The organism is Clostridioides sp. ZZV14-6154 (assembly GCF_020657785.1).
GTDB lineage: Bacteria > Bacillota > Clostridia > Peptostreptococcales > Peptostreptococcaceae > Clostridioides.
Genome location: NZ_JAGWCY010000006.1, coordinates 1 through 115,343, shown reverse-complemented (window position 1 = coordinate 115,343; position 115,343 = coordinate 1). Strand labels below are relative to the sequence as shown.

Annotated in this window: 119 protein-coding genes and 1 other annotated feature; of the genes, 78 read left to right on the top strand and 41 right to left on the bottom strand. The window is 29.0% G+C overall.

Going from position 1 to position 115,343, the window contains the following annotated elements:
* Positions 1 to 255: 255 nt before the first annotated feature.
* The 6 genes from KGF45_RS13540 (at position 256) to KGF45_RS13515 (ending at position 4,909) form a co-directional block, all read left to right on the top strand.
* On the top strand, positions 256 to 858 hold the full coding sequence (locus KGF45_RS13540; RefSeq protein WP_227828816.1) for a lantibiotic immunity ABC transporter MutE/EpiE family permease subunit: 603 nt from the start codon (positions 256 to 258) through the stop codon (positions 856 to 858).
* A gap of 109 nt (positions 859 to 967) precedes the next feature.
* Positions 968 to 1,330, top strand: a complete 363-nt coding sequence (locus tag KGF45_RS13535; protein ID WP_227842731.1) for an ATP-binding protein — start codon at positions 968 to 970, stop codon at positions 1,328 to 1,330.
* A gap of 466 nt (positions 1,331 to 1,796) precedes the next feature.
* Complete coding sequence (locus KGF45_RS13530) at positions 1,797 to 2,135, top strand: winged helix-turn-helix transcriptional regulator (RefSeq protein ID WP_227828788.1); 339 nt, start codon at positions 1,797 to 1,799, stop codon at positions 2,133 to 2,135.
* Positions 2,128 to 3,363 carry a beta-ketoacyl-ACP synthase II gene (gene fabF, locus KGF45_RS13525; RefSeq protein WP_227842730.1) on the top strand — a complete coding sequence of 412 codons (1,236 nt, stop codon included), beginning with the start codon at positions 2,128 to 2,130 and terminating at the stop codon, positions 3,361 to 3,363. Before KGF45_RS13530 ends, fabF begins: the two co-directional genes overlap by 8 nt.
* A 141-nt stretch (positions 3,364 to 3,504) precedes the next feature.
* A complete protein-coding gene (locus KGF45_RS13520) occupies positions 3,505 to 4,233 on the top strand; it encodes a HEAT repeat domain-containing protein (protein ID WP_227828786.1) in 729 nt (242 codons plus the stop codon).
* Between the two features lie 106 nt (positions 4,234 to 4,339).
* Positions 4,340 to 4,909 (top strand): GrpB family protein, encoded by a 570-nt coding sequence (locus tag KGF45_RS13515; protein WP_227841029.1) that lies wholly within the window; start codon positions 4,340 to 4,342, stop codon positions 4,907 to 4,909.
* Between the two features lie 252 nt (positions 4,910 to 5,161).
* On the opposite strand, the gene KGF45_RS13510 is transcribed toward KGF45_RS13515, so the two are convergent.
* The 8 genes from KGF45_RS13510 to KGF45_RS13470 form a co-directional block, all read right to left on the bottom strand.
* The gene (locus KGF45_RS13510) at positions 5,162 to 5,545 is read right to left on the bottom strand and encodes a GNAT family N-acetyltransferase (RefSeq protein WP_227841030.1); all 384 of its coding nucleotides are present in this window, start codon (positions 5,543 to 5,545) and stop codon (positions 5,162 to 5,164) included.
* A gap of 295 nt (positions 5,546 to 5,840) precedes the next feature.
* Complete coding sequence (locus KGF45_RS20495) at positions 5,841 to 7,175, bottom strand: GHKL domain-containing protein (protein ID WP_413926593.1); 1,335 nt, start codon at positions 7,173 to 7,175, stop codon at positions 5,841 to 5,843.
* Positions 7,176 to 7,195: 20 nt separating this feature from the next.
* Positions 7,196 to 7,906 (bottom strand): LytR/AlgR family response regulator transcription factor, encoded by a 711-nt coding sequence (locus KGF45_RS13495; RefSeq protein ID WP_227842728.1) that lies wholly within the window; start codon positions 7,904 to 7,906, stop codon positions 7,196 to 7,198.
* 195 nt (positions 7,907 to 8,101) lie between these two features.
* Positions 8,102 to 10,222, bottom strand: coding sequence for an FtsX-like permease family protein (locus KGF45_RS13490; protein ID WP_227842727.1), 2,121 nt, complete (start codon positions 10,220 to 10,222; stop codon positions 8,102 to 8,104).
* Positions 10,212 to 10,964: an ABC transporter ATP-binding protein gene (locus KGF45_RS13485; RefSeq protein WP_227828779.1), complete on the bottom strand. Its 753-nt coding sequence runs from the start codon at positions 10,962 to 10,964 to the stop codon at positions 10,212 to 10,214. The genes KGF45_RS13490 and KGF45_RS13485 overlap by 11 nt, the downstream gene beginning before the upstream one ends.
* Before the next feature lie 352 nt (positions 10,965 to 11,316).
* Entirely contained in the window at positions 11,317 to 11,493 is a 177-nt protein-coding gene (locus tag KGF45_RS13480; protein WP_227828778.1) for a hypothetical protein, read from the bottom strand.
* Positions 11,494 to 11,717: 224 nt separating this feature from the next.
* Positions 11,718 to 12,299, bottom strand: coding sequence for a TetR/AcrR family transcriptional regulator (locus KGF45_RS13475; RefSeq protein WP_227839158.1), 582 nt, complete (start codon positions 12,297 to 12,299; stop codon positions 11,718 to 11,720).
* 93 nt (positions 12,300 to 12,392) lie between these two features.
* Positions 12,393 to 12,569, bottom strand: coding sequence for a hypothetical protein (locus KGF45_RS13470; RefSeq protein WP_227828776.1), 177 nt, complete (start codon positions 12,567 to 12,569; stop codon positions 12,393 to 12,395).
* Positions 12,570 to 12,970: 401 nt separating this feature from the next.
* Here KGF45_RS13470 and KGF45_RS13465 point away from each other — a divergent pair, with 401 nt between their 5' ends.
* The 3 genes from KGF45_RS13465 to KGF45_RS13455 are packed head-to-tail and all read left to right on the top strand — an operon-like array spanning position 12,971 to position 16,010.
* Positions 12,971 to 13,600: a TetR/AcrR family transcriptional regulator gene (locus KGF45_RS13465; RefSeq protein ID WP_227842726.1), complete on the top strand. Its 630-nt coding sequence runs from the start codon at positions 12,971 to 12,973 to the stop codon at positions 13,598 to 13,600.
* Positions 13,597 to 14,304: an ABC transporter ATP-binding protein gene (locus KGF45_RS13460; protein WP_227862027.1), complete on the top strand. Its 708-nt coding sequence runs from the start codon at positions 13,597 to 13,599 to the stop codon at positions 14,302 to 14,304. Before KGF45_RS13465 ends, KGF45_RS13460 begins: the two co-directional genes overlap by 4 nt.
* Entirely contained in the window at positions 14,304 to 16,010 is a 1,707-nt protein-coding gene (locus tag KGF45_RS13455) for an FtsX-like permease family protein (RefSeq protein WP_227828773.1), read from the top strand. The genes KGF45_RS13460 and KGF45_RS13455 overlap by 1 nt, the downstream gene beginning before the upstream one ends.
* 115 nt (positions 16,011 to 16,125) lie before the next feature.
* On the opposite strand, the gene KGF45_RS13450 is transcribed toward KGF45_RS13455, so the two are convergent.
* The 6 genes from KGF45_RS13450 to KGF45_RS13425 form a co-directional block, all read right to left on the bottom strand.
* Positions 16,126 to 16,953 (bottom strand): MerR family transcriptional regulator, encoded by an 828-nt coding sequence (locus tag KGF45_RS13450; RefSeq protein WP_227828772.1) that lies wholly within the window; start codon positions 16,951 to 16,953, stop codon positions 16,126 to 16,128.
* A 94-nt stretch (positions 16,954 to 17,047) separates the two neighbouring features.
* A complete protein-coding gene (locus KGF45_RS13445) occupies positions 17,048 to 17,827 on the bottom strand; it encodes a CPBP family intramembrane glutamic endopeptidase (RefSeq protein ID WP_227828771.1) in 780 nt (259 codons plus the stop codon).
* A 550-nt stretch (positions 17,828 to 18,377) separates the two neighbouring features.
* Positions 18,378 to 18,815: a LytTR family DNA-binding domain-containing protein gene (locus KGF45_RS13440; protein ID WP_227842725.1), complete on the bottom strand. Its 438-nt coding sequence runs from the start codon at positions 18,813 to 18,815 to the stop codon at positions 18,378 to 18,380.
* 256 nt (positions 18,816 to 19,071) lie between these two features.
* Complete coding sequence (locus KGF45_RS13435; RefSeq protein ID WP_227828769.1) at positions 19,072 to 19,221, bottom strand: YvrJ family protein; 150 nt, start codon at positions 19,219 to 19,221, stop codon at positions 19,072 to 19,074.
* Between the two features lie 11 nt (positions 19,222 to 19,232).
* Entirely contained in the window at positions 19,233 to 19,463 is a 231-nt protein-coding gene (locus tag KGF45_RS13430) for a DUF2922 domain-containing protein (RefSeq protein ID WP_227828768.1), read from the bottom strand.
* Positions 19,464 to 19,753: 290 nt separating this feature from the next.
* Positions 19,754 to 19,975, bottom strand: a complete 222-nt coding sequence (locus tag KGF45_RS13425; RefSeq protein WP_227828767.1) for a DUF1659 domain-containing protein — start codon at positions 19,973 to 19,975, stop codon at positions 19,754 to 19,756.
* Positions 19,976 to 20,389: 414 nt separating this feature from the next.
* Between KGF45_RS13425 and KGF45_RS13420 the strand changes: the two genes are divergently transcribed.
* From KGF45_RS13420 to KGF45_RS13385, 8 genes are all read left to right on the top strand, one after another.
* Positions 20,390 to 21,160, top strand: a complete 771-nt coding sequence (locus tag KGF45_RS13420) for a nucleoside phosphorylase (RefSeq protein ID WP_227828766.1) — start codon at positions 20,390 to 20,392, stop codon at positions 21,158 to 21,160.
* Positions 21,161 to 21,622: 462 nt separating this feature from the next.
* A complete protein-coding gene (locus KGF45_RS13415; protein WP_227828765.1) occupies positions 21,623 to 21,880 on the top strand; it encodes a Mor transcription activator family protein in 258 nt (85 codons plus the stop codon).
* 451 nt (positions 21,881 to 22,331) lie between these two features.
* Positions 22,332 to 23,726: a conserved phage C-terminal domain-containing protein gene (locus KGF45_RS13410; RefSeq protein ID WP_227842724.1), complete on the top strand. Its 1,395-nt coding sequence runs from the start codon at positions 22,332 to 22,334 to the stop codon at positions 23,724 to 23,726.
* A 244-nt stretch (positions 23,727 to 23,970) separates the two neighbouring features.
* A complete protein-coding gene (locus KGF45_RS13405; protein WP_227828763.1) occupies positions 23,971 to 25,272 on the top strand; it encodes a replicative DNA helicase in 1,302 nt (433 codons plus the stop codon).
* A gap of 66 nt (positions 25,273 to 25,338) precedes the next feature.
* Positions 25,339 to 25,614, top strand: a complete 276-nt coding sequence (locus KGF45_RS13400) for a Mor transcription activator family protein (RefSeq protein WP_227828762.1) — start codon at positions 25,339 to 25,341, stop codon at positions 25,612 to 25,614.
* A 133-nt stretch (positions 25,615 to 25,747) separates the two neighbouring features.
* Positions 25,748 to 25,978, top strand: coding sequence for an ATP-binding protein (locus tag KGF45_RS13395; protein WP_227828761.1), 231 nt, complete (start codon positions 25,748 to 25,750; stop codon positions 25,976 to 25,978).
* Positions 25,971 to 26,552 carry a 4Fe-4S binding protein gene (locus KGF45_RS13390; protein ID WP_227828760.1) on the top strand — a complete coding sequence of 194 codons (582 nt, stop codon included), beginning with the start codon at positions 25,971 to 25,973 and terminating at the stop codon, positions 26,550 to 26,552. The genes KGF45_RS13395 and KGF45_RS13390 overlap by 8 nt, the downstream gene beginning before the upstream one ends.
* 356 nt (positions 26,553 to 26,908) lie before the next feature.
* The gene (locus KGF45_RS13385; protein ID WP_227433538.1) at positions 26,909 to 27,058 is read left to right on the top strand and encodes a type I toxin-antitoxin system toxin; all 150 of its coding nucleotides are present in this window, start codon (positions 26,909 to 26,911) and stop codon (positions 27,056 to 27,058) included.
* Between the two features lie 212 nt (positions 27,059 to 27,270).
* On the opposite strand, the gene KGF45_RS13380 is transcribed toward KGF45_RS13385, so the two are convergent.
* Genes KGF45_RS13380 through KGF45_RS13365 form a run of 4 tightly spaced genes read right to left on the bottom strand, consistent with a single transcriptional unit; the run spans position 27,271 to position 30,318 of the window.
* Entirely contained in the window at positions 27,271 to 27,867 is a 597-nt protein-coding gene (locus tag KGF45_RS13380; protein WP_227828759.1) for an ATP-binding cassette domain-containing protein, read from the bottom strand.
* Positions 27,868 to 28,635 carry an ABC transporter permease gene (locus KGF45_RS13375; protein WP_227828758.1) on the bottom strand — a complete coding sequence of 256 codons (768 nt, stop codon included), beginning with the start codon at positions 28,633 to 28,635 and terminating at the stop codon, positions 27,868 to 27,870.
* Positions 28,604 to 29,611 carry an ABC transporter substrate-binding protein gene (locus KGF45_RS13370; protein ID WP_227828757.1) on the bottom strand — a complete coding sequence of 336 codons (1,008 nt, stop codon included), beginning with the start codon at positions 29,609 to 29,611 and terminating at the stop codon, positions 28,604 to 28,606. The genes KGF45_RS13375 and KGF45_RS13370 overlap by 32 nt, the downstream gene beginning before the upstream one ends.
* A 56-nt stretch (positions 29,612 to 29,667) precedes the next feature.
* Positions 29,668 to 30,318, bottom strand: a complete 651-nt coding sequence (locus tag KGF45_RS13365; RefSeq protein ID WP_227828756.1) for a Crp/Fnr family transcriptional regulator — start codon at positions 30,316 to 30,318, stop codon at positions 29,668 to 29,670.
* A gap of 190 nt (positions 30,319 to 30,508) precedes the next feature.
* Here KGF45_RS13365 and KGF45_RS13360 point away from each other — a divergent pair, with 190 nt between their 5' ends.
* The 4 genes from KGF45_RS13360 (at position 30,509) to KGF45_RS13345 (ending at position 35,083) form a co-directional block, all read left to right on the top strand.
* On the top strand, positions 30,509 to 31,201 hold the full coding sequence (locus tag KGF45_RS13360; protein WP_227842723.1) for a GTP-binding protein: 693 nt from the start codon (positions 30,509 to 30,511) through the stop codon (positions 31,199 to 31,201).
* Positions 31,201 to 31,956: an ATP-binding cassette domain-containing protein gene (locus tag KGF45_RS13355; protein ID WP_227828754.1), complete on the top strand. Its 756-nt coding sequence runs from the start codon at positions 31,201 to 31,203 to the stop codon at positions 31,954 to 31,956. Before KGF45_RS13360 ends, KGF45_RS13355 begins: the two co-directional genes overlap by 1 nt.
* On the top strand, positions 31,943 to 32,857 hold the full coding sequence (locus tag KGF45_RS13350; protein ID WP_227842722.1) for a hypothetical protein: 915 nt from the start codon (positions 31,943 to 31,945) through the stop codon (positions 32,855 to 32,857). The genes KGF45_RS13355 and KGF45_RS13350 overlap by 14 nt, the downstream gene beginning before the upstream one ends.
* A gap of 336 nt (positions 32,858 to 33,193) precedes the next feature.
* A complete protein-coding gene (locus tag KGF45_RS13345) occupies positions 33,194 to 35,083 on the top strand; it encodes a sigma 54-interacting transcriptional regulator (protein WP_227839182.1) in 1,890 nt (629 codons plus the stop codon).
* A 286-nt stretch (positions 35,084 to 35,369) separates the two neighbouring features.
* Here KGF45_RS13345 and KGF45_RS13340 read toward each other — a convergent pair whose 3' ends face one another.
* The 4 genes from KGF45_RS13340 to KGF45_RS13325 are packed head-to-tail and all read right to left on the bottom strand — an operon-like array spanning position 35,370 to position 39,688.
* The gene (locus tag KGF45_RS13340; protein ID WP_227839183.1) at positions 35,370 to 36,068 is read right to left on the bottom strand and encodes an RraA family protein; all 699 of its coding nucleotides are present in this window, start codon (positions 36,066 to 36,068) and stop codon (positions 35,370 to 35,372) included.
* Positions 36,069 to 36,101: 33 nt separating this feature from the next.
* On the bottom strand, positions 36,102 to 37,085 hold the full coding sequence (locus KGF45_RS13335) for a hydroxyacid dehydrogenase (RefSeq protein ID WP_227828750.1): 984 nt from the start codon (positions 37,083 to 37,085) through the stop codon (positions 36,102 to 36,104).
* 14 nt (positions 37,086 to 37,099) lie between these two features.
* Positions 37,100 to 38,239: an amidohydrolase family protein gene (locus KGF45_RS13330; protein WP_227839185.1), complete on the bottom strand. Its 1,140-nt coding sequence runs from the start codon at positions 38,237 to 38,239 to the stop codon at positions 37,100 to 37,102.
* 36 nt (positions 38,240 to 38,275) lie between these two features.
* Complete coding sequence (locus KGF45_RS13325) at positions 38,276 to 39,688, bottom strand: DASS family sodium-coupled anion symporter (RefSeq protein ID WP_227839186.1); 1,413 nt, start codon at positions 39,686 to 39,688, stop codon at positions 38,276 to 38,278.
* A gap of 549 nt (positions 39,689 to 40,237) precedes the next feature.
* Here KGF45_RS13325 and KGF45_RS13320 point away from each other — a divergent pair.
* Positions 40,238 to 40,417, top strand: a complete 180-nt coding sequence (locus tag KGF45_RS13320; protein WP_227839187.1) for a hypothetical protein — start codon at positions 40,238 to 40,240, stop codon at positions 40,415 to 40,417.
* Between the two features lie 179 nt (positions 40,418 to 40,596).
* On the opposite strand, the gene KGF45_RS13315 is transcribed toward KGF45_RS13320, so the two are convergent.
* Together KGF45_RS13315 and KGF45_RS13310 are read right to left on the bottom strand one after the other, a co-directional pair.
* Complete coding sequence (locus KGF45_RS13315) at positions 40,597 to 41,274, bottom strand: Crp/Fnr family transcriptional regulator (protein WP_227842721.1); 678 nt, start codon at positions 41,272 to 41,274, stop codon at positions 40,597 to 40,599.
* Positions 41,275 to 41,604: 330 nt separating this feature from the next.
* A complete protein-coding gene (locus KGF45_RS13310; protein ID WP_227842720.1) occupies positions 41,605 to 42,978 on the bottom strand; it encodes an MATE family efflux transporter in 1,374 nt (457 codons plus the stop codon).
* A gap of 124 nt (positions 42,979 to 43,102) precedes the next feature.
* On the opposite strand from KGF45_RS13310, the gene KGF45_RS13305 reads away from it, so the two are divergent.
* The 8 genes from KGF45_RS13305 to KGF45_RS13270 all read left to right on the top strand — a co-directional run bounded on the left by KGF45_RS13305 (position 43,103) and on the right by KGF45_RS13270 (position 50,480).
* Positions 43,103 to 43,639 (top strand): PadR family transcriptional regulator, encoded by a 537-nt coding sequence (locus KGF45_RS13305; protein WP_227828744.1) that lies wholly within the window; start codon positions 43,103 to 43,105, stop codon positions 43,637 to 43,639.
* A 2-nt stretch (positions 43,640 to 43,641) separates the two neighbouring features.
* Positions 43,642 to 44,532: a radical SAM protein gene (locus tag KGF45_RS13300; RefSeq protein ID WP_227842719.1), complete on the top strand. Its 891-nt coding sequence runs from the start codon at positions 43,642 to 43,644 to the stop codon at positions 44,530 to 44,532.
* Between the two features lie 259 nt (positions 44,533 to 44,791).
* Positions 44,792 to 45,247: a GNAT family N-acetyltransferase gene (locus KGF45_RS13295; RefSeq protein WP_227828742.1), complete on the top strand. Its 456-nt coding sequence runs from the start codon at positions 44,792 to 44,794 to the stop codon at positions 45,245 to 45,247.
* 247 nt (positions 45,248 to 45,494) lie between these two features.
* Positions 45,495 to 46,277, top strand: a complete 783-nt coding sequence (locus KGF45_RS13290; protein WP_227842718.1) for a helix-turn-helix domain-containing protein — start codon at positions 45,495 to 45,497, stop codon at positions 46,275 to 46,277.
* A 449-nt stretch (positions 46,278 to 46,726) separates the two neighbouring features.
* On the top strand, positions 46,727 to 47,335 hold the full coding sequence (locus KGF45_RS13285; protein WP_227828740.1) for a class I SAM-dependent methyltransferase: 609 nt from the start codon (positions 46,727 to 46,729) through the stop codon (positions 47,333 to 47,335).
* 506 nt (positions 47,336 to 47,841) lie between these two features.
* Complete coding sequence (locus KGF45_RS13280) at positions 47,842 to 48,429, top strand: hypothetical protein (RefSeq protein WP_227842717.1); 588 nt, start codon at positions 47,842 to 47,844, stop codon at positions 48,427 to 48,429.
* A gap of 352 nt (positions 48,430 to 48,781) precedes the next feature.
* Entirely contained in the window at positions 48,782 to 49,864 is a 1,083-nt protein-coding gene (locus KGF45_RS13275) for an Rpn family recombination-promoting nuclease/putative transposase (protein ID WP_227828738.1), read from the top strand.
* Positions 49,865 to 50,174: 310 nt separating this feature from the next.
* Positions 50,175 to 50,480: a hypothetical protein gene (locus KGF45_RS13270; RefSeq protein WP_227842716.1), complete on the top strand. Its 306-nt coding sequence runs from the start codon at positions 50,175 to 50,177 to the stop codon at positions 50,478 to 50,480.
* Positions 50,481 to 50,606: 126 nt separating this feature from the next.
* Here the strand turns inward: KGF45_RS13270 and KGF45_RS13265 are convergent, their stop codons facing one another.
* Complete coding sequence (locus KGF45_RS13265) at positions 50,607 to 50,912, bottom strand: hypothetical protein (RefSeq protein WP_227842715.1); 306 nt, start codon at positions 50,910 to 50,912, stop codon at positions 50,607 to 50,609.
* 432 nt (positions 50,913 to 51,344) lie between these two features.
* Here KGF45_RS13265 and KGF45_RS13260 point away from each other — a divergent pair, with 432 nt between their 5' ends.
* The 18 genes from KGF45_RS13260 (at position 51,345) to KGF45_RS13175 (ending at position 66,757) form a co-directional block, all read left to right on the top strand.
* Positions 51,345 to 52,355 (top strand): choline/ethanolamine kinase family protein, encoded by a 1,011-nt coding sequence (locus tag KGF45_RS13260; RefSeq protein WP_227828735.1) that lies wholly within the window; start codon positions 51,345 to 51,347, stop codon positions 52,353 to 52,355.
* An 85-nt stretch (positions 52,356 to 52,440) separates the two neighbouring features.
* Entirely contained in the window at positions 52,441 to 53,649 is a 1,209-nt protein-coding gene (locus tag KGF45_RS13255) for an ethanolamine utilization protein EutH (RefSeq protein ID WP_227828734.1), read from the top strand.
* A 52-nt stretch (positions 53,650 to 53,701) separates the two neighbouring features.
* The gene (gene speB, locus KGF45_RS13250) at positions 53,702 to 54,661 is read left to right on the top strand and encodes an agmatinase (protein WP_227828733.1); all 960 of its coding nucleotides are present in this window, start codon (positions 53,702 to 53,704) and stop codon (positions 54,659 to 54,661) included.
* 158 nt (positions 54,662 to 54,819) lie between these two features.
* A complete protein-coding gene (locus KGF45_RS13245) occupies positions 54,820 to 55,950 on the top strand; it encodes a 1-propanol dehydrogenase PduQ (RefSeq protein WP_227828732.1) in 1,131 nt (376 codons plus the stop codon).
* Between the two features lie 27 nt (positions 55,951 to 55,977).
* The gene (gene eutS, locus KGF45_RS13240) at positions 55,978 to 56,328 is read left to right on the top strand and encodes an ethanolamine utilization microcompartment protein EutS (RefSeq protein ID WP_227828731.1); all 351 of its coding nucleotides are present in this window, start codon (positions 55,978 to 55,980) and stop codon (positions 56,326 to 56,328) included.
* A 1-nt stretch (position 56,329) separates the two neighbouring features.
* Positions 56,330 to 56,782: a EutP/PduV family microcompartment system protein gene (locus KGF45_RS13235; RefSeq protein WP_227828730.1), complete on the top strand. Its 453-nt coding sequence runs from the start codon at positions 56,330 to 56,332 to the stop codon at positions 56,780 to 56,782.
* Between the two features lie 62 nt (positions 56,783 to 56,844).
* Positions 56,845 to 58,278, top strand: coding sequence for an ethanolamine ammonia-lyase reactivating factor EutA (gene eutA, locus KGF45_RS13230; protein ID WP_227839199.1), 1,434 nt, complete (start codon positions 56,845 to 56,847; stop codon positions 58,276 to 58,278).
* A gap of 16 nt (positions 58,279 to 58,294) precedes the next feature.
* Positions 58,295 to 59,659, top strand: a complete 1,365-nt coding sequence (locus KGF45_RS13225; RefSeq protein WP_227828728.1) for an ethanolamine ammonia-lyase subunit EutB — start codon at positions 58,295 to 58,297, stop codon at positions 59,657 to 59,659.
* A 12-nt stretch (positions 59,660 to 59,671) separates the two neighbouring features.
* Positions 59,672 to 60,565, top strand: coding sequence for an ethanolamine ammonia-lyase subunit EutC (gene eutC / locus KGF45_RS13220; protein ID WP_227828727.1), 894 nt, complete (start codon positions 59,672 to 59,674; stop codon positions 60,563 to 60,565).
* Between the two features lie 21 nt (positions 60,566 to 60,586).
* Complete coding sequence (gene eutL / locus KGF45_RS13215) at positions 60,587 to 61,240, top strand: ethanolamine utilization microcompartment protein EutL (RefSeq protein WP_227828726.1); 654 nt, start codon at positions 60,587 to 60,589, stop codon at positions 61,238 to 61,240.
* A gap of 6 nt (positions 61,241 to 61,246) precedes the next feature.
* The gene (locus KGF45_RS20295; RefSeq protein WP_285891647.1) at positions 61,247 to 61,891 is read left to right on the top strand and encodes a BMC domain-containing protein; all 645 of its coding nucleotides are present in this window, start codon (positions 61,247 to 61,249) and stop codon (positions 61,889 to 61,891) included.
* 2 nt (positions 61,892 to 61,893) lie between these two features.
* The gene (locus KGF45_RS13205; protein ID WP_227828725.1) at positions 61,894 to 63,363 is read left to right on the top strand and encodes an acetaldehyde dehydrogenase (acetylating); all 1,470 of its coding nucleotides are present in this window, start codon (positions 61,894 to 61,896) and stop codon (positions 63,361 to 63,363) included.
* Positions 63,364 to 63,423: 60 nt separating this feature from the next.
* Positions 63,424 to 63,711: a BMC domain-containing protein gene (locus KGF45_RS13200; RefSeq protein WP_227828724.1), complete on the top strand. Its 288-nt coding sequence runs from the start codon at positions 63,424 to 63,426 to the stop codon at positions 63,709 to 63,711.
* 98 nt (positions 63,712 to 63,809) lie between these two features.
* Positions 63,810 to 64,571, top strand: coding sequence for a cobalamin adenosyltransferase (locus tag KGF45_RS13195; RefSeq protein WP_227842714.1), 762 nt, complete (start codon positions 63,810 to 63,812; stop codon positions 64,569 to 64,571).
* A gap of 13 nt (positions 64,572 to 64,584) precedes the next feature.
* Positions 64,585 to 65,211, top strand: a complete 627-nt coding sequence (gene eutD, locus KGF45_RS13190; RefSeq protein WP_227828722.1) for an ethanolamine utilization phosphate acetyltransferase EutD — start codon at positions 64,585 to 64,587, stop codon at positions 65,209 to 65,211.
* Between the two features lie 24 nt (positions 65,212 to 65,235).
* Positions 65,236 to 65,937, top strand: a complete 702-nt coding sequence (locus tag KGF45_RS13185) for a TIGR02536 family ethanolamine utilization protein (RefSeq protein ID WP_227828721.1) — start codon at positions 65,236 to 65,238, stop codon at positions 65,935 to 65,937.
* Between the two features lie 12 nt (positions 65,938 to 65,949).
* A complete protein-coding gene (locus tag KGF45_RS13180; RefSeq protein WP_227824686.1) occupies positions 65,950 to 66,222 on the top strand; it encodes a EutN/CcmL family microcompartment protein in 273 nt (90 codons plus the stop codon).
* Positions 66,223 to 66,283: 61 nt separating this feature from the next.
* Positions 66,284 to 66,757, top strand: coding sequence for a cupin domain-containing protein (locus tag KGF45_RS13175; protein WP_227828720.1), 474 nt, complete (start codon positions 66,284 to 66,286; stop codon positions 66,755 to 66,757).
* A gap of 72 nt (positions 66,758 to 66,829) precedes the next feature.
* On the opposite strand, the gene KGF45_RS13170 is transcribed toward KGF45_RS13175, so the two are convergent.
* On the bottom strand, positions 66,830 to 67,660 hold the full coding sequence (locus KGF45_RS13170) for a MerR family transcriptional regulator (protein ID WP_227842713.1): 831 nt from the start codon (positions 67,658 to 67,660) through the stop codon (positions 66,830 to 66,832).
* A 303-nt stretch (positions 67,661 to 67,963) separates the two neighbouring features.
* Here KGF45_RS13170 and KGF45_RS20155 point away from each other — a divergent pair, with 303 nt between their 5' ends.
* Entirely contained in the window at positions 67,964 to 68,095 is a 132-nt protein-coding gene (locus tag KGF45_RS20155; RefSeq protein WP_255287817.1) for a hypothetical protein, read from the top strand.
* A gap of 114 nt (positions 68,096 to 68,209) precedes the next feature.
* Here the strand turns inward: KGF45_RS20155 and KGF45_RS13165 are convergent, their stop codons facing one another.
* The 6 genes from KGF45_RS13165 to KGF45_RS13140 form a co-directional block, all read right to left on the bottom strand.
* Positions 68,210 to 68,494 (bottom strand): DUF3795 domain-containing protein, encoded by a 285-nt coding sequence (locus tag KGF45_RS13165; RefSeq protein ID WP_227828718.1) that lies wholly within the window; start codon positions 68,492 to 68,494, stop codon positions 68,210 to 68,212.
* 15 nt (positions 68,495 to 68,509) lie between these two features.
* Positions 68,510 to 68,767, bottom strand: a complete 258-nt coding sequence (locus tag KGF45_RS13160) for a TfoX/Sxy family protein (protein WP_227828717.1) — start codon at positions 68,765 to 68,767, stop codon at positions 68,510 to 68,512.
* 55 nt (positions 68,768 to 68,822) lie between these two features.
* On the bottom strand, positions 68,823 to 69,338 hold the full coding sequence (locus KGF45_RS13155; protein WP_255618322.1) for a GNAT family N-acetyltransferase: 516 nt from the start codon (positions 69,336 to 69,338) through the stop codon (positions 68,823 to 68,825).
* A gap of 432 nt (positions 69,339 to 69,770) precedes the next feature.
* Entirely contained in the window at positions 69,771 to 70,508 is a 738-nt protein-coding gene (locus KGF45_RS13150; RefSeq protein ID WP_227828716.1) for an ABC transporter permease, read from the bottom strand.
* 11 nt (positions 70,509 to 70,519) lie between these two features.
* A complete protein-coding gene (locus KGF45_RS13145; RefSeq protein WP_227828715.1) occupies positions 70,520 to 71,281 on the bottom strand; it encodes an ABC transporter permease in 762 nt (253 codons plus the stop codon).
* Positions 71,281 to 72,195, bottom strand: a complete 915-nt coding sequence (locus tag KGF45_RS13140; RefSeq protein ID WP_227828714.1) for an ABC transporter ATP-binding protein — start codon at positions 72,193 to 72,195, stop codon at positions 71,281 to 71,283. The genes KGF45_RS13145 and KGF45_RS13140 overlap by 1 nt, the downstream gene beginning before the upstream one ends.
* A 193-nt stretch (positions 72,196 to 72,388) precedes the next feature.
* On the opposite strand from KGF45_RS13140, the gene KGF45_RS13135 reads away from it, so the two are divergent.
* The 10 genes from KGF45_RS13135 to KGF45_RS20490 all read left to right on the top strand — a co-directional run bounded on the left by KGF45_RS13135 (position 72,389) and on the right by KGF45_RS20490 (position 80,684).
* Positions 72,389 to 73,096: a response regulator transcription factor gene (locus tag KGF45_RS13135; protein ID WP_227828713.1), complete on the top strand. Its 708-nt coding sequence runs from the start codon at positions 72,389 to 72,391 to the stop codon at positions 73,094 to 73,096.
* Between the two features lie 39 nt (positions 73,097 to 73,135).
* The gene (locus KGF45_RS13130) at positions 73,136 to 74,542 is read left to right on the top strand and encodes a sensor histidine kinase (protein ID WP_227842712.1); all 1,407 of its coding nucleotides are present in this window, start codon (positions 73,136 to 73,138) and stop codon (positions 74,540 to 74,542) included.
* Between the two features lie 790 nt (positions 74,543 to 75,332).
* Positions 75,333 to 75,500 (top strand): hypothetical protein, encoded by a 168-nt coding sequence (locus KGF45_RS13125; RefSeq protein ID WP_227842711.1) that lies wholly within the window; start codon positions 75,333 to 75,335, stop codon positions 75,498 to 75,500.
* A gap of 115 nt (positions 75,501 to 75,615) precedes the next feature.
* The gene (locus tag KGF45_RS13120; protein WP_227842710.1) at positions 75,616 to 75,993 is read left to right on the top strand and encodes a BlaI/MecI/CopY family transcriptional regulator; all 378 of its coding nucleotides are present in this window, start codon (positions 75,616 to 75,618) and stop codon (positions 75,991 to 75,993) included.
* Positions 75,994 to 76,409: 416 nt separating this feature from the next.
* The gene (locus KGF45_RS13115; RefSeq protein ID WP_227828710.1) at positions 76,410 to 76,877 is read left to right on the top strand and encodes a VOC family protein; all 468 of its coding nucleotides are present in this window, start codon (positions 76,410 to 76,412) and stop codon (positions 76,875 to 76,877) included.
* Positions 76,878 to 76,929: 52 nt separating this feature from the next.
* Positions 76,930 to 77,376: a DUF3788 family protein gene (locus KGF45_RS13110; RefSeq protein WP_227839773.1), complete on the top strand. Its 447-nt coding sequence runs from the start codon at positions 76,930 to 76,932 to the stop codon at positions 77,374 to 77,376.
* A 346-nt stretch (positions 77,377 to 77,722) separates the two neighbouring features.
* On the top strand, positions 77,723 to 77,869 hold the full coding sequence (locus KGF45_RS13105) for a hypothetical protein (RefSeq protein ID WP_227828708.1): 147 nt from the start codon (positions 77,723 to 77,725) through the stop codon (positions 77,867 to 77,869).
* A 499-nt stretch (positions 77,870 to 78,368) separates the two neighbouring features.
* Entirely contained in the window at positions 78,369 to 79,034 is a 666-nt protein-coding gene (locus KGF45_RS13100; RefSeq protein WP_227828707.1) for a methyltransferase domain-containing protein, read from the top strand.
* 388 nt (positions 79,035 to 79,422) lie between these two features.
* Positions 79,423 to 80,220 carry a MarR family transcriptional regulator gene (locus KGF45_RS13095; protein ID WP_227842709.1) on the top strand — a complete coding sequence of 266 codons (798 nt, stop codon included), beginning with the start codon at positions 79,423 to 79,425 and terminating at the stop codon, positions 80,218 to 80,220.
* A 269-nt stretch (positions 80,221 to 80,489) separates the two neighbouring features.
* Positions 80,490 to 80,684 carry an ATP-binding domain-containing protein gene (locus tag KGF45_RS20490; protein ID WP_413840943.1) on the top strand — a complete coding sequence of 65 codons (195 nt, stop codon included), beginning with the start codon at positions 80,490 to 80,492 and terminating at the stop codon, positions 80,682 to 80,684.
* Positions 80,685 to 81,064: 380 nt separating this feature from the next.
* Here KGF45_RS20490 and KGF45_RS13085 read toward each other — a convergent pair whose 3' ends face one another.
* Positions 81,065 to 81,844, bottom strand: coding sequence for a hypothetical protein (locus KGF45_RS13085; RefSeq protein WP_227828705.1), 780 nt, complete (start codon positions 81,842 to 81,844; stop codon positions 81,065 to 81,067).
* Positions 81,822 to 82,319, bottom strand: a complete 498-nt coding sequence (locus tag KGF45_RS13080; RefSeq protein WP_227828704.1) for an RNA polymerase sigma factor — start codon at positions 82,317 to 82,319, stop codon at positions 81,822 to 81,824. Before KGF45_RS13080 ends, KGF45_RS13085 begins: the two co-directional genes overlap by 23 nt.
* Positions 82,320 to 82,947: 628 nt before the next feature.
* On the opposite strand from KGF45_RS13080, the gene KGF45_RS13075 reads away from it, so the two are divergent.
* The 6 genes from KGF45_RS13075 (at position 82,948) to KGF45_RS13050 (ending at position 90,672) form a co-directional block, all read left to right on the top strand.
* Positions 82,948 to 83,679 carry a hypothetical protein gene (locus tag KGF45_RS13075; RefSeq protein WP_227842708.1) on the top strand — a complete coding sequence of 244 codons (732 nt, stop codon included), beginning with the start codon at positions 82,948 to 82,950 and terminating at the stop codon, positions 83,677 to 83,679.
* Positions 83,680 to 84,091: 412 nt separating this feature from the next.
* Positions 84,092 to 85,099: a nuclear transport factor 2 family protein gene (locus tag KGF45_RS13070; RefSeq protein ID WP_227842707.1), complete on the top strand. Its 1,008-nt coding sequence runs from the start codon at positions 84,092 to 84,094 to the stop codon at positions 85,097 to 85,099.
* Between the two features lie 51 nt (positions 85,100 to 85,150).
* The gene (locus KGF45_RS13065; protein WP_227842706.1) at positions 85,151 to 86,425 is read left to right on the top strand and encodes an ester cyclase; all 1,275 of its coding nucleotides are present in this window, start codon (positions 85,151 to 85,153) and stop codon (positions 86,423 to 86,425) included.
* Positions 86,426 to 86,660: 235 nt separating this feature from the next.
* Complete coding sequence (locus KGF45_RS13060) at positions 86,661 to 87,935, top strand: MFS transporter (RefSeq protein WP_227842705.1); 1,275 nt, start codon at positions 86,661 to 86,663, stop codon at positions 87,933 to 87,935.
* A 40-nt stretch (positions 87,936 to 87,975) separates the two neighbouring features.
* Positions 87,976 to 89,574 (top strand): sodium:solute symporter, encoded by a 1,599-nt coding sequence (locus tag KGF45_RS13055; protein WP_227828699.1) that lies wholly within the window; start codon positions 87,976 to 87,978, stop codon positions 89,572 to 89,574.
* A gap of 75 nt (positions 89,575 to 89,649) precedes the next feature.
* On the top strand, positions 89,650 to 90,672 hold the full coding sequence (locus KGF45_RS13050; RefSeq protein ID WP_227842704.1) for a LacI family DNA-binding transcriptional regulator: 1,023 nt from the start codon (positions 89,650 to 89,652) through the stop codon (positions 90,670 to 90,672).
* A 142-nt stretch (positions 90,673 to 90,814) separates the two neighbouring features.
* Here the strand turns inward: KGF45_RS13050 and KGF45_RS13045 are convergent, their stop codons facing one another.
* Together KGF45_RS13045 and KGF45_RS13040 are read right to left on the bottom strand one after the other, a co-directional pair.
* Positions 90,815 to 94,141, bottom strand: coding sequence for a cell wall-binding repeat-containing protein (locus tag KGF45_RS13045; protein ID WP_227828697.1), 3,327 nt, complete (start codon positions 94,139 to 94,141; stop codon positions 90,815 to 90,817).
* A gap of 458 nt (positions 94,142 to 94,599) precedes the next feature.
* Positions 94,600 to 96,003: an ATP-dependent metallopeptidase FtsH/Yme1/Tma family protein gene (locus KGF45_RS13040; protein ID WP_227842703.1), complete on the bottom strand. Its 1,404-nt coding sequence runs from the start codon at positions 96,001 to 96,003 to the stop codon at positions 94,600 to 94,602.
* A gap of 558 nt (positions 96,004 to 96,561) precedes the next feature.
* Positions 96,562 to 96,704 (top strand) — a sequence feature (ribosomal protein L20 leader region).
* Between the two features lie 28 nt (positions 96,705 to 96,732).
* Here KGF45_RS13040 and infC point away from each other — a divergent pair.
* The 8 genes from infC (at position 96,733) to KGF45_RS13005 (ending at position 104,648) form a co-directional block, all read left to right on the top strand.
* Positions 96,733 to 97,242: a translation initiation factor IF-3 gene (gene infC, locus KGF45_RS13035; protein WP_227828813.1), complete on the top strand. Its 510-nt coding sequence runs from the start codon at positions 96,733 to 96,735 to the stop codon at positions 97,240 to 97,242.
* Positions 97,243 to 97,269: 27 nt separating this feature from the next.
* Positions 97,270 to 97,464 (top strand): 50S ribosomal protein L35, encoded by a 195-nt coding sequence (gene rpmI / locus KGF45_RS13030; protein WP_003418222.1) that lies wholly within the window; start codon positions 97,270 to 97,272, stop codon positions 97,462 to 97,464.
* A gap of 60 nt (positions 97,465 to 97,524) precedes the next feature.
* Positions 97,525 to 97,881 carry a 50S ribosomal protein L20 gene (gene rplT / locus KGF45_RS13025; RefSeq protein WP_227828695.1) on the top strand — a complete coding sequence of 119 codons (357 nt, stop codon included), beginning with the start codon at positions 97,525 to 97,527 and terminating at the stop codon, positions 97,879 to 97,881.
* 163 nt (positions 97,882 to 98,044) lie between these two features.
* A complete protein-coding gene (locus KGF45_RS13020; RefSeq protein ID WP_227828694.1) occupies positions 98,045 to 98,587 on the top strand; it encodes a hypothetical protein in 543 nt (180 codons plus the stop codon).
* A 530-nt stretch (positions 98,588 to 99,117) separates the two neighbouring features.
* Positions 99,118 to 99,357, top strand: a complete 240-nt coding sequence (locus KGF45_RS20485; RefSeq protein WP_413840951.1) for a hypothetical protein — start codon at positions 99,118 to 99,120, stop codon at positions 99,355 to 99,357.
* Positions 99,358 to 99,435: 78 nt separating this feature from the next.
* A complete protein-coding gene (locus KGF45_RS13015) occupies positions 99,436 to 100,035 on the top strand; it encodes a hypothetical protein (protein WP_413840953.1) in 600 nt (199 codons plus the stop codon).
* Between the two features lie 463 nt (positions 100,036 to 100,498).
* Positions 100,499 to 102,424: a metallophosphoesterase gene (locus tag KGF45_RS13010; protein WP_227842702.1), complete on the top strand. Its 1,926-nt coding sequence runs from the start codon at positions 100,499 to 100,501 to the stop codon at positions 102,422 to 102,424.
* Between the two features lie 334 nt (positions 102,425 to 102,758).
* Positions 102,759 to 104,648, top strand: a complete 1,890-nt coding sequence (locus KGF45_RS13005) for a metallophosphoesterase (RefSeq protein WP_227842701.1) — start codon at positions 102,759 to 102,761, stop codon at positions 104,646 to 104,648.
* 268 nt (positions 104,649 to 104,916) lie between these two features.
* Here the strand turns inward: KGF45_RS13005 and KGF45_RS13000 are convergent, their stop codons facing one another.
* Entirely contained in the window at positions 104,917 to 105,795 is an 879-nt protein-coding gene (locus KGF45_RS13000) for a LysR family transcriptional regulator (RefSeq protein ID WP_227842700.1), read from the bottom strand.
* Between the two features lie 267 nt (positions 105,796 to 106,062).
* On the opposite strand from KGF45_RS13000, the gene KGF45_RS12995 reads away from it, so the two are divergent.
* From KGF45_RS12995 to KGF45_RS12985, 3 genes are all read left to right on the top strand, one after another.
* Positions 106,063 to 107,799, top strand: coding sequence for an ABC transporter ATP-binding protein (locus KGF45_RS12995; RefSeq protein WP_227842699.1), 1,737 nt, complete (start codon positions 106,063 to 106,065; stop codon positions 107,797 to 107,799).
* Positions 107,799 to 109,658, top strand: a complete 1,860-nt coding sequence (locus KGF45_RS12990) for an ABC transporter ATP-binding protein (RefSeq protein ID WP_227842698.1) — start codon at positions 107,799 to 107,801, stop codon at positions 109,656 to 109,658. The genes KGF45_RS12995 and KGF45_RS12990 overlap by 1 nt, the downstream gene beginning before the upstream one ends.
* Before the next feature lie 476 nt (positions 109,659 to 110,134).
* Positions 110,135 to 111,028: a diguanylate cyclase gene (locus KGF45_RS12985; RefSeq protein ID WP_227828688.1), complete on the top strand. Its 894-nt coding sequence runs from the start codon at positions 110,135 to 110,137 to the stop codon at positions 111,026 to 111,028.
* Between the two features lie 61 nt (positions 111,029 to 111,089).
* Here KGF45_RS12985 and KGF45_RS12980 read toward each other — a convergent pair whose 3' ends face one another.
* Genes KGF45_RS12980 through KGF45_RS12970 form a run of 4 tightly spaced genes read right to left on the bottom strand, consistent with a single transcriptional unit; the run spans position 111,090 to position 113,527 of the window.
* Positions 111,090 to 111,617: a cyclophilin-like fold protein gene (locus KGF45_RS12980; RefSeq protein ID WP_227828687.1), complete on the bottom strand. Its 528-nt coding sequence runs from the start codon at positions 111,615 to 111,617 to the stop codon at positions 111,090 to 111,092.
* Between the two features lie 4 nt (positions 111,618 to 111,621).
* Positions 111,622 to 111,753, bottom strand: coding sequence for a hypothetical protein (locus KGF45_RS20150; RefSeq protein ID WP_413894768.1), 132 nt, complete (start codon positions 111,751 to 111,753; stop codon positions 111,622 to 111,624).
* 4 nt (positions 111,754 to 111,757) lie between these two features.
* Positions 111,758 to 112,330 (bottom strand): DapH/DapD/GlmU-related protein, encoded by a 573-nt coding sequence (locus tag KGF45_RS12975; RefSeq protein ID WP_227842768.1) that lies wholly within the window; start codon positions 112,328 to 112,330, stop codon positions 111,758 to 111,760.
* A gap of 24 nt (positions 112,331 to 112,354) precedes the next feature.
* Positions 112,355 to 113,527 (bottom strand): iron-containing alcohol dehydrogenase, encoded by a 1,173-nt coding sequence (locus tag KGF45_RS12970; protein WP_227842697.1) that lies wholly within the window; start codon positions 113,525 to 113,527, stop codon positions 112,355 to 112,357.
* Between the two features lie 179 nt (positions 113,528 to 113,706).
* Here KGF45_RS12970 and KGF45_RS12965 point away from each other — a divergent pair, with 179 nt between their 5' ends.
* Entirely contained in the window at positions 113,707 to 114,600 is an 894-nt protein-coding gene (locus tag KGF45_RS12965; protein WP_227842696.1) for a LysR family transcriptional regulator, read from the top strand.
* Positions 114,601 to 114,782: 182 nt separating this feature from the next.
* A partial coding sequence (locus KGF45_RS12960; RefSeq protein WP_227842695.1) for an RNA-guided endonuclease TnpB family protein occupies positions 114,783 to 115,343 on the top strand: 561 nt, incomplete at its 3' end.

The following is a 115,343-nucleotide window of genomic DNA, read 5'->3' as shown; positions in this document are numbered from 1 at the left end:
ATGTTTTTAGTCTAAATACTATAGAAATACTATTAACCTTTTTGGAGCAGTGTTTTAAAGAACTATGAAGAAGTGTTTTAAAGAAATATGAAGCAGTATATTAAAGAAAATATACTTGAGTTTAAAGCTTTTGAATAAATACAAGTATTGAGAATAGAGTAGTGTAAGATATAAATACATAATATTAACAAAGAAAAAGAGTAGGATGATATCCTGCTCTTTTTCTTTGTTAGTACTGCTTAACTTTTTTCATTTATAAATAAATATTCGTGGCAACTTGTATTTTTACCTCTTGGTATGGGATTATTTGCAACTTTGGTAGCTGGTCAGGAAAGAAAAGCTGGGAATTATCGCACTTTGTGTGCATATAATGTTTCACCTATGACTATTTGGATTAATAAGATTATGGCTATGGCAGTTTACACTCTGCTTTCAACACTAGTTTTGATAGTTGCAACAATCATTAGTGGTTTGTTTTTATCAGAAGGAGCAATCCCATTTGGAAAGATTATTGCTGGAGGCTTTGTTTGTTGGTTTGTTTCTCTTACACTTATTCCTATTCAGTTGTGGGCAGCTACATGGAAAGGAACATTCTTAAGTATGGGAATTGCACTTGTAGGTATGATGGTAAGTGTTCTTACAGCAATAAAATCTTTATGGTTTGCAGTACCATGGAGTTGGGCTATGAGGCTGATGTGTCCTATTGTTGGTGTGCATCCAAATGGAGCTATTTTGGAGACTGGAAATCCCCTTTTAGATTCATCTGTGATTCCTGTTGGAATTATCGTATCCATGGTTGTATTTGTTGTAATTACAGTAATTACAAGCATTTGGTTTAATAGGAGGGAAGTAAAATGATAGGAGTATTATCATCAGAGTGGCTAGAAACAAAACGTACAGCAATTCGTTGGCTTACATTTTTTATGCCTGTAGTCATTATATTCAAAGTGATGTAGAAGAACCTATCTTGATTGATATAGAGAAATTGGAAAGAATCTTTGATAATATCGTATCCAATAGTCTGCAATATACTCCGGAAGGTGGAAAAATCAAAATATCAGCAAAGGCAGAAAAAGAATATATCTCATATGAGATTTGTGATTCTGGTACTGGATTCAGTGCTAAAGATATGCATAAAGTTTTTGAAAAATTTTATAGAGGTGATGAGGCTAGACAAACTGAAGGTGGACATTCTGGCTTAGGGTTGTACATTGTCAAGCAATTAGTTAAGATGCTTGGTGGTTCAATCAGAATAGAAAATGCGGAATATGGTGGTACATGTGTGATATTTCAGCATAAAATATTTGATGAAAGGGAAGTGGAAGAGTAATCTTCCCACACTTACTTAGATTTGACAATAATGTCATACTTTCCATGATGGTTAAATTCTTAATCTCTAATCATTCATCTTTAATTTTTTATTGGGTAAATATTATAAATATATTAATACGTGATTATGTTAAGTATATAAAAGAGGTATCAGCAATATGTTGATACCTCTTGTTGTATTGAAGTATGGAAAGAAAATATCTTATAAGTTCTTAAATGAATATATAAAGTTTGTGGAATAAATACAAAGTGCTTCTTAAATGAATATAAATAGATTTTACAATGAATATATAAAGTTTCTACAAATAAATACAAAGAGTTTTTTAAATGAATATATAAAGCTTCTATAATAAATACAGAAGCTTTTTACAAATAAAATCTGTTACCTTGACGTAGTAAATATAGTATCATATAATTATACTAACTAAAAGTGAGTATATAACTTTAAGTTAGTTAAGGAGGATAATATGAAAAAATATTTACCTGCTTGTCCAGTAGAAATCACACTGCAAATGATAGGTGATAAATGGAAGTTTTTAATATTAAGAGAATTAATAAGTGGAAAAAAGCGTTTTGGTGAATTAAGTAAATCAATTGAAAATATAAGTCAAAAAATGTTATCGCAGAATCTAAAGAGTATGGAGGATGAAGGCTTGGTGCATCGTGAAGTCTATGCACAAGTTCCACCTAAAGTTGAATATTCTTTAACTGAATTAGGTATGACTTTGCGTCCTATATTAGTTTCTTTAGTTGAATGGGGTAATATGTATAAAGAGTATAATAAAAAGGAGAGTAAATATGAATAGAGTTGTAATAACTGGCGTTGGGGTAGTATCCCCTATTGGAAATAATATTGAAGAGTTTTGGGGTAATGTAAAACAAGGAAATCATGGTATACAGATGATTGATAGATTTGATACTACGGATTTATCTGTAAAAGTAGCAGGGCAAGTAAAAGATTTTAATCCTTTGTTATCATTTTCTAAGAAAGAGATTAGACACAATGACTTGTATTGTCAATATGCAGTTGAAGCAACAAGACAAGCAATTTCTGACTGTGGAACTGATTTTAAAGAACTTGACCCTTATCGTATAGGTGTAATAGTTGGTAGTGGTATAGGTGGAATACATACTTTTGAAAGTGAATATAGAAAGTTTGTAGAAAAGGGTGGGAGACGTGTCTCTCCATACACAATACCAATGTTAATATCAAATATGGCTGCTGGAACTATTGCCATTAAATATGGATTTAAAGGAATTAATTATGCTTTGGTCTCTGCTTGTGCAACATCTACTCATACAATAGGTGAAGCATTTACAGCTATTAAACATGGACGATTGGATGTCTGTGTGGCTGGTGGTTCTGAAGCATGTATAACTGAATTTACATTGGCTGGATTTAATAATATGAAAGCTTTGAGTAATAGCGATAATCCTGATAGAGCGTCAATTCCTTTTGATAAAGACAGAGATGGATTTGTCATGGGTGAAGGAGGAGCTGTTTTGATATTAGAAAGCTTGGAGAATGCTAAAAAAAGAAATGCTAAGATTTATGCTGAAGTAGTGGGTTATGGTGTAACAGAAGATGCATATCATATTACTAGTCCAGACCCTACAGGAGAAGCAGCTTGCCAAGCAATTTTAATGGCGTGTAATGAAGGTGGAATCAATCCAAGTGAAATTGACTATATAAATGCACATGGTACATCTACTCCAATTAATGATAAATACGAAACCATTGCGATAAAGTTAGCATTAAAAGAGGCTTCTGAAGATGTACTTATTAGTTCAACAAAATCAATGACAGGACATTTATTAGGTGCAGCTGGAGCTTTGGAGGCAATAGTTTGTGTAAAATCTATAGATGAGGGATTTGTTCCTATGACTGTAGGGTATAAAAATTTTGACCCAGATTGTGATTTAAATTATGTTGTAGAGGGTGGTATTGAGAAAGATGTGAGATATACACTTTCTAATTCTTTAGGTTTTGGTGGACATAATGCAACTATTTGTTTGAAGAAGTTTGAGGAGTAGGAGTTTTTTGGAGCATGTGAGAAGCCTACCGAGAGATGCAAAGGAAGTATATTAGATTGTTGTAAGTAATATTAAATTGTTAAATTAAAACTTGTTAGCTATAAGATGGAATTTAATTTATTAATAATATGAGGTTAATTTATGAAAAGTAATAATGAAGATTGGATAAAGCGAGGTTTTATTACAGAAGAATATATCAATAAATTTCAATCGTATTCAGATGAAGAGTTATTAGAACTAGCAAATTCATCAAAAGCAGTTGAAAGGTCAGTTTCTATAAACTTAATGTCAAAAAGATATGGAGTCGAAAATAAAGAATTTGTAGAATTTTTGTTAGGAAAGCTTTGTGGTGAAAAATTTCTATATACGAAGATTGAGATTTGTAATGCCCTTGAAAAGGGTAATACTTATACTGCAAAACAGATGATTAAATATCTTGGAATAATAGGAAACAATCAACATAAATATTTGCCAGACAAGGTTTCTAAAAAGAAGAGTTACCCATTGGCAAGGGATATAATTGCGAGAAGTTTAGCAAGGATGAATGTAGAGGTTTTACCTGCATTGTTTGATGTTTTAGAGAGTGATGATAGGATTAAGATTTCTGAAGTAATTGATGCGATAGGATTTATGATATTTTATAATCAAGAGGTAGCTAGTGAGTATTATTTTAAAAAGATTGTAAGTGTAATGGAAAAGTATTCGGAAGATGATTTAATTATTTGGAAATGTGTAATGTGCCTTTCTTCTTTTAAGACTCAAGAAAGTATAGATATTCTTGAGCAAGTTTTATATAGTGATAAAAATGATTTAATAAAAAATGAAGCTGAGTGTTCTCTAAGTAAGATTAAAAAAGAGATAAAGTTGTAGAAATAAAATCAAAATTAATAAAATCGTAGAAATTAATAAAATCAAAAGCAATAAAATTGTATAAAGAACAATTAAATTTACTAATCTAAAAGGGGAGAACTGGTTTATGAGAAAACAACTGTCAGATATGACATTAGAAGAATTATGGGAGCTATTTCCTATATTTTTAACTAATCATAGGGAATGTTGGAAAGATTGGTTTGAAGAAGAAGAATCTAGACTAACTGAACTACTTCCTATGCAAAAAATTGTGAGAATAAGTCATATTGGAAGTACTTCTGTAAATACAATTTATGCAAAACCGATTGTTGATATATTGATTGAGATAAAGCCTGATTGCAACATGCAAAAGATTAAAGAATTAACTGAGTCAAATGGCTATATTTGCATGTCTGAAAGTGGTGAGAGGGTTTCACTTAATAAAGGATATACAGTAGATGGGTTTGCAGAACGAGTTTTTCATTTACATATAAGGTGTGCAGGGGATAATGATGAATTATTTTTTAGAGATTATTTGATTGATAATCCAAGTGTTGCGAAGGAATATGAAAGTCTTAAGTTGAAATTATGGAAGGAACATGAGCATAATCGTGATGCTTATACAGATAATAAATCAGATTTTGTTAAAGAGGTTACTGAAAAGGCTAGGGAATTGTATTCTAATAGATACAGTTAGGATATTATTTGCCATATTTAAGTTTAATATATTTAAATTTAAGTTTAGATAAGTTTACAAGGAAGTACATGTAGACAGTGAAGCAGGTTGTTGGTAACAAATATCGTATGCTCCTAGAGAGGGGAGTAGTCAACCAATCAAGGCTTAAATGAATGGGCTTAACCGTTGGCTGGCTCGACTGGCTTTACTATACTCCTAACAAATTAGGATTTGTCAATTCAATTTCATGTATAGACGTGGAGGGGGCTTTCTTTAGAGACTCTCCTTTTTAATCATATATGATTGCATATCTTTTTGACAACCGTTCTTTTCATAAAATTCTTCTACTCCTGGCTGTGCACCGAAGTATAGTGATGTCGGTGTGTGGACTTTGGCCAGGTTTAACAATTTGCTTCCAATACCTTTCTTTTGAAACTCTGGTAAAACCAGCAGTTCTGTGATTGTACCAAAATAATATCCATCAGATAATATTCTGATGCACCCAATAAGTTGGTTTTCTTCATACGCTGTAATATTGATTGTTTTTTTCAATGCCTTCTGTGTTTTTTCAACATCATATTTGCCAGGCCAAACACTGTTGGCCAAAGATAGGAAGACCTTAGCATCCAATTCATAATCATCAACAATATATTCCATGATTATTCTCCTTAAAAAATTTTTATTTTCAATATTATATCATTCAAGCTATGAAATAACAATCACATTCAAAACTCTATTTTCACACCTTATCCATAATCTTTTTCGTTAACTGCTGAAACTTCTCAGAGGTTTTCTCGTTCATAGACATGACCTGTCCAATTTGTCTGGCAATCAGTGACCTGCAAGTGGAACTTGATAATGTGGGCAGTGAGATTGAAAAACTGGTGTATAGTTTAATGGGTGCAAACAATGTCCTGCTCTCTTATTATATAATATGATTTTCAGCTTAATACTAACATAACCTAATATAAAGAAATAAAGAAAAATCTGTATCAGTATAAGAAATGTTCAACTCTCCACTATACTTATCAACAATTTCCTTGATATTTTCAACACCATATCCATGAGATTTACTATTATCTTTATCTGAAATAAATAAGCCATGTTTTTTAGTGATAGTATTTACCTTGTTATTTGTCAATAAATAACTAAAATATTCATTTTCACAACGTGCTTTTAATATCACTTTTCTATTGGATAAGTCGGGAATCTTTAAGGATGCTTCGATAGCATTATCCAAAGAGTTTGAAAAAATAGTACATAAATCCATTGGCTCTATACCAAAGTGATTGTCTATATCTATATTAAAATGAACATCAACACCATTTTCTTCCAACTTTGCATGACGAAGATTTAAAATTGAATTAAGGGCTGGATTTTTACAAAACTGCTTACCACTTAAAGTCCCAAAACCAAGTTTTAATTGTGTAAAATAATCTTTAGCTCCATCAATATCTTCAACCTCTAAATAAGATTCAATCATTTGGAAGTGGTTATTTATGTCATGTCGTATTTTGCGTATCTGAACCTGTTGATTCTCTAGTAAGTCGTAATATTCTTCTTTTATATGATTCGATTGATTTTCTAACTTCATCTTTACATTTTCAATTAGTGGATTTAAAAGAAGTATTACACCAATATTAGCTATAATTGCAGATAAAATAATTAGATAAGTACCATAAGGCAAGTTACCTAAAATAATATTATCCTTACCCATAGGAATTAAATTAGTAGGTGGTAAAATAATGGCGATTAATATTGATAAAAACGAAGACATACATACAACATCAATAAAAATCCATATGCGATTTGTAAGGTACTGTTTTATATTAACTAATCTATTTTTTAAGAAAAAATGTATCAAAAACCATAAAAATGCTTTAATTATGGTAGAAACTATCTTAACAATTGAAAGTATTGCAGTATACTCAATTGAGCTTACAAGTTCTCTATATAGAGGATTGTTTATAAAAAGAAAATTAATACCAACTATAATAGGATAGAGTATCATTATAACTGATATTATAGGAATCAACCTACTTTTACTACAGACTATAAGGAGTATAAAATATCCAAGTAGTGTAAAGAGGATATTTACAGGGTCAGAAAGCCATATTATCATTTGAGTGATAATAGAATAACCCAAAATCAATATTATTTTAAAAATCCAGTGTTTCCTAAAGTCTATAAAATAAGATGTTAGCTTATAAAGAAAAAAAGCTATAAAAATGCTAATTAAAACTGTAATATAAATTGTAGCGTTTGATATTATTGAATAAGTATCCATTTGAAAAACCTTTCTAAAAATTAAGATTCTAGCATATGTCTTGCAAATTTTCCTACAACTTCTTGATATTTTTGACGACTTATAGGAATTTTTTCATTTTGTACTTTAGCATACGTCTTATTTACACTGTCTACATAGTTTAAGTTGACAATATATCTCTGATGTGTACGTATAAAATTAGATGGAAGGATGTCTTCCATGTCATTTAGTTTTCCATAATATTCTAAAGATTTGTCAGGGGTTACTACAGTCAACTTTCTTAATTCACTTTTGAAGTAGAGAATGTCTTTTGTATTGATTTTACAAAGGTTAGTTCCAATCTGAACTGTAATAAAGTGTTCTTTCCATTGTTCTAATTTTTTTAGTGCTTCTTTTAAGACTTCACATATTTTTTCACTTTTATAAGGTTTTAAGATATAGTTTAAAGCTCCTACATCATATCCATGAAACACATAGTCAGAAAAACCTGTGACAAAGATAATTATAGTATCTTTTGAGTATTTTCGGATGACTTTTGCTATATCAACTCCATTAATTTCTCCAAGTTCAATATCCAAAAAAATGATGTCCATATAATAATTTTCGTGTTCTAGGTTGTATATTAGACTTTCGCCATTTGAGTGTTCTTTTATCTGGCAGGGATAGCCCCACAAATCCATTTCTCTTGTGATGATTTTGTTTAGCATACTTCTTTGTTGTTTTTCGTCATCACAAATACAAATTGAAATCAATGAGTATTCTCCTTTCAAGTTTTATATTTATATAATTAAGTATATAATAAATTGAGCTACCTAGATATATAAAAGAGGAAATATATCTAGGTAGCAAAGTAGAATCTTATTTAAATAAGTTTTAACTAGAATCGTACAGATAAAAATTATATAGATGTACTTAGAGAAGCCTTATCTAGAATCATTTAAGCAAACTTATTTTGAAATCCCAATAATTTCTTTGAATTTTTTATAAGTCAACCGATATATAAGGTACATATAAACCCCACAAATCGCTAGCAAACCTAGATTTATCAGAAGAGCATTGACTTCACTATGAACAATTCTACCATCATTGTTTACCATAATCATAAAGTTAAAAAGATATATTACAAAACTTCCAGTAATAAGAGGGTACGAAAAGACTTTCTTTAATTGGTTGCGAATACAGAATTTTATATAGTCGTTGTTAGCACCTAATCGATTTAAGTCTATAAAAATTTGTTTGTGATTTACTGCTATTGTAACACCTCTTGTATATGCAATGATTCCCACAGCCGTAAAGCAGATGATACCTACATAGATAAATAACATTAAGAATACTGCCGTATTTTTTATCATATCTTGACTCTGTAAAATTTTAAAATTAGGATAGTACTTCCATTGGAGATATAATTGATTATTATCTGGAGTTAATTTTAAAGAACCTTCTCCACTTGGATACTCTTCATCCATAAAATATTTTTGACCAGCTGATTCATAGCGTTTTTTCACATATTCATCATAACTAGTGTATTTTCCCATTTCCTTAGGTGTTCTTTTTATAGTCTCTGCCTTTAAATCACTAGCAAAAGCATAGGTATCTGTAGCTTTATCTACATCAAATAGGACAGAATTATTGTAATTGTTTATAGATAAACCTTTAGTAAATGTGTTGTAATCATCTTCACTAAGGACATAAGCATTCATACCAGCATTTTGAAAGAAAGAACCATTAAATATTAGGCTTCCAGCGTATTTAAAAGGAGTTTCTTTTTCTGTGGCTGGGCTTGATATAAATTTTGGAAAATCATAATCTCTATTTTCATTCCCTTTACTTACAACAGCAAGATATTCGCCATTTTTTATAGTGATAGGTTTACCAATTAATTTAGAGAAATCCTTAGAATTAAAGAACATAGCTAAAGAATGTTTTTTCATATATACATCATCAATAGTTCTATCTTTATTAAATATTGATTCTGTACCATCTACAATTAATTCAATAGAAGGAAGTTCCATGTAGTTTTGGATTTTTACGTTATGCTTATCTGCCAACTGTTCAATTTCTTTTTTTGATATTTGATTTACACTTTGATTATAAGTGAACGTGTAATCTATAGGATTCTTTTTAATATTTTCGTTAATTCCTGTAATCATATTAGGTACATAGAATACAGCAAATAAGGCTCCTGCAATTAAAAATGCAATAACACACATATTTTTTACTGTTTGTTTGCCCATAAATCGCATCATACTAGTAGATATAATGTTCTTATAGTATTTTTCTGGATGTTTTCCTCTTTTTGCATGTACCACTACATATGTCATAATCATGTAAATTCCAACAGCAGAGAATATGTAAGTGATGCTCCATATAGATGGCAACCTGTAATTAAGTTTATTTATGACTATTGAAGGTACGACATAACCTAGAAGAAGTCCTAATACCATAAAAAATGCTCCCAATATACCATACCAACTTTTCACTTCATGAACTGGTTCAGAGATTCTTTGGTCATTTAGTATATCAATTATATTTGTACGATTAATGAATTTTACTGAAAGTAAGAAAATACATAGAGTTACAAATATACAAAATATGAAACCATATATAAATCCTTGAGTTCCAAATTGGTACGCCATTTCTCTTGTATCAATAATTACTAATTGGAATATCTTCCATATACCAAAAGATACAGGTATACTTAATATAAGACCTAAAAGACAACAGACTATTGAAATAAGTAGTATTTCTGAAAATAGAATCTTTTTCAAATTTTTCTTATCTGTTCCTAGAGCCATAAAAATACCAATTTCTCTACTTTTAAATTTTAAAAATAGGGAAGAGGCATAAGTAGTAAAAACAGCACATCCTAATATAGCAACTGCAAATATCATTATGGCTTGTTTTCTACTATCTCCACCAGTTGGAAGGATTGTTTGTACTGTAGGGCTAAAATAAATTAAAGCATATGAAGTTACTAAGACTACAGACAGTATTATACAAAAGAATAATATTGTATAGTTTTTCCAATTGTAGGCTCGAAGTTTTCCATATAATTTATTAATTGTCATCTTGACCGCCTCCCATTTCTTTTAAAAGTTCCAATAATTCGTCTAGGAATTCACGTCTTGAATTTGATTTTACGACTTCTTTGTAAACCATTCCATCTTTAAGGACAATAACACGGTCACAAAAACTTGCAGCAAAGCTATCATGTGTAACCATGAATATAGTAGCATCTAGTTCTTGTTTGGCTTTTAGGAATGAGTCAATTACTGTACGACAAGATTTGCTATCAAGATTACCAGTTGGTTCATCTGCTAATATCAAATCTGGATTGTTCATAAGAGCTCTTGCTACGGCGGTACGTTGTTTTTCACCACCGGATATTTCGGCAGGGTATTTTTTGCGTATATGTTCAATACCAAATAACTTGCATAGACTAGTAGCACGGTTTTCCATTTGTATAACTTGACCACCTTTGATAATTTGTGGAACACAGATATTTTCAAAGACACTAAGACCATCAAACAGCATAAAATCTTGGAATACAAATCCCAACTGCTGATTTCTAACTTCGGAAAGTTCTTTTTCTTGTAGGTTTCTTATATTATTGTTTCCAAGAGTTATTTCACCTTCATCAATTGGTATAAAGCATGAAATGCAGTTTAAGAGAGTTGTCTTTCCACTTCCAGATGCACCCATGATTGCAACGAATTCACCTTTATTGATTTCAAAAGAAATATTTTTTAATACAGGGTACGTTTTATTACCTGTCTTGTATGATTTACATAAATTGTTTACTTTAAGCATATATATCATCCTCGCTTTCATTTATCTTGTAAGTCAATGATAGCATTTGAAAGGGGTCTGGGAATATAAGTCTCGTTGTAAGAATTGGGTGTTTTTTTGTAATGTTTGAATTAGAAAAATTGTTGAGAGGGTATTGCTACGATTATTTAGATAAAAGGTATGCTGATATGTAAAGGGTAGACTATTATAATTGTTTAGATAAAATTTATGTTAATGCGGTTGTACTTATTTTAATCAATAGAAAAGAGTATTATTGTGATAGTATAAAAACTAGTTGCCTAAAAAGCTTCTATATGATAACTTGAAGACAACATAAAATAATTATATGTTTTTATCTTATGATATAAAAACACTATTTTTTTACTAAAAAAGCTACCACAATCAATAACGAAAATACAATTGAAAGTATTGAAAAAGTAAAGTGAGAATTTGAGTCATTGTTGCGATTATTAAGTTTTATCCAGAGTCCGCATATAATTGTACATACTAATAAAACTGCTGATATTATCCCTATAAATGTAAAAAACATTAAAATTCCCCCTTTATTTAATGTAAGTATTTGAGTCTATGAGAATATCTTTAAGTTATGTCAGAGTTATGTATCAAAACTAAATAGACATATAGTTAAACAAACATATAATTAAATATACATATAACTAAGTAGACATATAATTAAACTGAAATAGTACCAAACAGACATAATACTAAACACATATAAATACTAAATAGAGATAATACTAAACTGAAATAGTACTACTTTATAGTGTCTACTAAAAATAAATCTAATTGAGAGTCAATTAAAGCACTTCTTTTCTCAGCATCCATAATATCAATACCGCTATACCTTAAAAAAGCGTTAGAGCGAAGAAGAACTAACTGTATAAATGAAGTTATTTGATATGCAATAACCTTGTAATCTTCCTCAGTTTTGTTATTGTCGTGATTTTTATAATGAGCCCTAATCAAAGGCAATATTTCAAATGGATAAATAATGTCTTCCTGCACTAATATGTAAGGTACAGAAATCTCTATAAATTGACTATATAAAATTATAACATCACAAAATGTCATTAGCATTTCTTTTAATTCCTGCCTAGGTGCTAAATTTTTTTTATCATGTGTAGCTTTATATTCATCCATATGGCATTTTAAAATTCTTTTAATAGCAGTATTAATTAGTGCTTCTTTAGATTTAAAATAATAATTAATCATAGCCAAATTGACATTTGCTTTAGCGATGATTTCTCTAGCTGTGATACTTGAAATATCTCTATTTGAAGTTAATAGCTGGACTGTTGTGTTAATTAGTTGCTCTTTTTTTGAATCTATTTTCATATTTTTCCCCTTAAGAATTCCTCATAAAAAAATTAAACGTGTTTAATACACGTTTAGATACTATCACGAAAGCTTTTATATGTCAATGTAGTGCTAGTTTTTAAGTAGGGTAGAAGGTGGCAGTTTTTTTATAATTGTCTTGTTGAATTCATGATTTACAGGAGTTCGTTTAACTTGATATTCTTCTGTAGATAATAAATCTTCTATAAAATGTATAGAAGGAGCATAAATCCATTCTCCGTCATATTTTAATGAACTTAAAATCTTCATATATACCTTTGCAAAAACTATATCAATACCATCTTTTTGTACAAAATGATATAAAAAGTGGCTACTAAATGAAAGGTTAGAAATAATTTTTTAATTGTAATATAATCTTTATTTTTAAAATACTAATATTGGTAAACTGTATATAGAGAGTTTAGAAATTCTTCCACATTGATAAAAGTAGACAATATATAAATAATATTATTGGATGAGAACAACTAAATAAGAATAATTAAATAAGAGTAACAGTAGGATGATGATTAAATAACTCCATTATCTCTAAGGTTTTTATGAGCTTATAATATTTAGGTAAAATTTTATAAGCTATATTTCATTGACAGTGTGAAGTAGGTTTGATAATATATAAATAAACCGATAGTCGGTTTATTTATAAGGAGGTAAATATGGCACGAACTAAAGTTAATTTTGATAGTAAAAAACAAGAACTTCTTGCTTCTATATGGCAGATATTATTAAAATACGGATATGAGCAAATGTCGATTTCTATAATTATTAAAGAGTTATCTATTTCAAGAGGTGCTTTTTATCACTATTTTGAATCTAAAGAAGAATGTGTCGATTCAGCAATCATTGAGTATGTGAACCAGTCAGTAATTGCTTTGCGAAATATGGATAACTATTCAGAATGTGCTGTCGTTCGATTACAAAAGGCAATCAAGAATGGAATTTCCCTATTCCATGACAACATTGAACAGTCAAAAGTAATAAATAAACCTGAGAATGCTATTTTTCATCAAAAACTAATGATTGCATTTACAAAGTATATGTCGCCTTTCTATGCTTCTATTATAAAGGATGGAGTAATAGGCAAAGAGTTTGAGACATCTTTCCCTTTGGAAGTTGCTGAAATGTTATTGACACTATCTAATTTCTACCTTGATAATATACTCTTTCAATGGGAAGCAAAGAGCATGAAAAATAAAATTAAAGCTTTGGAAGAATTAGTAAATAAATCATTGGGAACACAAAAGTACATTGCGTTTTTTGATTTTATTACTATGGAGGTTATATGATGCAAGAAATTTTAAGGGTAGTCGACATTACTAAACAATTTAATTCTTTTGAGAGCGCAATAAAAGAAGTAACTTTGGATTTTATTTCTGAAACATTTACTGTTATTTTAGGTCAGAGTGGCTCTGGAAAATCAACATTAATAAATATTATGTCCAGTTTGCTACATCCGACTAATGGAAAAGTATATTATCGTAATAAAGCAATTACAAATATATCAAAGAAAGAGCAACTTAATTTACGTCACGAGAAATTCAGTAATATCTTTCAAGAGTATTTTCTCTTGCCAGAATTGACTGTAAAAGAGAATATCGAATTAGGAAAATCGTCTAGAAGCAATAATATTCCGTATAAAGAAATTATGCAACAATTAGATATAGAAGATTTAGAGGATAGATTTCCTTTTGAGCTATCGGGAGGTCAACGACAAAGAACGGCTATTGCAAGAGCAATTATAAAAAATCCAGATATTCTTTTTTGTGATGAAGCAACTGGAGCATTAGATGAAGAAAACAGCAAAAAAGTAGTTTCATATTTGAAAGAACTTAACTACAAATATGGTACAACGGTTATATTTTCTACCCATAATGTTAAAATATCAAAAATGGCAGACCGTATTATTACAATGAAAGATGGTGTAGTCATAAATGATATACAAAATCATACACCACTAGCTGTTGAAGATATAGATTGGGGGATTGAATAATGAAATTTTTTGCAAAATACTTTTGTAAGAGTGCATTATCCATGAAATCTAATATTATAATTCTTTTTTTGTTGAGCTTATTATCGTCATTTATGTATTTTTTTGTTCAGATTTCTATTGATGGTAATTTAGAATATTTGAATAGTAAACCAGTATTAACAAATATAGAAAAAGAATTTCTTATATCTCTACAATCAAATCAAACTTTAGCTATTACATTTTTAGTAATGCTTACATTGATTACTGTTTTTGTATATTTTATGTTTTACAAGAAGTATTGTTCTTTGCACCAAAAAGAATTAGGGTGTTATATTGCATTAGGATATTCTACAAAAAAGATGGCTTTAATAATTCTTTTGATTAGCATAATTTTAAATTTTATTGCTAATATTTGCGGATTATGCTTAGGGTGGATAGGCTCAGATGTGATGTTAGGTTTATATAATGATGTATATTCTTTGGAGCATTTGGTTAAAGGGATATATATACAAAATTATAGTACAGCCTTACTAAGTTCTTTTTTACCTGCAATTTCAGTTATGATAATTTTTGAAAAAATGAATAAAAAGGATACTATTGACTTTTTAAATGCAAATAACAATATGAATACATTTCATGTGGGAATGTTTAGTCAGATTTTAAGTAAATTTTCAAGTTTTTCAATGAGACTTGCACTAAGAAAACCATTTCAGATATTTATTTCTATTCTTTCTGTGTGGATATTTGCTATACTTTTTATTATGAGCTTTTCTTTAAATTTAAGTAGTCAATATATTTTTGATACACAATCTCATGGAAGAAACTATCAATATGATGTATCTTATCCTGTTTATCAGACTGTACATCAGGATTACGAAAAATTTGAGTATTACATAAAGGAAAATATAAAAGTAGAAAGTAATGGCAAAAAAATCAATGGTTCTATTATGGGAATAGAAAACAGTAAGGGCTTATTTTTTCTAACTGATGAGAGGGGAAGTCAAATAGAGAATATACCAACTAATAATGTTGTTGTAAGTGAGGCATTGGCAGATTTGTATGACATTCAAAAGGGAACTGATATAACTGTAAGATTAAATAATATAGAAAAATCACTTCATGTTTACAATATTGCACAAAATGCAGATAATTATTCCGTATACACATCAAAAAGTAATTTGGAAAAATTATTAAATATATCGCAAGACTCTTACAACGGTATTTATACAAATAGTATAACAGATATACCAGAGATAGGAACAGCCCATATACAAAATACATCAGAACGAATAGCTAAACTTGAAGAGAATAATGTTTCAAACCGCACCAGTGCTGTAATATGCCAAATATTAGGTTGTGTTATTGGGTGTTTGCTTTTATATTTAACTATTCTTTTAAAATTTCAAGAAGATACCAAAAACATTTTTATTTTAGATATGATGGGATATACTGCCAAGAAAATCAACAAGATGTTCATAAGTGTGTACCGTCCAATATTAAACATTGCTTTTATCATTTTACTTATACCAAGTATTGAAATTTGTAAGCTCATTCATAAAAGTTTATCTTTATCAACAAATGACTATATTCCTTTTCAATGTAATATATTTGTAATTTTGTTTATTTTCATTTTACTAAATTTACTATATACCATAATCAAGTTCTTATTTAACTCAAGAATTAGTCGCATTCAAAAAAAAGATATTACTTTGAGATATCTAAGTTAAAAAAGATTGGAGAAAAATATTTTTGATTTTATACAAAAAAGAGTGCCTCATGAACTAAAAAGTTCATTTTGAGACACCACCTTTAACATTAATATGTAAATATTTATATTGAAATCTATTTAACTTTTATAACTGGTATTTGAATTTCTGTAAGATAGTTTTCAGGATTTTCCTCGTTGTGAACCCCTTTATGACCAATTTGCCTATTTATACCAGCCATTTTATAATCACTATTTGTATCTAGCCAGTAAGCAAATGACTCATACCCACCAGCTATATTTTCATATGGACCATATACCATACTACATGCCATCATATCAACTGCTTCTGTCTCACGATATATAAATCCAGATTTGTTTTTGCCTAATTTTTTTACAACCATTCCAACCTCTATATCTACACCACAATCTTTAAGTTCTTCATCATGATAAAGTGCCATATTGTTGTTTGCTTGATGGGATATTTCTATATGTTCTTCTTTAATAAATTCATATAATTTTTCCCACAGTATACCTTCATAGTGATAGTCTGGAATTATTTCTCTAAGCGAGATAATCTTATAACTGGGAATTTCCTTAAAGATAACATTGTAATGAATCTCATCTTTATTGTCATCTATAGCATCAATCAATTTATCAATATTATTTATTCTTTGTTGCTCTTTTTTGACTTCATCTTGTATTTCAATTTTTTTTCGATTCAATTCTTTAATCACAAGCTCGTCATTCCAGTTATGAATAATATTTGATATCTCTGAAACAGTAAATTTTGAATCTCTTAGTAAAATAATTCTTTGTAAAGTTGAAATTTGGTCAGCAGAGTATAGGCGATAACCTGTGTATTTATCTATCTTTGCTGGTTTTAGAATGCCAAGTTCATCATAATAACGTAACATTCGAATAGAGACTTGTGTTAGTTTTGAAAATTCTCCAATTTTAAACATGAAAATATGACCTCCTTCTCACTTATAATCAGTATATATATTGTTTTTGTATACTTCAAGTGTTTAGGAAAATGCATTTAATTACCAGTTTAATCTATAATCCCCAGTCTAACTCGAATTCAAATTCGTCTGATTTTATCTGCTCAATTTCAGAGTTAATTTTCTGTTTAAATTTAGTAGAAGAAATTATGTAAATAATTAATATGAGGCAAAATATTATTTTTACATATTGAGTTATTACATATACTTCAATATGATAGTAAGAACATAGTTGAATGGTAAAGAAGTTACACATCATATGTACAAATCCGCCTGCTAAAATACTTCTATGTGTATTAATATATACAAATGTAATAACAAAGCTTAAAAGTATAGTAGATGGTATAAATAAAAGTGCATCAAATAAAGAATATTGCAGTAGATTATATGGAATTTGACCAGGTGTAAGATACCATCCCAGATACCAAACTCCACAAATAGTTCCTAAAATAATTGAAGCACCTGTAAATCCAAACCTGACTAATAATTTATCAAGAGAATACCCCCTCCATCCAAATTCTTGGCTAAGTACACTTAGTATAAAGCTTATAAATAGCATAATTGGTATTTTATAAGGTGTATAAATAGCTATGTGCATCCAATCTACATCATTAATTTCTAGATGAAAATACTTTCCTATTAGTAAAGAACAAATGACAATTAAAGCAAAAAAGAGTACTGTTAGTAATGGCCATTTTATTTCTATTTCTTTGAAGCTAAAGCTCCTGTAAAGAAAATCTTTTCTTGCACTATTTGGATATATTGTGAAAACAAAAAGTAGCCCTATGATGGAAGGGGCTGTATATGCAGAGTAAAAAAGAAGTTTTCCAAGCATGGTATTTGTAACTCCTAGTAATACAGGTGTAAAGCTGAATACCCAAGTCCATAATAGAGTGACTGTAAAGAAAAAAATTAAATTTTTATCTGAATTAAAATGGGGGTTATATAATTGCATCTTATGTTCACTATCCTTTCGTTTTGTTAATAGTGGTTTAATTTATATTTATTTTTTAGGGCTGAAAGTATTATTTAGTATTAGTAATTGTTGATAGCTTATTAGTGTTTATCAATAGTCCGTTAGTAATATTAATAGCTTATTGGTGTTTATTGATAGTCTATTAGTAATTATTAATAGTTTATTAGTGTTTGTTGATAGTCTATTAGTAATTATAGTTTACTAGTTTTCGTTGATGCGTACTTATATTAGCTTTTGTATTAACTAATTATTTTTAAACTATTTATACTATACATAATTAGCTATTTACACTATGTATAATTAGTTTAGATTTAATACCAGATAGATTATTTTACTTTGACTATAAAGTGAATTAATAAGTAGATAATTAGTGATATTAATAAAATATTTTGGACTTTTGTAATTTTTATTAAATATTTAGCTTATCTCTAATATTTTTTATGTAACGGCGATTTATAATAACTTTTTCATTATTTGATAAAGTAGCCTGCATGCGATTGTGTGATATTACTTTTATACTTTCTAGGTAATCCATATTTAAAATCATGGACTTAGATATTCTTAAAAAAGATGTATTATGTAGTAGGTTTGATAATTCATATATTTTTAGGTCAATTTCAAATACATCATCTTTATAGTAAGCAAATGTTTTATTGCCAACCGTCTCAAAGTATAAAACATCGTAAATATTAAGCTTATAAATTTCTCCTGCTTTTTTACCATTTATATCTAGTAATGGTGTATTTAGTAATGAAATTATTTTTTCAATATTATTGTCAATGGCAGAGCATTTTATAATTATTTCAATATCATCAAAATTAGTGGATTGTTCGACATGTATTTTCATTAATTATCACCTCATTTTATTACTGTCATTAGAATAGCATTATATTTTATTGAGTCCAACTAGATGAGTGCTAAATTTCAAATTAAGTACAGTTAAATTCAAATTTAAAATAGTGAAATTCAAATTTAAAGTGGTAAAATTCGAAAAAATACTACGACCATTTGGGAATATTATCCAAATATCGTAGTACTTTTCATAGAATATCTCTAATTATTTTACAAATAGACCTATCTTATGACTTGCATATATTGTCAAATTACTTCTCAAATGTCAAAATATTTTTAGATAGTGCATCAATGCTGTTGGATAGTGTGTTCAATTTGCCCTCAATTCTAACCAATAAATACATGGATAGAGCTATAGGAAAACCAACATTAGTTATTAACAATTGTAAACTATCATCCACAAAATTACCTCCTATCTTATAACTAGGTCATAAGGAGTAGTATTAGTTTCTACAATTTTAGCTTCAACAGCAGAAGCAAGGTCAAATCCTCCAACTGAAAAAACATTTTTAGATACTATCAAATCCATAACAGATTTTATATTTTCTTCAGTTAAGTCCTCCTTTGGATTTTCTATAGAAAAAGAAACTTGTTTATCCTTTACATTCTTGAAACTCATGACTAATTTTTTCTTAATCTCCATACAGTTACCTCCACGATAATAATTTATTTTTTTAATTGCTTTAAGTATTTTAATTATTGTTAGTTTAGAAAATACTTTGATATTGTTATACTTAAAGCACAACAGTATTTAAAATAACTAACATGTTTAATTTACGAACATGTTTAAATTACTTAAGATATTAACCTGTTTAAAGTATCAATATATTAAGTGTATAATTTGTTAAATCTATATAATATCAAGTGTATTATATATTGAACATGATATATAAATAGTTGATGAATTTTAATGTAGACTATATTTGAAAGTTACTATTTAGATAGTGATGTGCTATCTAGTTTTAAAATATCTACAATAGGATTTTCTTGAAGACTTGCGATTGCCTCTGCAACAGCATAAACATCATCGTTTGATGCCTCTGCCTTTACATTTGCGAAAGATTTACTTTTAATAACTGCCTTACCCTTATCATCAAAACCAGCATCCAATTTTAGTTTTATACTAGATAAATTTTTTGTTGAAACAACTGCCATAAAACTACCTCCTAAAAATTTAATTTCAAAGATTTGTCGACTTTCTTTGTTAAATCTATAGTATCATATAAGATAATATCGGAGTTAAACAGTAATTTCTTAAGATTTTTTGTTAAAATTTTATAAAAAACTTTATAAGTATATATGGTTTTAATGATTTAATGAATGATTTAATGTTTATATGTGATATGTGCAATAGTTTTTTATTGATTTTGTTTAGAATATTTTATATGGGGGATAAAATATCCAATATGTTCTTTTAGAATGAACTATCTAGATGTATCCAGTATCTGTGTCCAGTAGCTAGATTGTAAATATACATATTTAATTGTTTTAGCTAGTTCATCGTGATATAATATACTCCATATATTTAACAGGAATACGCTATACTAAATTTTGAGAGGAGGTTATATTATGAGTGAAATTCTGTTGGAACAGTTTGACTCTGATTTTTGGGGGATTTTGAGGCCAGATTATGTAATAGAAAAACCTGATTGTCATTTTCCTGAAACTATCGTATGTGAATTTTCAAAATCTATGATACAAACAATTGTTGAAAAGTATAATGGCAAAAAAATAGGTCGTTTAATTAGTGTTGCTGGAGATATACCAATTTATGAAGTATTTTTCAAGAATATAAGAATTGGGATTTGTCAGGTTATGGTAGGTGCACCAGCATGTGTAACCAACTTTGAAGAATTGGTCGCGTTAGGAGCAAAGAAGATATTTATCTGTGGAGAATGTGGTGTGTTAGACCATTCTATTGATGATGCATTTTTAATCATTCCAACATCAGCTATCCGTGATGAGGGCACAAGTTATCATTATCAACCAGCCTCTGATGAAATTATACTTAACCCACATGGAGTTAAAGTGATTGAATCTGTATTTAAAAGTAAAGGATTATCATACATAAAAGGTAAAATATGGACTACTGATGCTCCATATCGTGAAACACGTAATAAAATGCTTACACGGAAGAAACAGGGATGTATTGCAGTTGATATGGAATGTGCTGCTGTAGCTGCCGCAGCACAATTTAGAAATGTTATATTTTCACAGTTTGTTTATGCTTGTGATAATCTAAACTCAGATGTATGGGAACAACGAGGATTAACTATACGTCCGATTTCACAAAAAGTACATACCTTTGAGCTTGCAATGGAGTGTGCTATTAAGTTGTAAATTTAAAATTACCAGAGCAGTAAATCGACTAAGGTTTACTGCTTTTTTTGTTGTTAGATTTGAAAGGATTATGATTTGTTAATAAAGTTTTGCAAGGACAGTCATTCATTCACTAAATACAATGAATGAAATTTTCAATTATGAATTCACATGATAAGAATCAGTTTTTGAATATAGGGAGAGAGTATTAGGTACTTTTATCAAAGTTATTATATTTTTAAATATGAATATAGAAATAACATGGAATATATAGCTCTATGTTACTTATAGAAAAATATTATTATAGTCAAAGTTCTTTAGAAGTGTTCGTTTTAGTCTAAGGTTTATGTTAAAAAAATTATTAAATTTAATCTGTAAATAAAAAAGTTAAAAGTCCAATATTAACATTTTACCCTTAAACCATTAAAATCTTTATTAAAGCTATTAAAGCTATTAAAAATATTTTAAAGGAGAGTGTAGTTTATGAAAGTAAAATTAGAAGACATACCAGTTCAGTTTCATGCAATGGTGGAAATAGTGGGAATTGATAAGTTTGTAGAGATTGCTAAATTGTATGGAGGTACAAACACTTATATACCTACATGTAAGGGGATTTTTAGATATGCAAGAAATAGGGAGATAGTGAGACAATTTAATGGAGTTAATTATGGGGAACTAGCTATTAAACACAACATGTGTGTAAGTAACATTAAGCGAATAATAAATGAAAACAATATATAAAATGCTATACAAAATATTTTGTAAAGATTAAGTATGGAGTAGGTAAAAGACATTTTATAAAGTTTTTTTAGACAAATTTACTAAATTTATTGCCTATTAATTTAAATAGACTGTATATTCTATAAAATATTCTGTTAAATAATGGAGATATATTGAGAATCCAAAAAAAATAGTCGAAAATATTTGTTGGATAAAAAATAAACAAAATGGTACAATTGCTTGTATAAAGGGGAAAAAACAATAAATAAGCTATATAAATAAAAAAATATAAATAAATATGACATAATACATTTGCATATTTAAGAATATAAATAGGGATTTTAAGGGATTAATAAGTATATTTAAAATATATTAAAATAAATATATATTTAAATTTAAACTTTATGTTATTTATATAAAGTAATAATTATTGAGAAGCGATTACTTATTAGTAGAAAAGGGGTTAGTAGAGATGAATAATGGATTTTATAAATTGAATTCGGTAGTATTAGGCTTTGATATAACAAGTGATATTAATAAAATAAGATTTAATCATTATATAATGAGAAAAGAAAATATACAGAGATTGCAAGGGACTTTACCAAGAGGTCAATTTTATATGACAATAAGAAGAGCTGCTACAGATTTACAACTTTCTATTTCTACTATAAGTAGGCTTGTAAGAGAGTTTTCAGATTTAGGAGTAATAAGGCTTGTATCTAAGGGAGCAAAGGGGAAGATGCATTCTATATATAGTTATATTAGTTCAGAAATTAGTGAAGATTTATTTGATAGTATTAGTGAGAATTTATTTGATAGTGATAAAACTATAGATTTTAACTATGACAGTGTAGAGAGCTATGAGTTCAGTAATTTAGAGTATAGTTATGGAAATACAGAAAATAAAGGTTGTATTGATGAAGATTGTATTTATGGTGGAATGTCAAAATATGATAGTAGTACTGATGATAATACAGAATGTAGTAGTTGTGATGACTGTAGTATATTAAGTAGTAATAATTCAAGTAGTAAGAATAATTCTGCAAATAAAAAAAGCAATGACTTAGATTATAGTGGAATAAAAAATCATGGTAAAAATACTCGTTCTAATAATGAAAATATCAACTCTGAAAAACCTACTATTAATTTTACTAATGTAACTAATAAAATTAAAGATTATACTAACAAACCATTTATTGGAGAAGAATTGAAAATAGAAAACTCTAATTTAAAATCGAGGTCTTCAAATGTCAGATTTAATGAAACATATAATGACATAGATAAAATAACTAAAAATGACATAGAAGATAATCAAAGTAAAAATGTTATAAAATCAAGCAATAGCAAAGTGTTTAGTAGCATGAGTAGATATAGTAAAAAGAGTGATTTTGATAATACTCATGATGCACAAAAAGAAGCTAAGTTTGTAACAAATAAAAAAGAATCTTTAAATAAATTTAATAAAAAAAATATACAGCAAAGCATTATAAATATGCTAAATAAAAAAACAGGAAAAAACTTTAAAATCAATTCTCCAACGAGCATCAAACTTATCAATGAAAGACTAAAGGAGGGTTATGTCTTAGAAGATTTCTACAAAGTTATTGAGGTAAAAGTAGCTAAGTGGAAAGATACCATAATGGAAATGTATATAAGACCAGAGACCTTATTTAGCCATAAATTTGAATCCTATGTTAATGAAAACATATCTGTAAAAAATCAAAGTAATGTTTACCAGTGTAAAAAGAACGACAATCATAACAATAATAATTATATATATTCTGACTATACCACATATGATGACAGCAAGCGTGAAAGAAAAAAACATGAAAATGTAAGGTATTGGAATCCAGTCTGTGAATTTTAACTAGTCGGAGAATGCATTTATAAGTGAAATTAATTTATATATTTTATAGCTGACAATGCGTTTATAACTAACATGAATTTATATATTTTATAGCTGATAATGCATTTTTAACTGGAAATATATTTATATCTTTTACAATTAAAAGTATATTTCTAACTGACAATATCATTGTAATCTAATATAAAAATAAAAGACTTAATAATATTAAAATATAAAACTTAAGAGGAAAGTGAGATTAATTTATATGGTTAAATCAAAAGCTGTTGAAATAGAGCAGGCTATTTTAGGCACAATTATTTTAGACAATAAATTAAACTACAAATTAGATGACTTAAATGAAAATATGTTTATGAATTCTACATGCCTTGAAATATTTAAAATCATGAAAGAACTTAGAAAAGAAAAGATAATAATTGATGTAGCAACTGTAAAATCAAAGATAGATGAGAAGTCTTTAGCAATTAAAATGAGCAGTTTAACTAGTGTAATCACTTGGGGTCAAACTTTTGGTATTGATGGTTATATAAAAATTTTAAAAGAAAACTTAGCAAGAAGAAGCATAAATCAAAATTGTCAAAGACTCTTGGAAGGTATAAATTTTGGAGAAAATATCGATACTTGCATCTATAAATTTGAAAATAATATAAGAAAAATCTTGGACAAAGATACTTATGAAAATGATGATGTACATAGCATAGCAGAAAAAGTCCTTGATTTTTTAGAAAGTAAAAAGGATGTTGGATTTAAGTTTGGGATAAGTTTACTTGATTCGACTATAGGAGGTCTTTTTAAAGGGGAGCTAACAACAATAGCAGCTAAATCAGGGGTTGGAAAGACTGCTTTAGCTCTTCAAATAATGTTAAATTCGGCCAAGCAAGGGAAAAAGACTCTATTTATAAGTAGAGAAATGACAAGTGAGCAAGTGTTTATGAGAAATATATGCAAGATAACAGGGGTAAGTACAAGAAATATGAAATCTAAAGAGATAAATGAAAGTGATTGGAAACTAATTGTAAATGCAATAGGAGATTTACGCGAGAATAACTTAATTTATATAAATGACAAGATAGACACAATCAGTGCAATTAGAAAGAGGATAAGGCAAATAAAGCCCGACTTATTAATTGTAGATTATGTGCAACTTCTTACATCTCAAAAAAGTATGGAAAAAAGAGAAAGAGAAGTGGCCACTTTTTCTAGAGAATTAAAAAGTATGACTCTGGATTTTGATATACCAATAATTCAGTTAAGTCAATTAAATGATGAAATGAAAGATTTTAGACCTTATGGAGATAGACCTATGAGGGATAGTAAAGCCATCTACCACGATAGCAACAATGTGGTTTATATACATCAATTAAAAGGGAGTGATTATGAAGAAGCAGTAAAAGATATAGGAGAAAGTGAGGAATTAGTTAGGGAATCAGAGTACAGGGGAATTAAGATTGTTGATTTAATAGTTGCGAAGTGTAGGGATGGACAGACTAGGCATAAGCATTTTTGTTACTATGGGGATAGGTTACATTTTCAAGAACTAAATTATTAGAGTAATAAGATAGCCATAACAAGCTTATTGAAAGTCTAAAAATAATATAAAATATGAGGTGAAAAGATGTTAGAATTGGAAAAAATTATAGAATTGCTTGAAGAACACAATATAGAAGTGAGTATTCCAAAGGAGTTACATAAGTATAATTTATTGGAGTATCTGAAATTGTGTCAACAAAGTGGGGGAACATATTTTTATATTAAGACAGTGGAGGGTGCTTTAAAAGAGGCTAGAAATGAGCTTATGATTAAATTATTTAATGGAAAAAATTATATGGAATTAGCGAGAATGTTTGACATGAGTGTTATTAATGTCAGGTACATTGTTAGAAAAAAATAGATATATTGTGGATAAGGCAAGTGTGACTATTAGAGTAGAATTTTTAATCTTGATATCTTATGTGATTAAGTCACAGATAAAAAGTAAATATATTGATATAATTCCTATAGAATAATAATATAGGGAGGTTATTATGTCTTCTAAAAAAAAGAAGTATGCAAATATTTTAGAAAACGAGTGTGTAGCTTGTGGTAGCTGTATAAAAGTCTGCCCAAGAGGGGCTATCTCAGTACCACATGGTATTAGTGCAAAGATTGATAGAGACTTATGTGTTGGATGTGGTATTTGTGAGAAGGTATGTCCAGCATCTGTGATTGAGATTATAACAATATTAAAAGAGGAAGAAGGTAAGTGTCATGAATAATAAAAAACATTGGTATGACTATTTATGGATTTTCTCTTCGATATATTTGATATTGGGATTTGTAAATATTATTTTCGCTTGGATTGGGTTAATTTGTTTCTTTATCCCATTACTTATTTCTATTATTAAAGGAAATAAAGCGTACTGCAATAAATATTGTGGAAGAGGGCAGCTGTTTAATTTGCTTGGAAATAAATTAAAGTTGTCAAGAAATAAAGATATTCCTAAATTTATTAGAAGTAAGTGGTTTAGATATGGTTTTTTGACATTTTTTATGGTGATGTTTGCTAATATGCTTTTTTCAACTTATCTAGTGTTTGAGGGTAGTAGAAACTTTAAAGAGGTAGTGACTTTGCTTTGGACTATAAAAATGCCATGGCAATGGGCATATCATGGGACTTTAGTTTCACCTTGGGTGGTACAGTTTGCGTTTGGTTTTTATAGTGTTATGCTTACATCAACTGTTCTTGGATTGATTACGATGATACTATTTAAGCCTCGTTCATGGTGTGTTTATTGCCCTATGGGTACTATGACTCAGATGATATGTAAGGCAAAGAGTAAGTCTGTGTAGAGAGAATTTATGTGAATTTGTGAGGAGTATAGATAGAGTTTGTATAAAATAAACTTGTTTATGCTTCTTTTTTATGTGTAAGAGTTTTAATTAAGTAGGAAAATTAAAAAGAGTAGACATGATAAATTTAGATAGCAATAATAATTAAATAATAAGATAGAATATAAAGCAATGAAAGAGGCTGAAAGAGAAAGAAAAAGAGGGCGAAGGAGATAGGAAAATAACTATAGAATAGGTAAAATATGTAGGAATTATATGTTATAATAGTTTTAGCAAGAAGATGTAATCTACAATTTATAGAGTGGAGTTCATACAAAAGGTTATCCTCCCAACGTATAGAAGGGAGGTGAGTATGTGTGGATAATTTTTTACAAGGTGTACTAGCAAGTTTAGTTGCCAGTTTAATAGTTTACTTAACGGATAAATTGTTTAAAAAAGTAAAAAGCCACTCTGGCAGGAGTGACTTTAGTTTTGAACTAAAGATTAAGTTCAAAAAGAAACACTAATTTACGAACTCCACTCTACTGCAAATAGATTGTAGTTCTTCTTGCTTTTATTATATCACAAATTAGAAAAAATATGTAAAGTACTTGTTTTAATCGCAGGTACTTTTTTATGTAAAAACAAATTTGCCTACAGCCTTTTTGGTATATAGAATTAGTAAGTTTGAAATAATATTCATATAAAAACTTTAGTTGATTTTAAAACCAATATGAAATCAATATATCGAAGGCATTTTAAAGTCAATTATTAATTTTTCATGATTTCTAAAGTATTTTATATCATCCATATCATGAGTAATTATTATAGCACTCTTATTTTCCATCTTTCTTATTACAAAATCCATAACCTTATACTTAGTTTCAATATCAAGACCCTTAAATGGCTCATCCATTATAAGCAAGTCAAAATCATATAATAAAGCTCTTAATATTGCAACCCTTCTTTTCATACCACCACTTAATTCCCTTACTCTTTTATTCATGCAACCCTTTAAGTCCAATAGTTCTAAAGCATCTTCAATTTCTGAATTACCCAGACTTTCACATACCAACTTTATATTCAATAACACACTTAGATTTTCACACAAACTATCATCTTGGAATACTGCACTAATCTTTTTATTACTAATACCTATAATTTTTCCACTATCTGCTTTCTCCAAGCCCATTAATATTCTTATCAATGTTGTTTTACCAATACCAGATGTTCCTGTTATAAATGAGATAGTATCATCTTTAAATACATTATTAAAATTGTCTAAAACAACCTTATCATTATATTTTTTACTTAGATTCTCAATTACTATATCCATTTAGTTTATCTCCAATCTTTTTAATAAATAGTCTATCAATGATAAAAAGCCCTTTTGAAAGCAAATACTTATTATAATAATAACTATAGTCCATGCAAATAAATCTGGTGTATTTAAGTATACTTTAGCTTTGTATAAGTTTTCTCCTATAGAATTAGCTGGCATTCCTATTATTTCTGCTGCTATTCCAGACTTCCAACATAGCCCTAAAGAAACACTACATGCTGCTCTTAGATATGGTGCTACCTCAGATAAATATATGTACCTTATTTTTTTTATCTTACTGACTTTAAATACTTTTGCCATATCATTTAACTCCCTAGATATACTATTTATTCCATCTAGAATATTTCTATATACCACTGGCAATACCATCAAGAAAGATATAAAAATAGACAGGTTCTTTGAAGATATCCATATTAGAGATAATATTATGAAAGAAGCTACTGGTATAGATTGTATTGTCAGTATTAAGGGTTCAATAAGTATCCTAAAATTTTTTTTATTAGATGCTATTATGGCAGATATTATTCCAATGATAAAAGCTAATATAAATCCTGTTGTTATTTTCATAAAAGAAAAGAGTATTGATTGCCAAAACTCAAACTTCATAGATAATTCGAATAACCTTTTTAAAGAGGAAAAAGGAGATACTAAAAGTATCTCCTGACCAATTATCATACTACTTATTTGCCAAACTATAAGCCAAAAGATTATTGCTAGTATATGAGCTTTACTAATTTTCTTGAGTGTAGTAGAAATCTTCACCTGGCATCTTTCCTCCTATTGACTTTGGATTAGCATCATAAAGTACTTGTAAGTATCCACTTAATTTATCTTTCATTGTATTACCTTCTATAAATGTTATATTACATTTTGGTATTGCTTGCTTTGCTATTTGAGATGGTACTATTTCATTTTCCTCAATAAGTTTTGAAGCTTCTTCTATATTATTGTTTGTAAAATCAACTGATTTCTTATATTCTTCTAAGAAACTTTTAACCTTTTCTGGATATTTATCAATAAACTCTTTTCGTGCAACAACAACTCCTGTTACTAAAGCACTTTCAGTATTTTTATCTTTATTCAAAGTATCCCATTCTTTTGTCAAATCCAAAGCTACTCTTAAGTTATCACTCTTAGTCAATGCTGTTGTTACAAATGGTTGGGGAAGTAGTGCTATTCCATTTTTATCATTTAATAATGCCGCCAAACATTCTGTATGTTCTGATTTGTACTCTATGTTGACATCTTCAGTCGGGTCAATTCCATTTTCTTTCAATATGTAATTCAAAGCATATTCAGGAGTAGAGCCTTTACCACTAGAATAAATCGTTTTTCCTTTTAAATCATCGACACTGTTTATAGAATTTCCATTCTCAATTATGTATAAGACTCCTAAAGTATTAATGGCTAGTGTTTCTATTTCACCATTGCTATTATTATATAAAACAGATGACAGATTTGCGGGAATAGCAGCAATATCTAGCTCTTTGTTAACAAGCTTGGGTGTAATTTCATCAACAGAATTTGCTATTGAAAATTCATAATCCTTTTCTTTTTTATCGTTTTCATCACCAATCATTTTGACCATTCCCATTCCTGTAGGACCCTTTAGTGCTGTCACCTTTGCAACTACTTTAGCTTCTTCTTTTGTTTGTTTTTCTGGTGGGTTTGATGTACACCCTACCAATGAAATTATTATTAATGCTGCTAGTAATAATATTGATAATTTCTTTTTCATAAAAACTTCCTCCTAGTATTTAATTTTATATTTTATATAGAATCTGTTATTTAAGTTTATATTTCATATAGAATCTGTGTTAACTTTTCTTTATTCAATATTTTTATACACTTTTTACCAAGTTCTAAACAATTTTCATTTTGTAATGACTGCAATTCCCTATATAAAGATGCTCGACTTACACTAATTCTTTTACTTAACTCCTCCTTAGAACACTCTAATAGCACAGTGTCATTTTTACTAGCTTTTTCTAGTAAGTATTCAATAACTTTCTTTTTACTAGATTGTATATTTAAAAACTCTACCTTTCTAAGTAAAAATTGTATTTTTCTATTACAATATCTTGAATACTCTAAAGCAACAGCAATATCCAACTTCATCATATCTATAAAGCATTTTTTGGGATAAAAAACTACGTAAACATCACTTTTGCATTTTAGTACAGTATCTAAGGATTCTTCATCAAATATATTAGAAATTCCAAAAACATCTCCTTCCTTTAGAATAGACATGTTAACTTCAGTTCCATCACTTGATATACAATAGATGGATACTTGTCCTGTTTTGACTACACCTACATAATATTCTTTATCAAAAAAATCGCTTATAAATTGACCCTTTTTATAACTCTTTGCTTTTATCTTATCTTCTACAATGTATCTTTCAGAAAATAACTTACTATTTATTAGTACTTCCTTCTCATTCAAAGTCATCACCTTTTCTGATAAATATTCACTTTGATTGAAATAATATCATAGTATTTACCAAAATTCAATAATATTGATAATTATTTTCAATCAAGTTTATTTATTAATTGTCTCATTTGATACAGTTTTTAGTAGTTTTTAATGCTATCATATCTCTTAACAAAATATGAAAGGAGATTTTACATAAGCCATGAAAACTATATTAATTTCTGGTTCATCTTCTGTAGGGAAGACTGCTTTAATAAAACATTTAATTCCTTATCTGAAGTCTAATGGGCTTAACCCTTCAATATGTAAGATAGATTGTCTAGCTACTGATGATGATTTAATATATAAAAAATTGAATATACCTTATATTGTTGGACTTAGTAAAGATATATGTCCAGACCATTTTCTTATCTCAAACATAAACGAACTTATACTTTGGGCTAAAAATAAAAGTAGCGATATTTTACTAATAGAAACTGCTGGGCTTTGCAATAGGTGTTCACCTGCAACAAATAAAACACTCCACATATGTGTATGTGATTGTACATCTAGCTTTAAGACTCCTCAAAAACTAGGCCCTATGTTAAGTGAAAGTGATGCCATAGTTCTAAGTAAAATAGACATGGTATCGCAAGCAGAAAGAGAGATAATATCATTTAATATAAAAAAAATAAATCCTAATTCTAATATATTCTTTATAGATGGATTAGTTGGTTTTGGTGTAGAGCTAATTTCAAACTATATAAAAAGTGCTAATATTTCAAACAATGACGAACATTTATTAAGACATACAATGCCAAGTGGAGTATGTTCTTATTGTATTGGGGAATGTAGAATTGGTGATGAATTCCAACAAGGCATAGTTTCTAAAATGAATTTTAGAGGTGAATTTTAATGAAAAGTGTAACCATATATCCTGGAAAAAACAAACTTGGGAATACAGAGAACTTTGAATCTCTAACTTTTTATAGAGGTCATATTTATTCTATTGTAGGTAATACTGGCTCTGGTAAAAGCAGGTTAATCAAAGATATAGAGCAGTTTGTCAATAAAGATTCTTTGACTAATCGAAAAGTAGTCATTGATAATATGGAAGTTGCTATTGAGGAAAGAAATAAATTTTCTACAAATCTAATTTCTCATCTTAGCCAAAACATGAGGTTTGTTCTTGATTCTACAGTTGAGGAATTTTTAGTTATACATAAAGAATGTAAAAACAATACTTCTGTATCAATAAAAGAAGTATTAGATGTAGCAAACTCCATAACAGCAGAACCTATTTCCCTATCTCAAGACCTTACATCATTGAGTGGGGGACAGACACGTGCCTTGATGATTGCAGATGTTGCTCTCATTTCAAATAATCCTATTGTTTTGATAGATGAAATAGAGAATGCTGGAATAAATAAAAATGTTGCATTAGACATCTTATTGAAAAGTGATAAGCTGATTTTTATAGTTACTCATGACCCTCATACAGCACTTATAGCAGAGAAGCGTATAATAATGAAAAATGGTTCAATCTTCAAAGTAATCAATAAGACTAAAGAAGAAAAAGAAATCTTAGGGAAACTTAAAGATATATATGAATTTCAATTAGAATGTCAATATAAATTAAGAAAAGGAGAGACTCTTTATGAAAAATGTTAGGCTGTATTGGAGCAATATTTGTATACTTCATAAATATGAGAAAAACTATTTAGATAATTTAATTATGTCTTTAAAAGAGAAGGATATTAATTTAGAGGTAACTTATTTTGGTATAGGTTATCCTTACAAACTCAATGAGTATTTAAAAAAACCAGATGCTTTAATTCCTGATATTATAGTTTCTACAGATTTAGAAGTGTATGAAGATAAGAATATCTATTCAAAGTTTTCAAGTAACTTGTACTCGTTATCGAGCTATTTCAATATTAAAAGTGAGATTAAATCATCATCTATATATTTTGATGAAAGATTACTTCCATTTTTGGTTATACCATTAGTATTTTCTTATAACCATAATTACAAGGGTTTAACAGATTCTATAAAAAACGTAATTGACACTGATACAAAAACTGTTATTGGTGGTATAAATAACTCTGGTGCGAAATCTGTTGTTAAAGCTATATGGAGTAGATATGGAAAAGAGTATGTGGAGAGATTTTTATCTAATTCAACTATATTAGATATGCCAATACAATCATTTAATGATGTAAAAAATGGTTCGGATAGATTAGCAATAACTCCTAGTATATATGCAAAGCGTGCTAATAATAACGATTTATTTATGTCCTATCCTGATGATGGAGCTATAGCATTACCATCTTATATTGCTGCAAGTAAATCATTAGATGAAAAAACTATGTTGCAGGTATTGGAATCTCTTGTATCTAAGGAGTTTTGTAATTCATTTGTGAAGTCTGCATCATTGCTATCTTGTATTTATGATACTATGGATGATAGTCTTATTAAAAACAATCAGTATAAGTTTTTATATCCTTCTAAAGAATGGTTAGATACAGTTACGACTGAAGAATTTTTTGAGGTTTATAATATGTATATATAATATATTTATTTTTATTTATTGTTTGTATATTATTGTTTGTGGATAATATTATTTTATGTTTATGGATAGATATTTGAATATTACAAGTAAGACGACAAATAAGATTATAAATAATTATAATGTGTTTTTTGTTTTTTTACATAGCAATTATCATATAGATTAGGGGTTCTTAGGAACTCCTTTTCTGTTTTTTGTATAAAAAAGGAGATGATTCAAATTTTTATTTTGAGACATCCCCTTTTATCATGGTAAAATGAGAGTACAAGGTATTAATACAATACATATATAAAATAAAAAATAGATTAAAAATAGATTAATAAAAGGAGATTTGATGATATGAAAAACGAGATAGTAGTTATTGCTCCTTCTAAGTTATTTTCAGATACTGTATATGAAGTGCTTGAAGAACTACATATAAAAATTCCATCATACATTGCTACAGGTAAAGAAACTATAGAACTAGCAGATAACCTAATTAACTTAGGCACTAAAGTAATAATTACTCGTGGGCAAAATGTTGATTTATTGCGTAAGCATGTTTCAATTCCTATAGTAGATATTGGATATAAATATGAAGACATATTTTATTCGTACAAAAAAGCACTTAAATATTCCTCAAAAATAGGATTTATAGGTTTAGAATTATCATATAAAACGGCTAAGCGATTCAAAGAAATCTCCAATTTTGACTTAGAAATACCCAAGTTAAATTCTCTTTATGAGTTTGAAGATACAATAAAAGAATTAATTGATAATGGTACTGAAATTTTCATAGGTGGAAAAACAACAAAAGAAATCACCTCTAAATACAATAAGCCCTGTATAGAGACTGAAGTTGAAAAGTCTTCTATTCATGCATCTATTAATGAAGCAATTCATCTATATAACATAGGAATTGAAAAGAGAATAAATAACTCTATTACAGAAGAAATTCTAGAATGTACCCATAGTGGTATAATTGCAATTGATAAAAATCACTCACCACTTTTTATAAATAATCAAGCAAAAAGGCTACTATTTAACCAAGTTGATAAATTTATAAAAGATTATTTAACTTCTGGTGATATTTCGGATTCATTGAAAAATGGGCATTCTTTATGTAACAATATAATTAATTTTAAAGGGTCTTCTCTCACATTTGATTGTTTTCCAATTATAATTGATAGTTTGCATTTTGGATGTGTTGCAACTATACAAGATATCGAAAATATTCAATCAACAGAAAAAGAAATAAGAGAGAGTTTAATTTCAAAGTCTCATTGTGCAAAAAGCAATTTTAACGATATATTAGGTTCAAGTGATGCATTAATGCACTCAGTAAATATGGCTAAGAAATTTGCTAAATCTGATTCTACAATAATAATAACTGGCGAATCTGGTACTGGAAAAGAAATATTTGCTCAAAGTATACATAATTATAGCAATAGATTTAATGGACCTTTTGTGGCTATAAACTGTGCAGCTATACCTGAAAATATACTTGAAAGTGAACTATTCGGATATGTAAAGGGAGCTTTTACAGGTGCTAGAAATGAAGGGAAAGCAGGTGTCTTTGAATTGGCACATAATGGGACTATATTTTTAGACGAAATTGGAGAAATTTCTAAAGATGTCCAAGTCAAACTGCTTCGAGTATTGCAGGAGAGGGAAGTTACTAGAATAGGTGATACTAAAGTTGTACCTATTAATGTAAGAGTTATAACAGCTACCAATAAAAACTTAGTGGAGCAGATTGATAATAATAATTTTAGAGAAGATTTATTTTACAGACTTTGTGTGTTGAAGCTAGATTTACCTCCTCTTAGAGAGCGAAAAGAAGATATCGAACAACTGACATATGCTATTATATCTCATTATAACAAACCAGTGTCAATATCTGATTCTGCACTTAAAATTTTAAGTAGATATGACTTTCCTGGTAATATAAGACAATTAAAAAATATAGTAGAAAGACTAGTAGTTATGTGTGATGATAATTTTATAGATGAATACTTAGTTTCTGAAATTTTAACTTCTGAGCCACATTTTCGAAAGGATATAAATTCAACATCCACAATAGATTATTCTCCTACTTTGGCAGATAATAAAATTGTAGATTATGAAAAAAAATTAATTCTTGAAACATTAGAGAAAAATAATGGAGTAAAATCTGTTACTGCAAGTCAGCTAGGTATCAGTACTACTACTCTTTGGCGTAAACTTAAAAAGTATCAACTTTCAAATTAAATATATGATAAATAAAATATTTATTAAATAAAATGTTTGTTGAATAAAATCTTCATTAAATAAAATGTTCATTGAATAAAATGTTCATTGAATAAAATAAAAAATGGGGCTGTCTCAAAATAGAGATAAGCTTCTTTTTCATTGTTGAAATGATGAAAATATAATTGATTTCATACAAAAAAGAGTGCCTCATGAACTAAAAAGTTCATTTTGAGACACATCCATTTTTATTTTAATATTTATATGTATAAATATTTTATAGACATAGAGTAGAAGTCATCTATTACTAAACTCTGTAAACATCATCTATAATTTGTACACCTTTTTTTTCTAATGTTTCTTTTACCCATTCTCTATTTGCAGTTCCTTCAGAAGCTTTTACTACTTTAGCATGGTCTTGTTGAGCATTTGCTTCTGCTTTATCAATAAGGTCTGCTGCATCATTTTTAGGGATTACGATTACACCATCTTGGTCTCCTAATATTATATCTCCTGGATTAACAGCAATTCCTCCTATAGATATAGGTACATTCACTTCTCCAGGACCTTCTTTATATGGACCACCTGGAGTAGTTCCTGTAGCATATATTGGACAACTAGACTTTGATATAACATCAATATCTCTTATTGGACCATCTATTACAATTCCTGCTACCTTTTTGAAATCTGCAAGATATTTGTACATGATTTCTCCCATGATAGCTTGTGTTCTATCTCCATTATTAGATAGTATTATTATATCTCCTTCTTGAGCTATATTAAGAGCTTGATGAAGCATTAAATTATCTCCTGGTCTTGATTTTACTGTTAATGCAACTCCACACATTCTGTTTTTTGGTGAAGACATTAACTTTATTTCTGAACTTAATGCACTTGACCTATACATACAGTCTCCTACATTAGCTGCTGGTAATACACTAAATCTTTTTACAAGTTCTTTATCTGGTAAATCTCTTTTTAAATATACTCTATTTCCTATTGTCATTTTAAGTTCCTCCTAATAAGTGTTTGTTGTTTACTAATCATTGTATATAGTTGCATTGTCCCAATCTATTGATTTTACTGGCCAAGTAGGATTTTTACCTTCAAATACCTCATTAATTCCAATTGCAGAGTGTAAAGAGGCTCTATTAGTAGCTTCTTTAGTTGCTGCTCCTATATGAGGAGATACCACAACATTATCTAAATATAATATAGGGTTTTTAGAATCTACTGGTTCTTGTTGTAATACATCCAAGCCAGCACCTGCTATAATATTATCTCTACATGCTTCATATAAAGCTTGTTCATCTACAACACTTCCTCTTGCTGCATTTATAAAAAATGCTGTTTCCTTCATCATACTAAACTGTTCTTTTCCTATAAAATGTTTAGTGACAGAAGTTGTTGGACAGTGAACAGAAACAAAATCACTTTCTTTATATATTTTGCTTATATCTCTAGTTACTTCTACACCTTGTGGGAAGTCTTTAGATGATTTATATGGGTCATATGCAACTACTTTCATATTGAATCCATCCATACACATCTTAGCAACTCTTGAACCTATGTTTCCACATCCAATAATTCCTACAGTTTTTCCATCAAGCTCACATTTAGGAGTTCTTAGCTTAGCTTTATAATAGTCATCTATAAAACTTTTTCTTACTCTTGTATAATTTCTAGAGCAATATAACATATACATTAGTGTTACCTCTGCAACAGAAGTACTATTTGCTACTGGACAATACAATACTTGAACACCAAATTCTTTTGCTGCCTCCAAATCTACAGTATCAAATCCTGCACCATGACGTACTATTACTTTTAAGTTATCAGCAGCTTCAAATACCTCTCTCGTTATTTTAGATAACCTAACTATAATTGCATCAATACCTTTTATATCATTTATTATATCTTTAGTCTCCATGCCTGAACCAGTTATTAGTTCATGTCCTCTACTTTCTAAGTAATCTCTTCCTTCTTGCATTATTTCTTGTGGTAATAATATTTTCCAACCCATTTTTTTCCTCCTAATTAATTTTCATATATGTAATCTGGGGCACAATATACTATAAATCCATTTTTAATTGTCATTTCTGTTTTTAATAATTTATCTGCCTCGAATTTACTACCTTTCCAATCTGTATAAGTTTGTTTAACATCCATAATGTCAAATATTGCTACATCTGCATTTGAACCCTCTGATAAACATCCTATTTGATTTTCCATTTTCATAAGTTTAGCTGGATTTTGTGTTGTCATTTTTACAACATCATATAGACTTATTCCCATACACATGTATCTAGACATAAGATTTGGTAGAGAGAATATAGGTCTTCTAAACATGCTTTCTAGTACCAAATCTGTACTACAAATATCAGCTATAAATCCTTGCTCTTTTGCTTTTAACATGACCTCAAAGTCACCATGTTTTCTACCTTCTCCTGTATCAAATATGATTCCTCTTTCCCTTGCTTTCTTTACACATTCATATAAATTGCCATTTGAGTCGAGGATAGTGTTTTGAACACCTTGATATACATGTTCAAATATGTCTCCTGGTCTTAATATATTTAATACTTCCTCTGTAGGAACTGGTAAATTTGTACAATGTACCTCAACAGGACATCCTATTTTTTCAGCTATTTTAATAGTTTCTTTTAATGGCTCTATTCCTAGACCTTCTACTAAATTTTCACTTAATCTTATTTTTAGACCTAATATATTGTCTTTATTTTCATTGTATATTCGTTCTATTTTTTCATGATTAAAATACCTTGGGTCAATGCATTCATGATAGCTAGTAGTTACTAATCCTGCTGAACAAACTTGCAAGAAACTTTTTATATTTACTTTACTTCTAGCCACAATTGAAGACTTAAAGAGTTGGTAGTTTGCTACCCCTGCTGAACAATCAATTGCACTAGTAACACCAGTTGGAAGATAGGTGCTATCTGGATATATACCAATTTCAGTTCCATCTGCAAACATATGAGCATGTGCATCAATCAACCCTGGAAAAACAAATTTACCTCTTGCATCTATTGTGTGTTTTGCATTATCGCCATGTTTATATTCAGTTATTTTTCCATTGTATATAGCAATTGTTTTATTCCCATTTACATTATTTTTAGGGTCTACTACATGTCCATTTACAATAAGTAAATCTAGCATAATTATTCATCTCCAATATATAAATTTAATGTGTACTTACCATAATCCAATTATTTTCCAGTAAGGTAAGCCTATTACTAAGAATATTGCTAATGCAACCATTACCATGATAGTACCTACTTTCCAGAAATCTTTTTGAGATACATATCCTGATGCAAAGGCTATAAGACCAGCTCCATTTCCATAATGAGTCAATAAAGCTCCATAACTTGCAAAGAATGCTAGTAATAATGTAACTACCATCGGATTTGCTTTAGTAGATAAAACTATTGCAAATAGTACAGGATAAAAAGATGCTACAAATGCACTATTTGATACAAAGAAGTATCTAACTGCCAAACTCACTAACAATAGTACTATTGTAACTAATAATCCATTTACATCTGATAGATTAAGTACTGTACCTAATTTATCAGCCAGCCAATTGTAAAAACCTGCATCAGCTAACGAACCAGCAATACCATAAAAGGCACCATACCATATAAATACATTCCATGCTCCTTTAGCTCCAATAACATCGTCCCAATCTAAAATACCTGCTATAAGAACTAATGCTAAGAACACAAATCCTACTACTTGCATATTTAAGTTTACAAAAGGTATTTTTTCACCAAACATCCATCCAAGAATTGCAAGAATAAAGAATACAACTAGTATCTTTTCATGTTTTGTAATAGCACCTAATGAATCTAAATCTTTTCTTATCTGTGGCTTAATATCTGTTAAGTGAGTTAAACCTGGCTTATATATTTTATAGACTATAAGTGGTGCTACTAGTAAGAATAAACCTGCTGGTACAACTGATGCCATAAACCAAGTTCCCCAAGTTAAGTTAACACCTAACATACTTGCTGCCAAAGAAACTGTTATCGCATTAGTTGCCATACCTGTCAAAAATAATGCTGCTGTACCTTGAGAGACTACATATGTTAATACTGTTAAATATGCACCCAATTTTTTAGGCTCATCATCAGGCTTAGAACCTGCACCTTCTGCGATATTTCTAAATATAGGATATATAATAGTTGTTCTAGAGGCATTTGACCCTGTAGCAGGACTAAGTATTAAATCACTTATCATCATTAAGTATCCAAGTCCTAGAGTAGAATCTCCTGCTCTTAGTAAAAGGTTGTATGCCATACGTTTTCCTAGTCCTGTCTTTACAAATGCTGTACAGACAATAGTTACAACAACTAAAAACCAAGTCATTTTATCCGAATATCCATGAAGTAGTATTGACTCATCCATAAACATAAGGGCTACACCTACAATGATTAAGGTAATTATTGGCTCTTTAAATGGTTTAATAACAAGACCTGCTAGTAAACCTAGATATAAAGCAACAATATCCCAAGTTTCTTTCTTTAATCCTTGTGGTGCAGGTAAGCTCCATACAATTATTGGTATAGCTGCAACAAGTAAGAATTTCATCAACTGTTTTTTATTCATTTTCTTCTCCTTATTTAATTTTAGATTTATGTTAAATTATAAAAGCACAAAATATGCCAACTTTTTAGATTAATAATATTTTATTTGTTTTTTTATGTGATTTATTGTAATTTAACTGTTAATCAAATTGATTTAATACAATTTTATGAAAATATTTTTTGTAATTTAATAAAATAATATTATATTTCTTTATATTACATTTCAAATAGAAATATAAGATTTCAATTTGAAATGTAATGTTTTATATTGAAATGTAGTGTTTGAATTGTTAATGCAACAATGAAAAATATATATTCTCATATTCTTGATGAAATAGATAAAAAAGTTTCAGGTAAAATCGCAGGTAAGTTACACTAATCATAAGAGTAAGCTTTTCAAAAAAATTCAAATTTATTTCATATTAGTAATAGAAGTAAAACTAAGCTATTTTATTAGCAAATAAAAATTCAAACTAAATTTATCCGTATTTATAAAAACAGAAGGTAATTATATGAAAAATAAAATTAAATTAATGAAGAATTGATATAATAAAAAAGAGGTGCTTACATTATGAATAAAAGTAGAAATTTTAAAGAAGAAATTGAAGAAAGAGCTAAAAAGGAAGAAGCTAGAAGAAAAGACTCTGGATTTATAATAATGCTAAAGAAGAATGGTTTTAAATTAGAGGATACATTAACCAAATTTAAATATTCTACATTAACTGAGAATGAAATAAAAGAAGTTTATTAGAATAATAAATAAAAAGTGTTAGATAAATAGTCAATGTTTTTTATTTATTATATTAAATAGGAACATTAGATGTATTTAAATAAAAAAATGAATCTAATAAAATATTAAGCTATAATGTATGATATTCAATTTTTGTATAAAAAGGGAGATGATTTAAATTTTTATTTTGAGTCATCCCCTTATAATGTTAAAGAACGAAGTCTATCTTTATCCAACACTTTTATACCACCACGAGATAGAGATACAAGACCTTCACTAGCAAAATATTTCAACATTCTCGACACAACTTCTCTCGCACTTCCCATATACTTAGCAATTTGTTCATGAGTCATATTTACAGTAGTATTACTTTGCTTAGTTATTTCATCAACTAAAAAAGATGCCAAACGCTTATCAAAACTCATAAAAAGGATTTGTTGCATTGCCCACATAACATCAGAAAAACGTTCAGTGGCTAGTTTATACGAGAACAATTCTGCATGAATATTTTCTGTAGATAATTTTGAGAAAACAGAAGAACTAATTTGTATAATATCACAATCTGTCTCAGCATCTACATAGACATCAAAAGTTATTGTATTTAGAATACATGATGCTGATAATATACATACATCACCACTATCAAGACGGAAAAGTGTCACCTCACGCCCTTCATCTGAAAGTATGTATGTGCGTATTGTTCCAGACTTTATAATCAAAACACCAACACAATCACTATCACCACTATGAATGGAGCTTCCTTTTTCAAAGTGGGATATATTGGCTGAAGAGATTAATAAGCTTTTTTGAGAGTCAGTGAGTTTATCCCAAAAAGATAAACTTTGTGTAAGTATATCAATATCGTTTTGTGAAAGCATATAATGTCTCCCTTCCTAAAATAATTATAATCCCATGATACAAGTGAATAGATAAAATAACAAGTAGTTTGAGAAAAAGGATTATTTAACCACATATTAATAGTATGATTTGTGTGAAAAATATATGTTAATATATATTATTGCCTGTTGGCAAGTAGATTAAGCAATATAAATAGATAAATTAATTTATAAGTGCTAATAGAGTTAATTAAGCCTACAAAATACATGAAATAATTTTATATCTTTTCTGATAGTCGATTTGTATAAGTAATATACATGAAGCTTCTTTGATAGTCGATTTATATAACTGACACATACTTTAAATTCGATTTATTCTTTAGAAGAAATGGAATTTATTTTTAAAATATGAAGCTCTTTATGTAGTCTTATCGCCATAAAACCTGCAACTATGGCAGCTATAAAATCAGCTATTGGTTGTGCATATAAAATACCATTTAATCCCCAAAATATAGGAATAATCAAGATTATAGGAATAAAACATATCCCTTGTCTACACATGCCTAAAAATCCACCTTCCTTTGCTTTTCCTAGTGAAAGGAATAATGTAGAATACACTGTATAAAAACCAAATAACATAAATGAAAATCCATTTGCCCTAAGAGCCTTACTACCATTTTCAATCAATAACACGTCACCACTTGTAAATTGTGAAATTATAGCTGTTGGGAAAAACACCATTACAAGACCAAGTACTACACAAAATATAGTAGTCCATTCTATAGATGTTTTTATTGCTTTGTGTAATCTATCATAGTTCTTTGAACCAAAATTATAACCAGCAATTGGTTGGAATCCTTTTATAAACCCAAATACGATAAGACTACCTAAAGACATTATTCTTGTTACTGCACCCATTCCAGCTATTACAGAATCACCATATTTTGTAGCTTCCATATTAGTTAATGTAATAGCGAGACTAGTCAATAACTGAAATATTAAGGTAGGTACACCAATCTTTAATATTTCTGACATGATTTCATTTGAAAAACAACATTCTTTAATTCTAAAACTAAACATGCTTTTCTTGCTAAAAATGTATCCTATATAAACAAGTGTTGAAACCATCTGAGAAAGAGCAGTTGCAATTGAAGCGCCTTTTACACCCATTCCAAAAGTATAAATGAATATTGGGTCTAAAATCATATTAAGCAATGCACCTAATAACATAGCGCACATAGTTGTTTTAGCAGCTCCTTCACTTGTGACAATATTAGTCATAGTGACATTAAACACATTAAAAATAGATGATACGACATATATACTGGCATAAGACATTGCATAAGGCATAATACTTTTTGTAGCTCCTAATAATTTTAAAACAGGATTGAGAAGAATCATAATGACAATAATAAATAATATACCGACTATTATACTACTGTAAATAGCTGTACTAGCAACTTTACCTGCTTTTTCCTTATCTCCATGACCTAGGAGTCTGGCAATGTAGGAAGCTGCTCCATTTCCAAATAATAATCCTAATCCCACAATAATCTGACCTAGTGGAAATGCAACAGATATAGCACCCATTTGACTTGTTCCAAGGCCACCCACAAAGTATGCATCTACTAAATTGTACAATGCAGTTATCATCATACCTATCATAGTAGGTAATCCCATAGATAACAATGCTTTCGGTATTGGGGCAGACCCTAATAATTCAATTTTTTTGTTGCTTTCTTTCATGCTAAACACTCCCTTTCTATTGACATTAGCTCTAAAATATAATACTATAATTTATAGTAATACAGAAAATGCTACTATAATTTATAGTATTTGTCAATAGAGAGAAAACGAGAGGAGAATTTTTATGGCAACAATAGATTTAATTGTACTTGGGATAGTAAAGCAACAGCCTCAGAGTGCTTATGATATACAGAAAGTGGTGGAATATAGAAATATATCACGTTGGGTTAAAATCAGTACACCATCAATTTATAAGAAGGTAATTCAGTTAGAAGAAAAAGGTTATATTCAAAGTACAGTTGTAAGAGAGGGGAGAATGCCAGAAAAGGCAATTTACTCTTTAACAGAATTAGGTGAAAAGCATTTTTTAGATTTAATGTTTGATACAGCTTCAAAGCCAGTAAATATTTTTCTGGATTTCAATGCTGTAATAGTAAATTTATACAGTCTTACACCAGAAAAGCAAAAACTGTGCTTAAGTAGTATTGAAGAAAACATACAAGTATTAAAGTCGTATATTGAGGAAAATATAAATACAAAATCGAATGTACCAGAAACAGGGAAGGCTATTCTAGACCAGCAATTGGTCTTAACTCAAACGTTAGAAACATGGGTGAATTCCTTAAAGAATATTATAGATGCTGATAGTAAAAGAGGTTAATAATGATTAAAAGTATACCAGCAAAACAAATTTTACAGAAAGTTAAATTTGATAACTCAAGATGGTTTGGGATTGATTATAATATGAATCTCTACCGTGGTTGTCCTCATGGTTGTATTTATTGTGACAGTCGTAGCACAGTATACAACATAGAAAATTTTGACCAAGTGAGATATAAGGAAAATGTGATAGAAACTCTAAAAAAGGAGTTACATTCAAAGCGAAAAAAAGGAGTTGTCGGTATTGGAGCCATGTCTGATACATACAATCCTTTTGAAAAAGACCTTTGCATTACTCAACAAGCATTGAATTTAATTTCAGAAAATCATTTTGGAGTATCTATTGATACAAAAAGTAGTTTGGTAGTTAGAGATATACTAATTTTGAAAGAAATAACAAGAAATAATTCTGCCATTGTCAAAGTGACTATAACCACTGCAAATGACGAATTAGCAAAGAAAATAGAACCTAATGTGAGTCTAAGTTCTGAACGATTTGAAGCAGTAAAACAGCTTAATGATGCTGGAATATTTTGTGGGATATTATTGACACCTTTGATACCATTTTTGACTGACAATGAGAATGAGATAAGAGCAATTGTTGAAAAAGCACATAAGGCTAATGCAAAGTTTATCTATTGTATGTATGGAATGACAATGCGTAATGGTCAAAGAGAGTTTTTTTATAAGCATTTAAAGAATATATCGCAAAAACTAGTATTTCAGTATCAAAAGACATATGGACTAAATTATGTGTGTCCTAGCTTGAATGGAAAGAGATGTGAACAAGTACTAAAAAAAGAATGTGGTCGTTATGGTATTTTGACAGAGATGAAAGACATTATAGAAGTCTATAAGAAATCAGATACATATACACAATTAAAGTTTTTTTAACCTATAAGTTGTAATTACTCTTCCTCACAATAGGAGGTGAAGGAGGATTTAAGTCGAAGCAATAGGTTATTTTTTTCTTGATTCTTCTAAAAATGTATTCTATTATCAATTTAGTATTAAAAACTAAAAAGGAGTAAATACAATAAAACCAGATAGTAATACTAGATAGTAATAATCATTCAGTGTTCTAATTGTATTATCATTTAGTTATGTGTATCAAAAACATAAAAGAAATATATGCTGAAAAGAGGAGATATATATGATAGAAATAAAAACTATAGATAAAAATAAAAAAGGTCATATTGACCTTTTGTTGGTGGCTGACCCATATGAGGTAATGATTGATAAGTATCTTGATGAAGGCACTATGTATGCTTTGTATGATAATGATGAACTCACTTGTATAGCAGTTGTAAATGAAATTTCTAAAGAAACATGTGAATTAAAAAATATTGCTACATATGAACATTTTCAAAATATGGGCTATGCATCAAAGGTGATAAATCATATTTTAGATGTTTATAGTGAAAAGTATCCATCAATGATTGTGGGTACAGCTGAAAGTGGAATCCCGTTTTATGAGAAATTTGGATTTGTTTATTCACATAAGGTTAAAAACTTTTTTATAGATAATTATCCAGAGCCAATTTTTGAAGGGGAATCTCAATGTGTGGATATGCTGTATTTAGAACATAAATCAAAAGCCTATTGTTAATCAAATGTTTGTACACTTAATAAAATCATATTTTGATAAATATTACTTCCAAAATAGAAAGGAAAGGATTTAGATTTCCATTGATGCTATAATACAAAAAGAGAAGCAAAAATTATTATAAAATCATGTTTTAGCAACAAATTACATGAGTGCAACTTGAAGTTGACAATGTGCATTTCTTAAAATATAGAATTTAACATAATAGTTTGATAATATTTGGATATCAAATCACAGGAGGTAATAATATATGAATTTTGGTGAAAAATTATTTAAGTTGAGAAAAGAAAAAGGGCTATCACAGGAAGCAATTGCAGAACAAATCGGAACAACAAGACAGGCGGTTAGTAAGTGGGAAAACAATCAAGGATTTCCTGAAACAGAAAAACTTTTACTACTATCTAATATCTTTGAAGTATCAATTGATTTTTTATTAAAAGATGAGAAATCAATAAAAGGAACAAATGAAAAGGGATATTATGTAAGCAAGGAAGTGGCAAGAGGTTATCTTATCAATGAGAAAAGAGAATGTAAATATTTGGGTTTATGTTTTTTGTTTTGGGCATTAGCAGGTATTCCTTATGTAATGCTTCCAACTCATACAAGTTGGCATATTTTAGGAATAGCAGTGTGTGTTGTTTTAGGTATTGGTGTTGTTATACTTGGGATGTTTACAGAACAAGAAGATTATGAAATCTTGAGAAAAGAGCCATTGTTATTTGATTATGAGTTTTTGAAAGAATTATCAAAGGAATATATTTCAATCAAGAAAAAATACAAGTTAGTTGCTATTCCAAGTACATTTTTGTTTGTGGTTGGTATTCTTATTATTGCGGTAACAGCTAGAGGGTACATTGAATGGACAGAATATCATTCACTTGTATTTTTGGGATTGGCAGTTGGTATTTTTGGTTTCGTACAATCTATTGGGATTATGGATGCATATGAGCTGTTGGTAAAAAACGAACAGTATTGTGACCGATTTATCTTTAAAGTAAAGAGACAATTAAAGAATAAAATTGATAGGTTCTAAAAATAAATTTTTAAAGGTAGGAACTAGTTAGGGCAAAATATTAATTGTGAAATTTACAGAGACAAGATAAAAGGTCACAGATAAAACAGAAAAATGCGTGATAAGTATGAGTAATTATTATGATACTTTATTTTATGATTGTTTTATAAAAGTTAGAAGAGAGAAAAAATATAAAAAGGTCAAATTGACCAAATAAATATAATATATATAGCATAACTTAAGAATAATATGAATAATGGAACTTAAACGTAATACGCATAATATAACTTAATCATAATACGCATAATATAACTTAATCATAATACACATAGTATAAATTGAATATTAATATAACTATAGAGAACTTAATATAGTTATATTAAATATTTAAAGTGAATGAATATCATTCATTGACATAAAGAACTACCCGTGATATACTGTGAACAATATAAGAAAGGAGGAGTTTAGATATGACAGATATAAAAGAAAAATCAAGAAAAACATTTAATAATCAAGCGGATACCTATGACCAAGACATAAAGGGGCAACATGCAAGAAAGCTTTATCCAGTCTTACTTAAAACACTTTCAGATATTTCATATGATACTATTTTAGATTTAGGGTGTGGAACAGGAGCAGTATTACAAGCTATTTTAAATGAAGATTGTAGGAAAAAGGCTTATGGAATTGATATTTCTGAGAATATGTTAGATATAGCAAAAAATAAATTAAAAGAGAATGCTACCTTAGTTTTAGGAGATTCAGAGTATTTGCCATTTGAAAATGAATTTTTTGATGTTGTATATTGTAATGATTCTTTTCATCATTATCCTAAACCCGATAAGGTATTGTCAGAGGTTTGTAGGGTATTAAAGCCAAAAGGAACCCTGATAATTTGTGACTGTTGGCAACCATTTTTATTTAGACATATAATGAATGTTTTCATAAAGTACAGCAAAGATGGAGATGTAAAAATGTACTCAGAAAAAGAAATATGTAAATTGTTATCTGTAGATTTTAGAAATATTACATGGAAGAAAGTGAATCATACTTCATATATTGTAACTGCTAAAAAATAGAAACTAATATAAAAAGACAAATAAAAATAAAGAAAAAGGCAGAAAAAGATAAAAATACAAAGCAAAAAAATAAAACTAAAAACATAAAGAGAAAGCGAAATATAAACATAAAAAATATTACATATAATACTCTATCCTGTTGTAAATTTTTAACTCAAAACTTCTTTAAATCTCAAGTATTTTTTTAAATTATCTATTGAATGAAATTCATTCATAAAAGGATGTATATAGATACAAAACTAGATTTTATTACAGGGAAAACTGTGAAGATAGTATTTTCTTGACTTTATTCAGATATTTAAAAATCTGCTTCAAAGAAATAACAAAGTTGTTTTGTCCAATTTGATTTGATACTATTAGCTTGCAAACCAATCAGATTTGATAGAAAATAAAATTATAATTACATTATGCACGATATTTTTTATTGGCTAAGTGATTGAAATAATAACTAAAAAGGTAATAGTAGCTTATCTAAGGAGGAAAATATTATGGTAGATTCTAATCAAATGACTTTTCAGGAAGTAGCTAATACTCTTAAAAAATTGGGTATTCATGGCATTACAGATGAAGCAATTAAACATCTTGAAGATACTTGGAACATCATGCCATCAGAGGTATTAGATTCAATGAATAAAACAGCCATGCTTTTAACCATTCTTGGCAGGGGTTCTTATGATTACAATACTGGGATATGGACACCTAAATCTTCTCAAGTATACAGTTTTGATGTAGAAGGACATGATATGTATACCATATTTCTGCAAGGAATTTTATCTATTAGTAATAATGAATTTGAAATCACACAAATTGTAGAAGATACAAGCCAAGTAGATTTCAATCAAGGAACTGGCATGCAGACAATAAGTTTTTACTACAATGGTAATCCGTATATGTGTGAAGTAGAAGTTAATCATGACTGGTTTAATGAAAAAATGCTATATTTTATGAATGAAGTTTTTGAAAAAGAAAAAAATATCAAACAGTTATTTTTCATGGGAGATGGTTATCAGGAGTGTATTGTTTTTTACTGTACAGAAGACTGGGCTAAGATTTTTACTGAGAAAACAGGATGCACATTGTATAATAAAGAATAATATCAATCGTATTAGCTTTAAATATTTATATAATATATCTAATAATCAATCGTGAGTAATAAGATTTTTAGTAGGAATAATCTTATTGTAATATATTATAAATAAGCTCTAATATAAAATGTTACTGATAGAGTGTCTTATTTGTGATTCTTAAAAATCATGGATAACATGCTCTATTTTATTTTAAAAAATACAAGTTTGGACAATAATAAATATAAGAGAAAATAAAGCTAATTTTAACCAATAAAACCTTAAATTACATTTGTAAATAATACAAAAAATAGGAGGTAAGGATGTAAAAAGCAAGATTAATCAATAAATAATTGATATAATAAAAGAAAGTGGTGTTGGGATGAAATATGGCTTAGAAATTGGAAAAACTGCAAAAGAGTATAGAAGAACCATAGTTGAAGAAAAAGATAGAGAATGGACAAGTAAAATAAATGATATATTAAAAAAAGATATTTTTTCTAATGAGGAGCTAGACAAACTTAGAAATCTAATTCCAAAAGAAATATTAACAGATGAAAATATTGGTCAAGTTATAACAGAAGATGGTTATGCTAAACCTGAATATGATGAAGTATTTAAATCACTATTTACCTTACATAATGACTATGATTTACTATCAAATTTCATAAATGATATTATAAAATATGCTCCAAATGCCAATAAAAACATTAAGCCATTTACACAAATCAAGAAGATAATCAGAGTTGAAACGGACCCAACTATTAATTATATTGGCGAGAAAAGACCTAGATTAGACATTTTAGCCGAGGATGAAGAAAAGAATCATATAAATATTGAAATGCAAAGAGCCCTTGAAGATGACTATGGAGAAAGAGCTGAGTATTACTTAAATCTTGTACATGGAAAGAAATTAGAAGAAGGCAAGAAATATAAAGATATTGGAAAAACTATTGGAATACATATACTAAATCATGTAAAATATAGGCAAATAGATGATTATGTAAATTGTATGAGATTAACTATGGATGGTCATCCAGAGATTTATTCAAAGAAAACAGTGCTGTATTTTGTAGAGCTTCCTAAGATTAATAGACATGATAACATAGTAGATAGAATTATATTATGGGGAAAACTTATCAATAATCCTTCTAACTTGGATGTCAGGGTTATAGCTAAGAATGATACTATTGTTAAAAAGGCATTAGATAGGTTAAAGGAATTAGGTAGTAATGAAGAATATTTATTAAATCTGAAAAGAGGTGCTTACATTATGGATAGAAGTAGAAGTTTTAGAGAAGAAGTTTTAAGAGAGGGAATAGAAATAGGAAAAAATGAAACAACTTTACAAATAAATCGTAAATTTATCATAAGGTTGAAAGACAAGGGACATAGTCTAAAGGAAATTTATGAACTAGTTGATTTGAGTAAGAATGAGATTGAAGAAATTTATAATCAAAATTAATAATTAAAAAAATATTGGTTATTTAGCTGTTATTTTCTTTATATATAATATATAAATGTATATAAAAGGTTGTGAATAGATTTTTATAAAATAAATTTATTTACAAGCCTTCTAATATATAAAACTATACAGGTTAGATTAATATTTATATAAAAATTGGGATGATTTTAATATGAAAAATAAATTTAAATAGAATGAAAAATTATTTTTTAATAATGCTTCCAAAAACACCCAATTGAATATATAATGTAACTATAAAAGCAAGATATTTTTATAGTAGTGGTTAATTCTCTAATGAGGAGGGTGTAAAATGGCTAGTATGATTATGGAAGTTGTAGGAGCATTATTTATAGTAATTGGATTAATTTTGACAGTTATTGAGATAAAAGGAAATTTCCCTTCTTTTTATGGTTTTGGTCAGAATGCTATAGGTAAAAATGCTATAGGAATTATAGTAGCAGGAGTAGCATTAATTTTCTTTAGAAATGGTATAGACAGTATAGATTCTATAGCTACTTATGGTATATTTTTAGCGATAGAACTTGTTGTAATCTCTGCATATTTCTTAATAAGAAAAAAGTTTTGTAGAGAAGATAAAAATTTAAGAGTTAATTAATAAAGTTGTCTACTATAAAATTAGAAAATTCAAAAAATAAAAGATTGCTTTTAATTATTTAAAATTCAAGAAACTATATTCTATACAAAACAGAATGTGGTTTCTTTTTTTAGTCATGTGGCACTATTAAGCACTTTTCGATAGATTTCCAATAACTATCATAAAGGTTTTTTTGTGCAATTCCATAATTTTCTTTCGTGTCAAACTCCCAATAAAGCATATACTTAACGCTTTTACAATGCGAGTAAGTTTGGGAGGAGGAAGCCCCTCTTTAATTTGTTCTAAGTCTATGTGATACTCTCTTTTGGTAAATCGAAGTAAAAGTAACCCCTCTTGCTTTTCTAAAAAACTCTTAACTTCAAGCATAAGCGTTTCAAACTCGTCCACCTTTTGTGGCTTGACTTGATAAACACATATTTCAGTAAATGGCATATTAAATTCCCCCTTAACATAGTTCAATTTTATCATAAGGAATATGACATAAATATATTACATTATTCTATATTCTATTTATTTATGTGAAAATTCGAAATTATATAATATATTTTACAATATCTTTTCTTATTTTAGATTTTGAATTTTCTTTTATTTATTTAGATGCTCATAGACCTTCTGCTATTCTAATTCCAAAATCATTATTTTTTACAAAACTTTCAAAATCCATTTTGAGATAACCCCTTTTTTATTTGCACAAATAGAGATAAAACCCAAAGAATATATAAAAAAATTCATTATAACAAAAAATTAAACAAAAATAGTGTTGACCTTTGTGTTGCACAAAGATATAGAATTCTAATCAAAGGGAAATGGTTTTTAATAGAAAAAGTTTTAATCAAAAACAAATCATACAAAGGAGAAATTATTATGAAAAATGAAAGTATAAGAGAAAATATGTCAGTATTTGGAGAGGTAATACAACCGTATGAAATTCAAGATTTCCTTAGGTTAATTAATTTAACAAAAACAGCATTTAGCCAAGAACTTAGCAAAATAGAAATAATGCCAGGCGGGCTTACAAATAAAAACTTTAAGCTTGAGATTGAAGATGGCACTCAAATAGCAATGCGTGTGGCAGGAGTAGGGACAGCAGGATATATAAATCGTCCAGCAGAAAAGCACAATGCTTCTTTAATGTCATGTCTTGGAATAGCTCCAGAAATATATTACTATGACCCAAAAACAGGTTCACAACTTTGTGAATTTATAAAATCAGATACAATGCATGCAGAGGATTTTATAAATAATTCAGATGTAGTTATGAAATCAGCAGAAATTATGAGAAAATACCACGATAGTGGAATGGAGTTTAAAAGTGTATTTAACCCAATAGCTAAGATGAAAGAGTACTTACAAATACTTAAAGAAAATGGATTTGATAAGAGATACGATGGATGGGATAGTATAACAGAAAAAGTAGATATAATAGAAATTGCTTATCAAAATAACCCACAAAAATTAGTTCCTTGTCACAATGATACACTAGCAGAAAACTTTATGTATGATGGAAAAGTTATGCGTGTAATAGACTGGGAATACGGTGGAACAAATGATAGATTTTACGATATGGCATGTGTGTGCGTAGAAAATCCTCTTCCAAAAGATAAAGAAGAGCTTTATGTAAGAACATACTTTGGTGGAGAACCAACAGAAGAGCAAAGAGCAAGATTACTTACAAGTAAGTTTTTAGTTAATGCACATTGGTCTTTATGGTCATTAGTTCAAATAACATATGGTAAAGACCATGACTTCTATTGGGAATATGGAAGAACTCGTGCAGCTGATTGTATAGAATTTATGAAGGATGAAAACTTTGACCATTACTTAGATATAATAAATGACCCTAACTTTACAGAATCTGTAGAGACACTAGCATAAGAAGTATTTATTAGCATAAGAAATATAATAAAAATTAAGTAATAAAGAGCTGATTAATGTTTTTAGTACATAGGGGGTATACTGTATGGAATTATTAGGAGACTCAGTACTGTATATCATCATGGCTTGTTGTGTAGCTGGAGGATTAGCAAAGATTTTCAAAGAAGAATCAGAGCTAGCCAAATCTTTTGATGAAGGCTTACATACTATGGCAACGATGTTTATACCAATAGTAGGTCTTATGGTATCTGTTCCGTATCTAAAAGTCGGGGTAGAGAAAATATTTGGAAAGTTGTTTAGTATGTTTGGCGCAGACCCAGTGGTAGCAGCAGCTATGATTATGCCACCAGATTGCGGTTCATATGCTTTAGCTATAGAGATTGGGAAAACGAGTGAAATATTAGTGATAGTATTAGCAGTTGGATTTATGTGTGCATCTACAGTGGCATTTAATATTCCAATAGGACTTTCAATTTTAGATAAAAAAGATTACAAGTACTTAGCTTTAGGAGCTATGTCTGGATTTTTATCAGTACCTTTTGGAGTATTCACGTCATATATGGTTGCATTACTTACAAATCCTACGATACGTACGACACTTTCTACAGTAGGAAGTTCTAACTATACATTAAATTTAAGTATGCTAATGATTTTCCAAAATCTAATTCCTATTGTTGTGGTGTGTGTGTTGCTTGCATTAGGGTTAAAGTTGTTCCCTAATGGAATGATAAAAGGATTCATGTATTTTGGAAAAGGTCTTACAAGCATATTAATAATAGTCGTAGTATCATCTATTGTTGAACACTATACAGGTATTTTCACTAAAGTATTTGGGAGTTGGGGATTTGACCCAATGTTTGCAGATGAGAAAGAAATGTTTAGGTCTATTGAGCTTCTAGGGAGTATTGCAATGATGCTTTGTGGAGCATTTCCAATGGTTTACCTTATACGTAAGTATTTTAAAAAGCCACTGGAAAAACTTGGTTCAATAGCTGGACTAGATAGCGCAGGTAGTGCTGGATTAGTTGCATGTATGGCAAATGGTATCGCAATTTTTGGACTAGTTAAAGATATGAAACCGACAAGTAAAGTAATATCTATGTCATTTTTAGTTTGTGCAGGATATTCTTTAGGAGATTTTATAGCTTTCAATGTCAATTTTCAACCAAACTTGGTTATTGCAATACTTGTTGGTCAAATCGTAGGTGGAGTAATAGGTATAATATTTGCAAAGTTAATTGCAGTTCCATACGTTCTTAAGATGGAAAAAGAAGATGGTGTATCTGAAGCTTAAAATAAATTTGATAAAAAAATAACAAAAATAATAAAAATTGGGGAGAGTATTTATGATTAAATATAAAACAATAAATTCTTTAAAATCACCTAGATTTGCAGGAATTAAAACATTCATGAGATTACAAAATGTAGTTACAACAGACGATGTAGATTTTGCTGTTCTTGGTATACCATTTGACTCATGTGCTACATTTAGAGTTGGTGCTAGATTTGGTCCATCATCAATAAGAGAAATGTCAGTTCTAGGTTGTAAACCATATAATCCAGTTCTTGATGTTGGTATATTTGACTATTGTTCTGGGGTAGACTATGGTGATTTAGGCTCTGTGCCAGGATATGTAGAAGATACATTTGATGTAATTACAGAGGGTATGTTACCTATCTTTGAAAATGGTGTAATTCCAATAGCTATGGGAGGAGACCATAGTGTAACATTACCAGAATTAAGAGCTTGTCATAAGGTTCATGGACCAGTTGCTTTAATACACTTTGACTCTCATTATGACACAATAGCAGAATATTTTGGAAAGCCTTATAGTCATGGAACACCTTTCTACCATGCTGCTAAAGAAAACCTTGTTGATACATCTAAATCAATTCAAGTTGGAATAAGAGAAGGTTATTATGGTGAAGAAGATAAGTATCATTCAACTGATTTAGGATATGAAGTTTTAAAAGCTGTTGAATGTCATAAGATGACTACAGAAGAAATAATAGAAAGAATTAAACAACGTGTTGGTGATTCAAAAGCATTCCTTACATTTGATATAGATTTTGTTGACCCAGCATATGCACCAGGGACAGGAACTCCTGTTATAGGTGGATTCTCATCTGCCCAAACATTAGAAATAATAAGAGGATTAAAGGATTTAAATATAGTAGGCTATGACCTTGTTGAAGTTGCGCCACAATATGATGCTGGAAATGTTACTTCACTTACAGCTGCGGGTATAATGTATGAATTTATATCTCATATAGCTTATAAGAAAAAGCATAACATAAAGTATTAATATACAAGATTCTTGACTTTACTAAAATCCAATATTTACTAAAATAATGTCATAACGAAATATTGAAAGCTTAATAAAAGCTCCATAGGTTGTTCTGTGGGGCTTTTGCTTAACAATTGTTTAATTTTAAATAAGTTTTTATAAAAGAGGAGATTAGATTGAATAATTTTGAAATAAAAACCAAAGTAAAATTTGGAGTAGGTTCTTTAGAATACTTACAAGAGATAAAAGGTAAAAAAGTATTGGTTATAACAGACCCTTTTATGGTTAAATCAAAAACTATAGATAAAATCTTGGTAAATTTAAAACACAGTACATATGAAGTATTTAGTGATATAGTACCAGACCCACCTATAGATACAGTAGTACAAGGCATCGAAGTATTAAAAAATATAAAGCCAGATACAGTAATAGCTTTAGGTGGAGGTTCTGCAATAGATGCAGCTAAAGCTATAAAGGACTTTTCAAAGCAAATTTTAAGAACTAATGAAATCGAATTTATTGCTATACCAACAACAAGTGGAACTGGCTCAGAAGTAACATCATTTTCTGTAATAACAGATAAGCAAAAAGGTGCAAAGTATCCTCTAGTGTCAGATGAATTAATTCCAGATATAGCGATACTAGACCCAGAGTTGGTTAAAACAGTACCAGATTTTATAACAGCAGATACTGGAATGGATGTTTTGACACATGCATTAGAAGCATATGTATCAGTAAATGCTAATGATTTTTCTGATGCACTTGCTGAAAAGGCAATAAAACTAGTATTTGAATATTTATTGAAAGCATATAAGGATGGAAATGATTTAGAGGCTAGAGAAAAAATGCATAATGCATCTTGTCTAGCAGGAATGGCATTTAATCAAGCATCATTAGGAATAAATCACTCCATAGCGCATGTTCTAGGTGGAAAATTTCATATACCACATGGAAGAGCAAATGCAATATTATTGCCACATGTAATAGAATACAATGCTAATATCACAGGATATTCGAATACAGACTACTCATTATCAGCAAAAAAATATGCACAAATATCAAAGTTAATAGGTCTTAGTACTTCAAATACAAGAAGTGGTGTGAAGAGTTTAGTTAATGAAATAAAAAAGCTACAAAAAGAATTAAACATGCCAATTAAATTGAGAGAATGCAATGTAAGTTTGGAAGAATTAAGTAATTTACAGAGTGAAATAGCAGTTTTGGCTATTCAAGATGGATGCACTAATGCAAATCCTAAAGTTCCCATAGAAGAAGACATAATAGAAATACTAAATAAAATCAAGTAAAAATGTAATAAAAATTAGGGGGCAAAATTGAGCGAAGAAACTAAACAAAGAATTATACAAGAATATGTTCCAGGAAAGCAAGTAACACTTGCTCATATAATAGCTAATCCAAATGAGGATATATACAAAAAGTTAGGATTAATACTAGATAGAAAAGATGCAATCGGTATTCTTACAATAACGCCGAGTGAAGCTTCAATAATAGCAGCAGATGTGGCAACAAAATCATCAGATATATCGCTTGGATTTATAGATAGATTTAGTGGGTCTTTAGTAATATCTGGAGATGTAAGTTCTGTAGAATCTGCATTAAATGAAGTATTAGAAGTGTTAGGTGAGATGTTGAATTTTTCATCAACTAAGATAACGAGGACATAAAATGAAAAATATAATTTTTATGGGAAAAACAAGTAGTGGAAAGACTACTCTTTGCCAAAAACTAGATGAACTAGAGATTCGATATAAGAAAACACAGTCAATAGAAATTTATAAAAATGCAATAGATACCCCAGGTGAATATATGGAAAATAGAGCATTGTATAACGCTTTAATAACTACAGCTGTAGATGCTAAAGTAGTGGCTATAGTTTATGATGCAACTCAAGAAGAAAATTATATGGCACCAGGCTTTGCAAGTATATTTTGTAAAGAAACTATAGGCATTATGACTAAGATAAATAAATTAGATAAAAATCAAATAGATTTAGGAATAGAAAGATTAACTTTAGCAGGAGTCAATAAAATATTTAAAGTAGACACAATAGATGATGTAGGTATAGATGAGTTATTTGAATATTTAAATGAGATAAGGTCATTGGAAGAAAAATATTGATAGTCTATAGAACAATCTAACTTCTTTGTTTAAGAAATGCTTTTAAATTATGAGGTGAGAAAATGAGAGAAGAGTTATTAAGTGTTGGGATAGATATTGGGACAAGTACTACTCAACTAATATTTTCTAAATTGATAGTTGAAAACACTGCATCTAGTTTTTCAGTACCTAGGATAAGTATAATAGACAAAGAAATTGTATATAAAAGTGAAATATACTTTACACCTCTTATCTCCAACAATGAGATAAATGGAAATGAAATAAAAAACATAGTTGATAGTGAATATAAAAAAGCAAATATATCTAAAGAAGACATACATACAGGTGCAGTTATTATAACTGGTGAAACAGCTAGAAAAGAAAATGCAAATTATGTACTTCATAATTTAAGTGGATTTGCAGGAGACTTTGTGGTGGCAACAGCAGGACCAGATTTAGAAAGTATCATATCTGGTAAAGGAGCAGGGGCTCATATTTATTCTAAAAATCATTCAACTAGTGTTGTAAATCTAGATATAGGTGGCGGAACTAGTAATTTAGCTTTATTTAAAAGAGGTGAAGTCTTAGATACTGGTTGTCTAGATATAGGTGGGAGACTTATAAAAATAGACAAGCATAGCAAAAAAATAACTTATATATCACCTAAGATAGAAAAAATCATAAAAGATTATAATTTAGGTCTTCAAATAGGAACTATAGCAACTATAGAAAACACAAAGCCAATAATAGATATAATGGTTGATTTAATACTACAAAGTATAGGAATAAAAAAGAAAACAAGTCTATTTGAGTTTATAGTAACCAATAAATCTATAAATTTAAGTGAAAAGATAGAGAACATATCTTTTTCTGGTGGGGTCGCTGATTACATCTACTATGATAAAAACATAGATGAATATTTTAAATATGGAGACTTAGGTATTTTATTAGGGCAAGCAATAAAAAATTGTGAGGAACTAAAAAAAATAAATGTAATAACTCCATTAGAGACTATTAGAGCTACAGTAGTAGGTGCTGGTTCTCATACGACTGAAGTAAGTGGAAGTACTATAACTTATACAAGTGAGGATTTTCCACTTAAAAATCTACCTGTTTTAAAACTATCAAGAGAAGAAGAAACTAGCGATGAAAAGGCATTAAGTGAAAGTATAAAAAATAAGTTAAATTGGTTTAAGTTAGAAAATGACTTACAAAAAATTGTTATAGCTATAGAAGGAAGCAAGAATCCAAGCTTTTTAGAAATACAAGAGTATGCACGTGGATTAGTAAGTGGTATGAAAGAAATTATAGAAAATGACTTGCCATTTGTAGTAATTATAGAAAATGACATGGCAAAAGTACTAGGACAATCTATTTGTGCAGTTTTAGATTACAAAAAAGATATTATTTGTATAGATAGTATTAAGGTTGAAAATGGAGACTACATAGATATTGGAAAGCCAATAGCTGAAGGTAAAGTGTTACCTGTAGTAATAAAGACATTAGTTTTTAATTAAAAAAGGGGGTAAGGAGATGATTTTAAAGACAAAATTATTTGGGCGTACTTATCAGTTCAAAGGGCTATATGACGTAATGGCAAAAGCAAATGAAGAAAAGTCTGGTGATAAGCTAGCTGGTCTTGCAGCTCAAAGTGCCGAAGAGAGAGTTGCAGCGAAAGTAGTTTTATCTCATATAAAATTAGAGGATATAAGAAACAATCCCGCAGTTCCTTATGATGAAGATGAGGTCACAAGAATAATTCAAGATGGTGTAAATGAAAAAGTTTATAGTGAAATAAAGGACTGGACTGTTTCAGAACTTAGAGAGTGGCTATTAGATAGTGAAACAAGTAGTTTAGATATAAAAAGAATATCAAGAGGATTAACTTCAGAAATGACAGCAGCAGTTGCAAAGCTAATGTCAAATATGGACTTAGTTTATGCAGCCAAAAAAATTAAAGTTACAGCTCATTGTAATACAACAATAGGCGAAGAAGGTACTCTATCAGCTAGACTTCAACCAAACCATCCAACAGATGACCCAGATGGGATACTTGCCTCACTTCTAGAAGGATTGACTTTTGGAATAGGTGATGCCGTACTTGGATTAAACCCAGTTGATGATTCAGTTGAAAGTGTAACTAAAGTACTAAAGAGATTTGAGGAAGTAAAACAAAAATATAAAATACCTACTCAAACTTGTGTGTTAGCTCATGTTACGACACAAATGGAAGCTATAAGAAATGGAGCTCCAACAGATTTAATATTCCAATCGATAGCTGGTTCTGAGAAAGGAAACGAAGCTTTTGGATTCAATTCAGCAACGATTGAAGAAGCAAGAAATTTAGCTTTAAAGCATGGGACAGCTACTGGTCCAAATGTAATGTATTTTGAAACAGGGCAAGGTTCGGAGCTTTCTTCAGAAGCACATCATGGAATAGACCAAGTTACTATGGAAGCTAGATGTTATGGATTTGCTAAAAAGTTTGAGCCGTTTTTAGTAAACACAGTAGTTGGATTTATAGGACCAGAATATCTATATGATGCAAAGGAAGTAATGAGGGCAGGACTAGAAGACCACTTTATGGGTAAATTACATGGATTACCAATGGGTGTTGATGTTTGCTATACAAACCATATGAAAGCAGACCAAAACGATATGGAAAATTTAGCCATATTATTAACTACAGCTGGATGTACATATTTTATGGGAATACCTCATGGAGATGATGTAATGCTTAACTACCAAACTACAGGATACCACGAGACAGCATCACTTAGAGAAATGTTTGGACTTACAGGAATAAAAGAGTTTGATGCTTGGATGGAACAAATGGGCTTCTCTAAAGATGGTAAATTAACAGAAAAAGCTGGAGATGCATCAATATTATTAGGGTAGGAGGTCTTAAGTATGAATGAAAAAGATTTAAAAGCATTAGTAGAGCAGTTAGTAAATCAAATGGCTGGTCAAATCGATTCTAGTGTTATAAATGAAGTTGTTGAAAATACAGTGGACAAAGTAAATAAAAGTACAGTAGATGATGATGCTTGCATAGAAGATATAACGGAAATAGATTTAAAAAAGCAATTATTAGTAAAAAATCCTAAGGATGCAGAAGCCTATTTAGATATGAAATCTAAAACTCCTGCAAGAATAGGTATAGGTAGATGTGGAGCTAGATATAAAACAGAAACAGTTTTAAGATTTAGAGCAGACCATGCTGCTGCACAAGATGCCGTTTTCTCTTACGTAGATGAAGATTTTGTGGAAAATAGCAACTTAATAAAAATAGAAACTTTATGTAAGGATAAAGATGAATTTTTAACTAGACCAGACCTTGGAAGAAAATTTTCAAGTGAAACTATAGATTTTATAAAAACGCAAATAGGTACAAATCAAAAGGTATTAATAATGGCAGGTGATGGACTAAGTTCAGCTGCTATAGAAGCCAACTCAAATGATTGTATTATGGCTATAAAGCAAGGTTTAAAGATGTATGGAATTGAAGTAGGAGATATTGTATTTGTTAAACATTGTAGAGTTGGGGCTATGGACCATTTAGGTGAAGAGTTAGGTTGTGAAGTGGTATGTGTGTTAATTGGAGAAAGACCAGGTCTTGTTACAGCAGAATCTATGTCAGCATATCTTACATACAAGCCTAAAGTTGGTATAGCAGAAGCTAAGAGAACAGTGGTATCAAACATCCATAAAGGTGGAACTACTGCTGTTGAAGCAGGTGCACATATAGCTGAACTTATAAAAACAATTTTAGATAAGAAAGCTTCTGGAATTGATTTAAAATAATAACTTAAAGGAGTACAAGTTATGAAAAATGATATAATTCGTCCTAAAATATTGGGAATTAAAATGATTTCAAACGTAAGTCCAGAAATTGCACAAAAGCTAGAATTAAATTCAGACCATAAAAGTTTAGGGTTTATAACTGCTGATTGTGATGATGTGACATATACTGCCCTTGATGAAGCAACAAAAGCTTCAGAAGTTGATGTTGTATATGCAAAGTCAATGTATGCAGGAGCTACAAATGCTTCAACAAAACTTGCTGGGGAAGTATTAGGTATAATAGCAGGACCAAGCCCAGCTGAAGTAAGAAGTGGATTAAATGCAGTAGTTGATTTTCTAGAATATGGATCAACTTTTATAAGTGCAAATGATGATGATTCAATAGTATATTATGCTCACTGCGTATCTAGAACAGGAACATATCTTTCTAAAGTGGCAGGAATCAATGAAGGAGAAGCCATAGCTTATTTAGTAGCACCACCTTTAGAAGCTATGTATGCACTAGATGCAGCATTAAAAGCAGCAGATGTAAGTCTATGTGAATTATTTGCACCTCCAACTGAAACAAACTTTGGTGGAGCATTGCTTACAGGGTCTCAATCAGCTTGTAAAGCAGCTTGTGATGCTTTTGCTGAAGCTGTTAAATCTGTAGCTGATGACCCAACAAGGTTTTAAAGATAAATGAATGCTGTAGGTTTAATAGAAGTAATAGGATATGTTGCTGCAATAGAGGCATGTGATGCATGTGTAAAGTCTGCTAGTGTAAATATACTTAGCATTGACAAAGTAGGAGCGGGAATAGTTACATTAACAATAGTTGGAGATGTAGGAGCAGTTAAATCAGCTATAGAAGCTGGAGAAGTGGCCGCAAATAAAGTTGGAGTATTAAGAGCAACTCATGTAATACCAAGGATACATAAAGAAGTAGCTGATAATTTATTGAAAAAAGAAGAAAGAGCTACTCAAAAATATAATAAAGTTAGCGAAATACCAATCAAAGAAAATATGAAGATAGAAGAAAATAAAGATACAAATACAGAAACTTTAGAAAAAGATGTGAAAATTGAAGAAAATACAAATATAGAAACTTTAAGAGAAGATATAAAAGTTGAAGAAAACGAAAATGGAAATATAGAAACTTTAGAAGAAGTAAAACCAGTAAGAGATGGGGTTACTAATAATAGAAACTTACTAAACATGAATGTAAAAGAACTAAAAAATTTAGCTAGAGAATACAATTCTTCTTTGACTAATAAAGAATTAAACTCTTTGAAAAAAGAAGACCTAGTAGATTTAGTTGATAAATTGATTAGAGAGGATAAATAGATATGGAAATTTTAGATAAAGATTTATTATCTATACAAGAAGTTAGAAATCTTGTAAAAAAGGCTAAAGAAGCTCAAGTTAAACTTTCTAGAATGAGCCAAGAACAAATAGATAAAATAGTTAAGTCAATAGCAGATGCAGCATATGAAAATGCCGCTAAATTAGCTAAAATGGCCAACGAAGAAACTGGATTTGGAAAATATGAAGATAAAATAGTTAAAAATACATTTGCATCTAAAATGTTATATGAAGCCATAAAAGATATGAAGACTATTGGGATAATAGGTGAAAATAAAGAAGAAAAAACAGTTGATATAGCTACACCAGTAGGAGTAGTAGCAGGGCTTATACCATCAACAAATCCAACATCAACAGTAATCTACAAAGCTATGATTTCTATAAAATCAGGAAATTCAATAATTTTCTCACCACATCCAAATGCAAAAAAATGTATACTTGAGACTATAAAAATAATAAGTGAGGCAGCTATAAAAGCAGGGTGTCCAGAGGATATTATATTAGGTATAACTAATCCTAGCCTTAAAGGTACTAATGAATTAATGAAGCATAAAGATACTAAACTTATTTTAGCAACTGGTGGAGAAGCTATGGTTAGAGCTGCTTATTCATCAGGAACACCTGCCATAGGTGTAGGACCAGGAAATGGACCAGCATTTATAGATAAGAGTGCAGATATTAAGTTAGCAGTTAAAAGAATATTAGATTCTAAAACTTTTGATAACGGTGTAATATGTGCATCTGAACAATCTATAATAGTAGAAAAATCTATGGAAGAGATAGTTGTTAATGAACTGAAAAATCAAGGAGCTTATTTCTTAAATGAAGAGGAAAGTGAAAAGCTGTCTAAATTTATATTAAGAGCAAATGGAACAATGAATCCTCAAATAGTTGGAAAGAGTGTAGAAACACTTGCTAAATTAGCTAATTTAAGTAATGTGCCAAGTTATGCTAAAGTGCTTATAGCAAGAGAATCTAGAGTAGGAAATGATGTAGCTTACTCTAGAGAAAAACTGACTCCAATACTTGCATTTTATGTAGAGGAAAATATTGAATCTATTATGCAAAAATCTAGAGAGATACTTTTAAACGAAGGTGCTGGTCACACATTCTCAATGCATGCTAATGATGAGGAACTTGTAAAGAAATTTGCACTTAATATGCCAGTATCAAGAATAATAGTAAATGCACCATCTGCACTTGGAGGAATAGGAGGAGCAACAAACTTATCACCTGCCTTAACACTAGGGTGTGGAGCTATAGGTGGAAGTTCAACTTCAAATAATGTAGGACCATTAGATTTATTAAATATAAAGAAAATAGCTTATGGAGTTAAAGAAATAGAAGAACTTAGAGGCACAAATTCTAAAGTAGAAAAATCAATATTTGACTCTATGGATAGAGAAGAGCTAATAAATGTATTAGTAAAAAAGATAGCTTTAGAGCTATGTTAGATTTTAAAAAACTAAAATAATTTTAAAAAATATTAATATAAAATTTTGGAGGTAAGAATTATGGCAAACGCAAACGCATTAGGGATGATAGAAACTAAAGGATTAGTAGGAGCAATAGAAGCAGCAGACGCAATGGTTAAGGCTGCCAATGTTCAATTAGTTGGAAAAGAGCAAGTAGGTGGAGGTTTAGTTACAGTAATGGTGAGAGGTGATGTTGGAGCTGTTAAAGCTGCTACAGATGCAGGTGCTTCTGCTGCTGAGAGAGTTGGAGATTTAATATCTGTTCATGTTATACCAAGACCACACTTTGAAGTAGATGCTATATTACCAAAAGTAAATGTTGACTAATAGGTTATATAGTAAATAAAATTTAAATTTGATAAAAAGGGGATGTCAATATATTTTGAGGAGTCCCCTTTTATACATCTAATAGGAGATGTGATAAAATGAGTGTTTTAACAGAAAATCAAATAAGAAAAGAAATGCGCGAAAACAAAGGGAATATAACTGAATATTACATTGAAAAAGGTCAGATTATAACTCCTTTAGCAAAGTCTTATTTAGCTGAAAAAAAAATTGAAATAAAATATATTGATAATATTTCAAATACAAACAATGAAAATAAGGAAGTCATAAAAGAAACTGTAAAAGAAGAATCTTATAAATACAAAACTGTATTTGGAGCTAAGTTAAATGAAAAGCCAGAACATATGACTCATTTAAATGGAAATATATTAGTATTTAAAGACCATAAGAGGATAATTTTAAGAGGCAAAATAGACTCATTAGAATCAAAAATACTAGAGGTTCAAGTTTTATGTAACAAAAAAGGTCTGGGAAAATTAGTAAATGAGTTACAAGAAATATTAGAGTTTATAAGGAAGATAATGAGATGTGAAGTGTTAGAAGAAAAATTAGATAGCTTTAAGCTTTTAGGTCTATCTGAAAAAGAGTTGAGAGAACAATCTCATAATCCTAAAAAATATTTTGGTATAGGTCATGAATTTCCAACTTATAAAATGGGTGAAGAAGTAGTACTTATAAATAGTATAAGAACTAGTACTAGGGAAGCTGAACTCTGTGCATATGAAGCGTTTAAAGGTGAATATGGAGAAGTTGAGAGAGAAGATTTAATAAAAGCTCTTAATAGATTGTCATCAGTGTTCTGGATTATGATTTATAAAATAAGAACTGGACAATACCAGTAGTTGGGGGATATTTATGGAAAACCTATTAAATGAAATAGTACAAGAAGTAGTAAGTAGAGTTAAAAAAGAAGTATTTATAGAAGTTGAAGCATCAGGAAGACATGTACATTTAAGTGAAGAAGATGTAGAAAAACTATTTGGCAAAGGATATACATTAACAAAATTAAAAGATTTATCTCAACCAGGTCAATATGCTTGTAAAGAAAGAGTTACAATAATTGGACCAAAAAGTACATTAAAAAATGTTGTAGTTCTTGGACCTTGTAGAAAGGAAACACAAGTAGAAATATCTTTAACAGATGGTTCTATATTAGGATTGAAGCCACCAATAAAGCAAAGTGGAGATTTAGAAAATACCTTAGGTATTAAAATAGCTACAGAAAAAAGGGAAATTGAACTTCAAAAAGGTCTTATGGTAGCAAAAAGACATATACATATGTCGATAGAAGATGCCAAAAAATTTAATGTGGTAGACAATGAGATAGTTGAAGTTAAAGTATTTGGAAAAAGACCTTTAATATTTGATGATGTAGTTGTTAGAGTTAGTGATAAGTTTAAAACTTATATGCACATAGATTACGATGAGGCAAATGCATGCGCATTTTCAAAAGGAAGTATTGCAAAGATAATAAAGAGATAGCTATACACCTAGAAAGGAAAGCTTATGGATTATAACAATCTTATAGAGATTATAGTAGAAGAACTTTACAAAAAAATAAATATTACGAATATTGGTTGTATAGAAAATGAAAATAGAAAAAAATTAGTTATATTATATGAAAATGATAAAAGTAAATTTGATTTATTAAGTGATAAGTTTAATATAGAAATATTTGATAATGATACAAAAGATTGTGATGTAGTAATAGTATCAAAACTTTGTATGAGAGGTATTTGCAATTTAGCATTAGGAAATAGTTTTTCAAATGAAGAAAGATTTCTATTAAAAATGCTTATGAAAGGTAAGAAAGTATATGTGTTAGATGGAGGAATAGAATACAAACTCTATAAAGACACTGCACCTAAAACACTATACAATAAATACAGAGCGTATGAAGATGGTATTTGTAAATATGGAGTAAAGATTATAAAGGATTTAAATGAGATAACATTAAGTGAAGTAGCGTTTAATGAAATAGCATTTAGTGAGGAAAAGTTTAAAAAAGAAATATTGAATGAAGAAAAAGTAAAAATAGATGATAAGTTTAGCATAGATTTGACGCATAAAAGGCTTATATCGGAGTCTGATTTGAGAAAGCCTATGATAAATGGAACTAAGGATATTATCGTAAGTCAAAATAGTATAATAACTCCATTAGCTATGGATTTTATAAGAATACATAATATAACAGTAAAAAGAATATAGTGGAGGAGACTTATGGAGATAGGAAAAATAGTTGGTAATGTATGGGCAACAAGAAAAGATGAAAAGTTAAATGGACAAAAATTCTTAGTTGTGAAACTATTAAATGCTAAAGATACATATAAAGAAGGCTTTTTAGTAGCTGCAGATAATGCAGGGGCAGGGAATGGAGATTTAGTCCTTATAACGAGAGGCTCTGCTGCCAGAACTTCAATAGAAAGACAGAGTGTTCCAATAGATGCAACTATAGTTGGAATAGTCGATTCTCTTGAATTTGCGGATGAGTAACAGATGAGTAAAAGTATTGATGCTATAGAGTTTAATATAAGAGTTAAGGAGGTAATAAGAGATGGATATAAGTACGTTAGATAAAGATATATTGGAAGTATTAGTTAGACAAATAATAGAAGAAAATTTAAATGGTTCTAAAAATAATGTGGATTTTGATAGACACAAAGATATAAGTGGAATAACTTCTATAAGATTACCAAGAGTAAAGGTAGATGAAAGTAATAGATTAGATACTGGCAATCCAAATGATATAGTTTATACAAAAGATTTATTTACCTTAGAAGAAAGTCCAAGATTAGGTTGTGGAATTATGGAAATGAAAGAAACAACTTTCGATTGGACATTAAATTATGATGAAGTAGACTATATAATAGAAGGAACTTTAGACATATTAATAGATGGCAGAAAGATAACAGCATCTGAAGGGGAGCTAATACTTATACCAAAAGGAAGTAGTATAAAGTTTTCAGTACCTAATTATGCTAGGTTTATATATGTAACATACCCAGCAGATTGGGAATCACAAAAGTAAGTAAAAAGACTATGGAGAAAAGTAAGTAAAAAGGCTATGGTAAGCTAACAATCATAGCCTTTATGTAATAGACTATATTTTTTTTACTGGAACTTGAATTTCCATAAGCGTTTCATTTAAGTAACTAGTAAGAGTCACATCTATTTTAAATATCTGATAAATATCACCATTAAGGCATAGGTTGTGTTCACTCATATACTCTTTTATAAAATCAAAAGACGGATGGTATCTTTCAAGTTCATCACCATCATAATACATAGAAAGATATAATCCACCTGGAACAAGCTTTTTTAAAGAGGACTGTACATCGTTGTCTTCTACGAATATAAATGGAGATAGAGGAATATAATCTTGCGATTCGTCTAAAATCGAATCATTACCATAAGCACCCACTCTATCGCTTGCAACAATTGGAGCAATCTCATTTAAATGAGATTCTAATTCAGTTACAGCAAGAGCTAATTCATGAGGTCCACCAGTTGGTTTATCAAAGGTAATCATATATCTATCTGGAAGTGTAAGCTCTGTAATTGTATTTACTGGAGATAGAGAATTTAGTTGTTTTAAAAATTCAACTTTTTTATTTAATACCTTTTCAAGTTCTATTTTTTCTCTGATTTCTGAGTGAAGTGTTTCTTGGTATTTTTCAAAAATTTCAATAGATTTTTGGAAATTTCTGTCATTAAAATAACTTGTAATATCATTGATACACATTCCTAATTGTCTTAATTCTTTTACAGTTCCTAACTCTTCGTATTGAAGGATAGAGTAATATCTATATTTAGTATTAGGGTCTACATAGTTAGGTTTTATAAGATTTATTCTGTCGTAATATCTTAGTGTTTCACTTGTAAGATTTCTAAGTTTTGCTAATTGGGTAATTGACAAAAGTTTATTATGCACAATATTTACCTCCTATTTTAAGCTAAAAATTTTAAAAGGAAAGATAGGTTTTTAATAGACGTCATATAAGGTGTTTAAATAAACTTTTTAGGAAAATGTAAACTAATTTAATTTGATAATACTAAATTATATTAATTTTCTTAACATAATAATCATACCAAAAAACAGGCAAAAAGTGAAGTATAAAGAATTGATTTTCTATGACCATTTTTATGGGAAAGTAAATATTGATTAAATGATAAAGTGTCTGGTATTACTTAGATTAAAAGCAATTAATTTATTTTATTAAAAGGCATACAATTATTGGAAAGACTAAAAGATAATTATGAAAGAGCTAGAAATAACTATGAAAGACTAAAAGATAACTATAGAGAATTAAAGAATAATTATAAAAGGCTAAAGAGTGATTATGAAAGAGTTAAATATAAGATATAAAGGAGCTAAATATCAGTTTTGAGTAATAATTAAAACTATTTACTTAGCTCTTTTATAATACATCACTCATCATATGTATCTTAAAATAATATGTATTTCAATCCATGAATTAGATTAATTAAGAGAATCATTTAAAGCTTTTTCTTCATTTAGCCACTTTCTGCATTGTTCAATCTTTATTGTAGGGTCAAAACCTTGGTCTTTTCCCATATTTGAAAGCATATCACAAGGGAAAGTATCACATTCTCCACAATGGTTAAGTTCTTTGCTTTCACAGCAAGTCTTAACCTTACATTCACCACCCCAAAATGGGCCTTTCATTTGAGTACATCCTTTACAATTTACTTTCTCTTTTCTTGTACAACTATTACAGAGTACACCACATCTTGATTCAAACATATAAACACTCCTTTTCTAACACTTAAATATATTATAAAATTCTTTTAATTCTTCCTTTTCATCTGAAGATAATTGACTTTTTCTGATGCCTTGAATTGCAGCTTCTAATGAATATAGACGGTTAATACATGCAGAAGCATCAATAGATTTTATTTTTAACCATGCCTGTTTGCTACCTATTTCCTTTAACTGTTCATAGTTTGTGATTCCAACTTGGTTTAATTGACCCTCAACTACAGGACCTATATTTGGCAATTTAGAAAGTTCACCCATCATATCACTCCTTATCTCTTGAATATTCAACAAAATTACTAATCATAATTTATAACTACTGTTCAAAAAACTCCTTTGCATATTCTACAACACCAGATACTTCTTTCAACCCATTGTCTAGTAGTTCTATAGCCATAAAATTTTCATCTGGTACTTCAAATGGAGCTTTTATATTAAACTTACTTGCCACTTGATAGCCAAACTTAGGATAATATTTGTCATGACCTAAAACTACACAACCTTTATATCCTTTTGACTTTGCAATTTTATGTCCTTCTTCAATTAACTTTGAACCTATTTTTTTACCTTGAACATTAGGAGAAACTGCTATTGGTGCTAGTGCAAGTAGTACATCATTTTTAACCTTTATTTCTGTAAATAGAATATGCCCAACTATATTTCCATCGTCTTCAGCTACAAGTGAAAGTTCTGGAACAAAGCTAGTACTATTTCTTAATCGATTAACAAGGTTTTGTTCATCATGGTCAGAAGAGTCTTCATTTGCAAATGCAGACTTAACAACTTCATATACTTTATTTTTGTCACTGGCTTTTTCTTGTCTAATTATCATTTTAATTTATCCTCCTGTGGATTAAGGCTAATTCTAGAAAATAAAATAGCAATGTACTATAGTCTTATCACTAGTTTTATCATCTTTTATTATAACTTTGCTCTTTTACAATTCGTATAAAATATAAATAATCTTTTCTTCTTCTCCTTCTTTTTATTTACAATTATTTACCAATTTAGTAATTTGTTTTCAGTCATATTATTAGATTGAATTTCATTTATACATATTATATTTTATATTAATAAACAAGGGAAGAGTAGATACTAAAAATAGGTGAATTTTTAGAAGTAAGTATCGATTTCCCATGTTTGTTCCATAATTTCTTTTTTTAAAGATTATAAATAATATATTTGAATTACTTATCATATATACTTTATTTATTATAATACAAAAGGGTGACGCCATCTTGTCATATATACTTTTATTATAATATTAAGATATAACATCATTTTTTCTAAAGTTTCTCTTAGCGATTTCAGAAAATATTATAGTAGTAGCAAATGCAACACATATTGTAACTATAGTATCGTTAACATTTAAAGCAGATTGCTTTATAATACCCATAGCACTTCCTAACATAGAGTATGGGAAAAATATTCCAATAGAAGGTTGTGCTACTAGTAAGCCCATTCCAAATAGAGAAAGGCAAAGACTGATACCAATAGGAGTAGCAAAACTTCTAATCTTTATAGATAGGTATAGTTGTATAGAAGCTATTGAAATGGAAATAATCCAACCCTTAACAATCCAGCCAGCAAGTTCATTAGGTACACTTTGGGAAAATCCAATCATATTTCCAGCAACTATGTAAAAAATAACAAAAACAATTTGAGTAATAGCTGTAAGTATTGAAATAACTATAAGCTTAGATAAAAAAATATTTTTTAAATTGATTGGAAGTGTCATTACATTATTCCAATTATGATTCATATGTTCAAGTCTACAAACATAGGCACAAAAGATTGCTATTAATATAGGAAAGAAAAACTCACCATAAAATAGACTAACTTGAGTCCACAAGCTATACCATTCTTTCTTAAGGACACCTTGATTTAGATAAAAGTTTCCAGAACCAATTAGCACACTTATAAGTGGCAAAGACAATAATATATACCATATAAAAGAATTTTTTAACTTTAGGATTTCTCCCAGAACTGATTTTCTTAACATTTAAATCCCTCCTATATTTCCTTATTTAATAAATGATTTTTTCCAATATAATAAATTAACATTCCAACAAAGAAGATTAAAACAGTCATTGAAAAATTCATATTTACTTTGTAAACTGATGAACCAAGGGCAGTGTCATAGGCATAATTTAGAGGCGTTAATTCTATGTAATAAGACCATATAAATAATCTACGAATACCTTGAAAAAATAATCCTGATGTTAAACCTATAAAGCTACCTAACATACCAAGCGTAACAGCAAGCATTTGATTTTGGAATACAGTTGCAACCCATTGGTGCAGTGCTATTATAGCTATACTAACAAGTATTGTGCCTAAGGTATATTTGATAATTAAGGACATGGAAAATGGTTCGATAAAGTCCTTAAAAGATGCAAAACCTAAAATAGCTAATATTTGTAAGAGTATAGATACTGATATTAAAATAGTTGAGCATAAAAATTTAGAAAAATAAATACTATTTAAGGGTGTAGCAGAAGCTTTTAAAAGTTTCCATGTATCTCCTTTATGCTCTATATCGCTTATTCGTGAAGTAATTATTGATATTAAAATAGGAAAAAATAATCCGTTTAAACTTGTAAAACTCATAATCATGTATGAATATTCAAATCCACTTAGCATGTCTGGATTTTTTGTAAGAGCTCTGTTTGAATTCATGATACACCACATTATCTCAACAGCTACAAATAAAAATGTCATCAAAATAATTTTCTTTCTTTTAATCTTATAGAATTCTAAACTAAGATATTTCATTATAAAGTCACCGCCTTGCCAGTAAGTTCAAGGAATATATCCTCTAAGCTCTTTTTATGTTCTTCTATTCTAAACACATCCATATTTGAATGTACAAGTATGTTATTTACTTTAGCTACATCCGTATCTTTTAAATTCTCAATAGTTAAATATCCATCTTGTATAAGTGACATATATCCTTGTGTATTTAAAAGTTTTTGAGCAGATATTGGATTTTGTGTTTTAATAGCAATATGACTTTGACCTTTATCATGAAGTTCTTTTATACTATCTTGAAAAACAAGTTCGCCATGATTTATTATTCCTATTGATGTGGCGATTTGGTCAATTTCACCTAGAAGATGACTGGAAATAAGAACTGTCATACCATATTTTTCTGGAAGAGATTTTATTAGTTCTCTAATCTCTTCAATTCCAGCTGGGTCAAGTCCATTTGTAGGCTCATCAAGTATCAATAATTTAGGAAACTTCATTATTGCCATGGCAATACCAAGACGTTGTTTCATACCTAGTGAATATTGACTGACCTTCTTATTCTTTTGATTTTCTAGTCTTACTATTTTTAAGGCTTCATGTATATTTTTTTTAGGTAAATCTAAAAGTCTTTGCATAATAGTCATATTTTCAAGTCCTGTCAAATGTCCATAGTATGATGGAGATTCTATCAATGAGCCAATGTCATTTAAGATTGATATCCTGTTTTTATCGTTTAATTCTTTGCCTAAAATACTAATATTTCCTTGTGTAGGCTTTGCAAGTCCAAGTAGCATTTTAAGAGTAGTGGATTTACCAGCACCATTAGGACCTAAAAAGCCATATACAGCTCCTTTTGGGACTCTAAGGTCTAAGTCTTTTACTCTAAATATTTTATTGTATTCTTTTGAAAGTCTGTTTGTCTTAATTATCATTTCCATATGTTTTATCCTCTTTTCTATAATTTAGTATGAATTTTTATGACTTACATATAGCATTGTTTGTAGCTTATATTAATACAATAAAGCACTTACATTTCAGCTAGCTGAAGTTTACCTTACAATAACCTTAAATAGTCTATTGAGGTAAAGTTATAAAAATGGGTATATGATATACTTAGGAAGGGTGATGATTATGGAAACAATAAAGGATAAAAAAATACTTGTGGTTGATGACCATAAAGAATTATTAAAAATGATAGATGAAATCTTAAGAAAAGAGGGATTTAATAGAATTTTTCTAGCATCTAGTTATGAAGAAGCTGTGAGAGTATTTAAAAATATAAAACCAGACTGTGCAATTTTAGATGTAGTGTTGCCAGATGGAGATGGCTTTTCTATTATGAGAAAAATTAGAGAAACGTCTAAGATACCAGTTATTTTTCTTTCTGCAAGAGGAGAGGATGAAGATAGATTGATTGGTCTAGGTTTAGGGGCTGATGATTATATAGTAAAGCCATTTTTACCTAAAGAACTTACTTTAAGGTTAGTAGGTATATTAAATCGTGTATATATTCCTATGAAGGAAGATGAGTTGCCAGTATTTAAACTAGGAGATTATGTTGTTGTAAATTTAAATACTGCATGTGTGAAAAAAGATGGACAAGAAATATCTTTAACTGCTAAAGAACATTCCCTGCTTTTAAAGCTTTATGAAAATAAAGGGCGAATTGTTACTAGTGATGCACTATGTCAAGCTATATGGGGGGATGACATGTATGGGTATGAAAATACTCTTATGGTACATGTTAGGAGAGTTAGAGAAAAGATAGAAGAAGCTCCATCTTCTCCTAAGCATCTTCTTACAGTAAGAGGGCTTGGATATAAGTTAATTATTAATTGATTTATGCCATATGAAGATTTCAAGAGGAGGGATTTAATTTTGGATAGTGTAAAGTATATATTAAGACGATTTATAGGTTCAAGTATCTTGATTTCATTATTTCTAATTATCTTAAACATAGCAGGATTTTTGATATTTTCATATGTAACTTTTGTATACCCATACTCTGGCGAATCAGATACAAGCAATAGTGGAGAAACTAAAGCAAATTTAATGATGCTTGAAGAAAAGTTAACTTTAAAGGATGGTAAGTTTGTCTTGGATGAATCTAGTAAAGAGGTGTTACACAAAAATCAAGCTTGGGCAATGCTAATTGATGATAATGGGGACAGAATATGGGAGTATGATTTACCAAACGAAATACCAAAGCATTATACTTTAACGGATGTAGCTAAGTTTTCAAAATTTTTTTTAAAAGACTATCCTGTGTATGTATGGGAGCATCCTGATGGGCTTCTAGTTACAGGATATCCCAAAGACAAGTACACAAGGTTTAACCTTACTTATACTATTAATGAAATAGACCAATTTCCAAGGTTAATATTAATTATGCTTTTGCTTAATGCAATGATTACTTTTTTAATAGCTTTATTTATAGGATTAAAAATGATAAAATCTATAAAGCCAATTATTACAGGGATGAAGCTTATTTCAAAGGGCGAGCCAGTACTTCTTCAAGAAAAGGGGATACTTAGTGATATTTCAAAATCTATTAACTCTGTATCTAGAGAATTACAGGAAAAAAATGCAAAGCTTAGAAAAAGAGAAGAAGCTAGGTCTAATTGGATTGCAGGAATATCTCATGATATAAGAACACCACTTTCAATGATAATAGGATATGCTGGAGAGCTTGAGGAAAGTAAAAATCTTTCTCAAAGAGAACATGAGCAAGTATATATTATATGTAATCAAGGTATTAAGATTAGGGAATTAGTAAGCGACCTTAACTTAGTCTCTAAATTAGAATACAATATGCAAGCATTAGATTGCGGTAAAATTAGAGTTTCTGCTTTCTTAAGAGAGGTTGTTTCTGATTTTATAAATAATAATTTGGATAATAACTTTTATATTGAGCTTAATATATTGGATGAAGATATTATTATAGATGCAGATAAAAAGTTATTAAAAAGAGCAATTAGCAATTTGATACAAAATAGCATAACTCACAATCAACATGGGTGTAATATAAATGTAGTTTCAAGGTCTGATTTAGATTTTTGCTATATAACTATTGAAGATGATGGAAAAGGTATAAGTAAAGATAAAATTAGTTATTTATTGAAGCATCAATATAATTTGAGTGATGCATATGCTAAAGGTCAGAATCATGGTCTAGGGCTTTTAATAGTAGCAGGTATTATAAATGCACACAAAGGTAAATTAGATATCATAAGTGATAATTGTCAAGGTCTAAAAATAACTTTAAAATTACCACTATTAAAGTAATATTTTATAATGAAATAATGAATAAGCGTGAACAATGAAAATATTTTGAAAATAATTTTATTATTTATTGACAAAAATACTCTATCATAGTAGAATAAATATAAATTCTTTTCTTGTCAAGTTTTATTAAATAAAATAGTAACTTTTGCTTTATGCGCTTAGAGCTAAGTTACTCATGGTATCAAAATTTTCATAGGAATAATATATTTTGGAATTATTGTAAGATTGTTAAACTCTTTAAATAGTTCCCTTTTTTTTAATATTTTTCAATAATACTTAAAATGTTATTGACAAAAATATTCTACTAAAATAGAATTATAATATAGTAGTTTTTAATTTTGAGAAGACGATAATCAGATTTTAAGAGCAGATTTAATTAGAAAAACTTTTATGTAATTATTAGAGAAATATTTTATTATAACTTTGTATTTAGAGCGAAAAAGTATTTTAAATAGACATTTTTTGACCATATAAACTCTACTAAAGTAGAGTTTTGGTGTCTGATTTTTAGTGATATAAAGTATAGATGTCTAGATATGTTGAATTAAATTAGAGCTATAAAGAGCTGTTGAGGAAAAGGTTTGGATTATAAAAGATACAAACGAATATTCAATAAACTAGCAAAATTTAATTATATAAAGTGTAATTATTAAGACTGAGATTACAATATTTAAAATCATAAATTAAGATTGAGATTATAATATTTAAAATCGTAAATGATAGATTATTTTTTTAAAAGCTAGAGAAGCAATAAGTCAAAATTAAAAGAAGTAAGATTACTAAAATATAAATGCTTAAAATTAGAAAGAAAAACTTAAAAGAAGGGAGAGCTACTGAGACAAGTATCCAGAAGTATATAGCTGAGTACAAGACATTTCATAAAACTAAGCAATATAAAGTAATTTTGACACTATTTACATATGTTTATTATGTACAAATAGCTAACTTTAGAATTTAAGATTGAGAAAATCTTATAAAATCACAGTAATTTAAATGAATATAATATCAATTAAATTGATGAAAATTTTACTGTGGATATTGCTTGTCTATATTCTGAGTAGCAAAGGTTTATTATGCCGATAAAAAAGCTGCCACAATCAGAATTGAAGATAATGAAGTTTATATGGAAAGTAGATTCCAAAATAACATCAAAAGATATTATTTTAGCTATGGAGCAAAAATATCAATGGAAGCAAACGACAACTTTAACTATTTTATCTAGATTAGTAGTTAAAGGATTTTTAAATTCTAAAAAGGTAAATAAATATACACAATATGAGATTTTAATTGATGAAAAATATTACTTGAATGTTGAAACAAGAGAATTTTTTAGGAATATTCACGATTCCTCTATAAAAAGTTTATTATTATCACTGCATGCAGATGATAATATAAGTGAAGAGGATATACTTTTTATTGAAGCGTGGTTAAGAAGTATTAAAGAAAAATAAGAAAAGAAGATTAAAGAAAAATAGTAGCTATTTGTAAAATAAAACATGATACCTAAAAATATGAAAACTTATTTTTAGAAATTTTGAGAGCTTGTATAATATAAACCTAAATCATATACAGTATATTTATGATGTATAGTATATTTGTCTTTGGAAAATTATAAATTATAAGTGGATTGTAATATGAACCAAAATAAAATTAAACATGAGTGTAAATTAATGATGGACAATTCTATTAATTCAATATAAAAAGCTACCTTTAGTTATCAATTAAATAACTATATTTAGGGTAGCTTTTTGTATGGAGATTGTAGTTGTGTAAAATACATAATCAAATAATTTTTGTAAATATGACATATAGCTTTCAAGTTTAAATTGATATAATAAAATAATAATAGAAATTAGGGGGTACATTTATGAAATATCAATGTTCATTATTGGCAGTAAATAATGTAGAAGTGTCAAAAAAGTTTTATGGAGAATTGTTTGACCAAAAAGTTGTGTTAGATTTAGGTAGAAATGTAACTTTTAGTGGGGGATTTGCAATACAAGAGGATTTTGCATGGTTAACAGGGCTAAATCCAGATACAGTTGTGCAAAAATCACACAATATGGAACTTTATTTTGAAGCTGATGATTTTGATAAATTTATTGAAAAACTTAAATCATATAAAGATGTAGAGTATGTTCATCAACCACTAAAATATGAATGGCAACAGAGGGTAGTGCGTATTTATGACCCTGATAAACATATTATCGAGGTAGGAGAATCTATGGAAGTTATAGCTAGAAGATATTTAGATGAAGGGTATTCTGTAGAAGAAGTTTCTAAGATTATTCAACATCCAATTGAATTTGTGGAGGAATGTAAAAAAAGTGAATAATTTTGATACTAGTATTTTCAGATTAAAAATAAATCAAAAGTGGTGATTAAAATTGTATGAAAGAATGTTGAATAAAAGTGTCATGCCATCAGAAAAAGAGATTTCTGAGTATGTGGGCAAAAATCATTTTAACCTTATTTTGTATCTTGAGAATTTATTAGATAAAAAATATGATTTACGTAAAGAATTAAGATTTCCTTTTGGAAATAATTATGGCTGGGGATATAAGTATTCACATAAAACAATGCATCTATTTTATGTGTTTTTTGAGAAAGATTGCTTTACAGTAACTATTCAAATTGGAAGTAATGATGTAGATAAGCTATTAGATATACTGGATAACTTATTGCCAAAGACAAATGAATTTTGGGATAAGCGATACCCTTGTGGAAGTGGAGGATGGATAAATTATAGAGTGGAGAATGAGAAAGAGCTTGATGATATTTTAAAGATTATTGAAGTTAAAAAAAAGCCTCCTAAAAATTTAAAAAAAGTTTAGGTAGTTAGGAGCTTAATGATTAACAGGATTAGGATAATAAATGAGAGTAACTATAAGATAGTAAGTCAATAAGAATTAAGATAATAAGTAAATATAATTAGAATAATAAATAAATTGAGAATAGCTCATATAAAATAATAGTATTTGACAGGGTTAATAAAGTATATTAAAATAAACGGATATTTATAGGCAAGAGTATTGAGATAAAACGTATACTAGAAAAATAAACTATACTTTAAAATGAGTTAATACTCACAGTATTTTGAGATATAGTTGACTTTTAAAGTATAAGCATATTATAGAACTCTTGTATAAATATGTATCAGTTAAATATTATTATAAAGGAGTGATTAATATTAAAGCAAAAGAACTTTATAAAAAGCTAGACATAGAATTTGATATTAAAAATATTGATGATGATTGGAGTTTTATGAATTTTGAAAATGATTTTATTACTCCAGAATTTAAGAAAACAAAAATAAGCAGTCAGTAAAAATTTGTGTTTACTGACTGCTTATTTTATTGTTTTTAGAATAGTATCTTAATTAGCTTTATAATGTAGTGTCGTAATGCTCTCTGGAGAGTTTAAAAAATTGTCGCAGAGTTAGATTCTTTTAGTTATTCCAAAGTTCATGTCTATTTGCTTCTTTATTTGTTCATATTTTATAACTAACATATATCAAAGCTATTTTTACTACTCCTCTCTAGAATACTTATTTTTCGATGTTTTTTTATAGTATTATTATGATAAACTATATTTTATAAGTATTTATTTTAAATTATTATAAATATTAATTTTAAAATAATAGAATTATTATATTTATGAGAATAAATGGTATAATAAAAGGTAAAGTGTCAAATATCCGCTAAATTAAATAGATTAATTAGTATATACAATAAAATAGGAACAATTTAAATAAATAATAATTTATAAGGAAAGGAAAGATAGAATGATATTTACGAAAAGTAATAAATATGACAAAGAGTTCCTCATGAAAAACATGATGGGGCCTAATTGTATAAAAATACTAGAGGAAATGACAAATAAGATAAAATTAGAAAAGGGAATGCGTATTTTAGATTTGGGATGTGGAAGAGGTATATCTTCTATATTTTTAGCAAATGAATTTGATGCAACTGTATTTGCAACAGATTTGTGGATAGAACCAACTGAGAATTATGAAAGATTTAAGGACTTTAACTTAGATAATAAAATATTTCCAATACAAGCAGAGGCACATGAATTACCTTACGCAGAAGGTTTCTTTGATGCAGTAATAAGTGTTCACTCTTATCACTACTTTGGAAACAAAGAAGGTTTTTTAGAAAATCACATATCGCCTCTTGTAAAAGAGGGTGGAATAATTGCAATGGCAATGCCAGGATTAAAACAAGATTTTGTAGATTGTATACCTGATGAACTTATTCCATTTTGGCAAGATAATATGAATTTTCATTCTATCAAATGGTGGAATGAACTTTGGTCAGAATCGGAGTCTGTGATTTTAGAGAAATGTGAAGCTTTAAATTGTCATGAAGAAGCATGGCAAGATTGGTTAAACTGCGATAATTCTTATGCAAAAAATGATAAAAAAATGATGGAAGTAGAAGATGGTAAGTACTTTAATACAATTTCTCTAATAGCTAGAGTTAAATAAAAGTTGGAGTTAGATAAAGATTAGAGTTAGATAAAAATTCAAATACAAAGATAATTATTTAAATACAAAATGATTTTTTAAAGAATTTATACCCAATTGGACTATTTAGGTTGATTGGGTATTTTTATTTTGTAATAATATATTGTAGTTTTTAATTTGAAAAATCAAACTTGATTATTTATTTAAAAGAGACAATACAAGTATTTTATTATGGTGCTGAAAAAGCATAAAAAGTGTAGTAAAGTATTAAAATATTTGACAAATCCAAGGCTTGCTCTTATACTCAATACAAGTAAGGTACCTTTTTAAAGGACCTATTTGAAAAAAATTATATAATTAGTAAAGTGCATGATTACAAAATTAATAATTAATTTAGGAGGTAAAAATCATGAATGAAACTCAAGATGAAAATTTATTAGAGCAATTTTTTAAAGTACAATCATTACTACATAAATTTCACCTTCAAAATCATAAATCACATGGTTTTTTTAGAGGAACGCATAGAGGTCAAGGAAGAGTATTATCTATGCTAAAAATAAAGCCAGAAATTACTCAAAAAGAACTATCATATTTGCTTGATATGAGACCTCAATCTTTAGGTGAATTGCTTTCAAAACTAGAAAATCAAGGATTTATTACTCGTACCCCTTCAGAAAAAGACCGTAGAGTAATGGTAGTAAGACTAACATCAAAAGGTATGGATGAAATTAATAAAATTGAGCAGGAAGAAGACCCAACTAATAAAATATTCGATATTTTAGAAAAAGAAGAAAAAAGCATTCTAAGTGATATTCTTATTAAGATTACTAATGAGTTGGAGAGAACTATAAAAAATGATGATAATATTAATTTTGATGGGTCGCATATGGGACCACACTCAAGACCATATCCTGGTCAACGCTTAGGTTTTAATGGAAGAGAAGGCTTTGGAATGGGACATATGGATTCACGTCCAAATCCACATGAGAGTTCTCAAGAAGGAAAAGAGTTTTATAGTTCACGTATGGAAGCATTTCAAGATTTTTTTAATAGAGAAGAATTTTTTGAACAAATGATGAAACAGCATCCGGGATTTTTTGAACAGATAGTAAAACAACATCCAGAGTTTTTTAAGAATAAGAGATTTGATGAACAGAATGTATCTAAGGATGAAAAGCATAGCGAAAAGGATATTAATGAAGATTAGAAACTATTTATCTTTCTACTATAAAAATATGTAATCATAGATGAAGCATAGGATTACACTCCATTACAATATGAAATATTTTATAAACTCTTTAATTCTGCAAATATGACGATATAAAAGATTATAAACAGAAAAATTATAAATCTATTGGTATCATAACAAAGACAGTTCGTGGAACTAGAGAAGTATACGAGTTTGTAAAAGAGAATGATGTTGATGTACAATGTATAACAAAAGATGATGACGAGTATATAAACGGTGTGTTAATAATGCCTTCATATCTATCTAAAGGGCTTGAATTTGATGTGGTTATTATATATAATGCAAGCAATAAAAATTATAATAATGAAGATGAAAGGTTGCTCCTTTATACTTGTTGTACAAGAGTTCTTCATGTGCTAAACATATATTATTTAGACGAGATAAGTTCTTTATTAAAACATATTAAAGTAAGATTAAAGTAATACTAAAACGATATTAAAACAACATTAAAACAATATTAAAATAATGTTGAAGTAATATTAAAACAATGAAATTTTAATTCTTATATAATTTTTTTAGGCTTATTATATATTTATTATGTATTTGTAATGAATATTTAGATGAGTATTTTATCATAAAGTTAAAGCCCTTAAAATCCAAAATAGATGTTTTTTAAGGGCTTTTTAGTATATTATTTAACTAGAATTTGTATAGCAGTTAAATAGCTAGAATCTGATATATAAATTCTAAAAAAAATATTAATATAAAAGAGATGGTTATGTTTACTAATAAATAAATTAAAGTCACAAATAATAGACTCATAAATAATTCAATCGTTGGCTATGTTTTATATTACTTATCTTTATTTTGTATCTATTACTTCATGAGCCATCTCTACTAAATCATTCATAGATAAACCTGAGTCTTCAACTATAAATGAGTAATAAACTCCATTTTGTTTCCAACTTAAATACTTATATTCATTAACTTCCACCTCACCTGACCACTCACTAAATGTATATTTACCTGATTTTTCATCAAGTTTATCCTGTTCTGTCATTTTATAACCTTCTGGTACATACTTTTGCTTGAATTCATCATAAGAAATATTTACATCTTTGTACGTATCTACAACTTTTATATTCTCAGAATCTTTTCCAAGTATATTATTTGATGTTTTAAGAGATATTTCATCATTACCATTTTCATACTTGATATTAAGTGATTTTAATTCTCCTAAAATATTACCTTGTTTATCAAGTCCTTTTTCCTTTTCAATATATCCTCCTTTAAATTTATATCCATTACTAAATTCAGAAACTATATTAGGCGCAAATTTAAAGTCTTTTTTTACTTGTTCTGTAGTTGGGACAGATGTATAGGTAGCCTTATTACTTGTACTTGAAAATAGACTAGATATTTCTCCTACTGCAAGAGCTGTTGTACTTAACAGTAGAGTAACAGCCAAAGTTGCAATTAAGCTCTTTTTGAATGATAATTTAAATGGTGATTTATGTGTTTTATTATTAATCATGTTATAATTTTCCTCTCTTTCTGGTAGACTATTTAATGTTTTATTTAATCTATTATGAAAGCTTTCTGGAGCTTTCGGGAATGAATTATTTAACTTGTCTTTGTTCATACTTTACCTCCATATCTTCTAATTTAGTTTTTAATAATTTTCTACCTCTTGATAATCTGCTTTTTACAGTTCCTTGAGGTATATCTAATATTTTTTTAATCTCATCTATTGAATATCCCTCGATATAATAAAGAACTATTGGAATCTTAATTTTTTTAGATAAACCTTGAATAGCAATATATAAATCACTGTAATCATCTTTTTCTTCTACTTTTTTGTTATTGAGAATTTCTTCAAATGGTAGAATATTAAACTGTTTACGCCTTAATGAATTACATTCATTTATGACTATTCTAATCAACCAAGTCTTAAAATATTGTTGTTCTTTCAGTGAGTCTAATTTTTCATATGCTTTTAAAATAGCATTGTTAACAGCATCCTCACAATCTTGGTCGTTTCCTAAAATAGACTTAGATACACGATACAAAGTCTGTTCTGACTCAAGAATATTATTAATAAATGTAGTTTTATCCAATTGTATTCCTACCTTTCCATGCAAATCGTAGCGCTACTTTTTTGCTTTACACTTATTAGATAAAATTTTACTATAAATGGTTCACTTTTTTTAAAATAATTATTTTTAATTGAAGTTTAGGAAATAATTAGATAAATCTACATTTCTATGAAGTAGCACTACTTTTTTGCCTTACACTCATTAGATAAAATTTTACTATAAATGGTTCACTTTTTTTAAAAGTAATTATTTGATAAATTGAAGTCTAGGAAACAGTTTGATAAATTTAAGCAATTTAATAAAAAATTATACATGATAATAAATATGTGCTTTTCTATACAACTTTTTCATGCCATAATTTTCAGGTTTAAAAGTAAGTCAAAACAAATTAAGCTAAGACTAAAATAAATTAAAAATCCTAAGGTTTTGTTATGCATACTATAAGAATCATTTTATTAGTAGAAGCATCTTTAATTTTTTTCATTTTAAAAAGAGAAAATAAAAGAAATTAAAAAAATGCAAAGGTACCTTAAAAATAGTATTGACAAAATTATAAGGTACCTTTATAATTAAAAATAAATAAGGTACCTTAATAAAAACTAAGAAAATAAATTAATAGAAAAAATCGGGTTAATTAGGAGGAGTTAATATGAATTATTACAAAGATAAAAGAGAAGGATTTAGAGGATTTGAAGATTTCGAAATGAGAGGACATCATAAACACCAAGAACATTATGGAGAACATAATAAATATTCGCAACATCATGGTCAAATGGGATATGGAGGTCCTCATAGACATCCATGGAATCATACATGTGAAGGATGTAAAAGATTTGAAATGATGCGTCAAGAAGGATTTGGGTCAAGAGGATATGAAGGAAATCATGGCAATAGAGAGTATAGAGGTCATGAGGGATTTGCCCCAAGAGGGTACGAAAGAGGAGAATATAGAGGTCATGAAGGAAATCATCGCAATAGAGAGTGTAGAAGTCATGAAGGATTTGCCCCAAGAGGGTACGAAAGAGGAGAATATAGAGGTCATGAAGGAAGTCATGAGCATAGAGAGTGTAGAAGTCATGAAGGATTTGCCCCAAGTGGTCATGAAAGAAGTTACAGAGAATCTAAAGACAATGAAGAATTTGATGCTAAAAATTATCAAGAAAACAATGAATATCAGAAATACGGAAGATTTGAAAATCAAAATGTAGATGAAAAAATAATGTCTGAAAATAAAGAAGATGCTGAGAAAAATAATATAAAAGAATATGAAAAAATTGATGAATCTAAAACAGCAACTGATGAACAAATAGAATCTGTTCAAAAAAATAATACTAAAGAAGAAATGAAATGTGAAGAAAAAAAATGCGTTGATAAAAAGTAGAATTAGAAATTCAATAAATCAACAAATAAATATTAAAAAATAAACACCAGAATACAAATAAAAACATATTAGATTGACTAAATCAAAAAGGTGACAGCTTTAAAAAGACTGTCACCTTTAATTTTTTATAGCCATTTATTGGTGCAAGTATTTCAATAAATATGGGAGGTAAAGATTATTTTTATTAGCAAGGATAAAAATCCTATAAATTTGAGTAGACATAAATTACAATTTACATTTTTATGATAACATTTTCTTTACAATTTTTTAGATATATGTTAATATTTAGAAAAATGCATATGTATTCACAAAATAGCCTAAAAATGAATAAAAAAGCTACAAAATAGAAAACGTATGCAATGAAGAGTAAATAAAGTTAGATTATACTTTATAAATTTGGGAGGATATAATCATGGGAAAATATCAAGAATCAAAAAGAGTTGTAAGAAATTACTTTGAAGCATTAGAAAACGCCAATGGAGATGAAATTAAAAAAATTTTAAAACAGTACATGAGGTCAGACTATGACTGGAGAGGCGTATATCCATTTCGTGAACAAAGAGGAGTTGAAAATATAGCAGATACATTTTGGAAGCCTTTAAAAAATTCATTGAGTAATATGCAAAGACGACAAGATATCTTTATTGCAGGTACTAATGAAATTGATAACAGTGAGTGGGTAATGAGTATGGGTCATTTTATGGGGCTTTTTGATAATGACTGGCTTGGTATTAAGCATACTCGCAAGATGATTAGCTTAAGATACGCAGAATTTAACTGTGTGCAAGATGGTAAAATTTCCAAGACTGGATTATTTGTAGATATAATTGGATTTATGATTCAGGCAGGTGTCAATCCATTGCCACCACAAACAGGTTCATATTTTGTATATCCAGGACCAATTGACCACAATGGACTACTTTTTGAAGATGCAGACGAAGTAGATGGGGTTAAGACTTTAGCATTAGTCAATAAAATGGTAGATGATTTATCTGAATTAAATGATAGTGGTTCTATGGGATGTCCACCAGAGATACTTGAAAAATCATGGGCTAAAGATATGATTTGGTATGGACCAGGGGGGATTGGAGCTTCTTATACTATACCTAGATATCAAGAACAGCATCAATTGCCATTTAGAAATAATTTAAAAGGAAAGACTTTTAATGGACATGTATGTAGATTTGCAGAAGGAAATTTTGCTTGTTTCTTTGGATGGCCTAACTTAAGCAATATCCCATGTGGAGGATTTTTAGGATTGCCAGGTGGAGAGGTTAAGGCAGATATGCAAGTTGTTGACGTTTACTATCGCAAGGGAGATAAACTTAAAGAAAATTGGGTGTTAATTGATATTCCTTACTGGCTAAAACAACAAGGTCTTGATATTCTTGAAAGAACTAAAAGTATTTTTAATGCTTAATTTTTAATGCTTAATTGTGAATACGTATTCAAGAAAGGAATGAGATGCAAATTGAAATATATTGATAAAAATGATGTAAGAGAAAAAGATAAAGAGAAAGTAAAAGCAAAAGAAGTTGATATAAGTGAGCTTAAATTAAGTAATGTTGAAGTAAATAAAGCTAACACAGATAAAATCAATGAGAATAATACTATTGAAAAAGCTGAAGAAATTACATTGAAGGGAGAAGCAAATATGGAGTCTACAAAAATTTACTATGGAGATTCGCTAGAAGTAACACCTGTTGGAGTAATGGATTATAATGATTTTTCAAATCAAACAAAAAGGGAGCAGAAATTACCTGGATTTGATTCCAAGTATAGAGACTTTGTAGACTATATTATGAAAATTACACATAATATTTGGGAAGAAAAAGGTATTGGAGTTATTTATGATACATATCACAATAATGTGACAATGCACTGTGGTTCTTCTAATTTAGTTGGTATAAAAGATGTTATCTCGAATACTCTTCAAACTCTACATGCATTTCCAGATAGAAGGCTGATTGGTCAAAATGTAATATGGTCTAATTTTGGTGCTGATGGTTTTTTGTCTTCTCACCGTGTTTTGTCTACAGCAACTAATTTAGGTGATAGTAATTTTGCTCCAGCAACTGGAAAAAAGATAAATTTTAGAACTGTAATTGATTGTGCTACAACGAATAATAGAATACATGAAGAATGGCTAGTTAGAGATAATCTATGGATTGTTACTCAGTTAGGGTTAAATCCTCAAGAAGTGGCAAAAAGTATGGCAAAGGCAAGTGCATCTAAAGTATTGAGCTTACAATCAACTTATGGTATTTGTGAGTCTATGGATGGCCAATTTATGCCAGCAAAGTATCAAGCTAAAGATGATTCTGTTGGTGAAATGATGCTTGAGATGACAAGTCGTATTTACAATTATAAATATATAAATGAAGTTAAAAAATATTATCACGATAATGCAGTAGTACATTTCATATGTGATAAAGATTTAAATGGTTATGATGAGATTCAAGGAATGATTGTAAGTTTACTTGCTTCAATTCCAAATGGCAGTTATGAAGTAGAAAGAGTAACTTGTAATCAAAAGGAAAAAAATGAAGGGTATGATGTATCTGTGAGATGGAGATTACGTGGAATAAATGAAGGTATTGGATTTTTTGGACAACCTTCTGGAAAGCATGTAGAGGTAATGGGAATTAATCATTATCATGTACTACAAGGTAAGGTAAAGGAAGAATGGATGACTTTTGATGGTATGGATGTTTTGAAGCAGATGTACATGGGTGTAGAAGAGTAAGAAGGCTTAGAGTATAAATATACTTAGAAAGTATATAAGTAAATATTCTTGTTATATGAGGTTGAACAAGAAATATATATAGCGTTTAAACAAGAAATATATAGAAAGTTTAAACAAGAAATGTATAGCAAGTTTAAACAAGAAATATATATAGAATTTAAACAAGAATTATGTATGAAATATAAGATGTGAAATTTTTAGGGATAGTATGCTTAACAGTAAGGGAGGGGTAATTATGAACAATATGAAAACAACAGATGTGATAGAAAATGATATTATACTAGGAAAAGATTATTCGAATCTAAAAAGGGGAATTGCATTTTTTTCCATTGCATTAATATACTTTTTTTATTGCTATAATTTTATGGTAGGTACTTTTATTAAACCAACAATGATTTATACTTTGGCAGAAGGCGGGTTTGGTTTTTCATTAAAACAGACAGAAGAAATATTTGCTGTCATGTCCTTTGGTACAATTCCAGGTACATTCATTTTTGGAGTGATTTCTACAAAGCTTGGTAAAAAGAAAACTTTAATTAGTGTAGCTTTATTAATTGGGTTAACAACTTTTATTCCAATGTTATCTCCTACAAATATTATATTGTGGAAAATTGCACGTTTATGTACAGGGGTAGTATTGGGTGGTGTATTTGGAACAGCGATGCCTCTAGTTGCGGATATGTTTCCAAGTAAATATCGTGGTAAGTTAGCTGCTGTATTAACTGCTTTATTTTCGCTAGCCATGATTTTTGGCGGGAAAGTGTATGGATTTTTAGGTGATGCAAATTGGCAAATATTAATGTATACTGCGATTATACCGCCTATAATTGGAGCTATTTTAGCATTTTTCTTTGTACCAGATGATTCAGAGTATACAAAAGAATTGGTTAAAAAAGGAAAAAAAACAGGTGAAAAAATTAGCTATGTAAGTATGTATAAGGGGAAATATTTGTGGATTGGATTAGGAACAATTATTTTATCAGGTGCTAATTTTACAGCATACTCAGCATTTTCAAACAATGCAACTACATATTTGGTAACAGGAATGGGAATGACAGCAGCAGTAGCAGGTTCTATATATAGTTTACAAGGAATTGGGCAGTTAGTAGGATATTTATTCTGGGGTTCAATAGCAGATAAATTTGGAAGAAAAGTACCTTTTATAGGTATGGCATTAGCGGCAGTATTTGTCTTTATATATACAAAACTAGGAGGAAATAATACAACAGCATTTTATATGATATCAGTATTATTAGGTATTGCTGTTGGATATTCTGGAGCATGGGGAGCATACTATACAGAATTATTCCCAAGTAAATATCGTTCATTGTCCTCGGGAATGTCATTCAATGGAGGAAGAATTATATCTACATTTGCAATCCCTGCAATAGCTGGTACAGCTTCAGGGGCTTTAGGTATGACAACTATTTTTTATATATCAACAGCAGTATTTGTAGCAGGTGCTATTGTATGGCTGTTCTTACCAGAAACATTAAACAAGAAAGAATAGAATTCTAAGAACTATTTTGTTAGTTAGAAAGGGGTGGCTTATGATTTCAGTAATCGATGTGTGTATTATAGTAGGATATTTGCTATTAATGTTGGTTATTGGTTATTATTCAGGAAAAGATAATAAAAATCAAGAAGATTATTTCTTAGCAGGTAGGTCAATGCCATGGATTCCAATTGCTTTGTCAGTTGCTGCTACTATGATTAGTGCTAATGGATTTATAGGGGGTCCTGGATGGGCATATATGGATGGAATGTATCCAGTGATGGTTAACATTACAGTCCCTTTAGCAATATTTTTTGCACTGAGCATTACCACCCCAGTTATTTATAGATTAAAAATAACATCTGTATATGAATATATGGGACTTCGTTTAGGCAATTATTCAAGAGGATTAACTATTATTCAATTTTTTATCAATTCATTGATTCAAGCAAGTTCTATGGTGTATATACCAGTACTTATTATTCAGATAATCACTGGTTGGTCACTTTATATTTTGGTTCCAATAGTTGTATGTGTAGCAATTATATATACACTACTAGGGGGAATTAAAGCAGTTATATGGACTGATAGCATTCAAATGGTAGTAGTAATAAGTGCTGTATTTATAGTAATTATGACAGCACTAAAAGGAATGAATATCGGTTTTTTTGATACATTGCAAATTGCACAACAGAGCGGTAAATTAAATACATTTGATTTTAGTATGGATATTTCAATTACAAATACTTTTTGGGCTACTCTGATTGGTGGAACTGTAATGTGGATAAGATATTTCTGCTTTGACCAATCTCAAGTTCAAAGAGTTTTGACATCTAAATCTTTAAAAGGTGCCAAAAATTCTTTTGTAGTTAGTGCATTTGTTATGAATTTAGCTTACTATTTTATGTTATTAGTAGGAGTGATTTTATTTGTTTATTATAAGGGAAGAGCATTTGAAACTACAAATGAAATAATGATTACTTTTATTTTGAATGAACTTCCAGTAGGGGCAATTGGAATTATTATTGCTGGTGTATTTGCAGCAGCGATGTCTAGTATTGACTCTATATTAAACAGTATGACAACTGTTTTTACAAAGGATATTTATGAGTTTTATTTTAAAAAAGATAATGAGGAATCGTCATTAAAAGTCACAATGATTATAACAATGATTATAGGTATTGTTATGACAGGTTTTATTATTATGGGATTTGGAGGAAGCATCAAATCAATTCTTGACCTTGTTGGTAACTATATTTCATATTTTGCTGGTCCAGCTACAGGTGCATTTATATTGGCTATGTTTACATACAAAGCTCATGATAAAGGGGTCTCTATTGGTTTCATCATAGGATTAGTTTTAGGCTTTTTTATTTCTAATAAATATAATGTGAGTTGGTTGTGGAATCCAGCAATAGGTGCTACAATAACATTAATATTTGGATATATTTTTAGTATCATTTTAAAGAATAATCATAATATAGAAGATATTAAAAAATATACTGTATTTGGTATGAGAAAAGAACTTATTTCGCAAGGAATAGATAAAGTAGATGGAGTATCTGTATTGCCATTTTCTTTAGGGAAACAAGAGTTAATTGTGTTAGTTTTTTTCGTTGTCCAATATATAATCTTATTTTTAATACAATTTTAATAAGAAATGTAAGATGTTTAAGAAGAAGTAAAAGATGCTAAAAAGAAATACAAGATATTTAAGGAGAAATACTAAATGAATCAAAAGAAAGTTCATTATAATAAATCGGCTACTTCAAAAGATGTTGCAAAACTAGCAGGAGTATCGCAGTCATCAGTTTCAAGAGCATTTGGTAGTGCAAATGGAAAAGGTGTAAAACCTGAAGTAAGAGAAAAAATTTTCCGTGTAGCAGATGAAATTGGTTATGTTCCCAATTTAGTTGCAAGAGGAATGATTAGTGGCAAAACAAATGTTATAGGATTGATAGTTGGTGATAATTTAGGTCCATTTTACAACAGAATTATTAATTTATTTGTGGAAAAGATTCAAGAAATAGGTAAACAGTGTCTTGTTTTTAAGGTTCCTAGACAAGAAAGAATAGATAATATAATTTCAAGAGTAATTCAGTTTCAAGTGGAAGCTGTGATTATTACAGCTTCAGCTATGAATAAGGTAATGGCTGAGACATGTGAAGAAAATAATATTCCTGTGATTCTTTTTAATCGTTTTATACCAGGTATAAAAATAAGTACGGTCTATGTGGACCCAATTGAAGGTGGAGGAATGGCTGCTGAATACCTAATTGATAGGGGACATAAAAATATAGGATACATTCAATTTACAAGAGAAACAAGTGAGGAAATGGAAAAGAAAATTGGATTTTATTCTAAATTAAGACAAAACGGAATTCACAACCTTAAAGAAGAGTCTGCAAATTATGATTATGATTCTGGATATGAAGCTGGAAAGAGAATGCTAGCATTATCAAGTCCTCCAACAGCAATTTTTTGCACAAGTGATTTGATAGCTATGGGTGTAATGGATGCTGCAAGATTTGAGTATAAATTGAAGATACCAGAGGATTTATCAGTAATGGGATATGATGATATTCAGATGGCTTCATGGAAAAGTTATAGTTTAACAACGATTAGACAACCATTAGACTTATTAATTGGAAAAACGATTAATATACTTAAAATTTTATTAGAGGAAGATGATTGTGAGCCAGTAGTTGAAATGCTTAAGCCTGAATTGATTGAAAGAGATTCTACAGTTTAGTATAAAATTATATTAAAGATATGCTAATAATGTATAAACAAGAAAAGTATTCTTCAAATTCAAAATGGAGAATACTTTCTTGAATACTTGTGATTAATTCAGTAAATATATATTTATAGGATATTTTTTTATTTATATTATATTATTTGTTTAATAAGAGTCTTAATTTATTAAGTACAGATAATTTTATACCACCACCTACTTGATATACCTTTTCTGAGTTCTTTTTATCTAATATATTTTCTTGTTCTTTATTTAAACTATTTGTGGCTATTACAACTGGCATATTTTCCTTTGATGCAAATGGGCCTACTGATAAAGCATCAATCAGATTATTTTCCTTAGCTAATATCACACCATTTATGCTATTATCTTTATAGAAACGTTCAATAACACGAGCATTAGTTTCTTGTCTGTCATTTCCAGCAATTCTGTTTTTTGAGACATCATTTGAAGTTATATTATTAATTTGCTCTATAGCTTTCTGAGAGATTTTAGTTTCCCCACCTATAAAGTAAGAAGTTTTTACTTTTTTAGATTTAATATAATCATATGCGTCTTTATCTAATCCATCTTTTTGTGTAAGTATTATAGGAGAGTTATTTTTTCCTGCTACTGATGAAATAGATAGTGCATCAGCTTCTCCATCTCCAGCACTTACATATATTGTATCAATATTGTTATTACCAGACATTTCTTTAGCTATATTTAAAGACGTTTCATATCTTGATTTTCCACCTATTCTTTTTACATTCATAGATTTATTAACACCTTTTAGTTGGTTAACGACTGAATTAGAGATTGAAGCCTCTCCACCTACAACTATTATATTAGATGCTTTTAATCTTTTAATTTCATCCATTGTTGATTTATCTACATTACTTCCATTAGAAAGTAGCATTGGTGCATTTTTTGTATTTGCAAGTGGTGTAGCTGATAATCCGTCTACTAAGTGCTTATCAGTACCATTTACAAGTATTACAGTATTTGAAGTTTTCCAGCCTTCTTTAGATACTTTTACTGCTGTTTCAAATCTGTCATCTCCAGTCATTTTTTTAGATTTTACATTAGTATCTAGATTATCCCATAAATTTACTCTATCTTCAGGAGCTACATACATACCATCATTCTTTGTTATATTATACGTTTTATAGAATTCTTCGAAATTTGATAAGACACGATTTACTCTTAAAGTATTTGGACTATGCTCATCTCCTGTAGAATTCTTTGCATATTCTCTTGTGTATAATCTAATATATGACTCTGCATAACTCTTGAAGAACTTATCATAATTTGGATTTTCCATTTTTGATAAAATTCCCAAGGCAGCTCCTACACCACCTATATCTGCAATATTTTCACCTAAACTTATCTTACCATTTGCTTTTACACCTGGAGCTATTTCCCATCCATCATAGAAATTAACTACATCATTACAACGTTCCTGAAATTCTCTGTAATCATCCTTAGTCCACCAATCATGTTCTTTCCCACTTGAATCATATTTGGCTCCATTGTTGTCAAATGCATGAGAAATTTCATGTCCTATTACTGCACCTATTGCACCTAGATTTTCCTCTCTTGATGCATTTGGGTCATATAAAGGTGCTTGTAAAATACCTGCAGGGAAAGTCATTGCATTATCATACATTCCATACACTGCATTTACAGTAAATGTTGCTAGTCCAAATCTATCTTTTGGTATTACTTTACCTGTATTTTCAGCATCTTTTTTTAGACGTGCAAGTTTAAAAGCAGTTATATTATCAAAATGATTTCCACCATCTTCTTTACTTTTAATGTCTACATTTTCTGCATCAGATTCCCATTTATCAGGATATCCAACGACAAATGTCATTTTATCAAGTTTTTTTATAGCTTCTTTTTTGGTAGTTTCACTCATCCAGTCAAGTTTTTTAATTCTTTCTTTATATAATTCTACAAAAGATTTAACCATATCTTCAACGTCTTTTTTTGATTTTTCAGGAAAATATTTCTCTACAAATAATTTTCCAATATATGAACTGAACTTTTCAGATGTTAATGCTGCTGCATCTTTTTCAGTTATTTTACTTTGCGAAGCATCTGCACCAGGATTAGCATTGTCAGTCCAAACATTTAGATATTTTTGGTCTAAAAATTGTGCATTTTCTTCAGACAGTTTTATTTTAAAAAGAGTTTTTAAAGCTTCTAAATTATTATTAGTGTATGCCTTATTAAATAGTTCTAAATCTTTTGGATTCATTACCTTGATTTCTTTAGGAAGATTAGTATAGCCAGCAGCAGTAAGTGTTTTAGACAATTCTAAATTTGGCATTTTTTCTTCTATCTCTTTTAAAGTCATCCTCTTGTCAACACCTTCTTCACCTCCAGATACTTTTTTTACAAAATTTATATACTCATCAACATGCTTACTAGCTTGTGCCTCACTTTCTCCACTTAAAATTAACAGCTTTTTAAAAAATGTTTTGCTATTTTCTATTGTCTCATCATTTGAATATGAACTAAATAAATGTGTATCAGCCATTGTTCCTATATATAAAGCATACTTTGCTTCATCTACATTATCTTTCATTAAAAAAAGACCAACCGAACCACCAGTTCCTATTTCTTCAAGTGATTTTTTTTGAATATCACTAAGTTCTTTTACATTCTTTGCTTTATCTATAGCATCAAGATATTTTTTTATTGGTTTATTTCCAAGTTCATTTCTGCTTTTCATGTCTAGTATATTAAGGTAGAAATCTTTAATCTTTTGTTCTTCACTACCTTTTTTATGATTTCCTTCTACTATCTTTTTAATAATGTCATTAATTTTTTTTGTATTCTCATTTTCAATATCAACATAACCACCAGATACTGTTTCGTCACTTGGAAGTTTTGATTCCTCTAAAGCCTTTTTATTTACAAAATTATAAAAATCATCTTTTGGATTACTACCTTTAAATGCCCAGATACGTCTAACCATAGTGTCAACTTCTCCTACAGTCATAACATCACTACCATGAAGTTTTTTGTCTTTAGTGTTAACCATAACTCCACCATTTATTAAGTTGTCTATATCAGACTTAGCAGAAGCAGGTATATCTGTAAAACTTACATTTTTCTCTGCCACTCTTTCATTTTGACCTTTTGGAGCGGATAAAGTTCCAAAAGCTCTACTTATCATGATAAGACCATCTAGTCTATTAACTTTTTGATTTTCTTTATTTTCGTATCCAGACATGATTTTCTTTTTATCTATATTAGAATTATATGATTTAGCTGATTGTAAAAGAAAATCAGCTAGTTGACTATATGTAGTACTACTAGTTTTAATTTCTTTTCTACTTTTAGGTTGTGCTGTTTTTTCAGATTTTTCTATATTGGTATTACCTTGAGCAGTTTCTTGTGCCTGAGCAACTCCTGTAACAAGTGTAGTCATAACCATTCCTGTAGATATAATTTTTGCATTTAATTTTTTATTCATGATATGTTCCCCTTCTCATATGTATTATTTATGTGTTTAACATTTAAAATTTACTTTTCATTAGTGTCTTATATATTAGTCTATTGGTATTTATATACAAAACAATATCATAGTAATGTTAACCGTATGTTTACAGGAAGATAATTACAGTAAGGTAAAATTTTTGTGACGAATACTCAAAAAAATTTGCTAGCTTTTATGAGAAAAATGTATTGTTTATTTAAAAAGATATCAAAAACAAAAAAATAGAAAGTAAATTTAAATCAATAAGGTTAGTAGAGTCAATATTTAATAACAGAATGAAAGATAATAAACAAAAAAATAATAAAGAGGTTGTAAGTAAATTTGTTTCTACACAAATCTACCTACAGCCTCAATACCTATCATCTCAAAATATTTAAATTCTTTTTAAAATAATTATTAATTTTGATGTAGAAATTATTTAAAATATTATCAAACTAATTTACAGCTTCTTTTCCTATCAAATCTTTTAATTCTTCATGAGTCATAGTTTCTTTTTCAAATAGGAATTTAGAAACAGAATGTAAATCTTCAAGGTTATCCTTTAACATCTCTAAAGTTTCTTTATAACAACTTTCAACTATACGATTAGCTTCCTTTTGAACTTTATCACATAAGAAAGTCTTATCATTTCCATCAATAGTCATAAATCCTAAGTTACTCATACCATACTCACAAACCATTTGGTTAGCTATCTCAGTGACTTTCTTTAAGTCATCCTTTGCTCCTGTAGATTTATGATTAAATATTAGTTCTTCTGATGCTTTCCCAGCAAGTAATATTTTTATTTTTCCAACCAATTCATCTCTAGTATAAATATATCTATCTTCATCAGGTAATTGAAGAACATAACCTAATGCTTGTCCTCTAGGTATTATAGATATTTTTTGTATAGGACAAATTCCAACTATATCACTTACAAGAGCATGTCCAGCTTCATGATAAGCTACTATCTTTTTCTCTTTTTCAACTAATGAAGAGTTTTTGGATTCTAATCCTGCAATAACTCTTTCAAGTGCTTTGTCGAAGTGTTCTGCTGTAATATATTCACTGTCATCTCTAACTGCAAATATAGCTGCTTCATTTGCTATATTTGAAAGATGGGCTCCGTTGAAACCGTGAGTTTTTTTAGCTAAAAGTTCTAGATTTACAGATTTGTCTATAGGCTTGTCATCTGTATGTACCTTTAGAATTTCAAATCTAGTGTGATAATTTGGTGCACCTATATGAATGTGTCTGTCAAATCTTCCTGGTCTAAGTAAAGCTTCATCTAATAAGTCAAGTCTATTGGTAGCACCTATTATTAATACATTGGAGTCTTTATTAAATCCATCCATTTCAACTAAAAGTTGGTTTAACGTTTGGTCTTTTTCATTGTTGCTTTCAAGATGTCTTTTTGCTCCTACAGCATCTATTTCGTCTATAAATATTATACTTGGAGCTTCTTTTCTAGCTTTTTCAAATAGAGTTCTTACTCTTTTTGCTCCTACACCTACATATTTTTCAACGAACTCAGAACCTGTAACATTGAAAAATGATGAGTTTGTTTCACCAGCTACAGCAGATGCAAGTAATGTTTTTCCTGTCCCTGGAGGACCATAAAATAATACGCCTTTAGGTATTTTTGCACCCATTTTTTGATATTTTTGTGGAGACTTCATAAAATCAACTATTTCAAATAGTTCTTCTTTTACTTCGTCTAATCCAGCTACATCTCTAAATGTAGTTTTTGGTTTTGTAGAAAGCGAATCATCTGTTTGATTTTCTCTTTCCATTTTTGTCTGTGCAAAGACAGGAACTGGATTGTTAATTTTTTTAAAAAAGTTGTTTAGCATTTTCATATTCACACCTCAGGTAATTAATTATTGTTAATCAATTTTATATTTTCCATATTTACTATATTTTATTATTTATTTTTTATGGAAAAAATATACATGTAATCTAAATAAAAATAAATTCATAAATTTAACTGGAAAAAGTCATTTATGAATATGTGCAAATTACCTTTATATACTAAAAAAATATGACAAATCAAGATAAAATTGAAATGATGAAAAATCTATAATATGGATATTAAAGGATGTAAAGTAAAGTATTCAGTATAAAATTGGCTAAAGAAGTGTTTTTAAGTATTTATTATATAGAGTGATAGGGTAATAAAAGATTTTAAAGTTGAAGTTTGAATTTTTTAAATTAAATTTTGGAAAATGAGGGCAAAATAAATGGTACGAGCATATAATAAGTATTAGGAAGAAGAAATTAAATACAAATAATATGTAGTTTATAATAAATATGTGCAATTTTAAATAAAAAAGCAGTTAAGTTAGTAAAAATTTATTAAACTTAAAAAAATAGTTGCAAAAAATTTGATAAAATGATATAGTGGATAGGGTAAGAATAAAACAAAGAAGAAGTCCGCTTCTCACCTTACGCCGAGGGTTAGTAAGGTAAATATAAGTTAAAGCTTAGTAGTAATTTAAGCTTGTTTAAATTTGGTAACTTATATTGCGGATGATTATGTCATCCGCTTTTTATTTTATATTTTATAAAAAATTTGGAGGTGTCCTACAATTAGCAAAGAATTAGCAATCAATGAACAAATAAAAGACAAGGAAATAAGAGTCCTTTCACCTACAGGTGAACAACTTGGAGTAATGCCTACTAAAGAAGCTCAAGCAATGGCTACTAGTAAAAACTTAGATTTGGTTCAAATCTCGCCAAATGCAAATCCACCAGTGTGTAAGATAATGGATTATGGAAAGTTTAGATATGAGCAAGCGAGAAAAGACAAAGAAGCTAAGAAAAAACAAAAGACTATAGTTGTAAAAGAAGTAAGACTTAGACCAGGTATTGAACAAAATGATTTAAATACGAAAGCTAATAATGCTATAAAATTCCTTAAAAAAGGGGATAAAGTCAAAGTCGAACTTAGATTTAGAGGTAGAGAACTAGGACATAAGGATATAGGAAGAGAAGTTATGTTAAAGTTTTTAGATATAATAAAAGAGTTTGGAGAACCAACAAAAGCCCCTGCATTTGAGGGTAATAATATGGTTGTAATTATAGATCCAAAAAAATAGATGATTAACTGAGAGGAGGAATTTGTCATGCCTAAAATGAAAACTCATAGAGGTGCAGCAAAGAGATTAAAGAAAACAGGAACAGGAAAGTTAAAGAGAGCTAAAGCTTATAAAAAACATATATTAACTAAAAAATCTGCAAAAACTAAGATGAACTTAAGAAAATCAACTCTAGTAAGTGATGGAGATGCTAAGAGAATAGCACAATTATTACCATACTAGGATAGGATACGGATTATAAATAATAACTATAGAAGAGGGATATAAAAGGAGGTCATAACGATGGCAAGAGTTAAAAAAGCTATGAACGCTCGTAAGAAGCATAAAAAAATATTAAAACTTGCAAAAGGATTCAGAGGAGCTAGAAGCAAATTATATAGACCAGCAAATACATTCGTAATGAAGGCATTAAAAAATGCTTATATAGGAAGAAAGTTAAAGAAAAGAGACTTCAGAAAACTTTGGATACAAAGAATAAATGCAGCAGCTAGAATGAATGGAATATCTTATTCAAGATTAATGAATGGATTAAAATTATCTGGTGTTGAAGTTAACAGAAAAATGTTATCTGAAATGGCTATACAAGATCCAGATGGATTTGCTAAATTAGCAGAAGTTGCTAAAGCAAAATTAGCTTAGTATTAAATCATGAGATATAAAGTCTTTGAATTATGTAAATAATTCAAGGGCTTTTTTTATTTTTTGAGTATTATTTGTTTGTATAAAATTTTTAATAGACTTGATTAAATATTATCAACATGATAATATTATCTTAATGATAATAATGGGGAGGTAGTATAATATGAATGAAAAACTTATGGATTGCTTTATAAATCCAGTTAAGTGCAGGTTGTTACTTGAGATTTATTCAAATAAGCAAACTACAGCAAAGCAATTAGGAGAGAAGTTTAAGGATATATCACAAGCCACACTTTATCGTTATCTTGATAAAATGTTAAAGGATAATATTATAAAGGTAATTGAAGAAAATAAAATAAGAGGAACTGTTGAAAAAGTATATGCTGTTAAGTCAGATATTGATGATGATGCAAAAAAAATGATAAATGAAAACTCAGCAGAAGCATATGTACAGCTGTTTACTCAATATATGATGGTATTTATGAAGGAGTTTTATGATTACGCTAAAAGAGAAGAAAAAGATATTTTAAAAGATGGTTCTGGTTTTTCTGTCTTTCCAGTATATGCTAATCTAGAAGAAATAACTGAAGTAACTAGAAAGATTGCTGATATACTAGAACCTTTAAAAAATAACCCATCAAGAGAAGGGCGTAAAATACATTCTATAGGATTGATAATTGCACCTCCTAAAGAAGAGGAAAAATAAGATAAAATTATTGAAGTGCAGTGTAAACAATATACAAACTAGTATCATTAAATAAAATATTGAAGATAGTGCTAAAATAAAGATAGCAATTTGATTTCTATATCAAACTGCTATCTTTATTTTAGCATGTTAAACTTTACATAAGTGATAAGTGATAAGTGATAAGTGATAAGTGATAAGTGATAAGTGATAAGTGATAAGTGATGTTTTTATGTTAATTTATATGAGGAATTAATATAATGTGAAAGATGCTATATTTAAGGCTATAATAAAATGTAAGTATATTCATAGTAACATAAGACTTTTATTTTAATTGAAATTTTGGCTGTTAGGCAAGATATAACTATATTTTTAATAAAAGATAAAGTTGTACTTTAAATAATAAATAAAGCTATTTATAACCAAAAAAATAAGTTTTGTGGGTATATATTGAAATGTATATCAAGCTGACATGTAAAGTGATATTATATATTTAAGGAAAAAATTACAATATATATAGGCATATATTTAAAGCAAAGGGGTTGAAACATATGAGATTGATTACACGTTCTGATTTTGATGGATTAGTTTGTGGTGCATTATTAAGAGAAGCAGGTATTATTGATAATTGGAAATTTGCTCATCCTAAAGACTTACAAGATGGGTTGGTTGAGGTGACAGAAGATGATTGTCTTGCCAATGTACCATTTGTAGAAGGGGGTGGTCTTTGGTTTGACCATCATTCTAGTGAATTTGAGAGAAATGAACTTAAAGGAAGGTATAAAGGATAAAGTCGCATTGCTCCTTCTTGTGCAAGAATTATTCATGAGTACTATGGTAAAAATGAAAGATTTTCTCATTTTAATGAAATGCTAGAAGCAGTAGACAAAGTTGATTCTGGAAATCTTACTATAGAAGAGGTACAAAATCCAACTGGATGGATTTTAATTGGTTATCTTATGGACCCAAGAACAGGGTTGGGGCGTTGGAGAAACTTTACTATATCTAACTATCAATTGATGGAAAAGTTAATTGATGCATGTAGAACTTTAGATACAGAAGAAATTTTAAATCTGTCAGATGTAAAGGAACGTATAGAAGTTTATTTTGAGCAGACAAATAAATTTAAAGAAATGGTTGCTAAATACACACGTACAGAAGGAGATGTTATTATTTCTGATTTACGTGGAGTAGAGCCAATTTATACAGGTAATCGTTTCATGATTTACAGTATGTATCCAGAACAAAATATTTCTGCCTGGATTGTAAATGGAAAAGGTGGAAAAGGGTGTTCTGTAGCTGTAGGATACAGTATTTTAAATAGAACTTCAAATATTGATGTTGGTAGTCTAATGCTTAAGTATGGCGGTGGAGGTCACAAAGCTGTTGGGACTTGCCAATTTAATGATGAACAAATAGACGAGCTACTTCCAATGTTACTTGATGAACTTGTAAATCCTAAGAAGTAATGGTCTAATTTATAAATTGTATAAATAAAACAGAATTTCATTGTACCTTTTAGCATAAGAAAGTGAAGTGGTACAATGAGGTTCTTATCAGTATGCATATTGAGACATATCACTTTTACAACCATTCTAGTTACTTAACTGTTCAAATGAGATTTTATACTCGATTTTCTCCATATATTTTAATATTGCTACAATCTCATCATATCTATTTGTATTAAATAAAAGTTTATTATATGAAGTATACATTTAAAGTTTTCTAATAGTATATTTAAATATCTTATTAAGGATGTTTAAATACAATGACATAAGAAATGAAATGTATATCTTTAAATATGAATATCTTTAAAGATAATAATCTATTAAACCAATGAATGTTGCTCATAGTTCTATAACCTGCTATAGTTTAAAATAAAGCATGATATTAAATTTTATTATAATCTAAAAATTTGCGAGGGGGGCTTTTATGAAAATAAAATTTATTATAATGGTATTGATAGTGTTTTTAGTGGGATTACTTGTGGCATGTCAAAGTACAAAAGATACAAAAGATACAGTATCAGATACAGAAGTAAAAATATTAGGAACAGGTGATTTACATTCAGTTGTGACAGATTCTCTAGTTTCATATGTAAATGAAGAAAGAGCAAAGAATGAAAATCTACTTATGGTAGATGCAGGAGATTTTTTTGGTGAACAAAGTAAAGAAATGTGGGAATGGACTTCTGGAAAAAAACTAGTTAATATTAGAGAGAGTGGTATAGCAGAATATGAAGACACAGTTAAAAATAGCCAAGATGAAGTACCTATAGTTAAAGACATGATACCATTAAAATATGATGCTGTGGTACTTGGAGATAATGAATTTATTTCAAATGATAAGCCAGGTCTTGATAAATTAGTTTCTGATTTTAAAAATAATAATATACCAGTAGTATCAGCAAATATATATGAACAATCTGGAAAAAACTACATACAACCATATGTGATAAAAAATGTTAAGACAGATAAGGGCGATGTAAAAGTTGGAATACTAGGTCTTACTATAAAAGAAGTAGGGAAAAGTTCAGGATTTGAAGATGTTGAAAAAGAAACTAAATCAAGAGAACTTGGAGAGCAACCTGAGTATAAAGGCAAATTATATGCAAATGATTTAGTAGAAGATGCAAAGAAATGGGTAAAAGTGATGAAGAAAGAAAAACCAGATATAATAGTTGCAGTTGTACATTCAGGGGAAGAATCTAAGAGTTCTGATAATACAGGAAATAGAATAAAAGAGCTAGTAACTACAGTAGAAGGAATAGATGCAGTTATAGCTGGTCATACTGATAAAAAAATAAAGCAACATACATATAAAAATAAATCTGGCAAGGAAGTAATTGTCACACAACCAGGTTCACATTCAGATAGTGTGTCAGAGATTAACTTTAAATTAAATAAGAAGAATGGTAAATGGGATATAAAGGAAAAGACTAGCAAATTAAAAATAATTGATAAAGAAATAAATATACTTGCTACTGCAGATTTACATTCACATTTTTCTGATAAATTAGAAGTCAGCCTTGTTAATGAACAAAGTAGCCACATTGAACCTGTTGTAGTAGATGCAGGAGACTTTTTAGACCCTCAAACAGATGAAATGACTGAATGGTATAAAGAATGGCAAGCTATAAGAGATAATAATACGGACACAGAGATTAGTAGATGTCCAATGGTCATAGCTATGAAGAATGGAATGTATGATGCAGTAGTACTTGGAAATCATGAATTTGTATCTGAAAAAGATGAGTTTTGGTCAGATGAGCGTCTTTTAGATGCCGTTGTAGAGGATTTTGAGCAGTTGGCGATTCCTGTATTATCAGCAAATGTATATAAACAGTCTGGACAAAACTATGTTAAACCATATGTCATACAAGATGTGGAAACAAATGAAGGCAATGTAAAAGTTGGAATATTGGGTCTTACAATAAAAGAGGTAGGTAAAGGTCTTGAAAATGTAAATTTACAAGAGCAATTTCAATATAAAGATAAATTGTATGCAAATGATTTAGTAGAAGATGCAAAGAAGTGGGTAAAAGTGATGAAAGAAGAAAATCCAGATATAATAGTTGCAGTTGTACATTCAGGAGAAGAACCTAAAAATCCTAAGCATCCAGGAAATAGAGTAAAAGAATTAGCAACTACAGTAGATGGGATTGATGCTATTGTTGCTAGTCATACTCATGAAAAGATAGATGAACATGACTATAAAAATAAGTCTGGAGGTAAAGTTATAGTGACACAACCAGGTGAACATGGTAAATATTATTCTAAAATTACTTTTAAAGTGAAAAAAGAAAAGGGTTCATGGGTTATTAATGATAAATTTAGTAAAACAATTGAGGTTAAATAATTTTATAAAGTTTATAGATAATATATAAGGTTTATAAATAATATAAGGTATTTAATATTAGTATGATAGATAAGATGAGTATATAAGACTATTTCCATATTCCATATAGTAAAATATTGTGAGTATACTATATTAAACCTACTTGAAGATTTGAGTATATTAGAGTAAGTCTTGTTTTGAAACTAAAAAATATAAAGAACTATACGTAGATTTATTTAAAAAGGAATTTACATATAGTTTTTTTCGTATAATAAACAGTAACAAACTTAGATAGTAAAGATAAGGTATAAGAGTAAATTTTATTATCATCAAAAAAATCAAGGGGGAAGCTTTTATGAAAATAAAATTTATTATAGTTACATCAATAATAGTTCTAATAATATTATTAGTGGGATGTGAAAGCACTAAAGATATAGAAATCAATGTACTTGGGACAAGTGACTTACATTCAATAGTCCCAGAAAACCTAGTTTCTTATGTGAAAGAAGAGAGAAAATACGATGAAAACTTGCTAATGGTTGATGCAGGCGATTTTTTTGACATACAAAGTATTGATATGAATGGATGGTCTACTGGTCAAAAACTAGTACGATTTAATGATGGTATGCCAGAGTTTAAAAAAATAGCTGAGCCACGTGAAGGAGAAGTTCCTATAGCTAAAGAAATGGCAAAATTAAAATATGATGCAGTTACATTTGGAAATCATGAGTTCGTTTCTAATGATAAGCAAGGTCTTGATAGGTTAGTTTCTGATTTTAGAAATAATAACATACCATTGGTGTCTGCAAATATATATGAACAATCTGGAAAAAACTATGTAAAACCATACATAATGAAAGATGTCAAAACAGAAAAAGGGAATGTAAAGGTAGGAATACTAGGGCTTACTATAAAAGAAGTAGGAGAACGTTCAAGATTTAAAAGCTTTGAGCAAGATAAAAAAGCTAGAGCACTTGAAGAACAAGCACAATATAAAGGTAAATTATATGCAAATGATTTGGTGGAAGATGCTAAAAAGTGGGTAAAGGTCATGGAAAAAGAAAGTCCAGATATAATCGTTGCCATTGTACATTCAGGTGAAGAGCCTAAAAATCCTAAAAACCCAGGAAATAGAATAAAGGAGCTGGCAACAACTGTAGAGGGAATAGATGCTATTGTAGCTGGTCATACGCATGAAAAGATAGAGCAACATACATTTAAAAATAAATCTGGTGAAGAAGTGGTAGTGACACAGCCTGGAGCTCATGGCGATAGTGTATCAAAGATTAACTTTAAGTTGGGTAAGAAGAATGATAAGTGGTTTATAAAAGATAAGCACAGTGAATTAAAGGTATTTGGAAAAGAAGTAAATATAATTACAACATCTGGTTTACATTCAAATTTTTCAGATGAAATGGCAGTTAGTTTATTTAATGAAAGATATAGAGCTGTACAGCCAATCTTTATTGATACTGGAGACTTCTTTGATGCAGATACAAAAGAAATGACTAGATGGTCTAAAGAATGGCAGTATAATACAAAAAAAGGTATTCATAAAAGAGTAAACGAATGGCCTATTGTTTATCTAGGTTATGATGCTGTAGTACTTGGTAGTCATGAACTTATATCTGAAAAAAATGATTTTGAAGAAAAAAAGTCTACATTGGATTCTATTATAGAAAATTTTGAGGAAATGAAAATTCCTGTTTTATCAGCTAATATATACGATGAGTCTGGAGAAAATTATGTAAAACCTTATATAATGCATAAAGTTGAAACTAAAGAAGGCGACATAAAGGTTGGAATATTGGGGCTTACTATAGATAAAGATGAAAAAAATATCAATAATTCAAGTTCAGAAAAAAATTCTAAAAAAACAAATAGATTATATACCAATGACTTAGTGAAGGATGCAAATGAGTGGGTAAAGGTTATGCAAAAAGAAAATCCAGATGTAATTGTTACAGTTGTACATTCAGATAGTAATAATATAAATTTAAAAAATCCAAGTAGCGAGATAAAAAAACTTGCTACTACAGTAGATGGAATAGATGCTATTGTAGTTGGGCATACAAAAAATAAGATAAAAGAACGTAGCTATAAGAATAAGTCTGGAAATAAAGTTATAGTGACACAATCTAGTGAAGATGGAGAGTATTATTCAAAAATAAGTCTCGAATTAAGAAAAGAAAATGGTACATGGAATATTATCAATAAATATAGTAAGGCAATAAAAATGAAGTAGAGCAATAAAGATTAAGTGAGACAATAAAGATGAATTAATACAATAAAGATGAATTGATACATAAGTAAACTAATAAAGTAGTAAATCAATAAAAATAAATTGAATTTATACCATAATTATACAATTAGGTACATTGTAATATTAGATTTATTAGTAAAAATATGTTTATATAAAAATATGTCTCGATACAGTTAAAATACTAAAGAATAGTATATTGAAATAAAAGAGAAGAACCTTTATATTTGAGGTTCTTCTTTCTTATTTTTATTTACAAACAAGTAAAATTATCTATAAAGAATCGAATGTATTTTTCCTTTACATTTTTTTGATATGCAATACCATACTCGATGATAGCTTCTTCAATGATTGGACGAATAATAAAACCATCACTTTCTGTTGGTATGCAATGTTCAGGTAATATTGCTATACCATATCCACAATTTGCAAGAAGTATACTTGCTTGGTCATTTTCACATACAATATTAAAATGGTTTTGAGAATGTAATGCTATTTTTTCCTGCAATATGTTTCCATGTTGAAATGGTATAAACTTAGGATTTAATATAATTAAGCAATTTGTCTTTAAATCATCAAAAGTCAGACTATCTTTTTCAGCAAGGATAGATTGTGAGGACATAATAGCATAATTTTTAGTATTCTTTAATTTCTTAAAAGTGCATTCTTTCATATCTCTAATCATTTCTCTTGTTGAAAGCATAATGTCTAAATGTTTATTATTGAATAAATTTTTAAGCTTAAAATAATCCTCCATAAATATTAAAGGGTACACCTGTGGAAAGGCAATTCGTAAGTCTGACAATATACCTTGTAATTTATTGAGTTCAGCATGACTAGAACATCCAATACGCAAAAAAGAAGTATTCTGAGAAGTAGCTTTTGCTATCCTTTTATGTGATACCTCTATTTTGTTGAGTATGTCTTTGGCATCACTGTAAAACATATTTCCCATTTCTGTCAATCGAACCATTTTTGAATTTCGTATAAATAATTTCGCTCCTAATTCTTCTTCTAGATTTTTGATATGGTGAGTAACTGTAGGAGTAGATAAAAAAAGTTCTTCTGCTGCTTTTGTGAAATTTAACTTGTCAGCAACACATACGAAACATTCTAATTGTTGAGTATTCATAAAGCACCTTCTTTCCATATCAAAAGTATAATTGTAAGATGAGATAATTTCAATATAATATTAGATTTTATCTAATGTTATTAAGGTTTTTGAAATTCTCATTCAACACAGATAATGATAAAATTTTAAATATTAGGCATCTGAGTATATTCATTTCTATACAGAATAAATAAAAGTTAGGTAAGAAAATTATAGATAATTAAAGTTGTCTGATAAAACTTAGAGTAAATCAACATCTTAAAAATTAGTTAGAAAAGGAGATAGAATATGATTAAAAAATTAGCTTGTTCCATTAAAGAGTATAAAAAAGCTTCCATACTAACATCAGTATTTGTTGTATTAGAAGTCTTAATGGAAATTTTAATTCCTATGATTATGGCAGAAATGATTGATGTAGGAATCAGTGGAAACAATACACAGACCCTAGTGCAACTTGGTACCATTTTGATTGTTTGTGTATTTTTAGGATTATGTTTTGGAATACTGTCTGGAAGTTTTTGTGCTACTGCATCTGCTGGGTTTGCACAAAATTTAAGGAAGGATATGTATTACAAAATACAAGGCTATTCTTTTGCTAATATTGATAAGTTTTCAACTTCCAGTATTGTAACAAGATTAACCACAGATGTAACAAATGTCCAAAATGCTTATATGATGATTATTCGTGTGGCTGTACGTGCTCCACTTATGCTTGTATTTTCATTGATTGCTGCATTTATGGTTAATGCGAGTTTATCCTTTATATTTTTAATTGCAATCCCAATTCTTGGAGTTGGTTTATATTTAATTGTAAGTCGTTCCCATCCATATTTTGAAAGAGTGTTTAATATTTATGATGACTTAAATGGAGTTGTGCAAGAGAATCTCACAGGTATACGAGTAGTTAAATCTTTTGTAAGAGAAAAATTTGAAGTCAAGAAATTTAAACATGTTTCAGAGAAAATATACAAGACATTTGGAAAGGCTGAAGGAATTGTTGCTTATAATATGCCATTAATGCAGTTTTCTATGTATTGCTGTACACTACTACTTTGTTGGTTTGGTTCAAAAATGATAGTTTCAAGCAATGCAACTACAATGACTACAGGAGAACTTTCCAGCTTAATTACATATGCCATGAATATTCTTAATTGTCTTATGATGTTATCTATGGTTATGGTTATGATTAATATGGCAAGAGCTTCCTGTGAACGAATTATAGAAATAGTAGATGAAGAAAGTTCATTAAAAAACGGTGATACTCCTGTATATCATATGGAAAATGGAGAAATAAGTTTTGATAATGTATGTTTCAGTTATGTAGATGATAAAGAAAAAGAATGTCTAAAAAATATTTCATTTCATATAGAAACTGGTTCAACATTGGGGATTATAGGTGGGACTGGAAGTGGAAAGAGTTCACTAGTTCAATTAATACCACGTCTTTATGATGTGACAGAGGGAAAAATTACAATAGGAGGCGTAAATGTAAAAGACTATGATTTATTTACACTTCGTAATGAAGTAGCAATGGTTCTTCAAAAAAATGAGCTATTTTCTGGAACAATTAAAGAAAATCTACTTTGGGGAAATAAATATGCTAGTGAAGAAGAAATGATACATGCTTGTAAATTGGCACAGGCAAATTCTTTTATTGAAACATTTCCAGATAAATACGACACATATATTGAACAGGGAGGGACAAATGTTTCTGGTGGTCAAAAGCAAAGACTATGTATTGCAAGAGCCTTGCTAAAAAAACCAAAAATTTTAATACTTGATGATTCTACAAGTGCAGTAGATACAAAAACTGATTCAATGATTAGAAAGTCATTCAGTGAAGAAATACCAGACACTACAAAAATTATTATTGCACAGCGTATTTCTTCAGTGGAAGATGCTGATTATATTATCGTTATGGAAGGCAGTAAAATCAATGGGTATGGTACACATGAGGAATTGCTAAAAACAAATGTAATATATAGGGAAATCTATGATTCACAAACGAAGGGAGATGACAAGTAATGGAAACAAAGGTATTTAGCGTATGGAAACGACTGTTATCTTATATTGTAGGGCGACATAAACTTTTGTTTAGCACAGTTGTCGTATGTATTCTTTTTAGCTCTTGTACTATTGTCATAAGTTCTTTGTTTTTGCAAACATTGATTGATGATTATATAACTCCACTTTTGCTTGAAGATAATCCATCTTTTAGTGGCTTATTATATACAATTATTTTAATGGCATGTATTTATATCTTAGGTGTTGTCGCAACATTCCTCTATAATCGAATTATGGTAAAGATTTCTCAAGGAACTTTGAAAGAAATTAGAGATGACATGTTTGTACATATGCAAAAACTTCCTATTTGTTATTTTGATACTCATACACATGGAGATATTATGAGCCATTATACCAATGATACAGACACATTGCGTCAGTTTATTTCACAGGCATTACCACAATTTATTTCGGCTATTATTACAGTAGTTGTTATATTGATTTCTATGCTTATAAGTAATGTACCTTTGACGCTTTTAGTTTTAGTAGTTACAGTCATCATGAGCATAGTTACTAAACAAATTGGTGGTGCAAGTGCAAAGTATTTCATAAAGCAACAAGAGACATTAGGAAATATTACAGGATATATTGAAGAAATGATAAATGGTCAAAAAGTCATTAAGGTATTCTGCCATGAAGAAGATGCAAAACAACAATTTGATAAAAAGAATAAAGATTTATGTTTAGATTCTACACAAGCAAATAAATATGGTAATATACTTATGCCAACTATTATGCAACTTGGAAATCTGCAATACGTGTTAATTGCTCTTTTTGGAGGACTTATGGCATTGTATAGTGTAGGCTCTATTACAGTTGGAATGATTGTCGCTTTCTTGAGTTTGTCGAAAACATTTTGTATGCCTGTCTCACAAATTGCACAGCAAATTAGTATGATGGCTATGGCGTTGGCAGGAGCAGAACGTATATTTGAATTGATTGACGAAGAGCCTGAGCAAGATAATGGATATGTTACATTAGTACATGCTAGATTCAATAATGGGGAAGTAATCGAAACAACTGATAATACAGGAATATGGGCATGGAAACATCCTCATCATGATGGTACAATAACATATACTCCTTTAAAAGGTGATATTCAGTTCTTTGATGTGGATTTTGGATATACAGAAAAGAAATTAGTATTACACAACATAGTTTTGGAAGCAACAGCAGGAGAAAAAATAGCATTTGTCGGTGCAACTGGAGCTGGAAAAACTACCATAACAAACTTGATTAACCGTTTTTATGATTTAGCAGATGGAAAAATTAGATATGATGGTATCAATATCAACAAAATTAAAAAGACAGATTTACGCCATTCCTTGGGAATTGTCTTGCAAGATGTCAACTTATTTACAGGAACAATTATGGATAATATCCGATATGGTAAAATGGATTCTACAGATAATGAATGTATTGAGGCCGCTAAATTGTCAAATGCACATGACTTTATTACTAGATTGCCAAATGGATATCATACTATATTGACACAAAATGGTGCGAGTCTTTCACAAGGTCAACGACAATTAATTTCGATTGCCCGTGCAGCAGTTGCAAATCCACCAGTAATGATTCTTGATGAAGCCACATCTTCTATTGATACACGTACAGAAACACTGGTACAGAAAGGTATGGATAATCTTATGAAGGGTAGAACTGTTTTTGTAATAGCACATAGATTGTCTACTGTTAGAAACTCAGATGCAATTATAGTTCTTGAACAGGGACGTATAATAGAGAGAGGTACTCATGATGAGTTAATAAATAAAAAAGGAGTTTATTATAGTCTTTATACAGGGGCATTTGAGTTGGAATAGAAATTATAGGTTATAAATTTTTATAGAATATATAAATAAAGCAAGGCACTTTAACATAATATGAGTGCTTTGCTTTGTTATTTTATACATGTAATTGTCTGTTATTTTTTATAAGTTTTATTTTTAATATTTTACTACATACTTTTATTATCATATATACTTATTAGATAAATTTAATTCCATATATTGGATATGAAAGCTATTATTTAAACATACTTATTATATGATATAATATTATAAATATAATTAAATTAAAATATCTTAATAAAGAAGGAGATAAATATTTGTCATCTATACAACAGTCTATTAAAAAATACATGGAGACGTATTTAAATAAAAAATTAAACTTACAAGAAAGGCTTTTTTATCTTTTTTGTTTTGCTGGAGTTATTTGTTCATTTTTAGCTTTTGTTGCAGCTCTTTTTAGTAGCCTTCCTAGTATATCTATATGGGGAAGTTTTTCTTGCTTTTGTATCATGTCCATATTGGCAATCTATTCTCTTAAAACACAAGATATTGATAGAGGGTGTCTAGTAATTAATATAGGGCTTAATATATTCTTATTTCCAGTACTCTTTTTTATAAGTGGTGGAGTGGATAGTGGTATGATGCTTTATTTCTTGTTGGGAATATGTGTTATATCATTGACTCTTGATGGTCTTAAGAGAATAGTTATGATATTTGTATCTATATTTGTGTATTGTATATCTATATTTTTGGCATTTAATTACCCAAACTTAATTGTATCTATAGGCGAATCTCGTGCATCAGATACGATAAGTAGTTTTATTATAGTTTCATTGTTTTTATGTATAGTAATGATTGTGGTTTTACAAGAGTATTCTCATGAGCGTGAGAAAGTATATAAATTGAACCAAAGACTTGAAAGGCAGGCAATTATAGATGATTTGACAAATTTGTATAATAGAAGATATTTAATACAATATATGTCCAATATATTAAAAAAGCCACTGCAAGAAAGAGTTATGTCCATTGTATTATTTGATATAGATGATTTTAAAAAAATAAATGATAAATATGGTCATCTATGTGGAAATAATGTATTAATTCGATTTAGTGAGATTTTAATTGAAGAGGTTGGAAATGATGGAATAGTTTCAAGGTACGGAGGAGAAGAGTTTATAGTTGTAATGCCTAGCTTTACTAAATCTAAAGCAATTGAGGTAGCAGAGCGTATTCGCATACATGTTTCTAGTGATAAAAAATTATTTGATTTAGTAAACAAAATTACAGTCAGTGGTGGTGTAGAGGAGTACGTTGAAAATATGACTATTGAGAAGCTAGTAAAGGGAGCGGATACAAAGCTTTACATAGCTAAAAATAATGGAAAAAATAAGATTGTAAGTTAGAGAAAATTCGGTTCAATAGTGTCATCATGGTAGATGTATTTGACATAATGACACTATTGTTTTAGTTAATAATACTAAGCACTATTTGTATGTTTCCATTTCCTAATATTTCATTAAGTTTACTGGTATCTTCAATGTACCCCAGCTTAGTGTAGTTATATGAGGTTTGAAAATCTTTATAAAATAGTACCAAACAATCAGAGCCGTATAGCATAAAATCACCAGTCTTAATATTTTTTACAGATTCTGAACTTGATGGCAAATCTTTTGTAAAGTAATTATATTTTTCGTTTTTATTTAAATCTTTCATATCTAGTGTAAGTGGCATTTTTTCTAGTAGTGTTTGTACAGAGGCATTATTATAAAGTTTCAATACAAAGTCTTTATCTCCAATTTTAAGATTGGCAGTTATCATGTTATTTTTAGTTGATGTTATCACTTCTTTTTCTTTATAAGAAATAGGCGTTGCAGTTAAAGTATTATTTTTAGATTCTTGCTTAATTGTTTGTTGTGAGGCTGGAATATTTGTACAACCTAACAATGCAAAGCTATAAAGTACAGTTAACATAAGGCTTATAACCTTTTTCATAGGCTTATACTGCCTTTCCCATTTGATATGCTTTACTTAATATATCTTTTGCCCCTTTTAAAAACATATCTGCTAATATTTCAGAATTTCCATCTCTGCGAAAACTTGTAGATATAATTAAGACTTTTTTGTTCATTTATTTATTCCTCCTCAATTTTTTTTATAAACTTTGCTGGGACACCTCCCACCAACGTATTAGGTGCCACATCTTTTGTTACAACAGCTCCAGCTGCTATGATTGCTCCATCTCCCACTTCTACACCAGGAGTTATTGTGACATTAGCACCGACCCAGACACTTTTCCCTATTTTAATAGGTTTTGGGTGCATAGTACTTCGTTTGCTTGGTGCAAAATCATGATTTAAAGTTGCCAATACTGCATTATGACCAATTAACGAATTGTCTCCAATAGTAATACCACCTTGGTCTTGAAATCGACATCCTGAATTTATAAAAACATTTCTACCTATTGTTATATTTTTTCCACAGTCAGTATAAAATGGAGGGAACATGTTGAATGTTTCATCTACATGTTTTCCTATTAACTCTGAAAACAATGTTCTAATTTCTTCTGGCTCATGATAATGATTGTTTAATTTAGAGGTAATTTTCATGGCTTCATTGCTGAGTTCACTCATAAATTTATGTAACTCTGAGCCCCCAACAACAGTAAGTCCTTGATTAATGTGTCTTAAAAATGTATTTAAGTTCAAGTTCATTTCACACATCCTTTCTGATTAACTGTAAGATTTTTTCAATACTTCTACACAATCCTCATGTGTCATTTCACAAGGATTTGCTGTAAATAAACCACCCATTGTTTCTCGTGCACTTTTTGCTATTAGATTAAAATCTCCTGGTGTAATTCCATAATCGGACATTTTTAAATCTGCAACGTCACAAGCTTCTTGTAATTTGCTAAGAGCTGTAATAAAATCTTCTGCTTTGTTAGCATCCTTCATTCCCAATGCCTGTGCCATGCGTACAAAGCGTTCATCACAAGCATGTTTCTCTATAAAAAATCCAAAGAAAGCTTTAGAAATCATAATCAAACCTGCACCATGAGGAAGTCTTGGGTAATAACCAGACATAGCCTGTTCTAAAGAATGCTGTGCTGTAGTGACACTGATTGTCATGACAATTCCTGCAATCGTATTTGCAAAAGCCATGTGTTCTCTTGATTTCATATCACTACCATTTTTTACTGCATGTGCAAGATAGTTGCCTACATTTTCGATAGCAGTTAAAGCATACATATCGCTCATAACACTGGAAAAAGAAGATATATAGCTTTCCACAGCATGGAATAAGGTATCAAATCCTTGATAAGCAGTAAATTCAGGTGGTACAGATTTCATCAATTCTGGGTCAATTATAGACAAAACAGGGAATAAAGAGTCATAACCACCAACACCAATTTTCTCATGGGTTTCTTCATTAGTAACAACTCCCCATTGGTCAGCTTCACTACCTGTTCCAGCAGTGGTTGTAATACAAACAACTGGTAGTGGTTCATTTTGTAATGGTTGTGCTTTTCCAGTACCTCCATTTACATAATCCCATAAGTCACCATCATTTGTTACCATCATTGCAATTGCTTTTGAAGCGTCCATGACACTTCCACCACCTAAGGCAATAATAAAATCACATTCTGTTTCACGAGCACAGGAAGCCCCGTTCATGACAGAATTTTTATTAGGATTTGCGTCTATTTCACTGAATAACACAAACTCTACTCCTGCCATTTTTAACTGCTCTTCTGTTCGGGCAAGTGCACCATTTTCTTTATTTGATTTTCCACTTGAAACAACAAGCAAGGCTTTCTTTCCAGGTAGTTTTTGTTGATGTAATTCATCTAAACGTCCATTTCCAAAGATAAAACGAGTTGGTATATACATATTAAAATTCATATTTTTTCCTCCTTTTTATGTCCTTTTATGTTATTGTTCTTATTAAAATTTATATCATAGTTTCTATACGTTTATTATATTAACGAAATAATATAATAGCAAATACTTATAAAGAATACCTTCCCATAGTTGACAGGAATACTAGAGGAAACTACACTATAAATAGGAGGGATATACAAATGGAACTTAGAGTATTGAGATATTTTTTGGCAGTTGCAAAAGAGGAAAGTATTACAAGTGCAGCTCAATCACTTAATGTGACACAACCTACACTTTCAAAACAACTTATGGAACTTGAGGATGAACTTGGGAAAAAGTTGTTTTTGCGTGGCAACAGAAAAATCACACTTACAGAGGATGGCTTATTTTTACGTAAACGTGCGCAGGAAATAATTGATTTAGCAGATAAAACTACTTCAGATTTTAACAATGATTATGATGACATACGAGGAAATGTTTATATTGGTGGGGGAGAAACAGATGCTATGCGTTTTATTGCAAAAACTGTGAAAGAATTGCAGAAAGAATACCCTAATATACGCTATCATCTATTTAGTGGAAATGCTGATGATGTAACGGAAAGACTAGATAAAGGACTTTTAGACTTTGGAATTTTAATCGAACCTGCCAACATGGAAAAGTATGATTATATCAAACTTCCTGTTAATGATGTATGGGGGTTACTTATGAAAAAAGATTGTGAACTTGCTCAAAAGAAAATGATATGTCCAGAAGATTTGAAGGGAATTCCTATATTAACTTCACGTCAAACATTGGTTCAAAATGTAATTTCTGGTTGGTCTGGGCAAGATTTTCAAACATTTAATATAGTGGCAACTTATAATCTTGTCTACAATGCTTCTCTTATGGTAGATGAAGGGGCTGGATATGCTCTTTGCTTGGATAAGCTAATCAATACAACAGGTAATAGCAATCTTTGTTTTAGACCTTTAGAACCGAGATTAGAAGCACACTTAAATATTGTCTGGAAAAAGTATCAGGTTTTTTCTAAGGCAACTAAAAAGTTTTTAAATAAATTGCAAAGCGAAATTAATAATTTTGTATCAGAATAGAAAGATAGCTATTTAATTTATAATATTATTTATATGAAGGTGGTGAGATTTATGAAACGAGATTTATATGTAATGAGAGATAAAATAAAGCTTTTTTATCAAAGATAGGCGAAATACTCCATCCTCAACGTAAGTAGGGTGGAGATGTAAGCCTGTAATATAAATTAAAAGGAGGTGAAGAAATGATACAGATGAAAGCTTTTAAGTTTAGAATATATCCAAATCAAACTCAAAAAGAAATAATAGAAAAATCTTTTGGATGTTCAAGATTTGTGTATAATCATATGTTAGCACTTCAAAAAGAAAGATACGAAAAGGAAGGTAAATCACATTCAAAGTATGATTTAATTAAAAAACTTCCATCACTTAAAGAAGAATATGAATGGCTTAAAGAAGTTGATTCAACTAGTTTGCAAGCTACCATTGATGATTTAGATAGTGCATATAAAAACTTCTTTAGAGAATTTAAAAAGGGTAATAATCAAGGATTTCCAAAGTTCAAAAGTAAAAGAAATACTAAAAGAAGTTTTGAAAGTAAGTGTGTAAATAATAATATAACTATTAAGGATAATCTAATTAAGCTACCAAAATTGAAATGGGTTAAGGCTAAAGTGACTCAAAATATAAATGGTAGAATATTAAATGCTACTGTATCAAAAACACCTACAAGTAAATATTTTGTTAGTATGTGTTGTGAGGTTGACATAAAACAATTAGAAGAATCTAATAAGTATATTGGCATA

Excerpts from the sequence above, each read along its gene's own strand:
- KGF45_RS13530 (WP_227828788.1), top strand. The coding sequence starts at position 1,797 with ATGAAAAAATATTTACCTGCTTGTCCAGTAGAAATCACACTGCAAATG.
- fabF (WP_227842730.1), top strand. The coding sequence starts at position 2,128 with ATGAATAGAGTTGTAATAACTGGCGTTGGGGTAGTATCCCCTATTGGA.
- KGF45_RS13520 (WP_227828786.1), top strand. The coding sequence starts at position 3,505 with ATGAAAAGTAATAATGAAGATTGGATAAAGCGAGGTTTTATTACAGAA.
- KGF45_RS13515 (WP_227841029.1), top strand. The coding sequence starts at position 4,340 with ATGAGAAAACAACTGTCAGATATGACATTAGAAGAATTATGGGAGCTA.
- KGF45_RS13510 (WP_227841030.1), bottom strand. The coding sequence starts at position 5,545 with ATGGAATATATTGTTGATGATTATGAATTGGATGCTAAGGTCTTCCTA.
- KGF45_RS20495 (WP_413926593.1), bottom strand. The coding sequence starts at position 7,175 with ATGGATACTTATTCAATAATATCAAACGCTACAATTTATATTACAGTT.
- KGF45_RS13490 (WP_227842727.1), bottom strand. The coding sequence starts at position 10,222 with ATGACAATTAATAAATTATATGGAAAACTTCGAGCCTACAATTGGAAA.
- KGF45_RS13485 (WP_227828779.1), bottom strand. The coding sequence starts at position 10,964 with ATGCTTAAAGTAAACAATTTATGTAAATCATACAAGACAGGTAATAAA.
- KGF45_RS13480 (WP_227828778.1), bottom strand. The coding sequence starts at position 11,493 with ATGTTTTTTACATTTATAGGGATAATATCAGCAGTTTTATTAGTATGT.
- KGF45_RS13475 (WP_227839158.1), bottom strand. The coding sequence starts at position 12,299 with ATGAAAATAGATTCAAAAAAAGAGCAACTAATTAACACAACAGTCCAG.
- KGF45_RS13470 (WP_227828776.1), bottom strand. The coding sequence starts at position 12,569 with ATGAAGATTTTAAGTTCATTAAAATATGACGGAGAATGGATTTATGCT.
- KGF45_RS13465 (WP_227842726.1), top strand. The coding sequence starts at position 12,971 with ATGGCACGAACTAAAGTTAATTTTGATAGTAAAAAACAAGAACTTCTT.
- KGF45_RS13460 (WP_227862027.1), top strand. The coding sequence starts at position 13,597 with ATGATGCAAGAAATTTTAAGGGTAGTCGACATTACTAAACAATTTAAT.
- KGF45_RS13455 (WP_227828773.1), top strand. The coding sequence starts at position 14,304 with ATGAAATTTTTTGCAAAATACTTTTGTAAGAGTGCATTATCCATGAAA.
- KGF45_RS13450 (WP_227828772.1), bottom strand. The coding sequence starts at position 16,953 with ATGTTTAAAATTGGAGAATTTTCAAAACTAACACAAGTCTCTATTCGA.
- KGF45_RS13445 (WP_227828771.1), bottom strand. The coding sequence starts at position 17,827 with ATGCTTGGAAAACTTCTTTTTTACTCTGCATATACAGCCCCTTCCATC.
- KGF45_RS13440 (WP_227842725.1), bottom strand. The coding sequence starts at position 18,815 with ATGAAAATACATGTCGAACAATCCACTAATTTTGATGATATTGAAATA.
- KGF45_RS13430 (WP_227828768.1), bottom strand. The coding sequence starts at position 19,463 with ATGGAGATTAAGAAAAAATTAGTCATGAGTTTCAAGAATGTAAAGGAT.
- KGF45_RS13425 (WP_227828767.1), bottom strand. The coding sequence starts at position 19,975 with ATGGCAGTTGTTTCAACAAAAAATTTATCTAGTATAAAACTAAAATTG.
- KGF45_RS13420 (WP_227828766.1), top strand. The coding sequence starts at position 20,390 with ATGAGTGAAATTCTGTTGGAACAGTTTGACTCTGATTTTTGGGGGATT.
- KGF45_RS13415 (WP_227828765.1), top strand. The coding sequence starts at position 21,623 with ATGAAAGTAAAATTAGAAGACATACCAGTTCAGTTTCATGCAATGGTG.
- KGF45_RS13410 (WP_227842724.1), top strand. The coding sequence starts at position 22,332 with ATGAATAATGGATTTTATAAATTGAATTCGGTAGTATTAGGCTTTGAT.
- KGF45_RS13405 (WP_227828763.1), top strand. The coding sequence starts at position 23,971 with ATGGTTAAATCAAAAGCTGTTGAAATAGAGCAGGCTATTTTAGGCACA.
- KGF45_RS13400 (WP_227828762.1), top strand. The coding sequence starts at position 25,339 with ATGTTAGAATTGGAAAAAATTATAGAATTGCTTGAAGAACACAATATA.
- KGF45_RS13395 (WP_227828761.1), top strand. The coding sequence starts at position 25,748 with ATGTCTTCTAAAAAAAAGAAGTATGCAAATATTTTAGAAAACGAGTGT.
- KGF45_RS13390 (WP_227828760.1), top strand. The coding sequence starts at position 25,971 with ATGAATAATAAAAAACATTGGTATGACTATTTATGGATTTTCTCTTCG.
- KGF45_RS13380 (WP_227828759.1), bottom strand. The coding sequence starts at position 27,867 with ATGGATATAGTAATTGAGAATCTAAGTAAAAAATATAATGATAAGGTT.
- KGF45_RS13370 (WP_227828757.1), bottom strand. The coding sequence starts at position 29,611 with ATGAAAAAGAAATTATCAATATTATTACTAGCAGCATTAATAATAATT.
- KGF45_RS13360 (WP_227842723.1), top strand. The coding sequence starts at position 30,509 with ATGAAAACTATATTAATTTCTGGTTCATCTTCTGTAGGGAAGACTGCT.
- KGF45_RS13355 (WP_227828754.1), top strand. The coding sequence starts at position 31,201 with ATGAAAAGTGTAACCATATATCCTGGAAAAAACAAACTTGGGAATACA.
- KGF45_RS13350 (WP_227842722.1), top strand. The coding sequence starts at position 31,943 with ATGAAAAATGTTAGGCTGTATTGGAGCAATATTTGTATACTTCATAAA.
- KGF45_RS13345 (WP_227839182.1), top strand. The coding sequence starts at position 33,194 with ATGAAAAACGAGATAGTAGTTATTGCTCCTTCTAAGTTATTTTCAGAT.
- KGF45_RS13340 (WP_227839183.1), bottom strand. The coding sequence starts at position 36,068 with ATGACAATAGGAAATAGAGTATATTTAAAAAGAGATTTACCAGATAAA.
- KGF45_RS13335 (WP_227828750.1), bottom strand. The coding sequence starts at position 37,085 with ATGGGTTGGAAAATATTATTACCACAAGAAATAATGCAAGAAGGAAGA.
- KGF45_RS13330 (WP_227839185.1), bottom strand. The coding sequence starts at position 38,239 with ATGCTAGATTTACTTATTGTAAATGGACATGTAGTAGACCCTAAAAAT.
- KGF45_RS13325 (WP_227839186.1), bottom strand. The coding sequence starts at position 39,688 with ATGAATAAAAAACAGTTGATGAAATTCTTACTTGTTGCAGCTATACCA.
- KGF45_RS13320 (WP_227839187.1), top strand. The coding sequence starts at position 40,238 with ATGAATAAAAGTAGAAATTTTAAAGAAGAAATTGAAGAAAGAGCTAAA.
- KGF45_RS13315 (WP_227842721.1), bottom strand. The coding sequence starts at position 41,274 with ATGCTTTCACAAAACGATATTGATATACTTACACAAAGTTTATCTTTT.
- KGF45_RS13310 (WP_227842720.1), bottom strand. The coding sequence starts at position 42,978 with ATGAAAGAAAGCAACAAAAAAATTGAATTATTAGGGTCTGCCCCAATA.
- KGF45_RS13305 (WP_227828744.1), top strand. The coding sequence starts at position 43,103 with ATGGCAACAATAGATTTAATTGTACTTGGGATAGTAAAGCAACAGCCT.
- KGF45_RS13300 (WP_227842719.1), top strand. The coding sequence starts at position 43,642 with ATGATTAAAAGTATACCAGCAAAACAAATTTTACAGAAAGTTAAATTT.
- KGF45_RS13295 (WP_227828742.1), top strand. The coding sequence starts at position 44,792 with ATGATAGAAATAAAAACTATAGATAAAAATAAAAAAGGTCATATTGAC.
- KGF45_RS13290 (WP_227842718.1), top strand. The coding sequence starts at position 45,495 with ATGAATTTTGGTGAAAAATTATTTAAGTTGAGAAAAGAAAAAGGGCTA.
- KGF45_RS13285 (WP_227828740.1), top strand. The coding sequence starts at position 46,727 with ATGACAGATATAAAAGAAAAATCAAGAAAAACATTTAATAATCAAGCG.
- KGF45_RS13280 (WP_227842717.1), top strand. The coding sequence starts at position 47,842 with ATGACTTTTCAGGAAGTAGCTAATACTCTTAAAAAATTGGGTATTCAT.
- KGF45_RS13275 (WP_227828738.1), top strand. The coding sequence starts at position 48,782 with ATGAAATATGGCTTAGAAATTGGAAAAACTGCAAAAGAGTATAGAAGA.
- KGF45_RS13270 (WP_227842716.1), top strand. The coding sequence starts at position 50,175 with ATGGCTAGTATGATTATGGAAGTTGTAGGAGCATTATTTATAGTAATT.
- KGF45_RS13265 (WP_227842715.1), bottom strand. The coding sequence starts at position 50,912 with ATGCCATTTACTGAAATATGTGTTTATCAAGTCAAGCCACAAAAGGTG.
- KGF45_RS13260 (WP_227828735.1), top strand. The coding sequence starts at position 51,345 with ATGAAAAATGAAAGTATAAGAGAAAATATGTCAGTATTTGGAGAGGTA.
- KGF45_RS13255 (WP_227828734.1), top strand. The coding sequence starts at position 52,441 with ATGGAATTATTAGGAGACTCAGTACTGTATATCATCATGGCTTGTTGT.
- speB (WP_227828733.1), top strand. The coding sequence starts at position 53,702 with ATGATTAAATATAAAACAATAAATTCTTTAAAATCACCTAGATTTGCA.
- KGF45_RS13235 (WP_227828730.1), top strand. The coding sequence starts at position 56,330 with ATGAAAAATATAATTTTTATGGGAAAAACAAGTAGTGGAAAGACTACT.
- eutA (WP_227839199.1), top strand. The coding sequence starts at position 56,845 with ATGAGAGAAGAGTTATTAAGTGTTGGGATAGATATTGGGACAAGTACT.
- KGF45_RS13225 (WP_227828728.1), top strand. The coding sequence starts at position 58,295 with ATGATTTTAAAGACAAAATTATTTGGGCGTACTTATCAGTTCAAAGGG.
- eutC (WP_227828727.1), top strand. The coding sequence starts at position 59,672 with ATGAATGAAAAAGATTTAAAAGCATTAGTAGAGCAGTTAGTAAATCAA.
- eutL (WP_227828726.1), top strand. The coding sequence starts at position 60,587 with ATGAAAAATGATATAATTCGTCCTAAAATATTGGGAATTAAAATGATT.
- KGF45_RS20295 (WP_285891647.1), top strand. The coding sequence starts at position 61,247 with ATGAATGCTGTAGGTTTAATAGAAGTAATAGGATATGTTGCTGCAATA.
- KGF45_RS13205 (WP_227828725.1), top strand. The coding sequence starts at position 61,894 with ATGGAAATTTTAGATAAAGATTTATTATCTATACAAGAAGTTAGAAAT.
- KGF45_RS13200 (WP_227828724.1), top strand. The coding sequence starts at position 63,424 with ATGGCAAACGCAAACGCATTAGGGATGATAGAAACTAAAGGATTAGTA.
- KGF45_RS13195 (WP_227842714.1), top strand. The coding sequence starts at position 63,810 with ATGAGTGTTTTAACAGAAAATCAAATAAGAAAAGAAATGCGCGAAAAC.
- eutD (WP_227828722.1), top strand. The coding sequence starts at position 64,585 with ATGGAAAACCTATTAAATGAAATAGTACAAGAAGTAGTAAGTAGAGTT.
- KGF45_RS13185 (WP_227828721.1), top strand. The coding sequence starts at position 65,236 with ATGGATTATAACAATCTTATAGAGATTATAGTAGAAGAACTTTACAAA.
- KGF45_RS13180 (WP_227824686.1), top strand. The coding sequence starts at position 65,950 with ATGGAGATAGGAAAAATAGTTGGTAATGTATGGGCAACAAGAAAAGAT.
- KGF45_RS13175 (WP_227828720.1), top strand. The coding sequence starts at position 66,284 with ATGGATATAAGTACGTTAGATAAAGATATATTGGAAGTATTAGTTAGA.
- KGF45_RS13165 (WP_227828718.1), bottom strand. The coding sequence starts at position 68,494 with ATGTTTGAATCAAGATGTGGTGTACTCTGTAATAGTTGTACAAGAAAA.
- KGF45_RS13160 (WP_227828717.1), bottom strand. The coding sequence starts at position 68,767 with ATGGGTGAACTTTCTAAATTGCCAAATATAGGTCCTGTAGTTGAGGGT.
- KGF45_RS13155 (WP_255618322.1), bottom strand. The coding sequence starts at position 69,338 with ATGATAATTAGACAAGAAAAAGCCAGTGACAAAAATAAAGTATATGAA.
- KGF45_RS13150 (WP_227828716.1), bottom strand. The coding sequence starts at position 70,508 with ATGTTAAGAAAATCAGTTCTGGGAGAAATCCTAAAGTTAAAAAATTCT.
- KGF45_RS13145 (WP_227828715.1), bottom strand. The coding sequence starts at position 71,281 with ATGAAATATCTTAGTTTAGAATTCTATAAGATTAAAAGAAAGAAAATT.
- KGF45_RS13140 (WP_227828714.1), bottom strand. The coding sequence starts at position 72,195 with ATGGAAATGATAATTAAGACAAACAGACTTTCAAAAGAATACAATAAA.
- KGF45_RS13135 (WP_227828713.1), top strand. The coding sequence starts at position 72,389 with ATGGAAACAATAAAGGATAAAAAAATACTTGTGGTTGATGACCATAAA.
- KGF45_RS13125 (WP_227842711.1), top strand. The coding sequence starts at position 75,333 with ATGCTTAAAATTAGAAAGAAAAACTTAAAAGAAGGGAGAGCTACTGAG.
- KGF45_RS13120 (WP_227842710.1), top strand. The coding sequence starts at position 75,616 with ATGCCGATAAAAAAGCTGCCACAATCAGAATTGAAGATAATGAAGTTT.
- KGF45_RS13115 (WP_227828710.1), top strand. The coding sequence starts at position 76,410 with ATGAAATATCAATGTTCATTATTGGCAGTAAATAATGTAGAAGTGTCA.
- KGF45_RS13100 (WP_227828707.1), top strand. The coding sequence starts at position 78,369 with ATGAAAAACATGATGGGGCCTAATTGTATAAAAATACTAGAGGAAATG.
- KGF45_RS13095 (WP_227842709.1), top strand. The coding sequence starts at position 79,423 with ATGAATGAAACTCAAGATGAAAATTTATTAGAGCAATTTTTTAAAGTA.
- KGF45_RS20490 (WP_413840943.1), top strand. The coding sequence starts at position 80,490 with ATGCCTTCATATCTATCTAAAGGGCTTGAATTTGATGTGGTTATTATA.
- KGF45_RS13085 (WP_227828705.1), bottom strand. The coding sequence starts at position 81,844 with ATGAACAAAGACAAGTTAAATAATTCATTCCCGAAAGCTCCAGAAAGC.
- KGF45_RS13075 (WP_227842708.1), top strand. The coding sequence starts at position 82,948 with ATGAATTATTACAAAGATAAAAGAGAAGGATTTAGAGGATTTGAAGAT.
- KGF45_RS13070 (WP_227842707.1), top strand. The coding sequence starts at position 84,092 with ATGGGAAAATATCAAGAATCAAAAAGAGTTGTAAGAAATTACTTTGAA.
- KGF45_RS13060 (WP_227842705.1), top strand. The coding sequence starts at position 86,661 with ATGAACAATATGAAAACAACAGATGTGATAGAAAATGATATTATACTA.
- KGF45_RS13055 (WP_227828699.1), top strand. The coding sequence starts at position 87,976 with ATGATTTCAGTAATCGATGTGTGTATTATAGTAGGATATTTGCTATTA.
- KGF45_RS13050 (WP_227842704.1), top strand. The coding sequence starts at position 89,650 with ATGAATCAAAAGAAAGTTCATTATAATAAATCGGCTACTTCAAAAGAT.
- KGF45_RS13045 (WP_227828697.1), bottom strand. The coding sequence starts at position 94,141 with ATGAATAAAAAATTAAATGCAAAAATTATATCTACAGGAATGGTTATG.
- KGF45_RS13040 (WP_227842703.1), bottom strand. The coding sequence starts at position 96,003 with ATGAAAATGCTAAACAACTTTTTTAAAAAAATTAACAATCCAGTTCCT.
- rpmI (WP_003418222.1), top strand. The coding sequence starts at position 97,270 with ATGCCTAAAATGAAAACTCATAGAGGTGCAGCAAAGAGATTAAAGAAA.
- rplT (WP_227828695.1), top strand. The coding sequence starts at position 97,525 with ATGGCAAGAGTTAAAAAAGCTATGAACGCTCGTAAGAAGCATAAAAAA.
- KGF45_RS13020 (WP_227828694.1), top strand. The coding sequence starts at position 98,045 with ATGAATGAAAAACTTATGGATTGCTTTATAAATCCAGTTAAGTGCAGG.
- KGF45_RS20485 (WP_413840951.1), top strand. The coding sequence starts at position 99,118 with ATGAGATTGATTACACGTTCTGATTTTGATGGATTAGTTTGTGGTGCA.
- KGF45_RS13015 (WP_413840953.1), top strand. The coding sequence starts at position 99,436 with ATGCTAGAAGCAGTAGACAAAGTTGATTCTGGAAATCTTACTATAGAA.
- KGF45_RS13010 (WP_227842702.1), top strand. The coding sequence starts at position 100,499 with ATGAAAATAAAATTTATTATAATGGTATTGATAGTGTTTTTAGTGGGA.
- KGF45_RS13005 (WP_227842701.1), top strand. The coding sequence starts at position 102,759 with ATGAAAATAAAATTTATTATAGTTACATCAATAATAGTTCTAATAATA.
- KGF45_RS13000 (WP_227842700.1), bottom strand. The coding sequence starts at position 105,795 with ATGAATACTCAACAATTAGAATGTTTCGTATGTGTTGCTGACAAGTTA.
- KGF45_RS12995 (WP_227842699.1), top strand. The coding sequence starts at position 106,063 with ATGATTAAAAAATTAGCTTGTTCCATTAAAGAGTATAAAAAAGCTTCC.
- KGF45_RS12990 (WP_227842698.1), top strand. The coding sequence starts at position 107,799 with ATGGAAACAAAGGTATTTAGCGTATGGAAACGACTGTTATCTTATATT.
- KGF45_RS12985 (WP_227828688.1), top strand. The coding sequence starts at position 110,135 with ATGTCCATATTGGCAATCTATTCTCTTAAAACACAAGATATTGATAGA.
- KGF45_RS12980 (WP_227828687.1), bottom strand. The coding sequence starts at position 111,617 with ATGAAAAAGGTTATAAGCCTTATGTTAACTGTACTTTATAGCTTTGCA.
- KGF45_RS20150 (WP_413894768.1), bottom strand. The coding sequence starts at position 111,753 with ATGAACAAAAAAGTCTTAATTATATCTACAAGTTTTCGCAGAGATGGA.
- KGF45_RS12970 (WP_227842697.1), bottom strand. The coding sequence starts at position 113,527 with ATGAATTTTAATATGTATATACCAACTCGTTTTATCTTTGGAAATGGA.
- KGF45_RS12965 (WP_227842696.1), top strand. The coding sequence starts at position 113,707 with ATGGAACTTAGAGTATTGAGATATTTTTTGGCAGTTGCAAAAGAGGAA.